Annotated in this window: 35 protein-coding genes and 3 pseudogenes; 6 read left to right on the top strand and 32 right to left on the bottom strand. The window is 53.7% G+C overall.

The annotated features are described in order from the left end of the window. Positions 1–152 precede the first annotated feature (152 nt). The 23 genes and pseudogenes from KQX66_RS30720 to KQX66_RS30620 all read right to left on the bottom strand — a co-directional run bounded on the left by KQX66_RS30720 (position 153) and on the right by KQX66_RS30620 (position 69,250). On the bottom strand, positions 153–1,358 hold the full coding sequence (locus KQX66_RS30720; protein ID WP_216797212.1) for a cytochrome P450: 1,206 nt from the start codon (positions 1,356–1,358) through the stop codon (positions 153–155). 41 nt (positions 1,359–1,399) lie between these two features. Further along, the gene (locus KQX66_RS30715) at positions 1,400–1,915 is read right to left on the bottom strand and encodes an isoprenylcysteine carboxylmethyltransferase family protein (protein ID WP_216797201.1); all 516 of its coding nucleotides are present in this window, start codon (positions 1,913–1,915) and stop codon (positions 1,400–1,402) included. Positions 1,916–1,940: 25 nt separating this feature from the next. After that, positions 1,941–2,144 (bottom strand): annotated as a pseudogene (locus KQX66_RS38760) (acyl carrier protein); the annotation flags it as partial. 159 nt (positions 2,145–2,303) lie between these two features. After that, a pseudogene (locus KQX66_RS38755) lies at positions 2,304–4,145 on the bottom strand (type I polyketide synthase); the annotation flags it as partial. Between the two features lie 237 nt (positions 4,146–4,382). Then, positions 4,383–9,146, bottom strand: a pseudogene (locus tag KQX66_RS30710) (SDR family NAD(P)-dependent oxidoreductase); the annotation flags it as partial. A gap of 20 nt (positions 9,147–9,166) precedes the next feature. Then, a complete protein-coding gene (locus KQX66_RS30705) occupies positions 9,167–19,843 on the bottom strand; it encodes an SDR family NAD(P)-dependent oxidoreductase (RefSeq protein WP_216797199.1) in 10,677 nt (3,558 codons plus the stop codon). 13 nt (positions 19,844–19,856) lie between these two features. Further along, a complete protein-coding gene (locus tag KQX66_RS30700; protein ID WP_216797198.1) occupies positions 19,857–37,355 on the bottom strand; it encodes an SDR family NAD(P)-dependent oxidoreductase in 17,499 nt (5,832 codons plus the stop codon). Between the two features lie 40 nt (positions 37,356–37,395). Beyond that, positions 37,396–43,197, bottom strand: a complete 5,802-nt coding sequence (locus KQX66_RS30695; RefSeq protein WP_216797197.1) for a type I polyketide synthase — start codon at positions 43,195–43,197, stop codon at positions 37,396–37,398. Between the two features lie 60 nt (positions 43,198–43,257). After that, on the bottom strand, positions 43,258–48,429 hold the full coding sequence (locus KQX66_RS30690) for an SDR family NAD(P)-dependent oxidoreductase (RefSeq protein WP_216797193.1): 5,172 nt from the start codon (positions 48,427–48,429) through the stop codon (positions 43,258–43,260). Positions 48,430–48,468: 39 nt separating this feature from the next. Continuing rightward, the gene (locus KQX66_RS30685; protein ID WP_216797190.1) at positions 48,469–49,710 is read right to left on the bottom strand and encodes an FAD-dependent oxidoreductase; all 1,242 of its coding nucleotides are present in this window, start codon (positions 49,708–49,710) and stop codon (positions 48,469–48,471) included. A gap of 52 nt (positions 49,711–49,762) precedes the next feature. Further along, positions 49,763–53,029, bottom strand: a complete 3,267-nt coding sequence (gene fabD, locus KQX66_RS30680) for an ACP S-malonyltransferase (RefSeq protein ID WP_216797187.1) — start codon at positions 53,027–53,029, stop codon at positions 49,763–49,765. A gap of 138 nt (positions 53,030–53,167) precedes the next feature. Next, complete coding sequence (gene loaP / locus KQX66_RS30675; RefSeq protein ID WP_216797185.1) at positions 53,168–53,743, bottom strand: antiterminator LoaP; 576 nt, start codon at positions 53,741–53,743, stop codon at positions 53,168–53,170. Between the two features lie 283 nt (positions 53,744–54,026). Next, positions 54,027–55,805: a glycoside hydrolase family 2 protein gene (locus KQX66_RS30670; protein ID WP_216797183.1), complete on the bottom strand. Its 1,779-nt coding sequence runs from the start codon at positions 55,803–55,805 to the stop codon at positions 54,027–54,029. A 91-nt stretch (positions 55,806–55,896) separates the two neighbouring features. Further along, on the bottom strand, positions 55,897–57,540 hold the full coding sequence (locus tag KQX66_RS30665; protein ID WP_216797181.1) for a 3-keto-alpha-glucoside-1,2-lyase-like domain-containing protein: 1,644 nt from the start codon (positions 57,538–57,540) through the stop codon (positions 55,897–55,899). Positions 57,541–57,671: 131 nt separating this feature from the next. Then, positions 57,672–58,487, bottom strand: a complete 816-nt coding sequence (locus KQX66_RS30660; RefSeq protein ID WP_216797179.1) for a carbohydrate ABC transporter permease — start codon at positions 58,485–58,487, stop codon at positions 57,672–57,674. Then, positions 58,484–59,368: a carbohydrate ABC transporter permease gene (locus KQX66_RS30655; protein WP_253957546.1), complete on the bottom strand. Its 885-nt coding sequence runs from the start codon at positions 59,366–59,368 to the stop codon at positions 58,484–58,486. The genes KQX66_RS30660 and KQX66_RS30655 overlap by 4 nt, the downstream gene beginning before the upstream one ends. 56 nt (positions 59,369–59,424) lie before the next feature. After that, complete coding sequence (locus KQX66_RS30650; protein ID WP_216797175.1) at positions 59,425–60,768, bottom strand: ABC transporter substrate-binding protein; 1,344 nt, start codon at positions 60,766–60,768, stop codon at positions 59,425–59,427. Between the two features lie 161 nt (positions 60,769–60,929). Then, complete coding sequence (locus KQX66_RS30645; protein ID WP_216797174.1) at positions 60,930–62,537, bottom strand: response regulator transcription factor; 1,608 nt, start codon at positions 62,535–62,537, stop codon at positions 60,930–60,932. An 11-nt stretch (positions 62,538–62,548) separates the two neighbouring features. Then, positions 62,549–64,432 carry a cache domain-containing sensor histidine kinase gene (locus KQX66_RS30640; RefSeq protein WP_216797172.1) on the bottom strand — a complete coding sequence of 628 codons (1,884 nt, stop codon included), beginning with the start codon at positions 64,430–64,432 and terminating at the stop codon, positions 62,549–62,551. Between the two features lie 19 nt (positions 64,433–64,451). Next, a complete protein-coding gene (locus tag KQX66_RS30635) occupies positions 64,452–65,840 on the bottom strand; it encodes an ABC transporter substrate-binding protein (RefSeq protein WP_216797171.1) in 1,389 nt (462 codons plus the stop codon). 310 nt (positions 65,841–66,150) lie between these two features. After that, the gene (locus KQX66_RS30630; RefSeq protein WP_216797170.1) at positions 66,151–67,041 is read right to left on the bottom strand and encodes a class I SAM-dependent methyltransferase; all 891 of its coding nucleotides are present in this window, start codon (positions 67,039–67,041) and stop codon (positions 66,151–66,153) included. A 189-nt stretch (positions 67,042–67,230) separates the two neighbouring features. After that, complete coding sequence (locus KQX66_RS30625; RefSeq protein WP_216797168.1) at positions 67,231–68,562, bottom strand: sensor histidine kinase; 1,332 nt, start codon at positions 68,560–68,562, stop codon at positions 67,231–67,233. A 1-nt stretch (position 68,563) separates the two neighbouring features. Next, on the bottom strand, positions 68,564–69,250 hold the full coding sequence (locus tag KQX66_RS30620) for a response regulator transcription factor (RefSeq protein WP_216797166.1): 687 nt from the start codon (positions 69,248–69,250) through the stop codon (positions 68,564–68,566). 219 nt (positions 69,251–69,469) lie between these two features. Here KQX66_RS30620 and KQX66_RS30615 point away from each other — a divergent pair, with 219 nt between their 5' ends. From KQX66_RS30615 to KQX66_RS30605, 3 genes are read left to right on the top strand one after another with little or no spacing between them, the layout of a single operon-like run. Then, positions 69,470–70,504, top strand: a complete 1,035-nt coding sequence (locus tag KQX66_RS30615; protein WP_216797163.1) for a DJ-1/PfpI family protein — start codon at positions 69,470–69,472, stop codon at positions 70,502–70,504. 51 nt (positions 70,505–70,555) lie between these two features. Further along, positions 70,556–71,206 (top strand): DUF2306 domain-containing protein, encoded by a 651-nt coding sequence (locus KQX66_RS30610; protein WP_216797161.1) that lies wholly within the window; start codon positions 70,556–70,558, stop codon positions 71,204–71,206. A gap of 41 nt (positions 71,207–71,247) precedes the next feature. Continuing rightward, positions 71,248–72,057 (top strand): DJ-1/PfpI family protein, encoded by an 810-nt coding sequence (locus KQX66_RS30605; protein ID WP_216797159.1) that lies wholly within the window; start codon positions 71,248–71,250, stop codon positions 72,055–72,057. A 103-nt stretch (positions 72,058–72,160) separates the two neighbouring features. On the opposite strand, the gene KQX66_RS30600 is transcribed toward KQX66_RS30605, so the two are convergent. From KQX66_RS30600 to KQX66_RS30590, 3 genes are all read right to left on the bottom strand, one after another. After that, positions 72,161–72,547 carry a hypothetical protein gene (locus KQX66_RS30600; RefSeq protein WP_216797158.1) on the bottom strand — a complete coding sequence of 129 codons (387 nt, stop codon included), beginning with the start codon at positions 72,545–72,547 and terminating at the stop codon, positions 72,161–72,163. A gap of 231 nt (positions 72,548–72,778) precedes the next feature. Beyond that, the gene (locus tag KQX66_RS30595; RefSeq protein ID WP_216797156.1) at positions 72,779–75,796 is read right to left on the bottom strand and encodes a WG repeat-containing protein; all 3,018 of its coding nucleotides are present in this window, start codon (positions 75,794–75,796) and stop codon (positions 72,779–72,781) included. Beyond that, positions 75,783–76,718: a LysR family transcriptional regulator gene (locus KQX66_RS30590; protein ID WP_253957545.1), complete on the bottom strand. Its 936-nt coding sequence runs from the start codon at positions 76,716–76,718 to the stop codon at positions 75,783–75,785. The genes KQX66_RS30595 and KQX66_RS30590 overlap by 14 nt, the downstream gene beginning before the upstream one ends. A gap of 113 nt (positions 76,719–76,831) precedes the next feature. On the opposite strand from KQX66_RS30590, the gene KQX66_RS30585 reads away from it, so the two are divergent. Then, positions 76,832–78,226, top strand: a complete 1,395-nt coding sequence (locus KQX66_RS30585) for an MFS transporter (protein ID WP_216797154.1) — start codon at positions 76,832–76,834, stop codon at positions 78,224–78,226. Between the two features lie 74 nt (positions 78,227–78,300). Here the strand turns inward: KQX66_RS30585 and KQX66_RS30580 are convergent, their stop codons facing one another. Then, the gene (locus KQX66_RS30580) at positions 78,301–78,963 is read right to left on the bottom strand and encodes a nitroreductase family protein (RefSeq protein WP_216797152.1); all 663 of its coding nucleotides are present in this window, start codon (positions 78,961–78,963) and stop codon (positions 78,301–78,303) included. 190 nt (positions 78,964–79,153) lie between these two features. Between KQX66_RS30580 and KQX66_RS30575 the strand changes: the two genes are divergently transcribed. Further along, on the top strand, positions 79,154–79,741 hold the full coding sequence (locus tag KQX66_RS30575; protein ID WP_216797150.1) for a TetR/AcrR family transcriptional regulator: 588 nt from the start codon (positions 79,154–79,156) through the stop codon (positions 79,739–79,741). On the opposite strand, the gene KQX66_RS30570 is transcribed toward KQX66_RS30575, so the two are convergent. The 5 genes from KQX66_RS30570 to KQX66_RS30550 all read right to left on the bottom strand — a co-directional run bounded on the left by KQX66_RS30570 (position 79,738) and on the right by KQX66_RS30550 (position 83,475). Beyond that, positions 79,738–80,313 (bottom strand): NAD(P)/FAD-dependent oxidoreductase, encoded by a 576-nt coding sequence (locus KQX66_RS30570; RefSeq protein WP_308647305.1) that lies wholly within the window; start codon positions 80,311–80,313, stop codon positions 79,738–79,740. The genes KQX66_RS30575 and KQX66_RS30570 overlap by 4 nt on opposite strands. A gap of 46 nt (positions 80,314–80,359) precedes the next feature. Next, positions 80,360–81,430, bottom strand: a complete 1,071-nt coding sequence (locus KQX66_RS30565) for an agmatine deiminase family protein (RefSeq protein ID WP_438804218.1) — start codon at positions 81,428–81,430, stop codon at positions 80,360–80,362. Positions 81,431–81,649: 219 nt separating this feature from the next. Further along, positions 81,650–82,423, bottom strand: a complete 774-nt coding sequence (locus tag KQX66_RS30560) for a class I SAM-dependent methyltransferase (RefSeq protein ID WP_216797147.1) — start codon at positions 82,421–82,423, stop codon at positions 81,650–81,652. 190 nt (positions 82,424–82,613) lie between these two features. After that, entirely contained in the window at positions 82,614–83,036 is a 423-nt protein-coding gene (locus tag KQX66_RS30555) for a tetratricopeptide repeat protein (protein ID WP_216797145.1), read from the bottom strand. A gap of 16 nt (positions 83,037–83,052) precedes the next feature. Further along, positions 83,053–83,475: a hypothetical protein gene (locus KQX66_RS30550; RefSeq protein WP_216797143.1), complete on the bottom strand. Its 423-nt coding sequence runs from the start codon at positions 83,473–83,475 to the stop codon at positions 83,053–83,055. 440 nt (positions 83,476–83,915) lie between these two features. Between KQX66_RS30550 and KQX66_RS30545 the strand changes: the two genes are divergently transcribed. Next, entirely contained in the window at positions 83,916–84,581 is a 666-nt protein-coding gene (locus tag KQX66_RS30545) for a DUF4386 domain-containing protein (protein ID WP_216797141.1), read from the top strand. The last annotated feature ends 106 nt before the right edge of the window (positions 84,582–84,687 follow it).

Below are 84,687 nucleotides of genomic sequence, written 5' to 3'. Positions count from 1 at the left end.
TGCCCTTGGCTAACAGTTCCTACTGCCAAGCCTGTAGCGGACTTTCACCGCCTAGTTATCGCCCATGCCGGGCGCACGCAAAAAAGGCCCTCCCGGCGCAATCGTCCGGGAGAGCCTTTTGAAAGGAGACTTATCGTATGGCGGCGAGTACGTCAATGCAGCTGTCCAAGCTGCACCGTCAAGCTTCTCAGGCCATAGACGTTGCTGGACGCCATGTTGATCCGATAAAGCGGGTCAACCGCGATATCCGGGTAAGCTTGAATCAGCGCAGTGAGTGCGGCTTTGGCCTCCAAACGGGAGAGCTGGGAGCCTAAACAGACGTGTATGCCTTTGCCGAAGGCAAGATGCTTATTGTTCCGCCGGTCAAAGACAAGTTCATCCGCACGTTCAAAATGCTCCTCATCCCGGTTCGCGGAACCGATCCAGTACACGATATAGTCGCCCGGCTTCAGATTTTTGCCGCCGATCTCCGTTTCCTGAATGACTTTGCGGATGGATCTTTGAAACGGCGAGCGGTAACGCAGCACTTCTTCGATGGCGGAGGGAATCAATTCGGGCTGCTTGTACAATGTCCCGAACAAACGGTGCTCATGAAAGCTGTAGATGGCGCTCGTGATGAGGCTTGTCGTCGTTTCATTGCCAGCAATCAGGAGAAAGACGCAGTTGGAAAGCAGCTCTTCGGGAGAGAGCTTATATCCGTCCTCTTCCGCCTGAATCAAGTCGGAAATGATATCGTTAGCAGGCTGGCTTCGTTTCACTTCAATAATTTCCTGAAAATAAGACACGAGCCTCGCGCTGGCTTGCATCTGTTTCTCATATACCCGCATGTACTCTTCAGGCGTATTTTCCAGCGGCGCCAACGTCAGTGCACTGCACCATTCTTTGAACTGCGTGCGATCTGAAGATGGTACGCCCAGCAGTTCCGATATGACAATCATCGGCAGGGGCACGGCAAAATCGTGTACGATATCGATCCTGCTGCGATCGCGAATAGACGCCATTAACTCGGTTACAATGGAATCGATGCGCGGAATCCAGGATGCCATCGCGTTCGGCGTAAAGGCTCTGCTGATCAAAGAGCGAGTAATCGTATGTTTGGGCTGATCAAGCCCCATCAAGGTTCCCTTCAAAATATCGGGAATGAGCACGGCATTGGAGAAGTAATCTTTATCCTCCGCGACCCTTTTCACATCATCATACTTAAATACGCTCCATACATCCTGCCCTTCATCATAATGCACCGGTGAAGTTTCCCTCATTTTTTTGTACCAGCCGAAAGGTTCGAATTTCTCTTCATCGGTAGTAAACCCTGTAACTTGATTCAGATCGGGGAAGCTTTCTCTTGTTTTCATTGTCATATTCATTCCTCTCTTTCACAATGGAGAATTTTGTCACGAGCTTAATACTGGCGAAATGTGTCCTTCATCACTTTCTCTTCCAGTGCGATACGGTTGAACAGCGTGAGCAGATGCAGCACGAACAACGGCACAAACACGATCCATGCTTGAGAAATGAGCGCGAATGCGATCAGTTCCGGTATGATGTTCATGTAATAATTCGGATGGCGGACGTGTTTGAATAGCGGGCTTTGCACAAGCTTATGATCTTTGGCGATATACAGCTTAAACGTCCAGAACGGGCCAAGTGTGCGAATAACGTAAACCAAGCTGGCCATGGAGAACGCATACACAATCAGTCCGGCGATCGTCAGCACGTTAAATTGAACGTCATTTACAAAAGCGAATACGATGCAGCTCAAATAAATGAACCCTTGCACAATAATTAACAGCTTGCTGTTGGTTGTTCCGTACTCAATCCCCCCGTGGGCCTTGATCTGCTTCTCGTTGCGGGCGGAAATGAGAGCTGAAGGAACGCGAAGCAAGCATATGGCAAGCAATATAAAACCGATGATCATGCAGTCAGCTCCTTTTGGAATGAAATCAATGGCTCGGAACGGTCAGGATATCGATGATGTCGCCGATCGTACCGCACGCCGCAATGTCGGACGGATTGACGGCCGGTCCGAACTTCGTTTGCAACCGCTGCAGCAATTGCAGCATTAAGATGGAACTCATACCGTATTGGGATAACGGAGCCTGCAACTTCAAGTCATCCGGTTGCACTCCCAGCAAGTCGGCTAGGATATGCAGCACCTCATGCTCAGAATGCTCGGAATGCTCAGGCTTAAACCCGGATTGTGCGGGGCCGTTTACTGCCGGTTCGTTTTCGGGCTGTCCCGCTCCTCCCTTCTCCCCGCTTGCCAAACTGGCGATATCGGTGGGATAGGTTTGGCGCCGATTTCCGATCCAACAGCTCTCCTTGTAGAACGGGTAAGTCGGAAGACTTATTCGCTGCGGTCTTGCTTCACCGTAAATCACCTCCCAATCCACATCGAGTCCCTTCACCCACAGCTCCAGCAATTTATTGTATTTGCGCCGTTTGATCCATTGTTCTACCGCTTCCATCAATTCTTCATCCGCTTTAAATATGGCTATCATTTCTTTGTTTTGCTGCACGAGGCCTTCATGCGCCTCTGCCGCTTCCGCGCCGTGCTCCAAATAAATCTCCAGCTTATTGGCCAGCTCTCCGATGGAAGAAGTGATGAAGCCCGCACGTGCCTCCATCGCTTCCCGTCCTGTCTGAAGCGTATAGGCGATTCTGGCCAGTTGTTCGTCCGCATAATCGCGTTTGCGGAGCTCGTTCAACAATTGTCTTGCCTGTTCTTGCAAGCGCTCTTGCGTTTTGGCCGACAGTACAATAACCGCAGGGTTTTGCGGCGACAGTACGAACGTATTCGATGGCTTCGCGGCGTCCTGCGGAATATATTCCTCCAATATGACATGCGCGTTGGATCCGCCGAATCCGAAGGAGCTGACTCCCGCCCTTCTAGGCATATCGCAGCCGTGCCGATCTTTAAGAGCGGTCCATTCCTGCGTTTCCCGGACGATGTAGAACGGGCTGCCTTCGAGCTGGATATAAGGATTCAGCTTGTCGGCATGCAGACTTTTTACGAGTTTCCTGTGCTTCATCTGCAGTAGTACTTTGATGACTCCGGCAATGCCGGCGGCCATTTCCAAATGACCGATATTCGTCTTTACCGAGCCGATGCCGCAACAAGCAGGCCCCGTCTGCGCGGCGCTGTTCAGGGAACCGAACTGCTGAAGCTGCTGGAATGCCGATTTAAGCGCGTTGATCTCGATCGGATCGCCGAGTGGCGTACCGGTGCCGTGGGCTTCGATGAAGCTGACCGTCGCCGGATCGATATTGGCTTTGGCATACGCGGTTTTCAGCAGGGCCGTCTGCGCCTTTGGATTCGGAGCGGTGAGCGAGCTTGCTTTGCCTCCGTGGTTCGCGCCGGTGCCGCGGATGATGCCGTAAATATGATCCCCGGCAAGCTCGGCATCCTTCAGCTTCTTCAGGACGATCATGCCGACTCCTTCGCCGCGCGCGTAACCGTCCGCTTGTTCCGAAAAAGCTTTGCATCGGCCGTCCTTGCTCAGCATGCCTGCTTTATTCAAACTGATATGCGCATCGAGCGATAAAATGGTGTTCACGCCTCCTGCCACTGCCGCGTCGCAATCGCCGGAGCGGATCGCTGCGACGGCTCGATGAATCGCGACAAGCGAGCTCGAACACGAAGTTTCAATCGGTTCGCTGGGCCCGTGCACATTCAAGAAATAGCTCATTCGGTTCGGGCCGACCGATGGCACGGTCGCCGTAATCGAATAGGCTTCAAGCGCTTCATCTGCTTGGGCCATCAGTACGTTGTAACCGCTGCTGCCAGTGCCGATGAACAGACCCATATCGGTGCCGGACAGGCTTGAAGCCGAGTAACCCGCATCCTCGATCGCTTTCCATACATACATCATCAACAAACGCTGCTGCGGGTCCATAAGATTGGCTTCCCGCGGCGATATGCCGAAAAACAGCGGATCGAATTTGTCGATGTCGGCGATAAATCCGCCCCATTTGACGTTTGTTTTACGCCGTTCCTGATGCGGATCCCCGTAATGCGCCTCCCAATCCCAACGGTCCTTGGGCACTTCGGACATGCAGTCTTTGCCGGCGACAAGATTATCCCAGAACTGGTCCACATCGTCCGCCATCGGGAACCTGGCGCTCATGCCGATAATTGCGATAGGTTCATTTTGGGCCGAAGCGTAATCGGCTAAAGAACCGGCTGCGGGTGCCGCCAACTGCGGGCCAACGTTGGGCCGGTCGGAAGGAGGTCGGTTGAACGCGGTCAACGGCCTCGTTGCGGGTGCCGGACCCGTTGCCGGAACCGCCAATACATCGCTCAGCTTGTTCGGATACTCTTGAACGAGGTATTCGGCAAGCTGGAGAACGGTCGTTCGCTCGAAAAACAACGCCGGCGTAAGCTCCAGCTCGTAAGCCCGATTCATTTGGTTCGCCAGTTCCGTAAACAGGATGGAATCGAAACCGTACTCACTCAGCTCGACAGCCGCATCGATTTCCGACGGTTTGACCTTCAGCATTTTGGCAGCCATCTGCGTTACGGACGACCGGATTTTTTTCGCTAACTTTTCAGTATCGGCTTCGCCGTTGTGAGAAACAGCCGCATGTTCCGCTTCCGGCTCGTGGTCGCCGGGTGGCGATTCTTCCGCCCCGGAATGCGTAAGATCGTCGGGAACCCAATAGCTGTTCCGGGCAAAAGGATAAGTCGGGGCGTGCAGGAGCTTTGGCCTAACATCCCCATACAAGCTGTTCCAGTCTACAGACATACCCTCCTCCCACAATTGCGCAATTCGTTCATGATCCCCGGCGCTGGCGAGTTCGCGAATCAGCGCTACCGCGCCCGGAACGGCAGCCTTCCCGGAAGTTGCGGCGTTGCCTCTCTTCCGCCCGCTTTCCAAATAAAGCTTGAGCTGCTCGACCAGATCACGAACGTCCGCAGCTACAAAAGCGGCTCTGCTGTTCATGGCGCTGCGCCCGGTTTGGAACGTATAAGCGAGATCGGCTAACCGTACGTCCTGATGGGGATTGGACAAATATTGCATGAGCTTGAGCATATACTGCCTAAGCCGCTCATCATTTTTAGCCGATAAGGGAACGATCGCCGCTATCGGGCTAAATGACTCCGGCTCAAGCTGCGCTGGCGGAACGTACTCTTCCATAACAAGATGAGCGTTGCTGCCGTTTGCGCCAAAGGAGCTGATGCCCGCGCGAAGCGGAATCTCCCGTTTTTGCCCGTTTGCAAGCATAGCTTTTCTGGTCCAGGCTTTATGGCCGCGCTCTACATAAAAGGAAGTGGACTCGAAAGGAATAAACGGATTGAGCTCTTCCGCATGCAAGGAAGGAAATATTTCTTTGTGCCTGAATTGCAGCAGCAATTTGGTCAAGCCGGCTATGCCCGCCGCCGCTTCCAAATGCCCGATGCTGGACTTGACGGAGCCGATGGCGCATGACTGCTTATCGGCGCCTGCCGCTCCAAAAACGCGCTCGAGCCCCTGCAGCTCAAGCGGATCGCCTAAAGACGTGCCGGTTCCATGCGCTTCAATATAGCTAATGGTTCCGGGATCGATATGGGCTGCGGCCAATGCGCTTGCAATAACTTCAGATTGGGCGACAGGATCGGGAACCGTAGCTCCTGAAGTTCGCCCGGTATGGTTAAGAGCCGAACCTTTGATCACAGCATAAATCGGGTATCCCTGTTTTTCCGCTTCGGCCACCGTCGTTATAAGGACCGCTCCTACCCCTTCGCCCGGCACATATCCATCGCCGTCCTTCCCGAAGCTGCGGCACTTCCCTTCCGTGGATAAGAACTTGGCTTGTTTAAGGAACACATATTTATGGGGATGAGTAACCAGGTTGACTCCCCCGGAGATGGCATAACGGCACTCCCCCCGCCTGATGCTTTCGCAAGCCAGATGCATGGCCGTCAACGACGACGAGCACATGCTGTCTACTGCCATGGACGGGCCGTGAAAATTCAAATGGTAAGACACCATATTCGGAATGGATGCCGCATTGACGCCGAACGCTGCAGGCTCACCACGCTGCGACAGCTCTGCGCTGAGGAGCTCGTAGTGGCTCCAGAACACCCCTGCAAATACGCCTACGCTCCGGCTGCCTGACGACGCATCGTCATGGCGGTTTCGGTCAATGAGGAAACCGGCGTCTTCACATGCTTCCCATGCGGTTTGCAAAAATAATCTCGACTGCGGGTCCATCATCTCCGCTTGATAAGGTGAAATATGAAAAAACAAAGGATCAAAATCGTCAATTCGGTTCAAAAATCCGCCGTATCTGTAGTAATCGTCGATATTATAGGGCAGGCGTTGATTTTGCCATCTTTCCTTTGGAATGCCCGCGATGCAATCTTTGCCTTCCTTCAGATTGCGATAAAACTCGTCCAGATTGTCGGCTTTGGGATAGCGACCGGCAACGCCAATGACGGCGATGTCTTCCCCATCCGGCTCCCGACGAAGCATGTCCTGGCGGCTTGATTCCTGATGAAACGATACAGGCTGCCCTCCCGTTTCATTGGGATTCGGATTCGGTTCTTCAAGCAACAAGGTTGCCCGCAAATGTTCGCGGATGAGATGGTCTTCCCCGTAAAGTACGGTCAATTGCGGCTTATCTTGAGACAGGATGCGATCAAGCAGGTGCATCCCTTCTTCAGTGGGCAGCAAAGTCAATCCCGAAGAAGCATACATCGCCCGCCGCAGCTTTTCATCGATCTGCATACCCCCTTCCGCCCACAGCGGCCAGTTTATCGTATACGTTCGCCCCGAACGACGGCCCTTATTTACATTCTCGTTGCGCTGAAGCGCCATGCGGTCCATGCAGGCGTTTGCACCCGCGTAGTCGGCTTGCCCCCGATTGCCGAGCACGGCCGATACGGATGAGAACGCGACAAAAAAGTCCAGCTCTTCGTTTTGCAGCGCCTGATCCAAATTCCACATCCCCTGGATTTTGGTCAGCAGCACGTCGTCCAAATCAGAGGCTAATTTGTGTGCGATCAGTTGATCGTTGACTGTGCCTGCACAGTGAAATACCCCTTCAATCCGGCCCCACTGCGCTTTGAGGAAGTTTATAGCCTGCTCAAGCCCGCCGAGCTTCGTTATATTCGCTTGCACGTAGACGGCTTCCGATCCTTTTTCGCGAATCCGTCCAAGCTTCTGTTCGATAGCCGCATCGTGGCCGGATCTGCCGATCAAGGCAAGCTTGACCTTCGTTTGTCCAGCAATATGGTGCGCAAGCCTATATCCCAGCCCCCCCGTTCCGCCCGTGATGATGTATGCGCCACCCGTTTGATACGGGGGTTGCGGCTTCTGGCGAGACGGCTCTGAAAGCGCCGTTTCCTTCAACCGACGAACACAGCGCTGCAATTGATCGCCTCTATACCAAATACTGGCCGTGCCTGCTGAACGGGACAAGGCTTCTCGCTCGATCAGCCCAACTGCTTGCTCGCACGCCGCGGGACCGGACAAGTCCAATTTGATGATCTGGGCGCATAGGTTGGGATATTCCAGAACCGCAGTTCTCAGCAGGCCCTCAAGCCCGAAGGCATCCCCCTCCCGATCGTCGGCGTCCGTGACGATTTGCAGCAGCAGCCCTTCCTGATGCAAATGAAGCTGTTGTTGAACCAAGCTAAACATTGCTGCGAATTTTTGCCGGTACTCCGCCGCCGCATCTGGCATGCCGGATGGAAGCGTAACGACCTGGCTGATGCCCGGTTGTCGCTCGATTCGGGTTTTCCAACTCGCGGATTCGTTGTATAGCACAACGATACGAGGAAGGTTCCCCGATCTTTTCGCTATATATCGCTCATTCGGTTCAGCCTGCATCCACACCGGCTCATAGATAAGCGGACGCCCTGGCTTCGGAGCATGGGGCTGACTTTCCGTTCCCTCTACAGGAGGAGCCTCGCTGCGAATAGGACGTGGATCGGATGAATTTGGGGCGTCGGCGTCCCGAAATGCATGTTCCCAGCTCGTCCGCAAATATTGCGTCAACTTCTCAACCGTCGAATACTCGAACAGCAACGTCGGATACAGAGATGCCTGTACTTTTTGTTCCAACAGCTTCACGAACTCCAACAGCTGGATCGAATCCAATCCAAGCTCATAAAAACCGGCTTGAGGGTCGATCCGTTCGGCGGATGTGGTCAGCACACGAGCGATTTCCCGTTTAAGAAACGCGGCGATCGCTGCTTCGACATCAACGTCGTCGGCGTCGTCCGGTCTCCCCGCCTGGTGGAGCTCCGTCCTGGCTTCATTTGGACCGGGCTGCGGAACGGCTTCGATCAGGCCGGTAATAAGCTGCGGCTGGCGGATGCGCTTCGCTTTCAAATTGCAGAATTCGACCAGCAATTTTCCTTCTTTACTGCAGATGGCTATACTGCGGGAGATCATATCCGCGTCGGTCGACATATCGCTTTCCGCCTGTTCCGTATACGTGTAAATTTGGGCCGGCAGCTTGCCGTAAACGACAAATCTTTCAATCGTAAACGGGATATAAGGCGTGCCCGCCGCCTCCTCCTGAGACGCATTCCGAGCCAGCCTGAAAGACGTTCCGGCGAAGGTAGACCCGTCAAGCAGCGCGGCGTGAGCATAAAATTTATCGAGATGCCGCTCCGCCAGACTGCTTACTTGCAGCTCCATCCATTCATGCCGCCCTTGCCGGTAAACGGTTCCGAGCGTCTTCATAAACGCGAAATGCTCAATGTCGGCTTTGCGGGCAAAAGCGTATACCTCATCCATATCCCACCGATTATCCGCCTGCCGGTCTACAGTCGGAACGGCGGGCCGCTGCTCCGATTCCGTTCCGTTCAGCACATAGAGCTGACACTCCATGTTAACTACAACCGCTGCATCCGCATCCGGGTGATTTTCCGACAGCACTTTGCGGCTTGAAACGGTAATTTCCATGCGGTCTTCTAACCGCGTGAACGCTGCATAAATATCGATGTCAAACTGTTCGGAAGTTACGATAGGCTGCTTGAAGACGACGTTTCTCAGTTCGATGGACTGCGTTCGCAACGCGCTGGCGCTGAGCCTGTATACCATATCCAGCAGGACGACACCCGGCAGTGTGCAGATGCCGTGGACACGATGATGTTGTACGAGATAGTCGCTGTGGCGGAGCCGCTGTAAAAAAGTGTCTGTTGTCGGCAGCTTCATCCTCTAAGCCCTCTCCTTTCTCAAACCTTGATGTAGTCAAAAAAGCCGGCCGCCGATTCTTGAGCCTGTTCCGCCGGATCAGGCCAATGTCTCATCCGGTTGAATTGGACTTCCGGACATGTCAATGGATGTGGAACCATGTGCGAGGCGGGTATCCCCTCATTGCTGACGATGAGATGCGCATTGTTGCCGCCAAGGCCGAAAGCGCTAATGCTCGCGCGCAAAACACCGTCCCCGTCGCCCCACGGCTGATGCGTCTGCACGATGTAGAAAGGCGAATCGTCGAACTGAAAACGCGGATTGGGCCGGTCGCAGTGCAGCGTGGGCGGCAGCTCCCGATGGACGAGCGACAGCAGCACCTTAATGAAGCTGGCCATTCCCGCAGCGCTAAGCAGATGCCCGATATTGCTCTTGACGCTGCCGACGCCGCAAAACTGCCTGACATCCGTATATTTGGCGAAAACGCCGGTCAGTGCTTTCAATTCGAGTGGATCGCCGATCAATGTTCCCGTTCCGTGCGTCTCGATGTAGCTAATGGTTTCCGGATGAATCCCCGCGTCTTGAATCGCTTGCTCCAGCAGCTCCTTCTGCGCTTCCGGATTCGGCGTCGTAATGCCCATCGTATGCCCGTCGTTATTGACGGCGCTGCCGTCAATTACGCCGTATATGCGGTCATTGTCCGCAATCGCTCTGCTTAGCGGCTTCAGCAGAACGACCCCGCACCCTTCCCCGAGTCCGATGCCGTCGGCGTCCGCGCTGAACGTCTTGCAGCGCGCATCCGGCGACAATACGCCAGCGGCGCCCAGCACCTCGAAAGGCGCCTCATCCAGCAAGATGTCGACTCCCCCGGCGAAGGCCAGAACGCATTCGCCGTTTTGGATGCTTTTCACCGCCAGATGAATAGCTGTCAGCGAGCTGGAGCATGCGGTGTCAATGACCATGTTGGGTCCTTTTAAGTTATAAAAATGAGACAGGTGAGCCGCGATGAAGTTTTGTCCGATGCCGACTACCGTTTCTTTGCCGTACGTATCCAATTTGGAAGAAAAGTTGCCTGTTCTGGCTCCCACAAACACTCCCGTCTGCGTGTTCCACAGCTCCTTCTTCCCATATCCGGCATCCGCTGCCGCTTCTACACTCACTTCAAGCAGCTGGCGTTGCAGCGGGTCCAACTGCACGGCCTGCGCCTCGCTTATACCGAAATAGGCCGGATCGAATTGCTCGATATCGTCAAGGAACGCCCCCATTCTTTCGGCGCTATTGGCTCGTCCTGCTCTGGTTGTCAAGCGCCGTCTGGAAGCCGGCATTTCTTTCATGCTATCCTTCCCTTGCTTCAGGTTAGACCAAAATTGCTGCGGATTGGCGGCATCCGGGAAATGGCAGCCGATACCGATAACGGCGACTTTATTAGCAGCTTCTTCAGGCGACCAGCCGGCGAACTTTCCGGATTGCGGGTGCACCGATTCATGCTGCGGATGCCGGTCGGAGAGCTCGCCGCGTGCTGCCGCCACGAAATGCTCCGATGAAGCAAACAGAGCCGTCAGCTCTGCCGGATAAGCGCGGACGAAATGATTCGCCAGCTGCCCCAGTGTCGGATGCTCCAGAATAATGGACGGATCGACGGACACGCCTGCCAAATGGCGATCCATCGTAACAATGACCTGAGCCAGCAGGATAGAATCCATGCCGTATTGCTGAAAGGGCGTATCCGCATCGATCCTCGAAGCGTCTATTTTCAGCTCTTGAGCCAATAAGTCATGCAGCCAAGCCAATGTGCGGCCGTGCAGCCAGTCATGGCTCCGGGTCGGGTTTACGCTTGCAGCGGTCGGCCGCTCTCTGGAGGCGGATGGAGCGCTGTGGTTGCTTTTGCGGCTCAACCCTATGTCTAGCCCGGCAGCTTCCCTGTCCAGCACAGCCGGAAGCACAACCGGACCCATTCCTCCCGCCACAATCCGGTCCAACAGCTGCAGCCCTTCGGCATCGGTAAGGGCGAGCAGTCCTGTCTGTTTATAAGCAGCGCCTACCACTTCGCCAAAGCCGGTCTCTTTCCAACTGGGCCACTGGATGCTGACGATCGGACAATCGCCTGCCCGGGCTTCCGCAAAATAATCCATGTACGCATTGGCCATGGCGTAATCGCTTTGCCCGACAGCGAGCGCCGGAATGACGGACGATACGGAAGAAAACAGCGCAAAAAAGAGCAAAGGCTCATGAAGGAGCGCATCGTAAAGCACATGAAGCCCGCGCACCTTAGGGTCCATGACTCTCTGCACAGAAGGCGCGGTCTTGCGGATAAATGCAGGATTTGCTCCATCGACCAGGCCGGCGCAGTGAATCAGTCCTCCGACGGGACCGAGTGTGCGGCGAATATGATCCACCGCCTCCCGGACGTCCTTCTCGCTGGTCAGATCGATCGACAAAACTTGCACCTGCACGCCTTGACTTTCCAGCTCCATGACGGATTTGATTTTCTCGGCCACATCGGATCGTTGTTCCGCACGCTGGGCACGTTCCGCATACAGGCCCCATTGTTCCCGAGGGGGAAGCGGCTCCCGCCCGCTTAGCACCAAGCGCGTAATCCCGTGCTTCTGCACAAAGTGCCGGGCGCACAGCAGGCCAAGCCCTCGGGTGCCCCCGGTAATCCAAAGCGCCTGATCGCGCGGAAACGGGCCGGCTATCCCGGATGAGCTGCGGATCTCATCCGCTTCGCTTAAATAAGAGCTCCAGCGCTGCCCGTCCCGGTAGCACACTTCCGGGTCCCTGCTGTCGCTCAGGAACTCATCCGCAATTTGCCGGGCCAACCGTGCGGCCGGCGTCCCCGGCTCCACATCCATATGCCTCGAACGAAGGCGGCTGTATTCGCTTTGCAGCATCCGGTACAGCCCGGCGCGCCCCGCCCCTCGAAGTTGAACGGTGGCATTCTTGAACGATTCCAGACCTCTCGTAACAAACAGCAGTGTCGCATCGTCCCGTTTGTTCGTTTCGATCCACCGCTGCAGCCACATTAGCCAGCCATGGTGAACCGTTGCTTCCCCGTATTCCCCGGCCCCCGTTTCCACTGCACAGCCCGTTAAATCGATAACCCCGATCAATCGGGACAACAGGTCATCGGACAGATAGGACGGAAGCTCGTCTTCTTCCCAAATCACGGACTCTGCCAAATAACGCGCCAGCTCCGAGGCCAGCGCCCCGTTTTCTTTTGCCGTCACAATGGCAATTGTTCCTTGGATGTCTCTGGCTTTGCCCGCGGAGGATAGCTGCCAGCGCTTGTGCAGGAACGTCATCGTACGGGCTGGCGCCAAAGGGGAATGAACTGCATGCTGCGACCCATCGTCTGCCTCCGAGCTGCCGCCTGGAATGGGGCCGATCTGAGGGGCCCAGCAGCGCTCTTTGGCGAAAGGATAAGGAGGCAGACTGACGCGCCGCGGAACGCTTTCCGCGTAGAGCGGACTCCAGTCCACTTGCAGCCCTTTCACCCACAGCTCCAGCAGCTTGCCGTAAGCCCGCTGATCAAACCATGCGCGGACAACTTCGTTCCACGCTTCATCCGATGCCAATAATGACATCGTCTCTTTATGAGCCTTCACTTGCCCCCGATAGATCCCCTCCACGCCCTGGATATTTCCTGAAATAAACGCTTGAAGCTTCTCCTGCAGTTCTGCGGCGGAATGAACAAGGCATCCAAGCCGCTCCTCCATCGCTTCCCTGCCGGTCTGCAAAGTAAAAGCAATGTCCGTTAACCGGTATGCCGAATCGCTGTTCCCGTTCAGCAGAGCGCCAAGCAGCTGCTTCGCCCGTTCCTGCAAGCGTTCCTCCGTCTTCGCAGACAGCACAATGACGGCCGGCCCGCGAGGCGCGGATGACAATGCCGGTCCCTTGACTTCGCTAGGCCTATACTCCTCAATGATCAAATGGGCGTTGGCTCCGCCCGCACCGAAAGAGGAAATGCCCGCCCTGCGCGGGCCTTCCTCCATATTCCCGTTCCGCTCGATTTCCGGCCTTTTCCATTCCTTCAACTGTCGCTGCACAACGAAGGGCGTCGCGCCAAAATCGATGTTTGGATTCAACGTATGGGCGTGAATCGACGGCACCAACAGCCGATGCTTCATCTGCAAAAGCACCTTCGTCAATCCGGCGATGCCGGCCGCGCTTTCGCAATGTCCGATATTGGATTTAACCGAACCGATCGCGCAAAACTCCCGGTCCGCGGTATACGCCGCAAACGCCTTGGACAGCCCCGTGATTTCGATCGGGTCTCCAAGCGACGTCCCCGTCCCGTGAGCTTCCATATAGCTGATGCTTCTCGGATCGATGCCGGATTTGGCAATGGCTCTCCCGATGACGCCGGACTGGGCGCTCGGGTTCGGAACGGTATAACCGTTTGTTTTGCCGCCGTGATTGATCGCGGAGGCCTTGATGACTCCGTAAATGTGATCCCCGTCCGCTACGGCTTTGGATAGCGGTTTCAGAATAACCGCCCCCACGCCTTCGCCGGGCACATATCCGTCGCCGCCCGAGCCGAAGCTTTCGCAGCGGCCCTTGCTGGACAGGAAGCCGCCCTGATTCAGCATAATGTATTTGTTCGGATGCACCGAAATGTTCACGCCGCCAGCGACGGCCGCCTCGCACTCCTCATTCTGCAAGCTCTGGCAGGCAAGATGGATTGCGGTCAAAGAGGAAGAACACATCGTATCGACAGCCATGCTCGGCCCGTGAAAATTGCAGAAATAAGAAACCCGGTTCGCGATGGATGCCGGGTTGCCGCTGAGCGCAACAGGCTTATGCCCCAATGCCTGCGCCTGGGCGCCGTAGAGCTGGTATTCCTCGTACATGACGCCGACATAGACGCCGACGCGGTTTCCGAACTCGCCGTTCCTTTGTTCCCCCAGAGTATCCTTTGTATACCCCGCATCTTCCAAAGCTTCGTACACCGTTTGCAGAAACAGCCGCTCCTGCGGGTCCATCAGCTCCGCCTCTTTGGGGGAAATATTGAAAAACAGCGGGTCAAAGCAATCGACATCGTCCAAAAATCCGCCCCATCTGCTGCCGCCTTGATTCGCCCGGCCTTCGGCTTTGCCTGCATACAGGCGGTAATCCCAGCGATCCTGCGGAATTTCCGTTATACAGTCTCGGGCATTTGTTAAATTGCTCCAAAATTGTTCCAGATTATTGGCTTGCGGATAGCGGCCCGCGAGGCCGATGATAGCTATATCCGTTGACGGCTTGGCGGATGGGCCGACGGCAGCGGATGCGGATGCGAACCTATGCCCCGCCTTCGTATGAGACGTGGGTTTGACGATGTCGGCAGTGATGACGTTCCCGTTCGAAGCGATCGAGGCATGCGTTTCGCCCGACGGTATGCCAAGCAGTTCGATCAGCCGTTCCCGATGAGACTTTACAAAATAGCGTGCTAACGCTCCAATGGTCTGATACTCAAACAACAATGTTTTCGATAAGGTGCCGAAGCCGGATTCCAGCTGCTTGGTCAGCTGCATGACCATGATCGAGTCGATTCCGTAGTTCTCCATCGGGGCATCGGGTTCGATTTGATTTGACGGCAGCTTGAGCACGGAGGCCAGCGCCTGTCTCAAATAACTTGCCGTCTGTTCCGTCAGCGATCGTTCCGACATTTCCGCACCCTGTCGCGGACGTTCCTCGCCTTGGACCTGAATTTGCCGCCCGAATTTGCCGGGATAAGCGTTCATCAGGCGCTTTGCAATGTTATGCAGCGTACAGTATTCAATGAAGAACGCAGAGGTCAGCTCCAACCGGAATTGCCGGTTCATCATGCTTGCCAGCTCCGCCAGCATCGTCTGGTCAAATCCGTATTCCGCAAACTCAACGTCCTTGTCCAATTTCTCCGGGGCGACATGGAGGATGCTCGCAGCCATATGCGTCAAAGAGTGCAGCAGGTCCGGCTTCGTTACATCGCCCGCAGCAGGCCCGGAAGCGGCTCTTTCTTGCCGGGTTCCATGGCCGTGCCATCTCGCCAGCAATTCCTCCTTGAGCCGGGATGTGCGTCCGTGAACGACTGTCATTTGGCAGTCGTCCGAATGGAACGCCCGGTAAAACATGTCGAGGCCCGCTTCCGTCGTCATCGCTTTCATCCCGACGCTGTGCAGCAGCAGTTGCTCCGCATTCGCTTCCAGGCGCATGCCGCCTTCCTGCCAGAGCGGCCAATTCAACGCCAGCGTTTTCCCATGGCGCCGTCCGGACGCCGTTAGCTCGCTTCTGTACTGCGCGTAGCTGTCCATGAAGGCATTGGCTGCCGCATAGTCGGCTTGCCCCGGATTGCCGAACATGCCGGCCAGCGAAGAAAAGAGAACGAAGAAATCAAGCTGCATATCCCGGCTCGCTTCATCCAAATGAACGGTGCCGCATACTTTGGGCGCCAGCACTTCTTCCGCTTCGGCTTCCCGTTTTTTCAGGATAAAATTGTCCCTTACGATTCCCGCACTGTGAATAATGCCGTTAAGCTTGCCGTAGTTTTGTCGGATGTGCTTCATAAGGTCCGATACCGCCTGCCGATCCGCTACATCAGACTGCCGGTACACCATTTGGGCGCCGGCTTGCTCCAGTTTATTCAGCTCTTGGAGCTTATCGCCGCTTAGCTCCGATCTGCCGGTTAGAATCAGCACCGGCCTGTGCGCTTTCGCAGCGATTTCCCTTGCAAAAATAAGTCCGAGTCCGCCCGTTCCGCCCGTTATCAAATAAACGCCGCCATCTCTCCAAGGCATGTCAGTCCGCTTCCCTACCAATGGGAGTTCGTTCCATGACTTCTCATACCGTTTGCCCGCGCTATAGCGGATATGCATTTCGGCTGCCGTACCGTTTTCTTTCAATAGGGCGGCAATCTGGCTGGCATTCATTCCCGGATCGACTTCAATCAACTGGGCGGACAGCTTCGGATTTTCAAGAACAGCCGTTCGCAATAGCCCCGAAAGCGCCGATAACAAATGCAGCTGCCCCTCGTTCGCTACTACCGTCTGGATCAAAATTTTGCCATCTGCTCCATCCGCGTTATGGCCGATCAGCCGCCGAATTTCGCCAAACGCCCGCAAAGCGGCCGAGCGGAATCGTTGCTCTATCCCGCTGTGTTCCGGATGCTGGGGTACCCCCTCTTCTAAAGCCAGTGCGATGCATGCCGCGCCGCCGTTCATTTCGACGGCAATTTGGTCTTTCAGATCGGCATAAGGTTCGCACAGCATGACGATGTGCCGGTCATAAGCAGAAGCGGGAGCGCCGGGTTGCGAGTCCCGCTCAATCCATTCAGGCGCCAGCAGCAGCGTATTTTCGGCAGAAAGTCTCATCGCCGCATCGTGTTCGCCCTCCAATATCCGGCTGCTGACCCCTTGCATGCGCACGCAAATGACGCCCCCATCGTCGCAAATGTCGATGTCCAGCTTTTGCAGCGTATCTGGGCTGCGGCTGCCTTCACTGTACCGGACATACGCCCATATCGAGGACGCGCAGGGACGAAACACATCAAGCCGTTCCAGGGCAAATGGCACCGCGGGCTGTTTCATGGGCAAGCCTTCATGTCCGGTTCCCAGCCATAAGCCGATAGACGCTTGGAGAGCGGCATCTATGGTGGCGGGATGCAGGACGTACCGGGCTTGATCGTCCTCCAGAGCGGAATGGAGCTTCAAGGAGGCAAGCGCTTCGTCCTGCCCTACATACACCGTATCCAGTGCCTGATGAAAGTGACCGTAATGCAGCCCCAGCTCGTCATAAGCTTGATAGCAAGCTTCCTTAGAAACGGTATTCAGGCTACAGCGGGACCGCACTTCCGCCAAATCGACGGACAGCGAATCTGCGTTTTCTGCGTATTCCAAAATCACTGCACTGCCGAAGCTGGATAGAACGGGTTCCTCGGCCTGTTGACTGCAATCCCGCGCAAATATCTCGTAACGGATTTCTCCATCGTCTTCGCCGGGCCGGATTGCGATGTTCACTTCTAACGGCTCGTCCTCCAGGCCGATAGGCCTCGTCCATGCAATCTGTCGGAGTGAGACGACGGACCGTTCCGGCGCCAGCCCGCCCAACGCATTCTCCACGGCGACCCGCGCCATCTCAAGATGGGCCGCTGCCGGCAATACTTTCTTACCTTTCACCACATGGTCTGCAAGGAAAAACTCGTTCCCCGTAAAGGTTGAAGCATACTTCTGCTCCATTAAATCCGAAATATTCCGATGCAGCAGCGGGTGAAGATAGGAACCGCCGACTGCGGACGCTGCGCCCGAATACGGCGAGAGGGCTGCTTTCTTCTCATATTCCGGCACCCAGCAGCGCTCTCTGGCAAAAGGATACGTCGGCAAACTGATGCGTTTGCGCGCGCCATCTTGATGGAGTATCGTCCAATCCAAACGCAGCCCGTTCACCCACAGCTCAAGCAGCTTGCCGTACTTTCCTTTTCGAACCCACTGCGCAATGGTGCCCTGCATATCGTCGTCAGACGACAGCAGAAGCAGGGGCTCTTGACCGCTCTTCGCTTGTCCGCTGTAGATGCCTTCGAGGCTGGTCCCGCCTTCCATAAAATGTTCCAGCTTCTCCATCAAATCCGCTATGGATTCGACCAGCATACCGAGCCGCGCTTCCATCGCTTCCCGCCCTGTCTGCAGCGTATAGGCCATGTCCGCCAAATGGCGGTCGGCATAGCGCTGCTCCCGCAGGGCGGCAAGCAGCCGGCTGGCCAATGCGCGCAGCCGCTCCTCATTTCTCGCGGACAGCACGATAATTGCCGGACGGTCCGACGGGGCAGGAGCGGAAGAAGCTGCCGGCTCGCCCGGCACATACTCCTCGATGACGACATGAGCGTTCGAGCCGCCTGCGCCGAATGATGAAATGCCCGCGATCCGCGGCGCTTCTATCATGACTCCGTCGATCTTGACCGCAGGTCTCTCCCAGTCGCCCAGCTTCTGCTGGACAACAAAAGGAGTTTGATCGAAGTCGATATTCGCGTTGGTCCGCTGCGCATGGATGGACGGAACAAGCTGCCTGTATTTCATCTGCAAAAGCACTTTGGTGACGCCGGCAATGCCCGCAGCGCTTTCGCAGTGGCCGATATTCGATTTGGCCGAGCCGATGGCGCAGAAGCCCTTATCCTGCGTGTACGCTCTGAAAGCTTTGGTCAGGCCGGCAATTTCAATCGGATCGCCAAGCGAAGTGCCGGTGCCGTGAGCCTCGATATAACTGATGCTGCGCGGATGAATGCCGGCCTCTTGGATCGCTTTGCTAATGACACCCGCTTGCCGGTTAGGGTTAGGGACGGTATATCCGTTCGTCTTGCCGCCGTGGTTGACGGCCGTCCCCTTAATTACGCCATAGATCCGGTCCCCATCGGCAATTGCCTTGGCGAGAGGCTTGAGCAGAACGGCCCCCACTCCCTCGCCCGGCACGTAACCGTCGCCGCCTTCCCCGAAGCTTTCGCACCTGCCTTTGCTCGACAAGAACCCGCCTTGCGTCAGCATCACGTATTTATTCGGATGCACCGAGACGTTGACGCCTCCTGCGACCGCTACCGCACATTCTCCTTTTTGCAAGCTTTGGCATGCCAGATGAATGGCGGTGAGGGATGAGGAGCACATCGTATCTACGACCATGCTGGGGCCGTGGAAATTGCAAAAATAGGAGACGCGATTAGCGATCGAAGCCGGGTTACCATTCAGCGCGAACGGTTCTTTGCCCGTCAGTTGGGCTTCTGCGCCGTACAGCTGATATTCCTGATACATGACGCCGACAAATACCCCTGCGCTGCCTGCCGACTCCGTTCCCGGCGGGCCGGCCACCGTTTCCCGCGTATACCCTGCGTCTTCAAGCGTTTCATACACGCATTCCAGGAAAAGACGCTCCTGCGGATCAATCCGTTCCGCTTCCCTAGGAGAAATATGGAAAAAGAGTGGATCAAACCGATCGACGCCTTCCAGAAATCCGCCCCGTCTGCCGGAAGGCGCGCCTGCCCCGCCCTGCCGCTCGCCGGCATGAATCCGATCATTCCAGCGGCTCTGCGGAATTTCCGTAATGCAGTCTTTGCCGTTTTTCAAATTATCCCAATACTCATGAATATTGGTTGCCCCCGGGTAACGTCCGGACAGACCGATGATCGCAATTTCGGGCGATTGCTGCGCGGCCGTAGAAGAAACAGCCGTAGAAGCTGCCGATTGCGCAGGGACTGTTTCTGCCAAGCGTCTGCCTTTGGCCGGTTGTCTGAAGCGCTCCTTCTTCCCGCTTTCAGAGTGCCGGTCTGGCGCGGCGCTCCTGTCCGGGGCCGGGCTGCCCGGCGCGCCGACGGGCGTGCCGAGCAGCTCTGTCAGCTTGCTGTGGTGGGAACGCAAAAAATATCCGGTCAAATCCTGAATATGGTGATATTCGAAAAACAACGTTTTCGGCAGTGGTCCGAAGACCGTTTCCAGTTGATCCGTCAGCTTCATGACCATAACGGAATCGATCCCGTATTGCTCCAGCGGGGCGTCCGCTTCGATTTGCCGCTCTGGCAGCATGATGACGGCCGCAAGCAGCTTTTTGAGATAGCGAACCGCACGTTCCCGAAGAACCTCATCTTCTCCCTGCTCCGGTTCAGCGGGAACGCTGCGTCTGTCATCGGCTGCGGACAGCAGGGATTGGAGCTGCTCCGAAGCGTTTTCATGACTGATTCGACCTTGTTTAATCTGGTTGTATAGAAGTGACAGTTGCTCTTTCATCGGTGGCACCTCGCTATTGAATAAGTGTAGCCAACAGCTTCTCCAGCTCTTCAGGGTCGGTAAACTGTTCCAACGAGCATTCGCCGCTTCTGACTTTTTCAACAAGCTCGCGCCAGATTGCCTCCCGGTCCGGCTGTGCGGATGTATCGGCATTCGCGGCATTCAAGCCGACTCGCCCGGTCAGTCCCATGAAGCTTCTGATTTTGCCGGCATCGCCGTACATGACCGCAACTTGCGGCTCCCTCAGAGCAAGCGCCAGATCGAGCGCCTTCATGCCGGTTTCGCGGTCCATGGGAGTCATGCCGGATAGCTGCTTCATTTTGTTGCGCGCCCGCTCATCCATCTGCATGCCGCCTTCTTCCCAAAGGGGCCAGTTGATGGACAGCGTATGGCCGTGTCGCTCGCCGGCCGCCGCCAATGCATTCCTGTATTTCGCATAGCGATCCATAAAAGCGTTGGCCGCGGCATAATCCGCCTGGCCCGTATTGCCGGCGATTCCCGATAATGAAGAAAACAGCACAAAAAAATCGAGTTCGAAGTCCCGGCTCGCTTCATCCAAATAAACGGTGCCCGCTACTTTCGGAGCCAGAACCTGATCGATGTCATGCAGCGGTTTTTTGATCATGAAGCTGTCGCGAATTATGCCCGCGCTGTGGATAATTCCGTTCAGACCCCCGAATTGCCGGCGAATATCGCGCATAAGATCCGTTACGGCTTCCGGATCGGATACGTCGGACTGCCTGTAAAAAACTTTGGCACCCATGGACTCAAGCTGATGCAACTGCCGCTCGCGTGTTCGGTCCATTGGGGATCTGCCGGTAACGATTAAGGTCGGATCATTCGCACGGCGGGTGATGTGCAGCGCCGTCGCATAACCTAGCCCGCCCATGCCTCCGGTTATTAAGTAAATCCCCCCATCCTTCCAAACTGTTTCCGGGGACCCCGTATCTTCCAGTTCTTTCCACGTCTCCGTATATCGGTTGCCCCGATCATAGCGGATAGAGGTGTCTCCGGCGCTTGATTTGTTTTGCCTCAGTTTTCGAATCAGCGCTGGAGCTTCTTCGCCCGGCTCCGCTTCGATGATTTGCACAATCACCCGCGGATTTTCCAGTTCGGCGGTTTTCAGCAGTGCGGATAAAGCCGAATACAGCTCGTATTGCCCTTGACCGGAGGTGAGCAGTTGAATCAATACAGGCCCTTCCGGCCTGGACTTCAATACGCGCTGAATGTGCCCGAAAGCTTGAGACACAGCGTATGGAAAGCCGCGCTCTATGCTTTCGCCTCCCGGAACGCGCTGGAGGTTGTCGGCATTCAGCCGGAGGCACAAGGCCGGGTCCATCTCTACCGAAATGAGTTCGTGCATGGCGCTGTCGCTCCAAGGCTCGCAAAGCATGACGATATGGCTGCTGAAGGAAAGCTGCGGAACGACTTCCTCCTCCTGCTCCTGCCATTCGGGAACCAGGAGGAGCGTATCATTCTCATCGGCTGCCTGTACCGCAGATAGGTCGTGCGTCCATCTTTTGGAAGTAAACCCTTTAAGCCGTACGCATACACGCCCTTCGTCATCACACACATCAATGTCAAGCTTCTGCACGCGGTCCTGCGGGCCGCAGTTCTCGCTGTAGCGGATATACGCCCACATCTGCGAAGCGCATGGGTGAAGCACATCCGCTTGCTCCAGCGCGTACGGCACCATCGGTTGATCCATGTGCAGCGAACGGGGCCAGGCGCCGATCGCAAGGCCGATGGAAGACTGCAGCGCCGCGTCCAGCAAACTGGGATGCAGCACGAAAGAAGCCAGCGAATCCGCTGCTTCGGAAGGCAGGGACAATCTGGCAAGCACCCGATCTTGTCCTGTATATAAAACTTCGATGCCTTGCAGAGCTGCCCCGTATGCAAGTCCCATCTTGGCAAAAGCCGCATAGCACTCTTCCGAATTCAGTTCGCGTGTACAAAACGCCCGAATGGCAGAGAGATCAAGCCGGAGCGTGCCGCAAGCTTCTTCCTGAAGAACTGCTCTTCCTTGACCATGAATTACCTCTGTGTCCATGCCTCCGTCATTCGCGGCATCCCCGGTATAGATTTCGTACCGGATTTCGTTCCTGTCATCCTCGTACAGTCTGATGTGAACGGTCGTTTCCCCGCTTGTCACACGGATCGGGCTTGCCCACACGACATTCCGAAGCGATATGACGTTCTGTCCGCCATGCTGCTTTGCCGCCGCCTCTTTTACGGCTGCGCGGGCCATCTCCAGATAGGCAACCCCAGGCAGCACTTTGCGCCCTTTGACGAGATGGTCCGCCAGGAAAAATTCCTGTCCCGTAAACGTCGAGGTGAATCGTTGTTCCGCCAAATTCGCCGTATTCCGGTGCAGAAGCGGATGAAGAGGGCCGTATAGAGGCACCGCTTCCGTTGCCGGCATGGGCCGCTTCACGTCAGCCGGCGGCAGCCAATAGACTTCGCCGGCGAAAGGGTAGGCAGGCAAACGTATTCTACGAGGTTTGATGTCCCCGTACAGCTTGTTCCAGTCGACCGGCACGCCCTTTACCCACATCTGTAACAGATCGGCGTACATTTTGCGTTCAAGCGCGGTCAAGACCGTTTCGCGCATCTCTTCTTCGGAAACAAAGAGTGATAGCGCGTCAGATAGACGCTTGACCTGTCCTGTGTAGATGTCGTCAGGAAAATTTTGCGCTCCATTCGCAACGAATGCTTCCAGCTTTCGGACAAGTTCCTCCACCGAGCTGGCGGTGAACGCCAGCCGGTCTTCCATAACTTCGCGGCCGACCTGCAAAGTGTAGGCCACATCGGCCAGCTGCGTATCCTTTATTTCCTCGCGGCGGATGAACGCTAGGAGCTGCTTGGCCCGTGCCAGTAGCCTGTCTCCATTCCGCGCAGACAACACAATGACGGCAGGATGCTCGGGGCCGATTGGCCGGGAACCGTTGCCTGCTTCATGCTGAGCCGTGAACTCTTCGACAATGACGTGAGCGTTCGCACCGCCGGCGCCGAACGAAGAGATGCCGGCGATTCTGGGAACCTCTTGCCTGAAGCCGCCGATTTCGATCACCGGCCTCTTCCATTCCGCAGCGTCCTGCTGGACAACAAATGGCGTTTGGCCAAAGCGGATTTCGCTGTTCAGCTCCTGCGCGTGCAGGCTTGGCGCGATCGTTCCATGCTTCATTTGGAGAATGACTTTGGTCAGACCGGCAATGCCTGCGGCCGACTCCAGATGACCGATATTGCTTTTTACCGAGCCGATTGCGCAATACCCGGACTCGCTCGTCTCCTTGCGAAACGCCTGCGTCAGCCCGGCGATCTCGATCGGATCGCCGAGACTCGTTCCCGTGCCATGAGCTTCAATATAGCTGACGGACCGGGCGTGAACACCTGCCTTGTCCATCGTTTCACGGATGAGCTCCGCTTGCGCCGCCGGATTGGGCACCGTGTATCCGTTCGTTTTGCCGCCGTGGTTAATGCCGGTTCCGCGAATCACAGCATGAATCGGATCCCGATCTTGAACCGCTTTCGACAAAGGCTTCAAAATAAAAACGCCGACGCCTTCCCCCGGCACAAAGCCGTCCGCGTCTTGGGCGAAGCTTTTGCATTTACCGTCCGCTGCCAGCATGCGCTTTGCGCATAAGCCAACATAGTTGGAAGGATGCAGATACAGATTCACCCCGCCCGCAATCGCCGCTTCGCATGCCCCGCTGCGCAAGCTTTCGCAAGCTTCATGGATGGCCGTCAGCGATGAAGAACACATCGTATCCACAGGCATGCTCGGGCCGTGAAGATTCAGCAAATAGGACACCCGGTTCGCCACGGAGCCGAAGGATGTCGTCGGAAACAGCTCGCTCCCTTGCTGCCATAATCCCGGGCCGTACAGGCTGAAGCCTGTTTTGGTAATGCCGGCGAACACCCCTACTTTGCCTTTGTGCTGCCGGGCGAACAGTTCGGCGGCATAGCCGGCATCTTCGAGGGCTTCCCATACGGACTGAAGGAATAGCCGCTCTTGCGGATCTGTGTCCATGGCTTCCCGCGGTGACATATGGAAGAACAGCGGGTCAAAGCTGGCGAAACCATCCACGAATCCGCCCCATTTGCTGTAGCTCTTCCCTTGAGAAACCGCTGTTTTTCGATCCGGCACATAGAAGTCTGCCAATGGCCACCGCTCTTCCGGAATTTCGGTGATGCAGTCTTTGCCTTGAACTAAATTGTCCCAAAATTGCTCCAGATTGTTCGCTTGCGGATAACGTCCGCTCATCCCGATGACCGCGATCGGTTGCGGCGCACAAGCCGGGCCCGCATCTGGCAAGGGCTGCGGAGCTGTTCGCGGAAGCGGCTGCCGCCATGTCCGCTGCGCCAGATCGTTTCGCTGCCGGCTCAAAGCGGGCTGCTTCCGCTCCGCTTGCTCTGCGGCCGCCGGTTCCGTTTCGCCGTGTCCCAGGAGTGCAATAAGCTCCTCATTGTGCCGGTCCATGAAATAACCGATCAATGCCGCGAGAGTCCGATATTCGAAAAACAAAGTGCTGCTGACATCGCTGAAATGCTTGCGCAGCCTGTTCGTCAGTTGAACGATCAGAATAGAGTCGATGCCGTATGCTTCCAGCGACTCGTTCTCGTCAATTTGCTCGTACGGGATTTTGACAACTTCTCCGACCAATTGTCTGAAATAAAGGGTGCTTCTCTTGCGAAGGCTTTGCTTCTCCGCTTCCGGACCATTCTGATTGGAAAACCCATGATGATTCCCGGCAGCCGGGGTGTCTTTGCTCTCGGCTTCGTCCGGCAGGCCGGGCACGGTCACTGAAACGGGCAGACGGACCATCCCGTCGCTCTTCGCGGCAATAATCTGTTGACTCAAGCTTGCGGCCGATGCGGCCGGGTACAGCACGGACCCGAATCCGGCATGCTCAAGCACGGTCCGCCAACGCTCCGTATCAAGCACCGGGGAACCCGAAATACGCAGCTGCTCATCTTCGTAGCGCCACCAGCCTTCCAGCAGGCCGAAAGTGAGATGGCTGAACAGAGAACTACGTGTCAATTCGTTTAATAGCAGCAGCCCGTTCCCCTTCAGCAGCGCTTTGACATGGCGCAAAGTCCGGCGGATGCTGCGGGTCGCGTGCAGCACATTCGCAGCGATCACCAGATCGTAGCCGCCTATGTCCAGCGACTGTTCCGCCGGCGATTTCTCTACGTCGAAAATCCGGCATTTCAAGTAATGATTTTCCGCACCGTAATGTTGTTCGCCGTGCAGCAAAAAGCTTCGCGACAGATCGGTATAGGCATATTCCGCAATATGCCCGGCATAAGGCTTCAGCTTGTCCAAAACAATGGCGCTGGTTCCTCCCGTTCCGGCACCCACCTCAAGAATGCGAATTTGGGCGTGCGGATTCCGATGCAGCCGTTCTTCCACATAGGCGGCAGTGGTGTCGGCAAGTATGCCGTTGAAGTAATCCGCCACGGCGTTATGCTTGTACACGTCCTCTACAAGCTGCATGGAGGAGTCGGGGAACATGATGTCCGTCGCTGGGATTTTCCCTGTCAAGATGTCGGGCAAATGACGCAGCATCGCGTCCGCCAATTGCACTTGCGCTTTCAGATTACGGTCCTGCATCCAAGCCTGTTTCCGCCCCTCCCATTCGCTCCAGACGGCGTCCAGCGATGGAGAAGGGCGATCGGTCCAACGATGCCGCGCCAGTACGGATTTGCTTTCGTCCAGCCAGCGGGCGTATTCCCCCAGCAGCTTCGTGCTGTCTTTCAAAAGTCCGCTGGCCTGAAGCTGCCCGCCCAATAGGGCAAGAAGCATGTTGTCCAGCTCCTGGGCGAAACGGCTTCCTTCCAGCTTCAACTGCTGTACGAAGGAAGATGAAGCAGGCATCCGCTGCCGCAAGTTCCCCGCAGGCACTTCCGGAACGCGGGGAACCGCGAGCAGCACGTCGTCCCGGCTAACTCCCGCCACTGCATTCGGCATCGTTGTGCGGATGAAGGCCATCCGGTTTACGGAGCTGCCAAGCAAAATCTCCAGAGCCTGCATCGCTTCATCCGGCTCAATGAACCCGATTCCTGTCCGGATTAGCCGCTGTTTGAATGCGGCAGGCACCATTTCGGCAATTCCGATATCGCCCCAATACCCCCAGTTTATAACCTTGACGGGGAACGGCAGTTCCCGGCCTAGTTCATGGGCGAAAGCGTCCGCGAACGTACAACCTGCCGCATAACCGCTTTGTCCAAGCGGCTTGCTGAACGAACTCATCGATGAGAAGTACATCATAAAATCGAGCGGTTCGTTGGCGAAAACTTGCGCCATGCGAACACTGGCGTCGATTTTGGCGGATAACCCGGCCCTGAAGCGTTCTTCCGTCATATGGGTCAGGCTCTCATCCATCACCCCGACCGCCGAGTGGATCACGCCGTTGATCGCCGGATAAGTCTGTTTGATCACGTCATACGCTTGCTGCAAACTTTCGTAGTCGGAAGCATCGGCCGACAAGTATAGCGGGGGGAGACCGATCGTCGCCATTTTATCCAGCTTCGCCTGAATACGCTCATCCAAGGCTCGTCTGCCAATCCATATGAGCCTGGCGTTATAGGTGCGGAGCATGTATTCGCTCCATACTTCGCCGATGCCCCCGGCACCGCCGATGACAACATATACCCCCCCTTCTTTGCAGCATTTCGCCGGTAGCTCCGCTTGCTGAACGGCGATCAGCTTTTGCCGATACCATTCCCGTCCCCGATATGCCCATGTGTTTCCGTCAGGATCGGCAGGCAGGGCGAACAGTTCATGAACGGGCAAATCCGCTTCCCCCTCCACATCCGCATGACGGATGCTCCAGTTCGGCATTTCTTTAGCCAGCGATCCGACCAGCCCTTGAATTCCTGCATGTACGGGCTGAATCGGGTCGGAACGATGAATAGGCTGCGTCCGGTTCGTGATGACGGTCATACCTAATTCCCTTGTGTCATAGCCAAGACGGGTCAACGATTTTATTACTCTGAACAGTTGCATGAGCCCGTGCTGCTGCTGATCCAGCGTTTGTTCGCCAATAAGAGCGCCATTCCATGCCGAAGGCGCCGCCCAAATCAGATGATCGATCGGGCCGTACCGATCCAGCAAAGTTGTAAGCTCCTCCGTATCGATCAAATTGTCGGGCCGAATCGTTTGAACATCCGGATATAGCTGCCGGATGGCGAGCAACTGATCTTCCGTACCCCCGACGAAAACCGTCTTGTCTTGCGGAGCCGGAGTCAAGACGCTTTTCTCGAAAGGGACCGTATCCCACACCGGGTATTGCAGCAATGCCCCTGTACCCTGCGGAGAAAAAAGCCCGGCAACAACGTTGGTCTGCGAATCCTTCCCTCCTGTCTGCCGGTTTACGGCACGGACGCTCCTGTCGCCATGGCTTCCCTCGTCTGTCCGCAGGACGGACAATCCTTTCATTTGCAAGCAAAGTCGGCCCTGCTCGTCGCACAGATCGATGTCCAGCTTCTCCACGGAACTTTCGAGCATCGCCACATTCGACCGCCGCACCCATGCCCACATTCGCGGCGTGCATGAACTGTAAATTTCCATCTCGTCAAGCGCAAACGGAGCGACCGCTCCGCGACCGAATGCCCGCAGCCCGATGCAGGCCTGCACGGCGGAGTCCAGCAAGCTCGGATGAAGCACATAGTCATTCGCAGTCGAAGCTACGACGGTCGGCAGAGTGATCTGCGCGAGCGCCTGATGGTTTCCGACATGAAGATTTTCAATTCCCCGGTAGCCTTGCCCGTAATTCAAGCCGGCCTCTGCCAATATCCGATAGCACTGTTCCGCACCCAACGTGTTGTGATTGCACACCGCCAGTAAGGCTGCAATATCGATAGCGCCTCCTTCGCGCCGTTCTTGCAGAACAGCGTTCCCCTGGTTATATAGAACTGTGTGTTCGACCTCCGGCCCTTCCAAGCCATAGATTTCATAACGCAGCTCTCCGCTCTCTTCCGGATACAGTCCGAGATGAACCTGTACGTTCCCCTGCTCCCGTTCTTCATGAACGGCAACCGGGCTGGCCCAAACGACGTCACGCAGTTTCACAGTTACATCCTTCCGCATGCCCGATTCGGCTGCTTGCTCCACGGCGGCTCGCGCCATTTCAAGATAGGCGACCCCAGGCAGCATTTTGCGGCCCCGAACCACATGATCGGCCAGAAAAAATTCGCCACCGCCAAATGTGGACGTAAACCGCTGCCCGGATAGTGTGGACGTATTGCGATGCAGCAGCGGATGCAGACAAGCGGCCTGCGGCGGAAGCGGCCCGGCAGCGGCCGACCGCCCTGCTTGCGGCGCCCAGTAGCGCTCCATGGCAAACGGATATGTCGGCAGACTCATCCGCTGCGGCTTGCGGCCTTCGTACAATCCGGACCAGTCGACATGCAGGCCCTTGACCCAAAGCTCGAGCAGTTTGGCGAACTTCTTCTTCCGTATCCACCGCTGTACCGCTTCCTGCACGTCTTCATCTTGCGCGAGAGCGGACAGCGCTTCTTTATTGCGTTTTACTTGACCTCTGTAAACGCCTTCCATGTCCGGCTTATGTTCGATGTATCCCGTAAGCTTCTCTTTAAGTTCGTGAACAGAGGCGGCAATCAGACCGAGTCTCTCTTCCATCTCCAGCCTGCCCACTTGAAGCGTATAGGCGATGCGTCCCAATTGGTCATCCGGATACTGCCGTTTTTGCAGATCGTCCAAAAGCTGTCTTGCTTGCTCCAGCAGCCGCTGCTCGGTTTTTGCCGACAGTACGATGAGAGCGGGGCTGTCCGGGGATGCTCTCCATTCGGCATCCGGGGCGGAGCCGGGGATATATTCCTCTATCAACACGTGAGCGTTCACGCCGCCGAATCCGAAGGAGCTTATCCCGGCCCGCCTCGGCAGCTCCTTGCCCCGGGAATCCCGCAAAGCCGGCCATTCCTTATTTTCGTTCACAATATAGAAGGGGCTGTTCTCCAATCGAATATACGGGTTTAACTTGTCAAAATGCACCGTCTTGACCAGCGTTTTATGCTGTAATTGCAGCAAAACCTTGATTACGCCCGCGATGCCCGCCGCAAGCTCCAGATGGCCGATATTCGTCTTAATGGAGCCAATCCCGCATACAGCGCCTGGCGGGGCGTCCGGCAACTGCCTCAGTTCCGCAAAGGCGGTCTTCAGCCCGTTAATTTCAATCGGATCGCCAAGCGGCGTGCCTGTGCCGTGCGCCTCAATATAGGTGACGGTTGCGGGACCAATCTGTGCCTTCGCATACACGGATTTAATCAAATCGGCCTGCGCTCTCGGATTGGGGGCCGTGAGCGAGGTTGCTCTTCCGCCGTGGTTCTCGCCCGTGCCTCGCACAAGGCCATAAATATGATCGCCGTCCCGCTCTGCATCCCGAAGTTTTTTCAGGAAAATCATCCCGACGCCTTCGCCGCGGACATACCCGTCGACCCGATCCGAAAACGTCTTGCAGCGGCCGTCCTCGCTCAGCATGCCGGCTTTGTTGAAGCTAATATGATAGCTCGGGTCCAGGATGGTGTTCACCCCGCCGACGACCGCGGTGTCGCAGTCGCCGCCGCGAATCGCTTGGACAGCTCTGTGCAGCGCCACCAGCGAGCTGGAGCACGCCGTCTCGACCGGTTCGCTCGGTCCGTTTATATTGAGAAAATAGCTCATCCGGTTCGGACCGACCGAGGAAACGTGACCTGTGGACGAGTATCCTTCGATGACGTTGTTCGCGCCCGAGAACAGCCCGTTGTAACCGCTGCTTGCCGTTCCGACGAACAGGCCCATCCTGCTGCCGGACAAGCTTTCCGGGGAATACCCGGCATCTTCGATCGCCTTCCAGACATACATCATCAGCAACCGCTGCTGGGGGTCCATCAGATCGGCTTCACGCGGCGATATGCCGAAGAACATCGGATCAAAGTCGGCCACCCCGTCCATGAATCCGCCCCATTTGATGTTGGTTTTGTTCGCCTCCTGCTCCGGGTCACCGTAATACGCCCGCCAATCCCAACGGTCCGGCGGAATTTCCGAAATGCAATCTTTCCCTTCCTTCAGATTCGTCCATAGCTCGTTGACATTGTCCGCCATCGGAAATTTGCCGCTCATTCCGATAATGGCAATTGGCTCGGCCGCAGCCCGCTCTTGTTCGCGTGCCGCATCATTAGGGTCGGCGCCAAAACGGGGCCGGCCGACCGTAACGTCCCGCTGCCGGAAGGATCGGCGATCGGAATCGGCAGGGGAGGCCCCTTTTATTTCCTCCGCCTCGTCATGCGTCAAAGCATGCTGCCCGGCAGCGGAAACGGTAAATACGCGACGTAGCTCCTGTTCATGCGAAGCCGCCAAATAGTCCGCAAGCGTCCGGATCGTGGAATGCTCGAAGAAGACGGTAGGCGTGAGCTCGAGCTTATACTGTTCATTCAGTCTGTTCGCGAATTCGGTAAACGAGATGGAATCGAAACCGTATTCGCCGAACTCGACATCCGGATACAGGTCGCTTCTGTTCACCTTCAGCATCCGGGATACGGTCTGTTTCAGCGCTTCCTGCAAGCTGACGGAAAGCGGACCGGCAAGAGTTCCGGCAGAGTCCATTCGCTGCCTATGATTGCCGCTGTTTGCGTCTGCCATCTCTCGCGTCGCAACCGCTATAGCCGGCCCGACGGGCATCAATTTGGACGTCAGGCGGTCCATTTGCCCATGAAATACGGCTGCCTGACCGCTCCCGCTGGCGACAGCCTGACGGAATAAACGCATCCCCTCGCCTGTCTCCATCGGCATCATGCCTAGCTGCCTCCGCATCATCTTCTCCGCCGGCCCGCTCACCTTCATGCCGCCGTCCTTCCAGAGCGACCAATTTAGCGCCACCGTATAGCCGCTGCGCTCGCGAGCGGCCACCTGTTCATTGCGATGCCGTGCGAACTCATCCATAAAAGCGTTTGCCGCCGCATAATCGCCCTGACCCGGATTTCCCAACACGCCTGCCAACGAAGAGAACAAAAGGAAAAAATCAAGATTCATCGCTGCGCTTGCTTCGTCCAGCAGCACCGTTCCGTCTACTTTAGGAGCAAAAACTTCCCGCATTTCTTCCGCCGACTTTTGGCGAAGCATCCGGTCGTTCGTAATTCCCGCGCTATGAATGATTCCGTTCAGACCGCCAAAGTCGGTCTGGATTTCCTGCATCAGCAAGCTAACGGCTTGCCGATCAGACATGTCTGCTGCGCGGTAAAGAATCCGGTTTCCGCCGATCTCCAGCGCCCTCAGTTTTGCCTGCTGCTCCGCATCAAGCGGCGAGCGTCCGTTTAAAATAATGGTGGCGCCCTTCACTTGATGCGCTATTTCCCGCGCAAAAATAAATCCCAGTCCGCCGAGCCCGCCGCTAATGAAGTAGGTCCCCTTATCTCTCCAGGGGACGGCTGCCGGCGCTGCGGAAGCCTCCGTCTCCTTCCAAGCACGCACATACCGCTTCCCGTTCGCATAGCGGATCAGACGCTCCGTTGCTCCGTTCCTGTTCTCCGTCAGCTTGGCGATCAGCGCGGAAGCCTCTTCATCGTCGCCCGTTTCAATGACTTGCCCGTGCAGCCCCGGATGTTCCTGACTCGCTGTCTGCAATAGCCCCGACAGTCCCGTCAAGAGCCGGTCCCGCCCGCAATTCGGAACGACGACCTGGATCAGCACCCGCTCTTTCGAGCCGCTGCGGATTGCCTGTTGAATGGCTTCGAGCAGCTGAACCGAGGCATCAAGAAATCGCCGGGCGATAAGATTCGGCTCTGACCCGGCCTCAGCGCCGTCAAGTGAAAACGCCGTACAATCGGCATCGCGGATGTCCGAGCGAATCCGGTCGGCCCAACGCGCGAAAGGATCGGACAATATCACGAAATGCCGGTCATAGTTTTGTTTTACAGCTTCCTTATTCGCCTCTTTCTCGCGCCACTCAGGCACCAGCACGACCGATTGCCCGACCTCTCCGCCGTCTTGAAGGGTGCGCCGCTCCAGCGCCCGCGGCGTAAAGCCCGTCATGCGCACACAAACGTTCCCGTCGTCGTCACACAAGTCGATATCGAGTTTATCCACTTTATCGGAAGCCGAGCGGCCCTCGCTATACCGGGCGATAGCCCACATCCCCGCCGTGCAGGGACGGTACGCTTGCAGATTTTGCAGAGCAAACGGCAGTACAGGCTTGCGGGCTTCCGCTTGATCAACAGCCGTACCTATCAAATATCCGATCGCCGCTTGAAGAGCGGAATCCATCATGCTCGGATGGAGGACATAGTTCCCTTCCGTTATGGAGATGCACGGAGGCAGGGACAGCTTGGCCAGCACGATCTCTCTTCCCAAAAACACGGTCTCGATCCCGCACAGACTGTCGCCGATGGCAATCCCCGCCTCTCTCGTGACGTCGTAGAAAGCTTCCGCCGTCACTTGGCTCGGGCTGCACTCGGCCCGCAGCGCAGGAATGTCCGCCTGCGGCACTTCATTTCGCTCTCGTATGACCGCAACGCCTTGACTGTAGATCAGACGCTGCCCCTCGTCATCCGTTTCCCGGTAGATCTCAAAGGCTAAATCGCCGTTTTCTGCCGGATATACGCCGATATGGACCGGCACATCGGTTTCGTTTACGGCGAGCGGAGTTGTCCACACGACATTTTTCAGTTGGATCATGTGAGCCTCGCCCACACCGCCCGCCGCGTGTTCAACAGCTGCCCGCGCCCACTCCAAATGCGCTACGCCAGGCAGCACTTTTTCCCCTTGTACAATATGATCGGCCAGAAAAAACTCTTCTCCGGTAAAAAACGAGCTGTAACGCTGCTCGGATAAATCCGACGTATTGACATGCAACAATGGGTGAAGGCGGACGATCCGGTCCGCTTCCCTTTCGGCCCGCACATCATTGCCGTTGTCCACGCTCGGCGGAACCCAGTAGCTGTCCCTTGCGAACGGATAGGTCGGCAGCGAAATTCGCCGATACGCTCCTGCGGGGAACAATTCTTCAAAACGCAATTCATATCCTTGTATGAATAATTCCGCCACAGCGGACAAGTTCTCCAGGTAAGCAACTGCATTGTCCGCTTGACTACATTTTCGGATGCATTCATCGGCATAACGTTTCAGCGCCGTCTGTTCCCGCAGCTCGTTGCGGTTCACGGCAGACGTATACAGCTGCGGCGCCCTCCCTTTCTCCAGCCAGCTGTTCAAACGCGCCACCAGCTCTTCCGGGCTGCGTACGATACAGACCAAGCGGTGGCCCAGATGCTGCCGGCCCGTTAATAACGTGTAGCTCATATCTCCGCAATCCGCGGGCTGACGGCCGCAATGCTCAGCGAGCAAAACCGCCTGCTGGCGCAGCTGATGTTCCGTCCGCGCAGACAATGCGATCAGATAGCCCGGTTGTAGATCGCGTTTGCGCCTGCTCGGCTGAGGCGCTTCTTCAACAACCATGTGCACATTGGTCCCGCTAAAGCCGAATGAGCTGATCGCAGCGAGGCGAAGCTTCCCTTCTTCCGCATCCCAGTCTTTTGTTGTCGTGTTCACGTAAAACGGACTTCCTTCAAACGCAATGTTGGGATTTCCGTTCTGCATGTGCAGCGATGCCGGAATGCGCTTGTTTTTCAAAGAAAGCAATATTTTGATCAAACCGGCAATGCCCGCCGCAGTGGCCAAATGCCCGATATTCGTTTTGATGGAGCCGATCGCGCAGTAGGCCGTCTTGCTGGTGTAACGTGCGAAGGCGCTAGTCAAAGCCTGAAATTCAATCGGATCGCCCAGTTTGGTGCCTGTGCCGTGCGCTTCCACCATTTGAATGTCCGCCGGATCAATCTGGAACGTGTCGTACACTTCCTGTTCCAGGCGAGTTTGCGACTTGGCGCTCGGTGCGGTAATGCCGTTCGTCGCGCCGTCCTGATTCATGCCCGTGCCGCGGATAACCCCATAGATCTGATCCCCGTCGGCCAAAGCGTCCTTCAGGCGTTTCAATACGACCGCCCCTGCCCCTTCGCCGGGCACGAACCCATCCGCGCGGTCATCGAACGTGTGACAGCGGCCATGGAGCGACAGCATGCCCGCCCGGTTCGAGTCGATATAGAACTGCGGCGTAGATTGAATAAACACGCCGCCCGCCAGTGCCAGGTCGATCTCGTTGGACCACAGCGCCTGACAAGCCAGATGAACGGCAGCCAACGAGCTGGAGCAGGCGGTATCCACTGCAATGGCGGGACCGTGCAGGTCCAGATAATAAGCAATCCGTGCCGGGATGATCGACCCCGCCTTGCCCCAGAACGATTGCGGCGGCGGATTGTCGCCCAGGATGTGCCGATAGTCCGTTCCCGTACATCCTACGTAAACGCCGCAGCGCCGTCCCTGCATGCCGGCTCCCGCATACCCGGCATCTTCGAGCGCTTTCCACGATTCCTCAAGAAAAATTCTTTGCTGCGGGTCCATATAACTCGCTTCCTGGCCCGAAATATTGAAAAAGAGCGGATCGAATGCGCTGATATCCTCCAAAAAGCTGCCGTAATTGCAGTAGCCGGAACCGTCAGGAAAATATTTGGAAAGATCCCACCGCGACACTTCCTGAATCAAATTTGCACCTTTTTCCAAGTGTTCCCATAGTTCATCGACATGGTCCGAGCGTGCGAAGCGGCCGCTCATCCCGACGATGGCCACCGGCTCCTTCGTATTCGTGCGTGCCAGCCGGCTGCCGTCGAATGCGGCTGATGCCGCCGATGCTGATGGCGCAGATGAACCCGATGCCGTTGCGGACGGGAAGCGGTATGGCTCCGGAATCGTCACTGCGATTTTTCCTATATGCTCTCTGCGTTCCATGAAGCGATAAGCATCGTTCAGTTGGTCAAACGAAAACACCTTCCCAACGTGCGGTCGTATAGAGCCTTCTTCAATGAGCCGGAGCATTTCATTCCGGTACGACAGAAGCAGCTCCGGATCTTCGAACCCCAGCTTTCTTAAATCGATACTGTAAAACGACTGGTTGTGGTTCAGCCCGGATAAATCGACCGTTTTGGCGTTTTTCAAAGCCGTCATCGCAATTTCGATATATCTGCCGCCGCGAGACAGGCAGTTCAATCCTTTTTGCAGCGCCTCTCCGGCCAGCGTATTCAGAATGACGTCAACGCCCTCTCCTTTCGTCAGCCGCTTGATTTCCTGTTCAAAATCATTCTCCACGTAGTTGATGGCATAGTCTACCCCCATCTGCCGCAAATGCTCAAGCTTGGCCTGCTTGCCCGCTGTTGCAAAGATGACCGCACCGTAATGCTTGGCCAATTGCACCGCAATGAGACCGACGCCGCCTGCAGCGGTTTGAATGAGCACGCGCTCGCCTTTTTTTATTCCCGCCCTGCGGAACGCGGCGATGGCGGTCATCGCCACCACCGGCAAAGAGCAAGCTTCCTCGAAAGACAGTCCGTGCGGCTTCGGAAACACTTGAGACTCATGACATGTTATGGCAGACGCATGTCCGCCCATAGGCTCTCCGGCGTAAAAGATCACTTCATCGCCGCAGCGGACGGAGGTCACGGCCGTTCCCGTCTCAACGACGATTCCTCCGGCCTCGAATCCCGGTGTAAACGGATAAGGCGGCATCGTTGGGTATAGCCCCTTGATGCACAATAAATCGCCAAAATTTAAAGAAAATGCGCGAACGGCGATGCGCACCTCGTCTTCGCGAAGCGCCGGTGCCTCGGCCTGACGGATCTGCACATCGCAATCCGCTGATGGCCCCTCGATGACCGCTCTGTGAATCATGCGGACTTCATGCCGCCCCGGTACCAAGGCTGCCGCGCTTCCGGGAGCGTCGCGTCCTGGCGCAGTCGAAGCTATCCGCTCCCTTTCACGGGGTGCAGCGGTTACGGAATGCCTCTCTCCGGAGGACGTTGTTTCGAGCGCTCCGCCAGACACCCCCGCCGCCGGCTCCGTGTGGGAGACCTCCGCCTTAACGCTGTGCAGCAGCGTCTTAATCGTAGAATGATGCTCCCGTTTAATGTGCTGCACCAGTTGATCCACATTGTTATAATCGAATACAACTGTCGTTTGCAGCGTCAGTCCGCATTTCTTATTGATAAGATTCACCAAGTGAACGGCGATAATCGAATCTATGCCGTACTCGGAAAAGCTGCGATCATTTTGGATGCGGCCTTCGTCAATTTTCAGATCACCGGCGATGCTCTCGCGGATGGCCGATCTTACGTATTCCTCGACCATTTGGTCGGTCACCGCTATGGGAACCGGCGCCATGCCGCTTGTCTGCTCCTCATCATCTGCCGCCGTTCGATCGGAGGCCGCTTCAGTCCCCACATGGGCAGCTGAAGAAAGCGACTTGTTCACATCTGCATAATTCCGCTGCGGCGCTGTAGAAGACGATGCTTCCGCCGCCTTGCTGCCGGAAGTAACGGACTGGATGACGACTCCGTCGCTATTGGCGGCAATAATCTGTTGTTTGTAATGGGCCGCCTCGATAGCCGGATAAGCGATGGAATGAAACCCTTCCCGCTGCAGCGCTTTTCTCCACGATTCCGCAGACAGCGCCGGAGAGCCCGGAACGCGCAGCCTCTTGTCTTCGTACTGCCACCAGCCTTCCAGCAAGCCGAAAGTCAAATGGTTGATGACCGTTTTGTCTGTAATCTCATTCAACAGCAGCAGCCCGTTCTTCTTCATGACCGTTTTGACGATGCGCAGCGTATGTCTGATATCCCGCGTCGTATGCAACACATTGCTGGCGATGACAAAATCGTACGCGCCTGCTTCAAGTCCCTGTTCTGTGAAGGGAAAGCTCAAATCCGCGATTTTATACACTAAATAAGGGACCCGGGAACCGTATGTCTGTTCCGCGTGCATGAGAAACGCCTTGGAAATGTCGGTATAGCAATATTCCCGGACGGACTGCTGCAAAGGCTCCAAATATTGAAAGACGACTTCGCTTGTGCCGCCCGTGCCGGCCCCGATCTCCAGAATCCGCACTTCCCTTGCGCCCTGCGCTTGGTTGTGCACGTAATTCGCCGCTTCTTTCGCCAGCGTCTCGTTAAAATAATCCGCGATCGCGTTATGCTTATAGACGCCTTCGACCAGTTCCATGGACGATTCGGGGAACATCGTTTCCGTTGCCAGCCTGCTGCCGCCAAGAATATCCGGCAAATGGCGTATCGTTTTGTCCGCCAGCCGCACATGCGCTTTGAGATCGCGATGGGCCAGCCATTCCGGCAGCTTGCTATCCCATTCTTTCCACGCCTCTTGGATGAAGGAAGACGCTGTCTCCGCGTCGGCATTTACATCGTTCACAGGCAGCAAATGCCGATGGTCGCGCAGCAGGTTCAAACTTTCCTGCAACCACTTGGAATAAAACGCTTTTGTTCCGCCGTTCAGCGCAAAATGCGGTGCGAAGCATCCTAGCCCATGCAATTGGGCCCACATCAATTTCACGAGCAGCCGGTTTACACTGTCCAGCTGCTCCAGTTGCTCATGAACCGAATTCAGGCGCCGGGTGTTTTCCATGCCAAGTCACTCCTTTTGCCGTTGGGTAAAAATGTGTCGTTCAGCGAAATACGGTGACCGTCTTACTTTCATTCAGCGCCGGCAAGTCGGGCCGCTTTATAACCTTCATCATCACAATTTGATCCAGCGGGCCTGCCAGCAGCTGCTCTAACGCCTGATTGGCTTCGGCAGGCTCGATCGAACCGATTCCTTTTTGCTCCATGCTATGACGAATTTGCGCGGACGTCACGGAGCCTACGCTGCCCCAATACCCCCAGTTCATGACTTTGACCGGGCAAGGCCATTCCAGCGACAGTTGGCGGGCGAAAGCGTCCGCATAGGCGCAGCCCGACACATAATTGCTTTGGCCGGGCAGCTTTAGGAATGAATTTAAGGAGGAGAAGAAAAGGACAAAATCCGGCTCTTCCTTTCCGAACACTTGCGCCATATTCACGCTGACGTCCAGCTTCGCGGCAAGCGCAGCCCGGAATTCCTCTTCCTCCATATTGGCAATGCTGCGGTCGGACAGCACAAGCGCCGAATGTACGATGCCGTCGATACGGGAATACTGCCCTCGAATCCGCTCATATGCCCGCTGCAACTCGCTTAGGTCCGCCGCGTTCGCCTGGATATATGCCGGCTGCGGACCTGCGGCGGCCAAACGGTCCAGCTTCGCCTGAATAACGGCATCTATGCTTGTTCTGCCGATCCAGACGATGCGGGCTTGATAAGTGCGGATCATATATTCGCTCCATACTTCGCCGATGCCGCCCGCGCCACCGATGACAACATAAACGCCTCCGCGCCGGTAAACGGTATGCTGTAAAGGCACATATTCTACAGGAACGAGCTCCTGGCGGTACCATTCCGCTTCGCGGTACACATAAGCATTACCCAGCGGATCAGGGGGCAGCGCCAATATGTCCTGCACTGTGCATCCTTCCGCCGCGTCAAGATCGACAACGCGAATATTCCAATTTGGATATTCCTTGGCCAGCGATCCCATGAACCCGTGTACGGCGGCCTGCCCGGGATTGGCGCGGTCATCGGGATAAACGGCCTCCGCTTGGAACGTAATTGCGGTCAAGTCGAGCTCCCGGCTTCCGAAACCAAGCTGGAGCAAGCTTTTCGCCAGTCTGAATACTTGGATCAACTCGCTCTCCTGGCGGCGAACCGGACTATGCTCCGCTCCCGCTATAGCGGGGGCAAGGGTTGATGCCACCCATACGATGTGCCGGATACGTCCCCCGAATGTTTCCAATATCCCCTTTATTTGTTCGAACGTAGCGTTGTCGGGAATATGCGCCGCACTTGCATCCGGGACTGCGGTACGCAGCGTTTCAAGCAAGTCTTCATTTCCGCCAATGAATAACGGTTTGGCGGTTGACACGGATAATGGATCTTGACGTTGGCGTCGGTGTTCGACATGAAAAGCTTCCCACACCGGAGCCAGCATCAACGCTCGCGCCGCCGAGGGACCGGACGAAGAAACGGCCGCTTCCGCGGCGGAATCGCGTACCTGTGCCCAGGCCTGCTCCTGCGCATAACTTGCCCCCTCCGCTGAATACAGCCGGGTCGTGAATCCTTGCATGTGCACGCAAACGTTGCCGCTCTCGTCGCACAAATCGATGTCCAGCTTCATCACGCCATCTTCTGCCCCGCGGGGAACGCTGTATTGAACGCGCGCCCACATGACGGGAGCACAGCCGCCCGGCATTTCAAGCCGCTGCAAAGCAAACGGCAGCGGCGGCCGAAGCGGAAGAAGTGGCCGCTGCATCAAATCCAAAGTCAAGCCAAGCGACGCCTGGAATGCCGAATCGATGAGAACCGGGTGCAGCGTGTACGCCTGCAGCGTATCCGATACGGAAGCGGGCAGCGCCAGCCTGGCCAGCACCTGATTGCGGCCCAAATAAAGCCGTTCAATGCCTCTGTGCCTCTCGCCGTAGAACAGTCCCATCTCCGCAAAAGCCGCGTAACATTCCTCAGACGTCAGCATTCCCTTGTCGCATAGCGGTTTGACAGCGGATATATTGATGCGCCTGCTTTCCGGTTTTCCGGTCAACGTTGCCCGCCCCTGGCTGTACAGAACGGTTTCTTCCCCTTGCTCGGGAACGCCGTAAATCTCAAAGTCAATTTCCAGGTTTTGGTCGAGACGCAGGCCAATATGCACGGAAACAGGCTCTTGCTCCACCGTAACCGGGCGTGCCCACACCATATTCGTGAGCGCAACGCCGGTGCTTGCGCAGTCCGGCGGGGCGGCCCGCACCACAGCAGCTAATGCCATCTCCAGTTGAGCAGCCCCGGGCAGGACGCTGACGTTGTTGACGCGATGATCGCTTAGGAAAAACTCCCGGCCGTCGAATACGGAACTGAACCGCTGCTCCAGCAAATGCGACGTGTTGCGATGCAGCAGCGGGTGCAAAACCCCATCCGCGGACGACGCAGCATGCCCTTCGTCCGCGTCTTTTTTGTCCTGACGGACTGGAACCCAATAACGTTCTTCGGCGAACGGATAAGCGGGCAAACTGATGCGGCCCGGCCTATCCCTGCCGTAACAGGCGTCCCAGTCGATCTCGAACCCTTTGACCCAAATCTGCAGCAGCTGCGCATATTTCTTGTCCCTGATCCAGCTTGCGACCATCTCCTGCATGGCCTCGTCTGCGGCCAGCTCGGCCACCGCCTCTTTACGGCTCTGTACCTCCCCGAAGATCAGCTGCTCCTGCCCCGCTTGCCCGGCAATAAAACGGTTTAATTGCTCCTTCAACTCCTCCACAGAACACGCGATAAAGGCAAGCCGGGCTTCCATAGCCACTCGTCCCGTCTGAAGCGTATAGGCGATGTCGCCTAACTGGCTGTCCGTGTAATTTTCCGCTTCGACAGCATGAAGCAGTTGGGAAGCCCTCGCTCGAAGACGGTCCGTATTTTGAGCCGACAGCACGATCATATGGGGTTTTCCCGGCGATACCGCCTTTGCAGGAAGCATTGCCCGATCCGGGATGTACTCTTCCACGATCACATGCGCATTGGCTCCTCCGGCCCCGAATGAAGAAATACCGGCCATTCTCGGCACCTCCCGGAAGACTCCGTCGCATTCGATGACAGGCCGTTTCCACTCTGTCAGCTCTTGCTGCACGTAAAACGGCGTCTCGCCGAACCGGATATTCGGGTTAAGCGCTTCAGCGTGCAGGGAAGGCGCCAGTTGGCCGTGTTTCATCTGCAGCAATATTTTGCTCAGACCCGCTATCCCTGCCGCGCTTTCGCAGTGGCCGATGTTGGATTTGATCGAACCGATCGCACAAAACTGTTTGTCCTGCGTATTGTGTTCAAAAGCTCTCCGCAGTCCTTCAATTTCGATAGGGTCGCCTAATGCCGTTCCCGTTCCGTGCGCCTCCACATAGCTGATTGCCCGCGCGTCGACCCCTGCCCGCCGAATAGCTTCCATCACGACTTGCGACTGCATGCCCGGATTCGGAACCGTGTAGCCCTTCACCTTGCCTCCGGCGTTAATCGCGCTGCCTTTAATGACGCCGTAAATGTGATCGCCGTCCGCTTCCGCGAGCGGCAGCGGCTTCAATACGACGGCCCCTACTCCCTCGCCATCGACAAAGCCGTCCGCCCGATCGCCGAACGCCCGGTTCTGATCGCCTCCCGACAGCATCGTCTTTTCCGACAATCGCACATAATGCACCGGGTCCACGATGAAATTCACTCCCCCGGCGATAGCGCAGTCGCTGGTGCCGCTGTACAGGCTCTCCAGCGCCAGATGGATTGCCGTAAGCGATGAGGAGCATGCCGTGTCGACCGCAAGGCTCGGGCCGGTAAAATTTAAACAGTAGGATACTCTGTTCGCCACAGACCAGTAAGAAGCCCCTGTCGGATAATTGCCGTTCATGATGCCGACGAACACGCCCACTTTGCGCGAACGGCTCAAAGCTTCCGGGCTATAGCCCGCATCTTCTATGCTCGAATAGACGATTTGTAAAAACTGCCGCTCCTGCGGGTCCATCTGCTCGGCTTCTTTAGGGGAAATGTAAAAAAACAAAGGATCGAAGGTATCGATCCCCCTGATGAATCCGCCCCACTTGCTGTAGGTAGAGCCTTCCCGGCCTTTTTCGGGATGATAGTGCTCCCTCCAGTTCCAGCGGGCTTCGGGAATTTCCGTGATGCAATGTTTGCCTTGTTTCAAATTTTCCCAAAATTCACCCATATGATCGGCTTGGGCATATCGCCCCGCAAGACCGATGACCGCTATATCTTTGCTTACAGAACTGGATGCCGCCGGCCGGGCCGTTACAGCGACAGGCCGCGACATCATCGAGGCATCGGGGCGCTGTTCGATATCTCCGGCCTCCTGGCGGTGACTGCCATCCTGCAGTGAGGCAGCTCCTGCTTCCTCAGCTCCGACCATTGCGGCCAGCGCAGGCCACCGATTTTGTATAAAATAATCCACCAAAGCGTCAATCGTCGAATATTCAAAGAAAAGCGTACTGCTTACATGCTCATCCATCACTTTGTTCAAACGGTCGGTTAGCTGAATAATTAAAATCGAGTCCATGCCGTACATCTCCAAGGCTTCACCGGCATCAATGCTTCCCGCCTCGACCTCCAAAATTTCCCCGATCAGCTTTTTGAAATACGCCCTGCCTTTTTGCCTTAACTGCTTGTGCGACAGACGATTCGCGCTGTCGCCTTCTTCGCCGGCAGCGGCTTGGTTAGTCGCTTGGTCGCTCGATGCCGCAATAGCCGCAAGATCCGGTTCCTGAGCGGCACCTACCGGCGAAGCGTTTCGCATTTGCCGCACAATTCCGTCACTGACGGCGGCAATGACCTGCTGCCCCAAATAATCGGCATCCGCCGCCGGATAAGCGACCGCTTCAAATCCTTCCTGCTCCAGCACCACGTTCCACATCTCCGGGCTTAATACCGGACAGCCGGGCAGGCGCACCTCCTCGTCCTCGTACAGCCACCAGCCTTTCAGCAAACCGAAGGTCACATGGTTGAACAAGGAATTTTCGGTTATTTCGTTAATTAGTAAAACGCCCTTGCGTTTCAGGAGCGCTTTCGCATTGCGAAGCGTCTGTCTTATGTTGCGGGTCGCATGCAGCACGTTCGTTGCCACAACCAGATCGTATTGGCCTACATCCAAATTCTGATCCGCGATTGGTTCTTCAATGTTTAAAATGTGATAGGCAAGATACGGATACTTTTCTTTATATTTTGTTTTTGCATAGCTTAGAAAGGACTTTGAAATGTCCGTGTAGCCATATTCCTGAATATTCGCGCCGTACGGGCCGAACCGCGATAAAAGCATCTCGCTGGTTCCCCCGGTGCCCGCTCCGATCTCCAAAATGCGCAAGCCTTGCCTCCGGCCGCTGTCGATAACTTGCTGTACATGCTTCACGGCTTGCTCCGCGACGACTTCATTGAAGTGGTCTGCGATGAGATTTTGTTTGTAAACGCCTTCCACCATTCGCATCGATGCATTCGGGAACATGATATCCGTAGCTGACCGGCGGCCTGTCAAAATGTCCGGCAAAGCTTTCATCATCGTATCGGCCAGTTGCGCCTTCGCCCGCATGTTCTCATCCGCAAGCCATTGCTGCATGCGGGTATCCCATTCCTTCCACAGCTCCCCGCTGTTCTCGGTGCCGATGGGAGGCTGTCCCTTCAGCACGAAAGCGGTATGCTCCAGCCACCGGCGGTACAGTTCGTGTACCTCTGAAACATTTTCCTTAACGCGATAATCTGCTGCATCGGGCTTACACCCACTGGAATGCAGCTGTACACGAAGCAAACGGATGAGAAATTGATCGAGTTCCACCATCTCACGACGTTGTTGTGCCAACCGCTCATCATTTCGCATGTTCTCATCCTCCCCCCATCTGCTCATCACTCGTCAATTCGCCATTCCTCGCGCCATGTGTCATGGATGTACGGTAACCAATTCCCTCCGATGGATATGGTATGGGTCGCGTCCGCCTTCCGTCTTGATAAGACCTAATTGATGCAAAGGCCCTTTAAGAAGCATTTCCAACGCCAACATCGCTTCCGGCTGCTCTACGGACCCGATTCCCATCTTCGCCATCCGCTTCCGGTAATCACCGGAAGCCACGGCTCCGACGCTTCCCCAGTATCCCCAGTTCATCACTTTCACCGCATAGGCGCGTTCATGTGCAAGCCAATGCGCAAAGGCGTCCTTGAACGCGCATCCGGCTGCATAGTTGCTTTGGCCGGGGGGCGTAGCGAAGGCATTCATGGAGGAGAAGAACAATACGAAATCAAGGTCGTCGTGACGAAATACGAGATCGATGCTGACGCAAACATCCGCTTTGGCAACCAATCCGGCCCGGAATCGGCTTTCGTCCATTTTCATTATGCTGCTGTCCAGCAGAGCGATCGCGGCATGGATGACACCATGGATTCGCGTACAGTGCTCATTAATGATTTGATGCGCGCGGTGCAGCTCTTCCGGGTTCCCCGCATCCGCACATATATACTGTGGCGGGGAGCCATACCGCGCAAGCCTTTGCAAGCTTGCTTCGATGTCCGCATCCTTCTCCCTTCGGCCGATCCAAAAGATACGGGCCTGATACGTGCGGATCATGTATTCACTCCATGCAGTCCCCAGTCCGCCCGCGCCTCCGATGACAACGTATGCGCCTCCGCGCCGGTAGGCCGAACCGCTTGGCGCCGGACATGCGACCGGCACCAGCACCCGCTTATGCCATTGCTTGCCGCGATAAACGAATGCGCCACCCGCCGGGTCCGCCGGAAGCGCGAACAAATCCTCCCACGGACGTTCGGCAGCGGCCTCCAGATCGGCAAGCCGAATGCGCCAGCCGGGATATTCCTTGGCGAGCGACCCGACCAGCCCGTGAACGCCGGCATGAACAGGATCGACGCGATCGGCTTTATGAACGGGCTGTGTCTGGAACGTGAGCACAGTCCACTGTAGCGGCTTGCTCCCGTAACCGATCTGGAGCAAGCTCTTCACCAGTCGAAACAGTTGAATGACTCCCCGCTGCTGCCCTAAGATCATCGCTTCGCCCGAGAGTTGCGCTGCCGTGTCCCCAGGGGAAGCAGGTGCAATCCAGAGGAGATGATCGACGGGTCCGCAAGCTTCCAGCTTATGAGCCAATTCGTCAACCGTGTAATCCGCCGCTGCGGCAATGACCAACGCACCCGGATAACGCTTTTGAATCGACTTCCAATCGTGCGTATTCCCGCCAATGACGATCATGCGATCCTTTAAGAGGACCGGTGCGACATCGGCTTTAAGCCGATAGGTGTCCCATACCGGTGTCAAGAGCACCACGTCTTCAGGCAGCTCCGACGACGAATCGCCGGCAAGTTGCCGCTGCGGCAATTCTCCTTCGAGGTTTCTGGAGGTGTATCTGTTGATCCGCACGCAGCATGCGCCGGATTCGTCGCACATGTCAATATCGAGATACTCCACCTTGTCGCCTCTGGAGCTGCCGCTGCTGTACCGAATATACGCCCACATCCGCGGCGTGCACGGACGTATCAGCTCTAACGTATCCAGCGCAAATGGAAGCGGCGGCTTCGCTGCCGCGCCCGGTTGCCGATCTCCACCCGCAAAGAGGATGGCCGCTTGGAGCGCTGCATCCAGCAAACTTGGATGTAGCCGATATTGTCCTTCTGTTTCCCAAATACAGGACGGCAGCGCCAGCTTGGCAAGAGCTTGCTCCCGCCCCAAGTACATTTCTTGTATACCTTGATGACTCGGCCCATACTCAAGGCCCAGCTTTCGCAATCGTTCATAGCAAGCTGCAGCGCTCAACAATCGGCCGCCGCCTTGTGTCTGCACAGCACGAATATTCAGATTGGCCCCGGCGAGGGCTGTCTGTATGGACGCCCTGCCGCATCCGCATACGATAGTCCGATTGTCCACCGGCTCCTCGTAATAAATTTCATACCGGATGTCGCCGTTATTGTCCGGGTATAGAGCGGTATGAACCGTGACCGCCTGGTCTACGCGAATCGGGTTCATCCAAACGACATTTCTTAGCGTAAATCCTTCTTGACTTTGTGCAAGCAGGCCTCCGGCTTGCCGCACCGCCGCTCCGGCCATTTCCAAATAAGCGGCGCCGGGAAGCACCCTACTGCCTTTCACTTGATGATCGGCAATAAAAAACTCCCGCCCGCTGAAGACCGAGCTGAACTGCAGTTTATGCGCGTCGGAGCAATTTCGGTGCAGCAGAGGATGAAGCATGACGGGGCCCTCCGCCCCTGCCCCCTGAACGGACGGATGCTTGGGCAAACGAAACGTTTTCCGCTGAAAAGCATAAAGCGGCAAGCTGATTTTGGTATACTTTTTTTCACTATTCAGCTTGGTCAAGCGTATATTCGAATCGCAGAGCCAAAGCTTGAGCGCGTTCTCCATGAAAGGCCGGTCCAGCTTCAGACAGGTCATTGGCGCCCCTGCTTCCATCTGCGCCGCTGCAGCCGACAAGATTTGATCCGTATCGTCATCCGCGTGGATAAAGGATTCCAGCCATTGTCCAGTATGATGGACAACGCCGAAAAGCCTGCTATGTTCTTTAATAACCGAATAGGGGCGGCTCGATTTCATTTTGCTCCAGTTGCGGTTCATGAAGTCCGCCGCTTCCTGAAAATCGTGATAGCCGTCCGCAGCGAGCCGCACCGCCGTATGTTTCGTGATCATATCGTCCGCCAGCAAATCGAGCAGTTCATAAAACGGCGGATGATCAAATTGCTGCTGCTCCTGCAAGTCCCATTTCCGGTTCAATTTTTGGATGGAACTTGCAATCATCAGCATCAACAGCCGCTTCCTTTCTGCCAGGTTGGAAAGCTCAGCCGCTGCGGTAACTCCGGCAGCCCCTTCATCCAGCCATCTTTGGCTATTCGCCCCTGTGACGGATTGAATCGCCGTGTGCCACTCATCCATCAAAGTTTTAAACGTGTATTGATTCGCATACAGCTGTTTTGCTTTGTCCATCAATTGCGCATGCACGCCGTCGTACCGGTTATCGGCTATATGCCTCAGCGCGCAGACGATTTTCTCTACATACGCTTCATCAAAAGCATAAGGCATCAGCATCTGTCCGCCGGATATATACAGCGGCATGGACGGCCTTCCCGGTTGGATGTCGTCGAGCTTCTTATGACCGGTAAGGACGGCAACGATGTCGTCGAGGGAGAGCATGCCGCTGACCGCCAGGCTGACCCATGCTCCCGACTTCGCTCCTGCCACGCAGGCCGGAGACCATCCAAGTTCCATCAGAGCCGACGCATGAATATAACCGGCTGCAAACAAATAGAGTTCCCGATGTTCGCCGCTCCACGTATCGTCATAAAACCCGCGCGCGATGCCGCTCTCTACCCCCAGCTTCCTAAGGACGGCGATGAATCGTTCCTCTTTCCTCTTCAGCAGAGCACTTTCCGCCCCGTTCCAACCGATATCCTTATAGCCCTGCCACTTCGGATCGTCAACGTGCAAACACCAGAGCTGTTCCGCTGCGCGCGCGATGCCGGCGCTTTTTTCCAGCATCGCGCATAGATCCTGCTTGCTCTCAACCACCCCGCCAAACCGGTATAGGAACGACTCGCGTCCCATAAGCAGCGACATGCATACATCGTCCATCTCCACCTCATTCATGAACTCCGCGCTTGCCGTCCACTGCTTCCAATCGGCGATGATCCGCTTCAGACTTTCCTCGCTTTTGGCCGATAAAACGAACAGCCTGCCGCCAGCCGAAGCAGCGGCTTTGCCGCTCTTGCTCTTCCTTTTTTTGGCTGCATTCGGCGCTTCCTTGTATTGTTCGAGCAGGACATGCGCATTGACTCCGCCGAAACCGAATGAACTGACCCCCGCTCTCAGCGGCTGCCCCTCTTCCCTGCTCTGCCATTCGCTTGACTCGGTTGCGATCTCAAAAGGAGTTGCCGCGAAATCGATGATCGGATTCGGCACCTTCACGTTAAGGGATGCAGGGATGGTCCGATGTTTCATCATCATGAGAACTTTAATGATTCCTGCCATCCCCGCCGCACTTTCCAAGTGGCCGATATTCGTTTTGACCGAGCCGATTTTGCAAAATCCGCAGTCTTCCGTATCCTCGCGAAATGCCTGGGTTAAAGCTTCCACTTCGATAGGATCGCCGAGCGAAGTTCCCGTCCCGTGCGCTTCGACATACGTCACCGTCTCGGGACGAATGCCTGCCGACTTGTATGCGCTTAGAATGACATCGCGCTGCGCTTGGACTTTCGGCGCCGTTATAGACGGGCTTTTGCCGACGTGATTGACGGCGGAACCTTTGACGATACCATAGATGCGGTTGCCTTCCTCCACGGCTTGATCGAGCCGCTGCAGCAGCAGCACGCCTACCCCGTCTCCCGGAACGTAACCGTTGGCATCTTTGTCGAACGTCTTGCACTGCCCGTCCGGACTCAGCATCCTCGACTTGGAGAAAGAAATATATTTCAAAGGATGGAGATTCAAATTCACCGCTGAAGCGAAAGCGTAATCGCATTCTCCCTGCATCAAAGCGCGCCGGGCTTCATGAACGGCGACCAGCGATGAGGCGCAGGCCGCGTTGACGGGCATGCTCGTTCCCCGCAAATGGAATGCATACGAGATACGATTGGCGAGCAGACTCTCATAGGTGCCCAGGCAGGCATAGCTGTCTGCTGCGGACGCGCCGCAACCGCTCAGCTCCTGAAGATAATCGGGCGACATGATTCCCGCGTACACGGAAGTCACCCGTTCCTGAAGCAACCGAAGCGGGATGCCCGAATCCTCGATGCAGCGCCACGTCTCCTCCAGCAGCAATCTGTGCTGCGGGTCCATACTGCCGGCTTCGCGGGGCGATAGATAAAAAAAACGATGATCAAAGTCATACACGTTATCAAGCGAACCGCACCACTTGCTGTTGCTTTTACCGGCTTCATTGACATCCGGGGAATAGTAATCATCTACATTCCATCGGTCCGGGGGAATTTCGCGGATCGAATTCACCCCGGACACAAGATTTGCCCAAAACGGACGATATCCATCGGCATCGGGAAACCGGCAAGACACTCCTACAACCGCGATATCCACACGATTCAACGTCATTCTCCTCTCCTTTCCGTCACTTGGACTTCGTCGTAAGCGTCACGGCTTCATCAGCCCGGCGAAGCGGAGCAGATGGGAAAGCGAGGGCGGTTTATCGCTGTACCCGGATGTCGTGAGCATTTGCTCTTTCAGCAAATTCGGGCAGTTTCCCATTCGACGGAAGGCGGCGTTGCGCATTTTGACGAAAGCTGCGTTTTTCATAAACCAGCAAAACGTGTGGGCAGTACTGTTCTGCTGAATTAACCGGACGTATTTTCGCCTCTTCTTTTCGTACGAACGCAGCGTATTTTCGGAATAATCGCCGGTGCTCAGCGCCGCTTCCAGCGTGCCCGCCAGCTCCATCGCCCCTTGGATCGCCAAATTCATCCCTTGTCCGAGCGCCGGACTTAAAGCATGACAAGCGTCTCCCAGCAGAACAGCTCCGTCCACCGCCCATTTTGGAGTATGCAAATAAAAGGCCGGTACGGACTGAACCTGCTTAAAGTCGGCGATTTGGGCCACCTCATCTTTCAGCCTGGGGTATAGGGAATGCAGCAGTGCCTGCAAAGCTTCGATACCTTCGCCTTTGATTTTCTGCCATAAGTCTTTGCGGAGAGCCAAATACACCCGAACCCGGTTATCAGGCAGTGGAAATGCGCCGCAACTGACGCCCTGTCCAAAATAAAAGCTGGCTTCGGCCTCCGGAGCTGTTGCCGTATGAAGCGTAAAAACGAACATTTTGGCCTTCTTCTCTTCGTAAGGATAAAGATTGTATTTCAGGGCAAGCTGCTCCCTGATCTTCGATTTGATGCCGTCCGAGCCCACCAGCACTTTGCAGGAGATCGTCAAGGTCCCATCGTCCGAACTAGCCACAACTCCCGCCACCCTGCCATTCGCATAGACAAGCTTCTCGGCGTTAACGCCGGGATAAAAACGGACGTTCGGAAGAGCGGTTGCCGCATTGATAACGCCCTCGTGTATTTTTCGGTGCTCCCCGTTCAGTGCATAGTTGACCGGCATATCCAGGTCGGCGTAGTTTCCGGTAAAGCACTTGACGCCGCCTATCGTACCGTAGTTGACCTTTGTTACCGTAGCGCAGTGCCGGCTAATGTCGGGCAGCACTCCCAATCCGTTCAAAATATCGATGGTAACCGGTTGAAGAAAGTCTCCTTTCGGTATGTTTTGGAATCGCTTTAAACGATCAATCAGCGTAACGTTATAGCCTTTCCTGCCTAGGGCAAGCGCCAATGTCGCACCTGCAATTCCTGCGCCGACAATCAATACGTCCGTGTCGATCTGCATACTCTCACTCCTCGCATACGCGATATTGATTTTACTTGATCCCGATTTATGCTTATCCGGTGCGGAACAAACGCCGATTCAGAAGCTGTGCCGTCTCCTTCATCAATGTGTCACCGATGACATCGACATGCCTTTGCTGCCAACGTTCCATCGGAGTTCCAAGCACCCATTGATTAAACGCTCCCAAAGCCGGCCCGCAGTACACCTGGTAATCGACCTTCGCTTCCGCGTCTCCTTGCAGCGCCAGCTTCGTTGCATGGGAAAAATACCATTTGAACAACAACGCCATTTTCGCTTTCGGGCTTCGCTCGGCTTGCTCAATTTCTCCCGCGCTATACGTCTGCTTGACTTCCGTATAGATGTCTTCAAAGCTCTTTTTGAAATATTGCTCCTGAAGCCGCGATTTCGTCTTCTCGTCGATCTCGTCAATACTGTCGTGCTGGCGGTATAACTCGTACAATTTATTGGCTCTGGCCGGAAAATAAACGCCTTTTTTGAGCACCTGCACTTTCGCTCCGAGCTCAAACATCTCTCCGGCAGGTGCATATGCCGTATCCTGCACATTGATCTGCTGAAGTAAATCTTTGACCGCCGCGCTCGTGCCGGCCTCCACGGTACACTGATTGATGGACCCCGTCAGGATGAAATCCGCCCCCATGACAAAAACAGCCGCAGCGGCCTCGGGAGTTCCGATCCCTCCCGCCGCTCCGACTCTGATTTTTCGGGCATACCGGTGTCTGGCCATCATCGTTTCGCGAAGTGCAAGCATGGCCGGCAGCAGTGCCATCGCCGCCGCACCGTCCGTATATCCCGCGGAATCCGCTTCCGCACAAATATCGTCCGCCATCGGCACGCTTCTTGCCCATTCGGCCTGCTCCTCCGTAATGCTCCGCTCGCGGAGCAGCTTGTCTAGAATAGGATCGGGAGCGGGACTCATAAACAATGCCGCGATTTCCGGCCGGGAGCATTTGGCGATGATTTTATGCGACGATGCGATGCCGCCGTCTCGATTGCGGGACAAGCCCATTGTCCGATATCTTACGAGCGCCGGCGTCATGGTCAAGAAACCTTTGGCCTCCACCCGGGTAACCTGTCGTCTCAAGAGCAGATCCACAATAGCGTCTTCCATTTCCGGCTGGCTCTGATTATGCACAACGTTCAGACCGTAGGGCTGGTTGTCCGCAAGCTCCCGCTGTAGGGATAACAGCTCGGCTTCGATGTCGGCGATTCGCATTCCCCCGGTACCGAGAAACCCCATCATTCCGGCTTTCGCAAGGCGTACGACCATTTCCTTCGAGGAGATGCCGCCGTACATCCCGCCTGCGATATAAGCCAGCCTCAGCCCGTAGTCTTCTTTGAATTCGGCGCAGCCCAAATTATCCGCGGTGAAAAGCTGCGGATGTCCGGCAGCCTGTTCCTCGCCGTTCGGCTCCGCCTCAATTCCTTCCTGTTCGTGTTCCTCCACGACAAGAGGGGTCGCATCTCTTTGAATGGCATGCACCAATTTGGCGACAGCAGAGCCGGGGCCGATTTGAACAATATCCTCGACCCCTCTGCCCATCATATAGCGGATGCTGTCCGTCCACTGCACGGGAGATGTGATCTGCTCCACCATATTTTCAACAATCGTTGCGGCGGTATAAGGTCTGGCCCGCACATTGGAAATAACAGGAATATGCGGTGCAGCAAATGCAAAACGACGCACATAATCCGCAAACTGCCGCTTAGCCGATTCCATGTAGCGGGAATGAAATGCGCCGCTTACATTCAAAACTACATAATTGCCGGCTCCGGCTAATTCGAAAACGGATTGCGCTGCGACGATATCGTCTTTGGGTCCGGATAGTACGATTTGCGAAGGACTGTTGATATTGGCGATATCGATCGTTTCCAGCCGATGGTCCCGCAGCACTTGACGCACCTTGTCATAGGCAAGCCCCAACACAGCCGCCATGCCGCCGCCGGCAGCCTTGCTCATTAACTCCCCCCTGAATTTAACCAGCTGCAGCCCGGTTGCGAAGTCGAACACCCCCGCAGCGAGCAGCGCGTTGAACTCGCCCAGACTGTGACCGGCCGTATAATCCGGAGATATGCCGATTTCCTGCAAAGTCTGATAATAGGTCAAGGCATTCACGACGTACAAAGCAGGTTGCGTATATTCCGTACGGTTCAGCCGTCCTTCGCCATCCTGCAAGCATAAATTCGCTATAGAGTAGCCCAGTACATCGTCTGCGACTGCAACGAGATCCGGAAATTGCCCGAAAAGATGTTGGCCCATCCCCTTAAACTGCGATCCTTGACCTGGAAATACATACGCTTTCATGACGCGCCTTCCTCCTTGGACAACGGGTTCAATTGTTCGAAATTTTGCGCATAGGTTCCGCATACCTTCTTCTTCTTTCATGAAAGGGGCCAATATGATAAACGTTTCCGATAATGAATCGGGTTTGAAATTCCGTCTGACGAATCCGGCCAGCGTGCCGCCCGGCCCCACATCCGCATAGTTGTGCGGACCTAGCGCTTCAAGTTTCTCCGCCGCTTCGCGGAAACGTATAGGCTTTCTGGCGATCTGCCAAAAATGATCCTGCTCTATTTCGCTGGCAAAGCCGCCGAGCAAGCAAGACATGTAGGGAATTCGCGGCTTTTGAAAGGTAAACCGGCTCAAATAATCGACGTAAGAACGCTCCGCCTGATCAATGAGGCTGGAGTGGAAAGCGAACGATACCGGAAGAATCCGACTGACCACCGATTTGCTTGCCAACCAGCTCCCGACGTGCGAGAGGGCTTCATGCGGTCCGGAAATAACAAAATGCCCGTCATAATTGACGGACACCAGCGTACAATGTTCGATTCCGGGGATTTGTTCGAGTAATGAATGATGGGCAAGCACAGCAACCATAGAACCCGGGCTGCAATGCCGCTCAAAGCAATTTGCCTGCTCAATGACGCATCTAAGCGCATCTTCCGCGGATAAAATGCCCGATACCGCAGCGGCAGCGAATTCGCCCAGACTGCTGCCAAGCACGTAATCGGGCCGCACCCCCTCAGCTATTAACGCTTGAGCCAATGCGAACTCTACCATAAAAATAGCAGGATGAGAGATCAGCGTCCTGGTGAAGGATGTACCGGCAGAACCATTCTTATAAAGATGCTGCACGATGGATTCTCCACTCAGTTCAATCGCCAGCTTGTCCAGCTCGGACATCGTACTTTGAAAGCGAACGTTGCTGCCGAACAACTGCCTGCCCATCTGGTAGTAATGAGACCCTTGGCCCGAGAACATAAATACAACCGATTTTTCCAGCGCAGATCCCTCCATATCGGCATAGCTTCGCCCTGTCATCTGTATGTAATATACACACTACGAAAACGCGTTATATGTCATCAGAGCTGCTCCAACGTACCGAAGCATCGTTTGGATTCACTTCTGAATTTTGGAAACTGCACCAAACAGAGTTCAATGAACCCCAAGCATATCCAACACATGAATCCCTACATCAAAGCATACTCTCTTCCGCATGAACTCCAGTGAAATTCGCGCCCTATTCTTGCGTCTATCGATTTTCTCGATGATTGCTTCCTTACCCTTAAGCGGGCCGTCGCAAACGATCACTTTTGAGTTTTCTACATATACAGTCGAATATCCGATCGTTGCGTTACTATCCATAAGCTGCGTAATTAAAGCCATTTCCTGCTCTTCAATTTTGAAAAATAAGTTCGATTCCTGCTCGGCATCCATACCGCTTTCCTGCAAGCTCTCTTTTATGTCCATCCTGTTATACTTATTTAAAAGCCGATAGCACTTCGGAATTTGTTTTAGCTCATAGTAAGAATTCACGTTCATCCGGGTTTTAATCAGCACGTAACCGGGAAACATCGTTTTGCAAACTTCGTATGCCCTTCCTTGTTTGCGTTCCTGCAACTTCCGCTTCGGCACGATCGCATTGAGCTCCGATTCGTCAAAAACATGGCGAATTCTCGTGCGAACAAAGTCTTCTTTTCCCGTTTCGACAAATAATGCATACCAATCCATCACTTCTCCCCTTCCATGCTTTATTGAAATTATGAAGTCAACATGAATTTAGTGTAACACTAAAATATTTAATCTATGTAATTATATGGGATAGATTATCATATTTTATCGATTATCGTCAAATTATCCCAAATTATTTGAGCGTTACTCTATCGCCACAGCTACTATTGTAAGAATGCTGTCGGGCGTTGAACATGTGCGATTCTATGAGTTTTATGGGCAATTTTACTTTATAACGTTCGACATCCTGCCTTCTAGTTCATGAGGCCTGGAACGCCCGGCTTTATGATGTCCAGGCGGTGCCTTCAACGATGGCCCTAATTTGCTCAAGCGGTACCTTCGGTACTCGATCATAAGTCAGCAATCCGTTAATTTCCTGCTCAACATCGGTCAACTGCGTATAACAGAAGCCTTGCAGTACAGGAGAACAAAGCGCCGGACGCATTACCGCGGTCAGACGCTTGAGAAAATCCTCCTCGCTGGCTGCCCCCGAATAACCCCACCCTTCCCAATGGCTTTTGCGGAAAGAAATTCCTCCGAACTCGGACAAGAAAATAGGCTCGCCTGCATAGCTGATGCCGCCCACATGAATCCGCCGGTTGGCCGGCATGGAATGAACGGCATTTTGAGCCGTGCTGTACCGTTCGGTAAGCACCTCTTCGCGCCACTCGTAATCGTGGATGGTACACAAATCGGACTTCATATGCTCCCAGCCGTCATTAGAAATAACCGGCCGATGCTCGTCGAACGATTTGGTCATGTAATACATCGCCTGGGCGTGATGCTGCTGACGGCGGTCGATCAGAATATTAGGCACGCCCCAGCTCTCGTTCAGCGGTACCCAAGCTACGATGCAGGGGTGGTTATAGTCCCTCAGGATCGCTTCCTGCCACTCCTGTGCGAACCTTTGAGCATACTGAGCGGAATAATCGTAGGCATTCGCCATCTCTCCCCATACCAGGAGCCCAAGTTTGTCACACCAATACATAAACCTCGGATCTTCCACTTTCTGATGCTTTCTCGATCCGTTGAACCCCATCGCTTTCGTCAGCTCCACATCCCGGCGAATCGCTTCATCGGTTGGAGCCGTCAAAATACCGTCAGGGAAATACCCTTGGTCAAGTACCATTTTCATGACGATAGGCCGGTTATTCAGGCATATCTTCCCATGCTCAATCGATATTTTTCGCATGCCGAAATAGCATTTGACCCTGTCGGTCTCCACGCCGTCGACAAAAACAATAAATTCCACATCATACAGGTTCGGGGTTTCCGGACTCCACAGCCTGCCCATCCCATGGTCGTGAAAATCGTTCAAGCCGATCGATCGGCTTTCGAGATCATGGTTGATCCGGAACGTCTCGGTTGTCACATGCTCACCTTGAAAGGTAATGACAGCTTTCACGCTGACTTCGATCCCGTGCGCTCTGCCTTGAACGCCGATGCGCAGTTGAATCTCGTCCCGATCGATATCCGGCGTCAGCCAAACCCTCTTCAGATGAGTCGCTTCCACTGCTTCCATCCATACGGTTTGCCAAATGCCTGTCGTGCGGGTGTACCAGATCATCCGGGATTTGTCCTCCCAAAATTGCTTGCCTCTGGGCAGTCGCTTGTCTCGCGAGAAATCCTCCGCTTTGACGACAATATGGTTCTCGCCATGCTTCAGTAAGTCCGTAATATCCCCCTCGAACGGAACATGGCCGCCTTCATGCGTCATCGCAAGCTGTCCGTTGACCCACACCGATGCACGGTAATCCACCGCTCCGAAATGCAGAAGCACTCTTTTATCTAAGTACGATGCCGGGAGAGTCATCTTCTTGCGATACCAAACCGTGTCGTGAATCGAAGGATCGCCAATCCCGCTTAACGGGCTTTGGAAGCAAAAAGGCACGTTGATCGTATGAGTAAACGCCGCTTCCGCCGAATCTCCGCCAGGGATATACCACCGTTCCCGTTCGCCGGAACCGGCATCATCGAAAGCAAATTCCCACGCTCCGTTCAGATTGAACCATTCTTCTCTTACAAATTGCGGGCGTGGATACTCCGGTCTTGGCTGCTGCATAAGTGTAATCTCCTCTTCTCCTCTATGTGTTCGAAACTAGCGGGAGGCGAACCGAAGCCGATAACCGCTTCGGTTCGCATGTCCCTATCCGTTAATTCAACTTGAAATTGTCAAAGCTGACGCTGTTGCCGAAACCGCCGCGAACGCCAATCGTCCCGTAAGTAAAGTTGGAATCGGCGGCTGTCACCTTCGGCGTCGACATGTCTCCGACGTAAAATTTCAGACTGCCGTTGTTCACGACAATTTTGACATGATACCAAGCATTTACCGCAATCGGTACATTGGCTTGCCCCAACTGCGTGTAGCTGCTATTAAACTTCCCCAGCCATACGATACCGCCCGAGTCGATCCCTGCGCCGTAACCTTTGAAGTTGTCGGCGCCTGTCGCAGGATTCGAAACGTTGAAGATCAGGCTTCCTTGTCCGGCATTGTTCAGCCTGATATCCCCTTCCAGCGTATAGTTGGCTTTCGAAGGCCATGGGGTTAAGACCGACTTGTCTGCGCTTGCCGAGGTGACATGATAATTACCGCCCGAGACGCTCCATGCACCGCCATAATGCGTCCATCCGTTGTCATTGCCGCTGAAATCGTTCAGGTAGCTGCCCGTTAACGTGCCGAACCTCACCTGTATGTTATGTCCGCCTACACTGCGGTTCACCGAATTGATCAATGCAATCTCATTCGTTCCGGTCTGGTAAAGCGATGCCCACAAGCTGTTGCCGAATGCAGGCGTATCGTTCGTATACCACGTCGCGCCGAAATCGTTGCTGAGCGAGACGGTATTTGAGTTGGAAGTGACGACCAGCCTGCCGTCGACGAGAGATAAAATATAGGGCCCTCCCAGCTGGTTCGGAATTTGCGCCCCGATGCCGCTGGCCCATGTCTTGCCGTCGCCGGATTTCTTATAAAAGACGTTGCAGTTCTGCGTACCGCACACCTCATACACGACGATGTACTGACCGTTCGCCATTTTCGTCCATACCGGCATACCCGGCCTGGCGGCCGAATGGTTCGGATCCCATGCCACATAAATCTCATTCCCCCAGCTGGCTCCGCCATTGGTTGAAATCTTCTGGGAAATCAGCTGGCTGTAGGAAGGATTTTCCTTCACATGCTTCTCATTTGCATACATGACCGCAAGGGAGCCGTCATTGAGGAAATAAAAGTGCGGCTCGTACACGCCTTTATCCGGATTGCCAAGGCTGCCGGGGGAGCCGTTATTTTCATCGATCGTGCTCAAATACGACCAGTTGCTTCCTCCATTCGTGCTTTTGTATACACGCAGTTGGTAGGATTCCTGCCAACGGACGGAACGCATGGCCAGGAGCAGATCTCCATTCGGGAGCTGGATCATTTGCCCGTTGTCCAGATCGCGGCCATCCTCCCATAGGGTAGCGGACAATGTCCACGTGCGGCAGTTATCCGTGCTTTTGAACACTTGTAAACGGGTTCCGCCCCACGTTACCTTGGTGTAGCCGTTGTTGTCGTAGATGGCTGCGACGGCCAGCCAATCCCCGTTGGCAAGCTTCAGCATACGGGGATATTCCGAGCCGAAGGTGCCGGGAGATATTCCCCTTGCGTCTTTGCCTGCATCCGTAAAGGTGTTGATATTGGTCACCATAGCCGGATTTGGCTCCCAAACGATCGGTCCGTTTGCCGCAAATACTGGCAAAGCGCCCCAGACAAGCGCCAATGTCATTAACAAGGCAAACACGGTTAACCATTTCTTTTTCACGAACGACCAGCCTCCTCGTTTCATCCTCATTCCGTACGTTGACCTGACGGAACTGCACGGATGCTCTGAAAACAACGCCAAGTTCATTCTGGTTGGTTTTTTAATGCTAATGATCGGTTGGCACCACCTCCTTAGCTCTTCATCCCTGTTAATGCCACTCCCTTGACAATATGCTTTTGCAGCAGCAGGAACAGAATCAACACGGGAATCGTTGCGAGAGAATTCGCCGTCATCGGTGTGGTGTAATCTACCGCGTACGAGCTTTGGAACATCGGAATGCCTACCGGCAGAGTCATGTTCTCCGGCTCGGAGAGCGACAGGAACGGCCAGAAAAAGTTGTTCCACGCCCCCAGGAAGGAAAAAATTCCGACTGCGGTGAGCGATGGAACGGCCATTGGCAGATAAATATGCCACCATATCCGTAAGTACCCGCAACCGTCCAGACGCGCCGCCTCGGAAAATTCTTTATGGATGCCGTCAAAAAACTGCTTCAAGATAATAACCCCTAAGGGCGCTGCCACGGTAGGCAGCACAATGGAAGCGAGCGTATTAATGAGATGCAGGCTGTCCATCAGCAAGTACAAAGGCACGATCATCGCTTCGGTCGGGATCAATAATCCCAAGACGATAAGCCAATACAACGTCGTTCTGCCGCGAAACGGAATTTGCGACAGCACGTATGCCGCCAACGAGTGCGTAAGCAGGATGAGTAGTGTGGAAGTGCCGGAGGTGACGAAGCTGTTCCACGTCCACCGGAATATCGGAGCCTGTTCGTTCACCTTCGCATAATTGTCCAACGTATAAGGCGGTTTGAACCATTCGATCATGGACAGCAGATCCGCTCCTTCCGGTTTAAAGGAAGTCGCGAGCATCCACACTACGGGCAGCACCCAGACCAAAGCCAGAACGAACAGGATCAGCCAGGCGATAAAGCGAAGCGATCTCATGAAGCGCCACCTGCCTTCTCTTTTTCATTCATCAACCGGAATTGCAGCATGACGATAAGCAGTGTCACGATCATCAGCACGTAGCTCATGGCCGAAGCGAGACCCATATTTTGCTGGCGGAAGCCCGTTTCGTAAATGTACTGCACGACCGTTCTCGTTGCATTGCCGGGTCCGCCCTTGGTCATCAGCCATACTTGGCCGAAAATTTTGAAGGAGGCGATGACCTGAAGCATGGTCACGAGTACCGTTACACGGCGAAGCATCGGGATCGTCACATACCATAGCTGCCGCTTCCGGTCCGCTCCGTCCAGACTCGCCGCCTCGTACAGATCTTTCGGTATTTCCTGAAGACCTGCGAGAAACAGGATCATATTAAATCCGACGGTCCACCACACTGTAGCTGTCAGAATGGAATACCAGGCATAGCCCGGGTCCGTCAGCCAAAAGATTTCCTCTTCCATCCCCAAGAAATGCAAGGCCGCATTAATAAGGCCTGTATAGGGCTGGAACATCATGCTCCACACGGCTGTGACGACGGCAATGGATAACAGGTTCGGCAAAAAATAAACCGTCTGAAACAACCAGGAGCCTTTCAGCTTCAGATTCACAAGCAGTGCCAGCAGCAATCCGAGTACGACCAGCGTAGGCGTCGAAAGGATAACGAAGTAAAACGTATGCCATAACGAAGCCCAGAATTCGCTATCCATGAGCAGGTCTTTGTAGTTGCTCATTGCAACAAACAGCTTTTCGCCTGAGAACGACCAATGGTATAGACTCACGAACAGCCCCAACCCGAGCGGCACCAGCATAAATAACACATAGAACAACAGGAACGGCAGGAGCAGCGCGTAGGCTGCCGTATGCAAGCGCCATCGGCTCATGTTGCCTACCCCTTTCATGATGAGAAAAACGGAGGGCACCGCCCTCCTTCTTCCGCTTATTTCGATAACACTTTATTGGCCGCCGCTTCGGCTTTGGTCAGCGCGTCATCCGGATTCAGCTTGCCGCTGCTTGCAAACTCATTGAACACTTTCGTCATTTCATCGCCAACCGGTCCGATTTTCGGTGATTTGGTGAAAAAGCGTACATTGTTCGCCGTGGTAGAAGCGTAGTCGGAGCGATATTGCTGCTTCTTAAACTCATCGGTATGGAGTACGTCCTTCTTCGCCGGAATATGCCCCGCCTGAGACCACATGGCGCCGTTCGTCGACAACCAATCGGCAAAGGTAACCGCTGCATTCTGTTTTTTCGCATCCGGATTTTTGGCTTTAGGCAGGATGATCGTGTGGGAATCTCCCCATACCGCAGGCTTATCCAGAATCGTCGGCACCGGCATAACGCCGAAATCCAAACCCTTTGTTTTTTCCAGTGCTCCTGTTGCCCAAACGCCCATGACGCCTGTAGCAGCCTTGCCTTGCTCGAACAGCTTCTGGAAATTGTCAGGAGTCAAATTGCCAGGCAGCACTTTGTCCTTGTGAATCAAGCGATCCAGCATATGGAGCGCTTTCTTGCCTTGCTCGTTATTGAAGCCTGCCTTGCTGCCGTCGCTTGAGAACAGGCTCTCTCCCTCTGCTTGCTTATACAACGTCCACCAGAGCCAGTAAATATCGCTGCCTTGCGCTGTTGGAAGGGTGAGCGGAATCGTTTTGCCGCCCGATTTCTCTTTAATGGCGCTAAGAAACTTCATAAAACCTTCCGTGCCGGGCTCCAGCTTCGGCTTGCCGTCCTCTCCCAGCAACCCGTAATCTTTAAGAAGCTTCTTATTGTAGAAATATGCCTGCGCGTGTGTATCCAGCGGTATCGCATAATGCTTGCCGGCAAATTCCGTACCGGACAAAATATTTTCGTTAAAGCTGCCCCAGTTCACATTGGCCTGCTTGGCGATGTCCTCAAGCGGCGTTACCTCTTGATTGCCGACCAGCTCGGGCAGACGGGAAGCATGGGATACAGCCACATCGGGCCCGCTTCCGCTGGAGATGGCCGCGCTCAGCTTCGTGTAATACTCTCCCCACTCCAAGCGAACCGACTTGACACTAATGGAATCTTTATGCGTTTCGTTAAACTTTTTGACCATCGCATCCATAAAATCGCCGTCTCCGCCGCCGAATAAATTCCAGTAGGTGATCTCGACCGCTTTGTCTCCGGCTGCGCCTGGACGATCCGCTCCCGCCCCCGTTTTTCCCGCTGCATCCTTGGTTGCGCCTGTTCCAGCCGTGCTGCATGCTACCAGGGATAAGGACAAAATCGTGCTTACGGCCGCTGCAGCCCATTTCTTCTTCATCTACGGTTCCCCCTCTAGGTTGCTGTATTTCCATCTCGACTTCAGTCTAGCACCTTCAATCGGAGCACATAATGGGATAACCTTGCATATCAGGGTGGACTTTCTTGCACAAAAAAAACCGCTCGAATCGGATCGAGAGGTTTTCATTCCTATCGTAAAATTCAGCTGTGGCTCGTTCTAAACTCCGCCGGCGTACAGCCCGTTTGTTTTTTGAACATACGAAAAAAATACTTGACATCGGAATACCCCGACAAGCCGGCAATCTCCTGTACGGTAAGCTGACTTGTTTTCAGTAATTCCTTGGCTTTCTCCATACGTAGCCGGATCATATACTGCTGGAGATTTTCCTTGTATTCCGATTTAAACAGACGGCAAATTTGATAAGGACTCATATAATACTTTTTGGCCAAATCACCCAGGGTCAGCTCTTCGGAGGTAACGTTGGCGGTAACGTACTCCTTAAGCATCCGTATGGCCTCCTTAGGTCCTGTAATGCTGAACTTCTTAGCCATATCGACATGGTACAGCATCGTTCCGAGCAGCCGCGATTCCATCTCATCCAGCGATTCCAGCCGGATCAGCGTACTCATATCCTCATACTGCGAAAATCGCTGCCCGGCCTCCGGCCGATTCGCGGCCAGCGATTGCTCCGTCATCCGAAGCAGGCTTGAAAGGAGCCGGTACAACTCGCCGCGGGGTACAGTTCGCTCGTCGTGAAGCGCGCGAAACAAGCCGCGGATCGAATCTTCAACGCGGGCCGGGTGCAGCTGTGCGAGATCCAGTTTGAGCCGCTCGACGAACGGCTTCGCACAAGCCGGCTCAGCGCGCAACGCATCAGTTCGGTATGCCTCCACCTTGAAGCCGTTACGCAAGTCCAATTGCTGCAGCGCCAAGACCGCTTCATGGAATGACCGGCTGATCTGTGCTGTAGCTGTGACTACACTGCCCAAACCCATGTTTACGACCATTTTGCGGAAGCCGCCGATGACTTTCACGAGCTCCTCGCACTGACGGTTGAACTGTTCCGGATGCGACCCTTCATCCTCACGTTCATAGCCGCGAATGAATATAAACTCGCTCGGCATGTCCAGTTTACGGAACAGCAGCGTATCCTTATCCATCATTTCTGAGCCGATATTGTCGATCGTGAACCAGACGGACTCCTCATCTCCGGCGTAATGGTCTCTTTTGGCCTGAGTATAATTCTCCACCCGCAGCACGGCCGCTTGATACTCCGCATAGCCAAACCAGGGCGCCAATTCCTCGAACTTCCGCGCTTGCAATATGTCCCCGTTCCCGAGGACAAATTCGTTAAGAAGCCCGGTGAACAGAAGCTTGCGGCTGCGGTTCAACGTATAGCGCTGCTCGATTTCCAGAAGCTTACGCTCTTCGTCTTCCTGAAGCCGGGCGGCAAGCTTGGCCGCTATGGAAGCGATCTCCTCCTCATCAATGGGCTTAATCAAATAGTCGCATAATCCAAGCAGCAGGGCTTGACGTGTATAAGCGTAATCGTCATAACCGCTGACAAGAACAATTTTGGTCCCGGGCAACTCATGCAAGATGCGCTCGGCCATTTGAAGCCCGTCCATCCCAGGCATGCGCACGTCGGTAAAAATGATATGAGGCTTGAGCGCGAGCGCAGCTTGTAATCCTTCGTCTCCGTCTTCCGCCTCACCGGCAATCGTGAGACCGTAAGCTTCCCAGTCCAAAGCGGTGCGCAGGCCAGCTCTTATATAATGCTCATCCTCAACGAGCAGCACTTTGTACATGCTTCCCCCTCCTAGACGGTCGGTGTAAATAAGGCCGGCGGGACTTCAGGGTGCAGCGGAATGGCCAGCGTGACCGCCGTTCCTTCTCCCAGCCTGCTATTTATTTCAAAGCGGTGATGATCCCGGTAATACAGCCGGAGCCGGTCCACGACATTCCAGAGACCGATACCTCTCCCGCTGTAATCGTATATTTCAAGCTCCTGCTTCAGCCGATTGTTCAGCTCCCGAAGCTTTTCTTCCGTTATCCCTAAGCCGTCATCCTCGATCCGCAAAAAGAGCAGTTCATCCGCTTCCCATGCTTGGATATGCACCGTCCCGCTTCCCTTCTTCATTTCAATACCGTGCCGAACGGCGTTCTCCACAATCGGCTGCAGGATGAACTTAAGCAGCTTGGCCTCGTACAACCGGTCGGGTATGCTCAGGTGCAAACTGATCTTGGCGCCGAACCGTACCTTCAGAATACTCATATAATTTTCAATGTTCTCCAGCTCGGCCCGGAGCGTGACAAAGTCTTGATCGCCCTTGATGCTATAGCGGAACATCGAGGAGAGGGCGCGGGTCATTTCGCTGATTTCCCGAATTTGTTTCATTCTGGCGATACTGTTGATCGTTTCGAGTGTATTGTATAAGAAATGCGGGTTGATCTGTGCCTTCAAGGCCTGTATCTGGACTTCCTTATTCATCAGCTTCGTACGGTACAGCTCATGGATCAAATGATTCAGCCGATCGACCATTCGCTTGAACATCGCGCCGAGCTTCATGACCTCATCGTTGCCTGAGCCATCCACGCGAATGTGGAAATCTCCCTTTTCCACCTGCCGGAAAGACCCCATTAGCCCGTGGATCGCGTTCGAAATGCTCGAAGAAACGGTCAGAGCGATATACACCGCGAATAATAAAAAGACGATAAGAATCGCTATGGTAAATTGTAAAATCAGGTTGATTTTCTTCATAAGCACGGCATAAGGAACCATACTGACAATCGCCCAGCGGTTCGAATTCAGCTTGGTATACGACACAAGAAACTTGCTGCCGCCGCTTTCATAATCAAAATAATGGCGGGTTCCTTCCGATCCGGCCTCGCCCGATGGGGAGCGGAAAATCATTTCCCGAAGCTTGTCATCCTCCGCTCTGCCGCCCAGCAGCTGCTCATTGCGGTTATAAATATAGGTGCCGCTGTCATCGAAGATAAAAGCATCGCCGTTCTCAAGGAACTCTTGTTCCTCAAACAGTCTCGCGAGCAACTGCGGCTTGATCGCAATGGCAATGACACCCAGGTCGTTGCCGCTCCATCGGTCCTTCAGCAGGGTGGAATACGTAATGACCTTCTCCGGGGTCCGGAACACCCCGGCGACTTCATTGTCATGCGGAGGTAGCCATAGCGGCTTCCCGGCCTCGTTCAACGTCTTGGAAAATAACTGCGTCGATTGATACTGGCCCGGCACCATCCGGTTTCCGACGAACATCCGATACCGGCCATTGATGTGCATGACGGTGATGCCATCGATGTCATATTTGCTGACCATATGGGACGATAGAAGCCGATCCAGCTTATCGTCTACGGCAAAGCGCTCCAACTCGCTTGCAGAGCCGACGTTTTTGAACTCATTTTGAATGACGTCCGATTTCATCATCGTATTGGCGATTTGATCGTAGTCAGCCAGCAGCTGTTCGGCGTTCAACTGCATTTGTTTCGTAAGCTGCACCGAGTAGTAGCCGACCTTCTCCTTGGCGTCGGCATAGGAATACCAAAAGGAGAATAAGGCTACGATGGCAAGAGGAACGACAGAAACGAGCAGGAACGAGCTCAGCAGCCGATGCTTAATTTGAAATTTACGGTAAAATGCTTCTTGGGCGGACATGAATCGTTCCCAAACGAGTCGCAGCCGCTTCATTTCGGAGCTCCTCCTTCGCCTATTCATATAACCCGGCTTCGCGGATCACTTCTTCAAATTGCTCCGCCATTCGCTCAACGGCTTGCTCCGGGCTGGCCTTATGCCGGATAACCGATTGCACGGCGGCCTCCTGCGCTGCATTCAGCTTGGAAATCACGAACGGGACATCGGGGTCGGCCGATACCTTTGATCTTGACAACGATTCGGCCAACACCGGATAGATGGGGTTGGCCGAAGCCACCTGCGGTCTGCGGTAATTCGAGCTGCGCGTAGGATCGTTTCCTGAGGGAATCTTCAAGAGCTCCACATCTTTACCGGTTACGTATTCTGCAAATTTATAAGCCAGCTCGGAGCTCTCCGGGCGGAGCGGGTTATTCGCAACTGCCATCGTCCATGCCCCCATGGTCGGCGATTTAACGCCTCCTGCACCGGGAACGACAGCGTAACCAATCTTGCCCTGCACCCGGGAACCGGCCGCCTCAGCCGCTTTGCTTAAGCCCGGCCACTGCTCCATCATGGCCACATCCCCTTCAATGAACCTGCGGTTCGCTTCTATCCAGCCGTATTCGGTATATTCGGGAGGGACGTATTTCCCCAGCTCGACGTAAGTCTTCATTGCCTGAACGCCTGCCTCATTATGGAATCCCGGCTTGAAATCCTTATCGACATCCTTGCCGCCGTATGCCCCAAGCCGGTTGGTGAACGTCCACCGCGACCAATCGGCTTTCCCCATCATATTAAAGCCATAGAGAACCGGCGATTGCGGATGATATGCCCGAGTGAAGAAACGGGCCGTCTCATAAAGCTCGTCGATCGTGTCCGGCACCTTCAACGGCTTCCCGGTTTGGCTCTGAAACAACTCACGGTTGCGGATATCTTCGAACAAATCTTTACGGTAAAATAAGATCTGTGCATCCGGCTTATATGGAAGCGCATACAATTTGCCTTTGTAATAGCCGTAATGATCCAGCAGACTTGGGATGAAATCGTCCAAATCCAAATTCGGGCTGACAACTGCTTTATCCTGGATGAACGAGGACAGCTCTTTTAAATAACCGCTCTGAGCATAGCTGTGCGCGAAAGCTCCAGGAACCAGGACGACATCGAATCGATGCAGCCGGGACAAATCCTTTTCCATTTCGGCAGTAAAGGTTTCATCGGGCAGTGCCGTCAGAACCACTTTGGCCCCGGAAGCCTCTTCGAAATACGGGATGGCGGCTTCCAGCCCGTTGCGCAGCTCCTCGACCTTCGTACCAACCTGGAGCACTTGTCCTGCATACTGCTTCTTCAACGTGCCTCCCCCGTCCAAATCTTTAAGCTCCACGCCGAAAACCTGTACTACCCTATTCCCATTCTCGTCAGGCTTTACAGGCTCCGAATATTCTGCGGCCAGGCTCTTATCCCGCAATCTTGGGGTTGCGCCGCTAGCTGACTCCGCGTCTGAACGATCGCAAGCGGATAGTACGGTAAGCGTGAGAAGAAGTGCCGGGCCGAGGAGAACGTGGTTCCTGTTTTGCCATCTATTCCTTTGCAACTGCAATTGCCGCATTGCGAGCCGACTCTCCTTGATTCAGTCTTGATTTGCGAAAATCTTCGAGGACCCCACATACAGGAAATCCCTCGGACCGCCGCTTCTTTAACTATACAACAATATCATTAAAATAGGTCAAAATAACGAATGAGGCCAGCCAGTTTTTACTGGTTGACCTCTCTTTTTATTAAGCCCGGGTGTACATGTTCTGATCCTGCAATCGAATCAGAACTTTGCCAAATCGACCCCCCTGCCGGATTTCCACCTTGTCCGACGGATAAGTCCGTGCCAAATACTCGGTGACGATTTGCCGGTTTCGATCATCCGCAGGCAGACCCCAAATTTTAAGCCAGTCCATAGCCTCCATGAGCGCCGTTTCTCTGGATACCTCCCTGGTTTTCATCTCCCGGGTGATCAGCGACTCATAGGAGTAGCCTTTAAGATACAATAAATGCTGCAAATAAGCCATCTCCAGATGCTCGGTTTTCTGAGGCTGATCGGTGACCAAAGTCCAAATCTCGTTCACCAGACTGTGCTCTCTGGATCCGGCAGCCAGACTGATATAGCAGAACCGACGCGCGCAGCTGAGCACCTTCTCCACACTCTCCCAATCGACGATAACCGGGCACATGGAGACAAATACCAAATCAAAGGCTTTCTCCCATCCCTTTGCCTGAATATGAATGTTTTCGAACGGCTCCGTCACCAGCTCAACCTTCCCGTTTGTTAATCCCGTCGCATTTTCTTTCAGGAGTTCTGCCAAAGGAAGAGATGGCTCTACGGAAGTAACGCGGGCCCCTCTTTCCGCGAACGGCACTGTAAACCCGCCCGAAGCCGCACCAATGTCTAGAATGGATGTTTCGTTGAATGTCACACCCTGTCCTTCCAGCCAATTCATAATCCGTTTAGTTCTTTGTCTGCCTTCTTCGCTAAAAGCCTCCTCGTTGAATGACTTTGCCTTATGGTCAAAAACGCGAACTGCATCCATGCCGGCTTTTTTCATCTTGTTGACTGCGGTCTGCGTATCTTCCTTCCAAGCTTTTTCCCAGACGGTTTCGTTAAAAAAATCGTTCAACATGTTCATATCCCCTCTCATTTATTTTCTAAAATTATCTGCTTTCCGTGACTTGGGGTTGACGACATCCCTTACCGCCCTTGCTAATTATAGATATTATATATCCACAATATATGTTATGTTTCCGTTTGTCAACGGCTATACCATATTTTTTCCAAAGGTCCGATATTCCGCGAGTAAAAAGAAGCGAGTCTAGTCTTGACTGTTTACAGGTAACCAACCGGTCAGCAGAGCGCCACCCTCCGAATGGTTACCTGCGGCAAGTTCCCCTCCGTGACGCCTCATAATTGTCCGTGAAATCGTTAACCCTAACCCGCTGCCTCCGGTTGAACGATTCCTGGATTGTTCACCACGATATAAAGGTTCAAAAACCCGCTGCAGTTCTTCCGGCGAGAAGCCCGGCCCCGTATCACGTATCGTAAATTTTACCTGGTCATTATCTATAGAACATTGAACAACAATTTCACCATAGGAGGGGGTATGCCTGACGGCATTCTCCAAAAGGTTGTTGATGGAACGTTCCAATAAGTGCATGTCACCGCTAATGAAGCAGTCGTCTGCAGCATCGTTCGAGATCGAGATGTGCTTTTGCCGGGCTAGCGGACTCAAACTGTCGATCGATTTCTGGATGAGGTGTTTAAAATCAATCTTCTTGTGATGAAGCTTCATCTCCAAATAGTCCATCTTCGTAAATGTGAAAAGGTCCTCTACCAGCCGGTCCAATTGCGCCGATTTTTCCTTACACACCGCCAAATATTTTGTTATTTTCTCCGGAGATTGAGCAATTCCTTGCTCAAGACCATCCAAATAACCCCGCAAGGCGAACAACGGGGTTCGTAAATCATGCGCGACAGCGCCGATTACGAATCGACGCTCTTCTTCCAGTTCCGCTTGTTTCCGAAAAGATTGCTGAAGCCCCTTCACCATCACTTCGAATCCATCGCGGACTTCCGAGATTTCGGTAATTCTGGACCAAGGCAGCTTCACATCCCAATCCCCTGCGGCGATTTGTCTGGCTGCCAGGCTCATCCTTTCGAGGGGCTTAAGAAGGAATCTTCGCATGGCAACACCGATAATAAAGAAAGCTAGCAATACTCCGGCAAGCACCGCAATGATCTTAACCGTATTGGACTTCGGCAGGGAAATGACGACCTTTCCGAGCAATTGACCGTTTTCTATGACGGAGAACCGTTCGGTTGATGACAAGTCGCCCCGGCGCTCCGGATTAGACCGATAAATTTCCCGATCTGACGCAGATAAGATAACTACCTCTATGTTCGCTTGCTGCAACCGGGTATGCAATTGATTTTGCCAATTCGAATCTCTCCATTTGTCCGTGTTCGTTTCAATCAGGTGCGTGATGTCGGTCAAATGTCTTTGCAAAACCTCGTCTTGCGGTTGGCTTTTTGCGAAGCTGAGCGTTTTTGTCTCCATGAAGTGAGCCGTAACAAAGAAGATCCACGGCACGAGCTGGATGAAGAATAAGCACAGCAAAGTAAACGTACGAATACGAAGCGTTCTCATGTTATCCTCCCTCGAAGCGATACCCTACTCCCCATACGTTGACCAAGTATTGCGGATGGTTCGGATCGGATTCGATTTTTTCGCGAAGTCGACCGAGATACACCCGAATCGTATGCTTATCGCCCACCCCATCCCAAAATTTGGCAAGTATTTGTTCATAGGTAAAAACATGTCTGGGGTGTTCGACAAATAATCGAAACAGTGCATATTCCTTCGGCGTGAGCACTACATTCTTCCCATCCACGATAACTTCTCTTGTGGACAGATTCAGCTTGATCCGGCCAAAATCCAGGACTCTTCCATCCGTTTGATGCAGAGAAGCGGAACGCCGCAATACCGCTTTGACCCTGGCTACAATCTCGCCCGGTGAAGCGGTTTTGACGATATAATCATCGCCGCCGAGCGTCAGCCCTCGAATCTTGTCCACATCATCGCTGCGAGCGCTCAAGAAAAGGATCGGAACGTTGCTCTCCGCCCGAATCCGGCGACATAACTCAAATCCGTTTTCTCCCGGCATCATGATGTCAAGGACGATGCAATGAATGGAACTCTGTTGGAACACGGTCCACGCTTGAGCGGTATCGCCAGCGGTTATCACGTGAAAATTATCGTATTCTAAAAAGTCCCTCAATAGGTCGACGATACTTTGGTCGTCGTCTACAACCAGTATCGTATTAACTTCGCTCATGAATATCCCACCTTCGAATTCTAGTTTATCATCTTTTCCGCAAGAAACTAACGTAACCATCTGATTTGTGATGATTTGTTTATTGTTTTGTGACCTTTATACAACTTCGTTTGAGATATTCGTTTGTTACAATTTTTCTTGCGAACACGGATGGCTAATACCGAGGGTCATGACTCGTCCCGTCCTACGCAGAAACGGATAAAGGAGGAAGATTTCTTGATGTTGACGGTTCAAATTGTGCTTTTTGACGGCTTCGACCTTCTGGATGCCATCGCACCTTACGAAGTTTTTTGCGCCGCTGCGATGAATGCTGACAACGCGTTAAGCGTAGAATTCGTTACCGCCGAAGGTCCGAGAGCCGTGACTAGCGGCACCAACGGAGTAAAGATTGAAGCAAGCGGCAGATTGAATCCGGAACGTGCGGGTATCATTGTCGTGCCCGGCGCCGCGGGTGACGTCGAAGGAGATGGCCCCGATTCCGTTCCGGCTATTCTGGCCCGGGCCATGAACACGGAATTGACCGGTATGGTTAGGCAGGCACTCGGGCAAAAAGACATCGTAGTCGCCACGGTATGCGGCGGCTCCCTGCTGCTGGCCATGGGAGGGCTCTTGGAAGGCAGACCGGCGGTAACTCATCATCTGGGCATGAATGTACTTGAAGCAACCGGAGCCATTCCCGTCTCGGCGCGCGTCGTGGATGATGGCAACCTGGTTAGCGGCGGCGGCGTAACTTCGGGACTCGATGTAGCGCTGTATCTGGTGGAACGTGAGCTTGGACCGCGTATCGCGCACGCGGTAGAACAGTTGTTCGAATTTGAGCGGAGGGGGACGGTTTGGAGAGAAACAGGAATGGCACCTGGCCGGCGAAAAACATGGACAGGCGACGAACCGAGTATCGCGGCGGACAAAGCGCCCATGACTTATGGCCCTCCGGATAACAAACTCACAGAGGCATCCGTCTTCGAAGGCGATTGGGATACAACAATCGCTACACCAGTTGGGAAACTGCAGGTTAAGCTCTCCATCTCAACAAGGAATGGGGTAATCCAAGGCAAGGCCACTCAAGGGAATGAGACGGTAGCGTTGTTGAACCCCGTCCTTCTGGATAACAAGCTTACTTGGTCGCTGCAAATCACGAAACCGATGCGCTTGAATCTGAAATTCGAAGTTGCCGCCGACGGAGATCACATGACCGGAATCGCCAAGGCCGGCATGCTTCCGGCATCCAAACTAACAGGCCATCGCGTTTCCTAGCCCGGAACTGTGTATTGGTCATCAAAATGGAGCCGCGGGGGTTCGGATCACATGAAGAAACGGAAACGACTATCCGGCCTTTTGACCGGTGTCACGATTTTATTTATCCTTTACGCCTTGCTGAACAATTATATCATCGATCCCGGAGCCGAGAGCTTTTTAAGCCATAAAACCGGACTCAAACGCGAGCTCAATCTCCCGGTCTGGTTAAACGTGATGTACGTTCATGTTGCATTTGCCTGCATCGCGATGGCGGCCGGACTGCTCAACTTTTCTAACCGAGTCATGGAAAAAAGCCGCAAGTTCCATCGCATCAACGGCTACGTTTATTTGGTGTCCGTACTGCTTGTCGTGCTGACTTCCGGATACATGGCGCCTTACGCCACCGGAGGAAAAATAAGCAGCATGGCATTCAATGCACTGAATATTATATGGCTGTTTATCACAATCATGGCGCTCTTCCAAATCAAAAGGAAACGGATCATCCGGCACCGGAACTGGATGATCCGAAGCTACGCTTTTTGTTTTACGAACATGTTCATTCATCTCATCACCTTCCTGTTTCATCAGGGTTTCGGTCTTGTTTACGCTACCAGCTATACCATTGGCGTTTACGGCTCCATTGTGCTGCTGCTGGTTATTCCTGACGTCATCATTAGAATGAACGGTTCTTCTGGAGAAGCTGCGGTTCCCCATACATGAGGTGATCCACTCACCTCCAAGCGAAAGGAATGGTAAAAAGAATGAAAAAATTTTTTGGATGGCTCCTGTCGTTTACCCTGGTACTAAGTCTGATTGCCCCTGCGGCAAGTGCGCAAACAAGCGAGAATAAGAATGCGTTCAAGGACAAAAGTATGCATGTTCAAGTCGTACTATTCGATGGCTTCGATCTAATGGACGCTTTGGCGCCATATGAAGTATTCGCTGCCGCGGGAATATACTCGGGAGGAGCCGTTACGCTGGAATTGGTCTCCGCAGAAGGCAAGCGTTCTGTCCCTAGCGGTATGAATGGGCCCGCCCTCGAAGCGCAAGCGGCCTTAGATCCGAATCGTCCGGGAATTATTTTGGTGCCCGGAGCTGCGGGGAAGCCGGCGGGAAATTCGGAAGACGCCATTCCGAATATATTAGGGCAGGCTATGAGGACAGGTTTACCGGATTTGATCAAGCAAGCTATGGACAATAAGGAAGTCACGGTGGCTACCGTATGTGGAGGCTCAGTGCTGCTTGCTATGAAAGGCTTGTTGAAAGATAGACATGCCGTAACCAACCATTTGGGCATGGCTGCTTTAAAAGCTGCCGGCGCAATTCCGGTTGATGCAAGAGTCGTTGTAGACGGTCCTCGCCTCGTGAGCGGCGGAGGCGTGACTTCGGGACTTGACGTGGCCTTGTATTTGGTTGAGCGTGAACTGGGGCCCCGAATCGCGAATGCCGTCGAAAAGTTATTCGAGTACGAGCGAAGAGGCACGGTGTGGAAAGCGGAAGGCGTTACGCCGATCGACTTTACGACGAGTCAGGAAGCGTCTAAAGAAGCACAACCCGCTGCTGCTATGTAAGGAAACCAAACTTGAGAAAAAGAAATGCCCCGGAATCGGAATCCGGGGCATACGAACATAAATCTGCCGACCGCTCCCCGCTTCGGACCTTGTGAAAGTCACCTCAACCGCCGGGTCCGTTGACGCCGAAGGCGATCAAGCCGAGCGCAACCGTGTAAAGCATCCAGCCGGGATGACGGCCGCGTGTCGCCCAAAGGTTGACGAGAGCGCCATACAGGTAGGAACTGCCGACGAGCAGGCTAGTCGCAAGCCTTACGTCCTGCTCGAACCAGAGGGCAGAAGCGATCAAGGCTAGACCGCCGAGAAACCAGTTGAACGTACTGAACTGCAAGAGTGACGGCACGAGCTTTTTGACTAACGTTAGTTCGTCGGCGAGAACAGACTTCGTTAGCGGCCTGATCATGAGCCGTTGGGTCAGACTGCCGTGAATCACCGCCACACCACTTCCGATAAACCCCGCCACCACCAAGGCTGCGTCTTGCCAATTCATGTCAATCCTCCTCCTTATGGAACTTAATAACCTTCAAGGTTCTTTTAGTACGAATTCGTAGTAAATATATAAAAAAAGAGTCCGAATTACTACGAAATCGTAATGTATGTCTAAACTCAATTTAATACGTTTTCGTAGTAATGTCAATACTTTCATTTGACCGAACAGAACATCCCCTCCAAGCAAACGGTAAGGGCCCTATCCTTTACCGTTCACTTTGAGGGGATACGATCAGTGCATTGCACCGGGATTTCTGCTAACCTCAATCATCCGCTTAATCTGATCGGTCACCTTTCGGGAATACATCTGGTCGAACGTCTCATCGGGAATCTCTTGCGCCAGCAGCGGTCTGAGCACATCCGCTTCAAACTTATCCCAATCATCCCGAATGTAGGTAAAGGTGCCAAATCCTTTTACGGGAGTAAAGTACATGTACTCTTGACTATGCTCGTCCATCTGCGACAAGCCGCAGATCTGACAATGAACCTCCAGCCAGTGCAATTCTTTCCGCGTCAAACGCTCCTCGAACTCCCGGCGCACTCCCCACACATCACTGATTAGCGAAAACATCCCTTGAATTTTCATAGGAGGCACAAGTTCCGGATATATCCCATGTACAAGGCCAGGCACCAGCATAAATTGACGAAGTGTATCCGGCAAGGCAAACCCTAATTCCTCTTCGGACTTCGCAATCATTTCCTCCCTAAACGAAAGGGAGAGAATGGGCCCAAATTCCTTTTCCACTTGCGAGTTGAATTGGCTAAATGTTTCGTATGCCTTGTGGTACCGGGTCACTGCCTCCATAGCGGTTTCCTGGGCAGGTGCCTGTACATATTCTCGATCGACTTCCTGGCTGTTTTTCAAAAAGGCCTGATACTCTGCTGAGTTTATCGCTTTAGCCAGTCGTAGCTCGTCTCTCAGATACGGTGACCCGATGGTCTGCATCCGCTGAAGAAAAGCAAAGGCCTTCGCTTGCTCTGCGGGATCAAACTCACTCAGCTTCAGCAGCACAAGCGCTCGGGTGTCATAGAAATGTTCAAGTAAAGCTTCACCCTCATTCGGTCCCACCGTTTTAAAGCAAGCCTTTACATGTTCCCAGGCTGTCAGGCATTCTTCTTTGGATGCGGCGCGCTCCATTAGCTCCCGAGCGAGTACATTATGGCAAGCGCGCAGCGTTTGGCGGGGCTCTGGCCGATAGTTGAACAACATCCTCGGGGAGATATAGGCAATCGCTTCACGGCAGGTCTCGAGCGCTTCTTCTACCCGCCCCAATCGATACAGCGCATTCCGCTTGCAGTCATAGATCCGGCTTATGTCCGCGACATCCACATCCGTGCAATCAGAGGCGAGTTCCTCCATTTGGAACGCTAAATCGAGAACTTCCTCATGTTCCTCCGCATCCATATGAGCCTGTGCCTCTTTCACCAGTTTCTCAAACTGATCGAGATCGAAGGTCTGGTCATTTGCTTGGGTTCCTTCCTCGTTTAAATCGTATTCGTTCTCGGCATCCTCCTCTTCGTATTCCAAGTCCTCTTTGTATCCTGCAGCAAGCCACAGCCGGTGGACAAAATCGCCATCGCCATATTCAGTGAACCATTCCAGCACCAGATACTTGCCGTTCACTTCCCATGCTTTGCTGATGTTATTATCGCCCCAGCGCAGCATGATAGACGCATCGGGCAGCGGGTCGCCAAAAAAATCGGAAAGACGGTCAGCGATCGCTGCAAAATACTGTTCAAAAGCCTTTCTTTCCCATTCCCCGAGAAAAGGGTAATGCCCGTAATGCTCCTCGCTCACATAAGTGCCCGCCAGGACCACCATCGCGCCTCTTTTTTTATACTCGTCGATCTCATCTTCATCCTCTTCCGATAGATCGTACACATCCCGTTCGTACCAGGTATAGGGATAAAAATCTCTTGGTTCCGCATCCAAGAGGGTTTGTGCGGCATCCGTAATATCTCCCTCCCAATACTGGATATCCTCAAAATGCCGGGCAGGCTGCTTGCACAAAAACGGACTCTCGACAAAAAACGCACCCTTCTCTCCTTCGTTTTGCCATACGATCCTTCCCTCAGCATTAAATAGTCGCAATACACGCTCCTGTGGATTCCCCGTCTCTTCTACCCGCAGTCTGCAAACTTCCCTTCCAGCTGCGTCCACGTAGACAACTTCGCCTTTCCGAACAAGAAACGGAGCCATTCCCTTGCCGCTAGAAAAGCCCAGCACCCAGCCTTCATGATCCGTCAGCGGCTCCACATAAGGCATTTCCCGGAACTGGCCGTCCATCGTAAGAATCCCCCATTGATCCTTGTGAAGGACGACGCTCGCGCCACACTCATGAAAAGGATCGGCCCAAGCATACTGTGGCGGGATCACCATCGTACCGGTACGATCGAAGAAGCCGATGCCTCCGCCGTAAGGCACATCTTCTTTTACCAGCCCGCACACCATTTGGTCCGAGATCGACGTTCCCTCAATGACCACATCGCCCTTTGTATTGAGATAACCCTTTCTTATATTCATCAGATCAGTGTAATCGCTGAAAAAAGCAAGCCCTTCTTCGTTGAACTCTTCGATACGCGAATAGGTCGGCTTCACGATCCATTCGCCTTGCGTATCGATCAATCCCCATAATTTACCTTTCCTTGCGGGGGCTGTGCCATCGCTTGTATACATGCCGACATTCGCAAATTGCGGGGCAATCGCCATTTCGCCTTTCGTATTGATGACCCCCCAAGCGGAGCTCCCCCGATTTTTTACGGCAGCCAAACCAATCGGTGAAAAGAAGCCTGCCTCGTCAAACGGCCCTTCGATGACGACTTGTCCCATACAATCGATATAGGCATAACCATTGTGCAAGCGAACCGCCGCCAAGCCTGCGTTAAATGGCAGCGCCTCCTCAAACCGGGGTTGGATTTTGATTTCCCCGTTTAAGTCTACATAGCCCCATAGCCCTTCTTTTTTGAATCTGGCCATGCCCTCCTCGCCAAAAATGCGCGCATCCTCCAAAATCGGCTCGATCAACCATCTGCCGTTTTGATCCAGGTACCCCCATTTTTCGTTTAGGTCCTGAGCTGCGGTAATGTAACCTCCCTTACTATTTGGAGTAAAGTTATGTACTTTAAGCAAATTCGGCTCGCGAACAAGATTTCCATCAACGTCGATCAACGCATTACGTAGCCCGAGCGATTTTTCGAATGGAAAACGTACGACATAGGGCGGATGAAACACGTTGCTATTTTCCGTCATGAGAGTTGCTCCTCTGCTTATTAACAATGGTTGTTTCTTTGATTGCATTTGACCCCATACCAAAATATTCTACCACGACCTTACGGAATTCCAGTGCAGCCCGCGAAATGTACCGGCTCTTGTGCCATAATAAAGCAATCTCCCGTACCAATTCGTGGTCCTCTACCCGAAGATATTGGATATGCTCCCGCGGATTCATGGCCGTGCTTGGTATGAAGCCGATGCCAATTCCGGCCTCCACCAGAGCGCTTAGCCTGGCGGGCTCATTTCCCTCATACACATATTTAGGCGCAAATCCGGCCGATTGGCATACGGAGTCTACCAGATCGCGAGTAAGGTAGCCCCTCTTTACGCCGACAAACCATTCGTCCCTTAGTTCTGCCAAGGAAACGCTGGTTCGGTCTGCCAGCCGATGTCCCTTCGGAACAGCCACAAGGATGGGGTCGACGAACACGATTTCACATTCAAAGTCATCCCTTTGTATAGGAGGAGAGGACAAGCAGAAATCGACCTCACCACGATGGAGAAGCGTTATCATTTCCTGCGTGGTCAGCATTTGCACATGAAATTGGATATGGGGATGTTTTTTCCGAAACTCTCGAAGGATTTGAGGCAGCGTGCTTGCGTTGGTCACCGCCAATTCAAGTGTGCCATGTTCCGGACTGGACAAATCGCTAATCTCCTGCTTCCCCTGCTCCAATTCAAATAACGCCCTTTCCGCACGGCGAAGAAATCGGCTTCCATACTCATTCAACCGCAGCTTCCTCCCTGTTCGATCGAAGAGAGGGACCCCTAGATCCTCCTCCAGGCGTTGAATCGTTTTGCTGAGCGACGATTGAGTAACGTGCAGAGCTCGTGCCGCCTCGGTCACATGCTCCAATCGAGCGACCGCGAGAAAATATTGCAGTTGAAGAAGTTCCATAACGCACCCTCCGTTCATTCCTTCAAGTCAATGAAATTATAGCATAAAATGCGTTGGAATAAATGTCGGTTTTCAAGTACGATGACATCATTACACTTGGAGGAGGGCCAAACATGGGGGTTCGCAGCTGGTGGTTGATGATTGCCGTTGGACTGGGGGTACTACTGAACCCATTGAATTCTTCGATGATTTCTGTTGCTGTTGCAAGGCTGCAAAATGTGTACCGCCTTGACTTTGCCAGCGTTTCCTGGATTATTTTTTCCTTCTACATTGCGAGTGCGATCGCTCAACCCGTCATGGGAAAGGCCAGTGATTTATTCGGCCGTAAGAAAATATTTCTTACCGGGCTTGTCGTCGCTTTCGCTGCATCCTTATTAGCTCCATTATCGCCCAACTTTGGATGGCTCATCGTGTTCCGCATTGTGCAATCCATCGGGACAAGCATGATGGTTTCCGTTGGAATGGCCATTGTGCGCATTCATATTACGGAGAAGCAAGCGACTGCGCTGGCCGTTTTGTCCATCTTCCTGTCCGGAGCGGCAGCCATCGGACCATTTATTGGCGGGGTCTTGATTCACGGATGGGATTGGCCTGCGATCTTTTTCGTCAATATTCCGTTCGTGGCGGCGAGCTTTCTATTCGCTTGGAGGTCGATTCCTAATGACGAACCGACGGCATCCGCGCGCAACATGTCCATTCGTAAATGGATGGAGTTGATTGATGTGCCAGGGGTCCTGCTCTTCAGCGCGGGCTTGGTTGCCCTGCTCGTTGGATTACTGTCGGCAAAATCATCCGGGCATATTTCATTTCGCTATGTCATTATCGGGTTGATCGGCCTCGTTATACTGGGGGCTTTCGTACGACATGAGTTAAAAGCGACGTCGCCCTTTATTCCTTTGCGCACCTTCGCCAAACATCCTGCGATGACCTGGGTCAATATCGAATTCATGATCGTTAACGTACTTTTTTACTCGATCTTTTTCGGTCTTCCGTCCTATCTACAAATGGTACGTCATGTCAGCGAGTTCCATACGGGGATTCTCATGTTAAGCTTAGGCTTGTGCTCGCTCGTTGCTTCTCCAATAGCAGGACGATGGATCGATAAATCAGGACCCCGTCCGGCATTGCTAGTCTCCGCGATACTGATGACGCTTGGAGCCGTATGGATCGTGACCTTGAATGAAAGCTCACCGGTGATCAGCGTGTGCTTGGCGTTAGCGGCATTCGGGATTAGCAACGGGTTGAACAGCGTCGGTATGCAAGCGGCCTTGTTCAAAAGCGCTCCAAAAGAAATTATCGGCGTAGCATCCGGATTGTTTAATACATCAAGAAACCTGGGAGCCATTCTCTCTTCATTGCTGACAGGCCTCGTCATGGGAGACAAGTTCAGCTTCGGGGGATTTCGATGGCTTGGGGTGATCCTCACGGTAATTGCATTGTCCTTGGTATTCATGAGTTGGCGGCGCCGGAAGCCGGGGCAATGGGAAGAGCTTGAATTTCGTAAATGAATTAGATGTGCAGAACCCGCAAAAGACCTTGGCTCGCCGCTCTTGATGCGGATGCGAAGGTCTTTTACAGGTTCTTATTCGTTAGGCATTTCGTTAAAAAAAGTTACATCCTCGATTGGCAGTCTCGTCGTCGGATGACCGGGCTTCGCTGCCTTACCGATGGCGATCAGCATAACCGGGGCATACCGGTCTGATACGCCGAAAGCTTCCATGAACTTTTGTTTGTCATAACCGGCCATGGGTACCGTATCGTAGCCTTTGGCGCGGGCAACAAGCATAAGCTGCATCGATACCAGCCCGCCGTCGGTATAAACGATTTGGCGGATGGTATCGGGCGGCATGCTCGAATACATACCGGTATAGCGCTCAACAAACGATTTTGCCGTATCCGCAGGCATGAAGCCCGCTTCGACAGCCTGGCCGTAAATCTTCTCGGCCATCCGGATGCTCTCAAGGTCACCAAGAACGGCGATGACAGCCGAAGCCTCGACCACTTGCTGTTGATTGAATGCGATCGGAAGCAGCTTCTGCTTCAGCTCCGGCGAGTCGATAACGAGAAACCGCCACGGCTGCAAGTTAGCGGCCGAGGGAGCCAGCGTAGTTTCCTGCAATATTTCGGTCAATTCCTCCCGCGAAATCTTGACCTCGGGATCATAGCTGCGAACCGACCGGCGTTCTCGAATAACATCAAAAAAAAGTTGTTGCTCCATCGTTGGCGATGGTTGTGAAACCGACATGGTTCTCTCCTCCTCTTGGTAAAACGGCATTCAGCATCTCTATCAATCCAACAGCAGTTGTTTGAACAACACTTGTTGTATTTATATGTTATAATAACAACCGAAGGGGACGCAATCATCAATATCCGTTAACCGTTGCATAGACAACACTATTTCAATAATGTCGTTTTTATTTGGGGAGGTCCTAACCATGACAATTCAAAAGAATGAAGCTGATCCTCGTGTGATACGTACACGGCGACTCCTTCAGGACGCTTTCGCTTCATTGATTCAAGAAAAAGACTTCGAATCGATAACCGTTAGGGATATTGCGGAGCGGGCTACGGTAAACAGAGCGACTTTTTATGCGCATTTTACAGATAAATTCGAAATTCTCGAGTCCAGACTAACGGAATCTTTTATGACCATCATCAACCGTAGAATAAGCGGTCACGAAAAATTAAATGAAGAAACAATTCAGAGTATTTTTCTGGGTGTATGCGATTTTCACAAGGATCTAAGCACCATGTGCAAAAAAAGGTATAAATCGCTTGGACCTGTATTCGAAATTCAAATAAAGGAAAAAATTCAAAAGATAATTCTTTCCTTTATAGACAAAGACAAGATGCCTTCGAATCCAAACAAGCAATTAATAAATACAGCTTCTATCATGTTAAGCTGGGGGATGTATGGGGCAGCTTACGTTTGGAACAATGAAGGGCGTCCAATACCTGCGGAATCATTCGTTAAACAGACCATGCCCTTAGTGATGAACGGAGCCAAAGAACTGCTGGACTAGGTCCGGTCTGGAAATGAAAATCTGGATAACCGGCAGCTTTCCAATTCTTTCATCTGCACATTGTCTATAATCTCGTTGGAAGCCACGCTGCTAATCACAGGAGCCAGCGTAATCGCTGAATGCATAACGGCTAGATAGAGACCCTTGATCCGATCATGAAAACCAACAATAGGGTAACCATCTTCAGGCATAGGTCGCATTCCTACCTTGATACCTTCCAACTCCAAGGTCTCCCCTCCTTTTAGATGGCGACGAAGGATTTCAAATGCTCTTTTTCCAATGGCATCTGGCCCGTTTTCTTCAGACTCGTCCATATAATCTTCCGCCGCGATCAGAGTCGTATCGGTTAGTTGTCTTGCTTCAAATTTCGAATTGGAAATCAAGGTGTGGATTAACTTTTCCTTCGATTTCATGCGAATCAGAATGGAAGGCGAAGGAGCGACAAGAACATCGAATCCTAATGGTTTACAGAGCTCGGGTAAAGCCGTACCGGTTGCCAGTACGATGACATCGGCTTCGATAAAACCATGTGAAGTGTAAACACCGACAACCCGAGCGCCCTCTTTTTTTATTTCATCATAGTACGCCTCCCGATCTCAACGGTCATAATCCATTATCTCATATTACCGGTTGTTGTTGTGTAACACAATGAATCATCCCGCCATCCTTATAAAGCTCTCTTACATCAATACCAACCACTTTACGTTCGGGATATAGTTTTTGGATGATATCGTTTGCTATGGTATCATGAGGATCGTTATAGTTAGGTACCAACACAACTTTATTCCCGATATAAAAATTCGCATACGAACCTTTATCGACCAAGGTTTCTTCGTTTGCTAACGTGACTTTGTTTTTACTGAGCGGCAAAAATACATACTTGTAAGACTCGCCTGATGCATTTTTGGCATTCAATAATGCTTTAATATCGCTGGCGGACAGCCCCCATTCGGCCAAGTCGTTTTCCGAAAATGTAATGATCGTAGATTGGTCGTAAAATTTCGCAAATCCATCAATATGAAAGTCGGTAATGTCTGCCCCCGGTACTCCATCCAACCAAATAAAATTCGTAACGCCAAGGCAGCCAAGATATTTTTCGATTTCCGCTTCGGATAAGTCAGGATTTCGGTTTTGATTCATAACAGCGCTTCTGGTGGATAAAAAGGTACCGTGGCCGTCCAGTTCAATAGCTCCGCCCTCGATGACGAGATGACGCGCATCTATTCTTTCGATGTTTAACCCCTTACTGAGACGCTCGCGAAGTGAAGCGTCCTTGGCAAAAGGAGTTTTCTTCCCCCATCCGTTGAATCCCGGGTCCCATATTCTTAGATTTTTATGATGATCATATACAAAAATCGGACCATTATCCCTTGCCCATACATCATCCGTAGGCGTAATAAAGAAATCAATCATGTTCATATTTACGCCCTGGCTCGTAAGGATTTGGTTAATTTTTTCTTTTTCCGCTTGGTTATAGGCAACAATGTGAACTTTCTCACCCTCGCTTAACGCGCTTGCCATCTGGATCCAGATGGGCTCTATCCCTTTTTTATAATCTTCGCCATAGGTGTATCCATGAGGCCATTGCAACCAAGTGCCTTCATGTTCGCTTTTCTCATCTGGAATCGTATATTGCTCCATTTTCTCAGCCTCCTCTACTGTTTGCCGCCTCACTTCTTCGATGATCACCCTAACCCAACCTCTGGCAAGGTTAGGCGCATCTTCGGTGTGGCCCGTGAGGTTACTCGTTCAAAAACACTTGGAGGCAGCAGCTGTTTTCCGTTCAACCGGCCCTTATTAAGGTGAATATATCCCCATGTTGCCATGGTTGGTATTCACTTTCCGCAAGATACATGTCCCCTTTTCCTTGGCACAGGCGACAAGAAAAAGCCAAAATTGTTTATCTCCTTATGCCAGTGGCTTGATGGCTACGATGCGCAATCGGCGAGTGTCGGCCATCCATTGGCCTCCCCGGTCAACGTGTGGCCTAACCTTCGCCTCGATGGTGCGGTAGATCGACGCTTTGTCTGCCGGCGTGACGTCCGGGAAGAAATAATCGGCGAATTTGTCCAACCAGTTCCGTAGCCCTGTCTCTCCCTTGAGCGGGGTTGGCTTGTCGAAATGCTGAGCCAACGTGACGCGGAAGCCGGTCTCCTCTAGGAGGCTGGCATATTCACCAATGGTGGGAAAATACCACGGGTTCCGTCCCGCCCACGTATAACCATGTGTCTCCAGCGCCTCCTCCATCGCGTTGGTCAGTACGGCGACATTGCCGCTACCGGCGAATTCGGCAACGAATCGGCCGTCATCCCGCAGGGCCAGCCAGATAGAGTTGACAACGGCAGGAGCATCCTTGATCCAATGCAACGCTGCATTGGAGAACACAGCGTCAAAGCGGACATCTGTGCGGTAAAGACAAGCGTTTTCTACCTGAAAATTCAGTTCTGGGTATTTCTGTCGGGCCTGCGTAACCATCTCCTCCGACAGGTCGATACCTGTAGGGATCGCTCCGGCGGCTGCGATCTCGGCCGTCAAGTTCCCATTCCCGCAGCCCACGTCCAGGATTCGCTCCCCGGGTTGGGGCTGCAGCAAGGTCAAGACCCCGACGCCCGGCTTGGCGACAAAATCTTGGTTTTCATCAAATACTTCCGAGTTCCGGTGACGGTCGCTTTCGTATTTCATCTTTCTCACCCCAATTACAGACTTAATGTGTCCATGATAACCATAATACTAAGACCTGTCAAGAACCCTTTGTCGGCAATGGGATAAAGCTCTTGTCTTTTGCTCATGACAACAAACCTTATCCCATAAAACAAAAAGCCGCGATTTACGCGGCAATTCACGAGATCATGTTTATGCGGCACCTGAAATTTTAAATTTCGATTTTGGTTTCCAAAAACTCAAGATACTTTGGGTCATCCTCCATAAAAATGGCAATACCGGCACCCATGTAAGCCCGGGTTAGCTCGTCAGTCGCCTTCTCCAGGTTTCCCTGTTCATAATACAATTGCCCTAGCCGAAGATGAATATAGGGATTACCCAACCCCTTCGGACACTGTACCGCATTAAAAAAGCACTTAAATGCCTTGTCATAATTGTTCATTCGAAAATGAACATCCCCAATAGCCACGTACAGCCACGTCGCGGCCTCCCATTCTCGATGGTTTTCCGGCAATAAGCGAAGAGCCGCAACATACTTATGCTTGCCCGCCTCAAGATCGCCAGCCTTCACCAAATCATCGCCTTGTTTAGACAGAGCGGTAATTTCGGAATAGGTGGAATCTGAAAGTTGCACTGCCATCCCTCCTGTCCTATTCTTGAATTTGACGAATGATCTTTTTTTGACTTTCATCAAAAATGATTGCGTTTGGTATCTCCAATAAATAGTCTATCGCCCCAATGATATGATCCGTGAAATCCCGTCGCTCATCAGACGAGAACTCAAAGCGAATGCGATCGGTACAATCTTTGATTTCAGGCGGGCAATCCTCGACGACACTTGCAATATAATCTGCATCTGCGGCTACATTGCGGCCCGTTTCAAAGTGTGCCGAAAAATTCCATCCTGTCCACTGAAGAATCGCATATTTTTGTTTCGTGAACGGATTCGTTGATGTTCCTATTTTCAGACCATGCTTTGTTTCAGAATCAAAATAGGTGCCTAACTCTGAGGCGAGACGTTCATAAGAGTATGGATTTGACGACTTCGCAAGGTAGGCATGGATTACGAACATGTTCCGGTTCTCCTCGACAATATGATCATGTCTTCAACTCCTTTGGATTTATACTCTCTTATCAATCGTATCGGATATTCCCGACATACGGATGCTCTGGAATCAGACCTCTTCCGTCATTTCCCGCCCCCTACAGTTGAATAGCTTGCCCCACGACGCGTAGTTAACAGAACATGCAGTCGTCATAAGGTTGACTTTATACCGCCCTGACATTTTATGGTTTGTTTCACAATCCATATATCCTACTATAATTCCCATATAAACAAAATACGACAATTTACTTATATTTCCCTCCTTTCGCCCGTTTCCCCAAAAACCATCCTCCAATCCATACTTTAGTATCTATGAGGACCAGTTCTATTGCGGATATAATGCACGTGAATGAGCGTGAATCGCCTAATTCGGCCATATGCAGGCTGTAAACTACGGAGGAGGGAAACATGGAGGCGAATCGAAGGTCTGCCGTCATTGTTGGGGTATTATTTTTAATTGCAACGGCTGCGTATATTTCGGGAAATGCACTGATTGAATCTATGATGAACGCTCCGGATTATCTCAGAGATGTTTATTTGAAGAAAGACCAAGTCATCTTGGGAGTATTGCTTGAGCTCATAAATTCCGTCGCTGTTGTCGGCATCGCAATCGTATTGTTCCCCATCTTAAAGCGGCATAATGAAAAAATTGCCTTAGGCTACATTGGTTTTCGGGTGATGGAGGCTATGCTCCTTATCGTTGGGACAATCGGTCCGTTATTGCGGGTCAAATTAAGCCAAGAATATATCCAGGCAGGAGCCCCGACCCATTCCTATTTTCACACCATAGGAGCGTTGGCGGCTGAAGGAAGTTTTTTGGCTTTTCAGCTGGCCATGATTGTACTTGGTCTGTACAGCCTTGTATTCTGTACTTTATTGTATCGGTCCAAACTCATTCCGCGATTCCTATCGGTCTTAGGCCTTATAGGATACGCATCGTTGTCAGCCAGCGCCATCGTAGAACTTATGGGTTACAACGGAATGGTTCTGTATGCTCCGGGAGCCCTTTTCGAGATCATTATGCCGCTTTGGCTGATCGTCAAAGGGTTCAACTCATCCCAAATAAGGACTTGAAGGGTAAAATTAAAAAATCACCAAATCCACTGAACTGTAACCCGTAAGATGGACACTTGAAAAAAAGTGACCTCTTACGGTTTTTTGTGCTTTAATCATACTATCG

It is taken from the genome of Paenibacillus oleatilyticus, from assembly GCF_018998565.1.
Classification (GTDB): domain Bacteria; phylum Bacillota; class Bacilli; order Paenibacillales; family NBRC-103111; genus Paenibacillus_G; species Paenibacillus_G oleatilyticus.
Note: the sequence above shows the minus strand (reverse complement) of the source record. Positions and strands in the feature narration are given on the sequence as shown.

Excerpts from the sequence above, each read along its gene's own strand:
- KQX66_RS30645 (WP_216797174.1), bottom strand. The coding sequence starts at position 62,537 with ATGTACAAAGTGCTGCTCGTTGAGGATGAGCATTATATAAGAGCTGGC.
- KQX66_RS30600 (WP_216797158.1), bottom strand. The coding sequence starts at position 72,547 with ATGAATTGGCAAGACGCAGCCTTGGTGGTGGCGGGGTTTATCGGAAGT.
- KQX66_RS30610 (WP_216797161.1), top strand. The coding sequence starts at position 70,556 with ATGAAGAAACGGAAACGACTATCCGGCCTTTTGACCGGTGTCACGATT.
- KQX66_RS30545 (WP_216797141.1), top strand. The coding sequence starts at position 83,916 with ATGGAGGCGAATCGAAGGTCTGCCGTCATTGTTGGGGTATTATTTTTA.
- KQX66_RS30655 (WP_253957546.1), bottom strand. The coding sequence starts at position 59,368 with ATGAGCCGATGGCGCTTGCATACGGCAGCCTACGCGCTGCTCCTGCCG.
- KQX66_RS30580 (WP_216797152.1), bottom strand. The coding sequence starts at position 78,963 with ATGTCGGTTTCACAACCATCGCCAACGATGGAGCAACAACTTTTTTTT.
- KQX66_RS30720 (WP_216797212.1), bottom strand. The coding sequence starts at position 1,358 with ATGACAATGAAAACAAGAGAAAGCTTCCCCGATCTGAATCAAGTTACA.
- KQX66_RS30605 (WP_216797159.1), top strand. The coding sequence starts at position 71,248 with ATGAAAAAATTTTTTGGATGGCTCCTGTCGTTTACCCTGGTACTAAGT.
- KQX66_RS30685 (WP_216797190.1), bottom strand. The coding sequence starts at position 49,710 with ATGCAGATCGACACGGACGTATTGATTGTCGGCGCAGGAATTGCAGGT.
- KQX66_RS30650 (WP_216797175.1), bottom strand. The coding sequence starts at position 60,768 with ATGAAGAAGAAATGGGCTGCAGCGGCCGTAAGCACGATTTTGTCCTTA.
- KQX66_RS30630 (WP_216797170.1), bottom strand. The coding sequence starts at position 67,041 with ATGTTGAACGATTTTTTTAACGAAACCGTCTGGGAAAAAGCTTGGAAG.
- KQX66_RS30695 (WP_216797197.1), bottom strand. The coding sequence starts at position 43,197 with ATGCGAAATGATGAGCGGTTGGCACAACAACGTCGTGAGATGGTGGAA.
- KQX66_RS30575 (WP_216797150.1), top strand. The coding sequence starts at position 79,154 with ATGACAATTCAAAAGAATGAAGCTGATCCTCGTGTGATACGTACACGG.
- KQX66_RS30620 (WP_216797166.1), bottom strand. The coding sequence starts at position 69,250 with ATGAGCGAAGTTAATACGATACTGGTTGTAGACGACGACCAAAGTATC.
- KQX66_RS30660 (WP_216797179.1), bottom strand. The coding sequence starts at position 58,487 with ATGAGATCGCTTCGCTTTATCGCCTGGCTGATCCTGTTCGTTCTGGCT.
- KQX66_RS30690 (WP_216797193.1), bottom strand. The coding sequence starts at position 48,429 with ATGACGTTGAATCGTGTGGATATCGCGGTTGTAGGAGTGTCTTGCCGG.
- KQX66_RS30590 (WP_253957545.1), bottom strand. The coding sequence starts at position 76,718 with ATGGAACTTCTTCAACTGCAATATTTTCTCGCGGTCGCTCGATTGGAG.
- KQX66_RS30670 (WP_216797183.1), bottom strand. The coding sequence starts at position 55,805 with ATGCAGCAGCCAAGACCGGAGTATCCACGCCCGCAATTTGTAAGAGAA.
- KQX66_RS30615 (WP_216797163.1), top strand. The coding sequence starts at position 69,470 with ATGTTGACGGTTCAAATTGTGCTTTTTGACGGCTTCGACCTTCTGGAT.
- KQX66_RS30595 (WP_216797156.1), bottom strand. The coding sequence starts at position 75,796 with ATGACGGAAAATAGCAACGTGTTTCATCCGCCCTATGTCGTACGTTTT.
- KQX66_RS30700 (WP_216797198.1), bottom strand. The coding sequence starts at position 37,355 with ATGGAAAACACCCGGCGCCTGAATTCGGTTCATGAGCAACTGGAGCAG.
- KQX66_RS30715 (WP_216797201.1), bottom strand. The coding sequence starts at position 1,915 with ATGATCATCGGTTTTATATTGCTTGCCATATGCTTGCTTCGCGTTCCT.
- KQX66_RS30560 (WP_216797147.1), bottom strand. The coding sequence starts at position 82,423 with ATGAAATACGAAAGCGACCGTCACCGGAACTCGGAAGTATTTGATGAA.
- KQX66_RS30550 (WP_216797143.1), bottom strand. The coding sequence starts at position 83,475 with ATGTTCGTAATCCATGCCTACCTTGCGAAGTCGTCAAATCCATACTCT.
- KQX66_RS30705 (WP_216797199.1), bottom strand. The coding sequence starts at position 19,843 with ATGAAAGAGCAACTGTCACTTCTATACAACCAGATTAAACAAGGTCGA.
- loaP (WP_216797185.1), bottom strand. The coding sequence starts at position 53,743 with ATGGATTGGTATGCATTATTTGTCGAAACGGGAAAAGAAGACTTTGTT.
- fabD (WP_216797187.1), bottom strand. The coding sequence starts at position 53,029 with ATGGAGGGATCTGCGCTGGAAAAATCGGTTGTATTTATGTTCTCGGGC.
- KQX66_RS30640 (WP_216797172.1), bottom strand. The coding sequence starts at position 64,432 with ATGAAGCGGCTGCGACTCGTTTGGGAACGATTCATGTCCGCCCAAGAA.
- KQX66_RS30585 (WP_216797154.1), top strand. The coding sequence starts at position 76,832 with ATGGGGGTTCGCAGCTGGTGGTTGATGATTGCCGTTGGACTGGGGGTA.
- KQX66_RS30625 (WP_216797168.1), bottom strand. The coding sequence starts at position 68,562 with ATGAGAACGCTTCGTATTCGTACGTTTACTTTGCTGTGCTTATTCTTC.